This window comes from Streptomyces achromogenes subsp. achromogenes (genome assembly GCF_000720835.1).
Lineage (GTDB): Bacteria > Actinomycetota > Actinomycetes > Streptomycetales > Streptomycetaceae > Streptomyces > Streptomyces achromogenes.
Genome location: NZ_JODT01000020.1, coordinates 56,616 through 147,184 on the forward strand (window position 1 = coordinate 56,616; position 90,569 = coordinate 147,184).

The 90,569-nt window shown below is 72.3% G+C and carries 78 protein-coding genes and 3 pseudogenes (1 of these 81 only partly in view); 61 read left to right on the plus strand and 20 right to left on the minus strand.

Going from position 1 to position 90,569, the window contains the following annotated elements; genetic code table 11:
* On the plus strand, positions 1-1,410 hold the 3' portion of the coding sequence (ffh, locus tag IH25_RS0121440) for a signal recognition particle protein (RefSeq protein WP_030612764.1). Its footprint begins 144 nt before the window's first position; the window shows 1,410 of its 1,554 coding nt (coding positions 145-1,554); the start codon falls outside the window, past its left edge; the stop codon is at positions 1,408-1,410.
* Positions 1,411-1,578: 168 nt separating this feature from the next.
* A complete protein-coding gene (ftsH, locus tag IH25_RS0121445; RefSeq protein WP_030612767.1) occupies positions 1,579-3,516 on the plus strand; it encodes an ATP-dependent zinc metalloprotease FtsH in 1,938 nt (645 codons plus the stop codon).
* On the opposite strand, the gene IH25_RS0121450 is transcribed toward ftsH, so the two are convergent.
* The gene (locus IH25_RS0121450) at positions 3,513-4,355 is read right to left on the minus strand and encodes an SAM-dependent methyltransferase (RefSeq protein WP_209445349.1); all 843 of its coding nucleotides are present in this window, start codon (positions 4,353-4,355) and stop codon (positions 3,513-3,515) included. The genes ftsH and IH25_RS0121450 overlap by 4 nt on opposite strands.
* Positions 4,356-4,909: 554 nt before the next feature.
* On the opposite strand from IH25_RS0121450, the gene IH25_RS0121455 reads away from it, so the two are divergent.
* The 17 genes from IH25_RS0121455 (at position 4,910) to IH25_RS0121535 (ending at position 18,026) form a co-directional block, all read left to right on the plus strand.
* A complete protein-coding gene (locus tag IH25_RS0121455; protein WP_030612774.1) occupies positions 4,910-5,512 on the plus strand; it encodes a hypothetical protein in 603 nt (200 codons plus the stop codon).
* A gap of 308 nt (positions 5,513-5,820) precedes the next feature.
* The gene (rpsP, locus tag IH25_RS0121460) at positions 5,821-6,240 is read left to right on the plus strand and encodes a 30S ribosomal protein S16 (protein ID WP_030612777.1); all 420 of its coding nucleotides are present in this window, start codon (positions 5,821-5,823) and stop codon (positions 6,238-6,240) included.
* Between the two features lie 5 nt (positions 6,241-6,245).
* Positions 6,246-6,485 (plus strand): RNA-binding protein, encoded by a 240-nt coding sequence (locus IH25_RS0121465; protein WP_030612780.1) that lies wholly within the window; start codon positions 6,246-6,248, stop codon positions 6,483-6,485.
* 82 nt (positions 6,486-6,567) lie between these two features.
* Positions 6,568-7,113 (plus strand): ribosome maturation factor RimM, encoded by a 546-nt coding sequence (gene rimM, locus IH25_RS0121470; protein WP_030612783.1) that lies wholly within the window; start codon positions 6,568-6,570, stop codon positions 7,111-7,113.
* Positions 7,110-7,943, plus strand: a complete 834-nt coding sequence (gene trmD, locus IH25_RS0121475; protein WP_030612787.1) for a tRNA (guanosine(37)-N1)-methyltransferase TrmD — start codon at positions 7,110-7,112, stop codon at positions 7,941-7,943. The genes rimM and trmD overlap by 4 nt, the downstream gene beginning before the upstream one ends.
* A gap of 136 nt (positions 7,944-8,079) precedes the next feature.
* Entirely contained in the window at positions 8,080-8,430 is a 351-nt protein-coding gene (gene rplS, locus IH25_RS0121480; RefSeq protein ID WP_030612790.1) for a 50S ribosomal protein L19, read from the plus strand.
* Between the two features lie 44 nt (positions 8,431-8,474).
* Positions 8,475-9,176: a signal peptidase I gene (gene lepB, locus IH25_RS0121485; protein WP_030612793.1), complete on the plus strand. Its 702-nt coding sequence runs from the start codon at positions 8,475-8,477 to the stop codon at positions 9,174-9,176.
* Positions 9,169-10,257 (plus strand): signal peptidase I, encoded by a 1,089-nt coding sequence (gene lepB / locus IH25_RS0121490; RefSeq protein WP_030612796.1) that lies wholly within the window; start codon positions 9,169-9,171, stop codon positions 10,255-10,257. Before lepB (IH25_RS0121485) ends, lepB (IH25_RS0121490) begins: the two co-directional genes overlap by 8 nt.
* Positions 10,148-11,170: a signal peptidase I gene (gene lepB / locus IH25_RS0121495; protein WP_078844352.1), complete on the plus strand. Its 1,023-nt coding sequence runs from the start codon at positions 10,148-10,150 to the stop codon at positions 11,168-11,170. The genes lepB (IH25_RS0121490) and lepB (IH25_RS0121495) overlap by 110 nt, the downstream gene beginning before the upstream one ends.
* 101 nt (positions 11,171-11,271) lie before the next feature.
* Complete coding sequence (gene lepB / locus IH25_RS0121500) at positions 11,272-12,057, plus strand: signal peptidase I (RefSeq protein ID WP_030612801.1); 786 nt, start codon at positions 11,272-11,274, stop codon at positions 12,055-12,057.
* The gene (locus IH25_RS0121505; RefSeq protein WP_030612805.1) at positions 12,047-12,595 is read left to right on the plus strand and encodes an NUDIX hydrolase; all 549 of its coding nucleotides are present in this window, start codon (positions 12,047-12,049) and stop codon (positions 12,593-12,595) included. The genes lepB (IH25_RS0121500) and IH25_RS0121505 overlap by 11 nt, the downstream gene beginning before the upstream one ends.
* A 56-nt stretch (positions 12,596-12,651) precedes the next feature.
* Positions 12,652-12,960, plus strand: coding sequence for a DUF2469 domain-containing protein (locus IH25_RS0121510; protein ID WP_014675276.1), 309 nt, complete (start codon positions 12,652-12,654; stop codon positions 12,958-12,960).
* 126 nt (positions 12,961-13,086) lie between these two features.
* Positions 13,087-13,449 carry a YraN family protein gene (locus IH25_RS0121515; protein WP_030612809.1) on the plus strand — a complete coding sequence of 121 codons (363 nt, stop codon included), beginning with the start codon at positions 13,087-13,089 and terminating at the stop codon, positions 13,447-13,449.
* The gene (locus IH25_RS0121520) at positions 13,450-15,075 is read left to right on the plus strand and encodes a YifB family Mg chelatase-like AAA ATPase (RefSeq protein ID WP_030612812.1); all 1,626 of its coding nucleotides are present in this window, start codon (positions 13,450-13,452) and stop codon (positions 15,073-15,075) included. It begins immediately after the preceding gene.
* Positions 15,072-16,232: a DNA-processing protein DprA gene (gene dprA / locus IH25_RS0121525; RefSeq protein WP_030612815.1), complete on the plus strand. Its 1,161-nt coding sequence runs from the start codon at positions 15,072-15,074 to the stop codon at positions 16,230-16,232. The genes IH25_RS0121520 and dprA overlap by 4 nt, the downstream gene beginning before the upstream one ends.
* Positions 16,233-16,561: 329 nt before the next feature.
* Positions 16,562-17,404 (plus strand): RNA polymerase sigma factor WhiG, encoded by an 843-nt coding sequence (gene whiG / locus IH25_RS0121530; RefSeq protein ID WP_030612820.1) that lies wholly within the window; start codon positions 16,562-16,564, stop codon positions 17,402-17,404.
* 64 nt (positions 17,405-17,468) lie between these two features.
* Positions 17,469-18,026 (plus strand): TetR/AcrR family transcriptional regulator, encoded by a 558-nt coding sequence (locus IH25_RS0121535; protein WP_030612823.1) that lies wholly within the window; start codon positions 17,469-17,471, stop codon positions 18,024-18,026.
* 93 nt (positions 18,027-18,119) lie between these two features.
* Here IH25_RS0121535 and IH25_RS0121540 read toward each other — a convergent pair whose 3' ends face one another.
* Positions 18,120-18,689, minus strand: coding sequence for a M23 family metallopeptidase (locus tag IH25_RS0121540; RefSeq protein ID WP_051754071.1), 570 nt, complete (start codon positions 18,687-18,689; stop codon positions 18,120-18,122).
* A gap of 274 nt (positions 18,690-18,963) precedes the next feature.
* On the opposite strand from IH25_RS0121540, the gene rpsB reads away from it, so the two are divergent.
* The 10 genes from rpsB (at position 18,964) to IH25_RS0121590 (ending at position 30,373) form a co-directional block, all read left to right on the plus strand.
* Entirely contained in the window at positions 18,964-19,851 is an 888-nt protein-coding gene (gene rpsB / locus IH25_RS0121545) for a 30S ribosomal protein S2 (protein WP_030612829.1), read from the plus strand.
* A 165-nt stretch (positions 19,852-20,016) separates the two neighbouring features.
* A complete protein-coding gene (tsf, locus tag IH25_RS0121550; RefSeq protein ID WP_030612832.1) occupies positions 20,017-20,853 on the plus strand; it encodes a translation elongation factor Ts in 837 nt (278 codons plus the stop codon).
* A 216-nt stretch (positions 20,854-21,069) separates the two neighbouring features.
* Positions 21,070-21,828 (plus strand): UMP kinase, encoded by a 759-nt coding sequence (pyrH, locus tag IH25_RS0121555; protein ID WP_030612835.1) that lies wholly within the window; start codon positions 21,070-21,072, stop codon positions 21,826-21,828.
* Positions 21,829-22,003: 175 nt separating this feature from the next.
* Positions 22,004-22,561, plus strand: coding sequence for a ribosome recycling factor (gene frr / locus IH25_RS0121560; RefSeq protein ID WP_030612838.1), 558 nt, complete (start codon positions 22,004-22,006; stop codon positions 22,559-22,561).
* Positions 22,561-23,700, plus strand: a complete 1,140-nt coding sequence (locus IH25_RS0121565) for a phosphatidate cytidylyltransferase (protein ID WP_078844353.1) — start codon at positions 22,561-22,563, stop codon at positions 23,698-23,700. Before frr ends, IH25_RS0121565 begins: the two co-directional genes overlap by 1 nt.
* Before the next feature lie 195 nt (positions 23,701-23,895).
* A complete protein-coding gene (locus tag IH25_RS0121570; protein ID WP_167346039.1) occupies positions 23,896-25,260 on the plus strand; it encodes a cytochrome P450 in 1,365 nt (454 codons plus the stop codon).
* Positions 25,261-25,309: 49 nt separating this feature from the next.
* Positions 25,310-26,416 carry a 23S rRNA (adenine(2503)-C(2))-methyltransferase RlmN gene (gene rlmN, locus IH25_RS0121575; protein WP_030612848.1) on the plus strand — a complete coding sequence of 369 codons (1,107 nt, stop codon included), beginning with the start codon at positions 25,310-25,312 and terminating at the stop codon, positions 26,414-26,416.
* Between the two features lie 214 nt (positions 26,417-26,630).
* Complete coding sequence (locus IH25_RS0121580; protein WP_030612852.1) at positions 26,631-27,704, plus strand: thiamine ABC transporter substrate-binding protein; 1,074 nt, start codon at positions 26,631-26,633, stop codon at positions 27,702-27,704.
* Between the two features lie 47 nt (positions 27,705-27,751).
* On the plus strand, positions 27,752-29,353 hold the full coding sequence (locus tag IH25_RS0121585) for an ABC transporter permease (protein WP_030612855.1): 1,602 nt from the start codon (positions 27,752-27,754) through the stop codon (positions 29,351-29,353).
* Positions 29,354-30,373, plus strand: coding sequence for an ABC transporter ATP-binding protein (locus tag IH25_RS0121590; protein ID WP_030612858.1), 1,020 nt, complete (start codon positions 29,354-29,356; stop codon positions 30,371-30,373).
* A gap of 32 nt (positions 30,374-30,405) precedes the next feature.
* Here the strand turns inward: IH25_RS0121590 and IH25_RS0121595 are convergent, their stop codons facing one another.
* The 5 genes from IH25_RS0121595 to IH25_RS0121615 form a co-directional block, all read right to left on the minus strand.
* On the minus strand, positions 30,406-31,068 hold the full coding sequence (locus tag IH25_RS0121595) for an LAETG motif-containing sortase-dependent surface protein (RefSeq protein WP_030612861.1): 663 nt from the start codon (positions 31,066-31,068) through the stop codon (positions 30,406-30,408).
* Between the two features lie 150 nt (positions 31,069-31,218).
* Complete coding sequence (locus IH25_RS0121600) at positions 31,219-32,544, minus strand: hypothetical protein (protein ID WP_030612864.1); 1,326 nt, start codon at positions 32,542-32,544, stop codon at positions 31,219-31,221.
* Positions 32,526-33,266 (minus strand): ABC transporter ATP-binding protein, encoded by a 741-nt coding sequence (locus IH25_RS0121605; protein ID WP_030612867.1) that lies wholly within the window; start codon positions 33,264-33,266, stop codon positions 32,526-32,528. The genes IH25_RS0121600 and IH25_RS0121605 overlap by 19 nt, the downstream gene beginning before the upstream one ends.
* Positions 33,267-33,456: 190 nt before the next feature.
* Positions 33,457-34,821 (minus strand): aspartate aminotransferase family protein, encoded by a 1,365-nt coding sequence (locus tag IH25_RS0121610; protein WP_030612869.1) that lies wholly within the window; start codon positions 34,819-34,821, stop codon positions 33,457-33,459.
* 19 nt (positions 34,822-34,840) lie between these two features.
* Positions 34,841-35,362 (minus strand): Lrp/AsnC family transcriptional regulator, encoded by a 522-nt coding sequence (locus tag IH25_RS0121615; RefSeq protein WP_030612872.1) that lies wholly within the window; start codon positions 35,360-35,362, stop codon positions 34,841-34,843.
* 170 nt (positions 35,363-35,532) lie between these two features.
* On the opposite strand from IH25_RS0121615, the gene IH25_RS0121620 reads away from it, so the two are divergent.
* Entirely contained in the window at positions 35,533-36,972 is a 1,440-nt protein-coding gene (locus IH25_RS0121620; protein WP_030612875.1) for a gamma-aminobutyraldehyde dehydrogenase, read from the plus strand.
* A gap of 65 nt (positions 36,973-37,037) precedes the next feature.
* On the opposite strand, the gene IH25_RS0121625 is transcribed toward IH25_RS0121620, so the two are convergent.
* Positions 37,038-38,042 carry an aldo/keto reductase gene (locus IH25_RS0121625; protein ID WP_030612878.1) on the minus strand — a complete coding sequence of 335 codons (1,005 nt, stop codon included), beginning with the start codon at positions 38,040-38,042 and terminating at the stop codon, positions 37,038-37,040.
* 141 nt (positions 38,043-38,183) lie between these two features.
* Here IH25_RS0121625 and IH25_RS0121630 point away from each other — a divergent pair, with 141 nt between their 5' ends.
* The 3 genes from IH25_RS0121630 (at position 38,184) to IH25_RS0121640 (ending at position 40,887) form a co-directional block, all read left to right on the plus strand.
* The gene (locus tag IH25_RS0121630) at positions 38,184-39,062 is read left to right on the plus strand and encodes a helix-turn-helix transcriptional regulator (RefSeq protein WP_051754069.1); all 879 of its coding nucleotides are present in this window, start codon (positions 38,184-38,186) and stop codon (positions 39,060-39,062) included.
* Between the two features lie 116 nt (positions 39,063-39,178).
* Positions 39,179-40,372, plus strand: a complete 1,194-nt coding sequence (locus tag IH25_RS0121635) for a polyamine ABC transporter substrate-binding protein (protein WP_030612882.1) — start codon at positions 39,179-39,181, stop codon at positions 40,370-40,372.
* A 35-nt stretch (positions 40,373-40,407) separates the two neighbouring features.
* A complete protein-coding gene (locus tag IH25_RS0121640; protein ID WP_030612884.1) occupies positions 40,408-40,887 on the plus strand; it encodes a hypothetical protein in 480 nt (159 codons plus the stop codon).
* A gap of 19 nt (positions 40,888-40,906) precedes the next feature.
* On the opposite strand, the gene IH25_RS0121645 is transcribed toward IH25_RS0121640, so the two are convergent.
* Positions 40,907-41,587 (minus strand): IclR family transcriptional regulator, encoded by a 681-nt coding sequence (locus tag IH25_RS0121645; protein WP_030612887.1) that lies wholly within the window; start codon positions 41,585-41,587, stop codon positions 40,907-40,909.
* 113 nt (positions 41,588-41,700) lie between these two features.
* On the opposite strand from IH25_RS0121645, the gene IH25_RS0121650 reads away from it, so the two are divergent.
* Together IH25_RS0121650 and IH25_RS0121655 are read left to right on the plus strand one after the other, a co-directional pair.
* On the plus strand, positions 41,701-42,345 hold the full coding sequence (locus IH25_RS0121650) for a nitroreductase family protein (RefSeq protein WP_030612890.1): 645 nt from the start codon (positions 41,701-41,703) through the stop codon (positions 42,343-42,345).
* 31 nt (positions 42,346-42,376) lie between these two features.
* Positions 42,377-42,910, plus strand: coding sequence for a hypothetical protein (locus IH25_RS0121655; protein ID WP_030612891.1), 534 nt, complete (start codon positions 42,377-42,379; stop codon positions 42,908-42,910).
* Here IH25_RS0121655 and IH25_RS0121660 read toward each other — a convergent pair.
* Positions 42,900-44,102, minus strand: coding sequence for a serine hydrolase domain-containing protein (locus tag IH25_RS0121660; protein ID WP_030612896.1), 1,203 nt, complete (start codon positions 44,100-44,102; stop codon positions 42,900-42,902). The two genes, IH25_RS0121655 and IH25_RS0121660, sit on opposite strands and share 11 nt — an antisense overlap.
* Before the next feature lie 148 nt (positions 44,103-44,250).
* Positions 44,251-44,628 (minus strand): winged helix-turn-helix transcriptional regulator, encoded by a 378-nt coding sequence (locus IH25_RS0121665; protein WP_030612898.1) that lies wholly within the window; start codon positions 44,626-44,628, stop codon positions 44,251-44,253.
* A 102-nt stretch (positions 44,629-44,730) separates the two neighbouring features.
* Here IH25_RS0121665 and IH25_RS0121670 point away from each other — a divergent pair, with 102 nt between their 5' ends.
* Complete coding sequence (locus IH25_RS0121670) at positions 44,731-45,333, plus strand: NADPH-dependent F420 reductase (RefSeq protein ID WP_030612900.1); 603 nt, start codon at positions 44,731-44,733, stop codon at positions 45,331-45,333.
* Here IH25_RS0121670 and IH25_RS0121675 read toward each other — a convergent pair.
* Both IH25_RS0121675 and IH25_RS0121680 read right to left on the minus strand, forming a co-directional pair.
* Positions 45,287-45,970 (minus strand): glycerophosphodiester phosphodiesterase, encoded by a 684-nt coding sequence (locus IH25_RS0121675; RefSeq protein ID WP_030612903.1) that lies wholly within the window; start codon positions 45,968-45,970, stop codon positions 45,287-45,289. The genes IH25_RS0121670 and IH25_RS0121675 overlap by 47 nt on opposite strands.
* 131 nt (positions 45,971-46,101) lie before the next feature.
* Positions 46,102-47,227, minus strand: a pseudogene (locus IH25_RS0121680) (adenosine deaminase).
* A 99-nt stretch (positions 47,228-47,326) separates the two neighbouring features.
* On the opposite strand from IH25_RS0121680, the gene IH25_RS42390 reads away from it, so the two are divergent.
* The gene (locus IH25_RS42390) at positions 47,327-48,247 is read left to right on the plus strand and encodes a DUF4190 domain-containing protein (RefSeq protein ID WP_245172848.1); all 921 of its coding nucleotides are present in this window, start codon (positions 47,327-47,329) and stop codon (positions 48,245-48,247) included.
* A 99-nt stretch (positions 48,248-48,346) separates the two neighbouring features.
* Here the strand turns inward: IH25_RS42390 and IH25_RS0121690 are convergent, their stop codons facing one another.
* Positions 48,347-48,910 (minus strand): NADAR family protein, encoded by a 564-nt coding sequence (locus tag IH25_RS0121690; RefSeq protein WP_030612916.1) that lies wholly within the window; start codon positions 48,908-48,910, stop codon positions 48,347-48,349.
* 208 nt (positions 48,911-49,118) lie between these two features.
* On the opposite strand from IH25_RS0121690, the gene IH25_RS0121695 reads away from it, so the two are divergent.
* The 8 genes from IH25_RS0121695 to IH25_RS0121730 all read left to right on the plus strand — a co-directional run bounded on the left by IH25_RS0121695 (position 49,119) and on the right by IH25_RS0121730 (position 58,796).
* On the plus strand, positions 49,119-50,654 hold the full coding sequence (locus tag IH25_RS0121695) for a gamma-aminobutyraldehyde dehydrogenase (RefSeq protein ID WP_030612932.1): 1,536 nt from the start codon (positions 49,119-49,121) through the stop codon (positions 50,652-50,654).
* A gap of 53 nt (positions 50,655-50,707) precedes the next feature.
* Positions 50,708-51,955, plus strand: a complete 1,248-nt coding sequence (locus IH25_RS0121700; RefSeq protein WP_030612936.1) for a polyamine ABC transporter substrate-binding protein — start codon at positions 50,708-50,710, stop codon at positions 51,953-51,955.
* An 8-nt stretch (positions 51,956-51,963) separates the two neighbouring features.
* Entirely contained in the window at positions 51,964-53,115 is a 1,152-nt protein-coding gene (locus tag IH25_RS0121705) for an ABC transporter ATP-binding protein (protein WP_030612939.1), read from the plus strand.
* The gene (locus IH25_RS0121710; protein ID WP_030612942.1) at positions 53,115-54,044 is read left to right on the plus strand and encodes an ABC transporter permease; all 930 of its coding nucleotides are present in this window, start codon (positions 53,115-53,117) and stop codon (positions 54,042-54,044) included. The genes IH25_RS0121705 and IH25_RS0121710 overlap by 1 nt, the downstream gene beginning before the upstream one ends.
* The gene (locus IH25_RS0121715; RefSeq protein ID WP_030612945.1) at positions 54,045-54,845 is read left to right on the plus strand and encodes an ABC transporter permease; all 801 of its coding nucleotides are present in this window, start codon (positions 54,045-54,047) and stop codon (positions 54,843-54,845) included.
* Positions 54,846-54,892: 47 nt separating this feature from the next.
* Entirely contained in the window at positions 54,893-56,323 is a 1,431-nt protein-coding gene (locus tag IH25_RS0121720) for an NAD(P)/FAD-dependent oxidoreductase (RefSeq protein WP_030612947.1), read from the plus strand.
* A gap of 111 nt (positions 56,324-56,434) precedes the next feature.
* Positions 56,435-56,893 carry a hypothetical protein gene (locus IH25_RS0121725; RefSeq protein ID WP_030612949.1) on the plus strand — a complete coding sequence of 153 codons (459 nt, stop codon included), beginning with the start codon at positions 56,435-56,437 and terminating at the stop codon, positions 56,891-56,893.
* A gap of 85 nt (positions 56,894-56,978) precedes the next feature.
* Positions 56,979-58,796, plus strand: a complete 1,818-nt coding sequence (locus tag IH25_RS0121730) for a chitinase (RefSeq protein WP_030612951.1) — start codon at positions 56,979-56,981, stop codon at positions 58,794-58,796.
* Here IH25_RS0121730 and IH25_RS0121735 read toward each other — a convergent pair.
* Positions 58,784-59,431, minus strand: coding sequence for a phosphatase PAP2 family protein (locus IH25_RS0121735; RefSeq protein WP_342447371.1), 648 nt, complete (start codon positions 59,429-59,431; stop codon positions 58,784-58,786). The genes IH25_RS0121730 and IH25_RS0121735 overlap by 13 nt on opposite strands.
* A 396-nt stretch (positions 59,432-59,827) precedes the next feature.
* Positions 59,828-61,162 (minus strand): 4-aminobutyrate--2-oxoglutarate transaminase, encoded by a 1,335-nt coding sequence (gabT, locus tag IH25_RS0121740; RefSeq protein ID WP_030612955.1) that lies wholly within the window; start codon positions 61,160-61,162, stop codon positions 59,828-59,830.
* A 303-nt stretch (positions 61,163-61,465) separates the two neighbouring features.
* On the opposite strand from gabT, the gene IH25_RS0121745 reads away from it, so the two are divergent.
* The 3 genes from IH25_RS0121745 (at position 61,466) to IH25_RS0121755 (ending at position 67,205) form a co-directional block, all read left to right on the plus strand.
* Positions 61,466-63,928, plus strand: coding sequence for an ATP/GTP-binding protein (locus IH25_RS0121745; RefSeq protein WP_030612957.1), 2,463 nt, complete (start codon positions 61,466-61,468; stop codon positions 63,926-63,928).
* A gap of 86 nt (positions 63,929-64,014) precedes the next feature.
* On the plus strand, positions 64,015-65,607 hold the full coding sequence (locus tag IH25_RS0121750; protein WP_030612962.1) for a PucR family transcriptional regulator: 1,593 nt from the start codon (positions 64,015-64,017) through the stop codon (positions 65,605-65,607).
* A gap of 152 nt (positions 65,608-65,759) precedes the next feature.
* On the plus strand, positions 65,760-67,205 hold the full coding sequence (locus tag IH25_RS0121755) for an aldehyde dehydrogenase family protein (RefSeq protein ID WP_030612965.1): 1,446 nt from the start codon (positions 65,760-65,762) through the stop codon (positions 67,203-67,205).
* Positions 67,206-67,407: 202 nt separating this feature from the next.
* Here the strand turns inward: IH25_RS0121755 and IH25_RS0121760 are convergent, their stop codons facing one another.
* Positions 67,408-70,347: a glycoside hydrolase family 3 C-terminal domain-containing protein gene (locus IH25_RS0121760; RefSeq protein ID WP_394298441.1), complete on the minus strand. Its 2,940-nt coding sequence runs from the start codon at positions 70,345-70,347 to the stop codon at positions 67,408-67,410.
* A 227-nt stretch (positions 70,348-70,574) separates the two neighbouring features.
* Here IH25_RS0121760 and IH25_RS0121765 point away from each other — a divergent pair, with 227 nt between their 5' ends.
* From IH25_RS0121765 to IH25_RS0121795, 7 genes are all read left to right on the plus strand, one after another.
* Positions 70,575-72,260, plus strand: coding sequence for an extracellular solute-binding protein (locus IH25_RS0121765; RefSeq protein WP_030612971.1), 1,686 nt, complete (start codon positions 70,575-70,577; stop codon positions 72,258-72,260).
* Positions 72,257-73,273 (plus strand): ABC transporter permease, encoded by a 1,017-nt coding sequence (locus tag IH25_RS0121770; RefSeq protein ID WP_030612974.1) that lies wholly within the window; start codon positions 72,257-72,259, stop codon positions 73,271-73,273. Before IH25_RS0121765 ends, IH25_RS0121770 begins: the two co-directional genes overlap by 4 nt.
* Positions 73,270-74,217, plus strand: a complete 948-nt coding sequence (locus IH25_RS0121775; protein WP_030612977.1) for a carbohydrate ABC transporter permease — start codon at positions 73,270-73,272, stop codon at positions 74,215-74,217. The genes IH25_RS0121770 and IH25_RS0121775 overlap by 4 nt, the downstream gene beginning before the upstream one ends.
* 142 nt (positions 74,218-74,359) lie before the next feature.
* Positions 74,360-76,540 (plus strand): sialidase family protein, encoded by a 2,181-nt coding sequence (locus tag IH25_RS0121780; RefSeq protein WP_030612980.1) that lies wholly within the window; start codon positions 74,360-74,362, stop codon positions 76,538-76,540.
* Positions 76,537-78,507, plus strand: a complete 1,971-nt coding sequence (locus IH25_RS0121785; RefSeq protein ID WP_030612985.1) for a beta-galactosidase — start codon at positions 76,537-76,539, stop codon at positions 78,505-78,507. The genes IH25_RS0121780 and IH25_RS0121785 overlap by 4 nt, the downstream gene beginning before the upstream one ends.
* The gene (locus tag IH25_RS0121790) at positions 78,504-80,696 is read left to right on the plus strand and encodes a glycosyl hydrolase family 95 catalytic domain-containing protein (RefSeq protein WP_030612989.1); all 2,193 of its coding nucleotides are present in this window, start codon (positions 78,504-78,506) and stop codon (positions 80,694-80,696) included. Before IH25_RS0121785 ends, IH25_RS0121790 begins: the two co-directional genes overlap by 4 nt.
* 35 nt (positions 80,697-80,731) lie before the next feature.
* Positions 80,732-81,445: a glycoside hydrolase family 12 protein gene (locus IH25_RS0121795; RefSeq protein WP_030612991.1), complete on the plus strand. Its 714-nt coding sequence runs from the start codon at positions 80,732-80,734 to the stop codon at positions 81,443-81,445.
* Between the two features lie 24 nt (positions 81,446-81,469).
* On the opposite strand, the gene IH25_RS0121800 is transcribed toward IH25_RS0121795, so the two are convergent.
* Entirely contained in the window at positions 81,470-82,483 is a 1,014-nt protein-coding gene (locus IH25_RS0121800) for a LacI family DNA-binding transcriptional regulator (protein ID WP_030612994.1), read from the minus strand.
* 340 nt (positions 82,484-82,823) lie between these two features.
* Between IH25_RS0121800 and IH25_RS0121805 the strand changes: the two genes are divergently transcribed.
* A complete protein-coding gene (locus tag IH25_RS0121805; RefSeq protein WP_030612998.1) occupies positions 82,824-84,761 on the plus strand; it encodes an acyl-CoA dehydrogenase family protein in 1,938 nt (645 codons plus the stop codon).
* Here IH25_RS0121805 and IH25_RS0121810 read toward each other — a convergent pair.
* Positions 84,758-85,216: a lamin tail domain-containing protein gene (locus IH25_RS0121810; RefSeq protein ID WP_030613001.1), complete on the minus strand. Its 459-nt coding sequence runs from the start codon at positions 85,214-85,216 to the stop codon at positions 84,758-84,760. The two genes, IH25_RS0121805 and IH25_RS0121810, sit on opposite strands and share 4 nt — an antisense overlap.
* Positions 85,217-85,371: 155 nt before the next feature.
* On the opposite strand from IH25_RS0121810, the gene dxr reads away from it, so the two are divergent.
* The 3 genes from dxr (at position 85,372) to ispG (ending at position 89,269) form a co-directional block, all read left to right on the plus strand.
* Complete coding sequence (dxr, locus tag IH25_RS0121815) at positions 85,372-86,640, plus strand: 1-deoxy-D-xylulose-5-phosphate reductoisomerase (protein ID WP_030613004.1); 1,269 nt, start codon at positions 85,372-85,374, stop codon at positions 86,638-86,640.
* Entirely contained in the window at positions 86,637-87,941 is a 1,305-nt protein-coding gene (locus IH25_RS0121820; protein ID WP_030613006.1) for a M50 family metallopeptidase, read from the plus strand. The genes dxr and IH25_RS0121820 overlap by 4 nt, the downstream gene beginning before the upstream one ends.
* 170 nt (positions 87,942-88,111) lie before the next feature.
* Positions 88,112-89,269, plus strand: coding sequence for a flavodoxin-dependent (E)-4-hydroxy-3-methylbut-2-enyl-diphosphate synthase (ispG, locus tag IH25_RS0121825; protein WP_030613009.1), 1,158 nt, complete (start codon positions 88,112-88,114; stop codon positions 89,267-89,269).
* Between the two features lie 33 nt (positions 89,270-89,302).
* Here the strand turns inward: ispG and IH25_RS0121830 are convergent, their stop codons facing one another.
* Positions 89,303-89,614, minus strand: coding sequence for an ATP-binding protein (locus tag IH25_RS0121830; protein WP_051754070.1), 312 nt, complete (start codon positions 89,612-89,614; stop codon positions 89,303-89,305).
* On the opposite strand from IH25_RS0121830, the pseudogene IH25_RS43105 reads away from it, so the two are divergent.
* Positions 89,502-89,762 (plus strand): annotated as a pseudogene (locus IH25_RS43105) (DUF397 domain-containing protein); the annotation flags it as partial. The gene IH25_RS0121830 and the pseudogene IH25_RS43105 sit on opposite strands and share 113 nt — an antisense overlap.
* A gap of 42 nt (positions 89,763-89,804) precedes the next feature.
* Positions 89,805-90,569: pseudogene (locus IH25_RS0121835) on the plus strand (type IV secretion protein Rhs); the annotation flags it as partial.

Sequence of the window (90,569 nt, forward strand, 5' to 3'; positions counted from 1 at the left end):
CGTGAGTTCGTCAAGAAGGTCAAGGAGCGGGCGCTCGGGGTCGAGATCTCCAAGGCGCTCAACCCGGCGCAGCAGTTCATCAAGATCGTCAACGACGAGCTGGTGGAGATCCTCGGCGGCGAGACCCGCCGTCTGCGCTTCGCCAAGCAGCCGCCCACCGTGATCATGCTGGCCGGTCTCCAGGGTGCCGGTAAGACCACCCTCGCCGGCAAGCTCGGCCGGTGGCTCAAGGAGCAGGGCCACTCCCCGCTGCTGGTCGCCTGTGACCTCCAGCGCCCGAACGCCGTGAACCAGCTGAGCGTCGTCGCCGAGCGCGCCGGCGTCGCGGTGTACGCGCCGGAGCCGGGCAACGGCGTCGGCGACCCGGTGAAGGTCGCCAAGGACTCCATCGAGTTCGCGAAGTCCAAGGTCCACGACATCGTGATCGTGGACACCGCCGGCCGCCTCGGTATCGACGCCGAGATGATGCAGCAGGCCGCCGACATCCGCGACGCCGTCTCCCCGGACGAGATCCTGTTCGTCGTCGACGCGATGATCGGTCAGGACGCCGTCAACACCGCCGAGGCCTTCCGCGACGGCGTCGGCTTCGACGGTGTGGTGCTCTCCAAGCTCGACGGCGACGCCCGCGGTGGTGCCGCGCTGTCCATCCGGCAGATCACCGGCAAGCCGATCATGTTCGCGTCGAACGGCGAGAAGCTGGACGACTTCGACGCCTTCCACCCCGACCGGATGGCCTCCCGCATCCTCGACATGGGTGACCTGCTCACCCTGATCGAGCAGGCGGAGAAGACCTTCAGCCAGGAAGAGGCCGCCAAGATGGCCTCGAAGCTGGCGTCCAAGAAGGGCCAGGACTTCACCCTGGACGACTTCCTGTCCCAGATGGAGCAGGTCAGGAAGATGGGCAGCATCAGCAAGCTGCTCGGCATGCTCCCGGGCATGGGCCAGATCAAGGACCAGATCGCCAACCTGGACGAGCGGGACGTCGACCGCACCGCCGCGATCATCAAGTCCATGACCCCGGCCGAGCGCCAGGACCCGACGATCATCAACGGCTCCCGCCGCGCCCGTATCGCCAAGGGCTCCGGTGTCGACGTCAGCGCGGTCAAGGGCCTGGTCGAGCGGTTCTTCGAGGCCCGCAAGATGATGTCCCGCATGGCCCAGGGCGGCGGTATGCCGGGCATGCCGGGGATCCCGGGCATGGGCGGCGGCCCCGGCCGGCAGAAGAAGCAGCAGAAGAAGGCCAAGGGCAAGCAGCGCTCCGGCAACCCGATGAAGCGCAAGCAGCAGGAGCTGGAGGAGGCCCAGCGCCGCGAGGCCGCCGCGCAGGCGGGCGGGGCGTTCGGTCTGCCGGGCCAGCAGGGCGGTCAGGACTTCGAGCTGCCGGACGAGTTCAAGAAGTTCATGGGCTGACCGGGCACCGGTCCCGGACCGGCCCGTACGTCGTCGAGGGCGCCCTTCCGCCGGAAGGGCGCCCTTCGCGCATGCCGGAGCGTCCTTCGCGCATGCCGGAGCGCCCCTCGCGCATGCCGGTGAGCCCTCGCGCATGCCGGTGCCCGGATCGTGTCGTACCGTCCCGGTATGACCAACCCTGCTCCGTCGCGCAGGTCGCCGGACCAGCCCTGGCGCACCGAGGGCGCCCCGGAGGAGCCGCCGCGGCCTCCCGGTGGGCGCGGGATGCGCGGCGGCTGGTGGCGGCTGATCCTCACCGCGCTGATCGTGTACCTGATCGCCAACCTGGTGCTGTCGTACGTCGACCAGGCGAACGAGCCGACGATCTCGTACACCGAGTTCAGCCGGCAGGTGGACGCGGGCAACGTCGACAAGATCTACGCCAAGGGCGACTCCCTCCAGGGCCAGCTCAAGAAGGAGCGGAAGAACCCGGAGGGCGGCGGCGGGTACACCAAGTTCAACACCGAGCGGCCGTCGTTCGCCGACGACGACCTGTGGGCCAATCTGACCCGGCACAAGGTCACCGTCACGGCCGAGCCGGTCGTCCAGCACCGCAGTTTTCTCGCCAACCTGCTGATCTCGCTGGCGCCGATGCTGCTGCTGATCGCCGTGTGGGTGTTCGTCGCGCGGCGGATGAGGGCGGGGCTCGGCGGTGCGGGCGGGATGCTCGGCCGCAAGGCGCCGCCGAAGCCGGTGGAGCTGGTGCCGGGGGAGAAGCGGACCACGTTCGCCGACGTGGCCGGCATCGACGAGGTCGAGGCCGAGCTGAACGACGTGGTCGACTTCCTGAAGAACCCCGACGCCTACCGCCGGATGGGCGCCAAGATGCCCCGGGGCGTGCTGCTCGCCGGTCCGCCCGGCACCGGCAAGACACTGCTGGCGCGGGCGGTGGCCGGGGAGGCGGGCGTGCCGTTCTTCTCCGCGTCGGCCTCGGAGTTCATCGAGATGATCGTGGGCGTGGGCGCCTCCCGGGTGCGGGAGCTGTTCGCGGAGGCCCGCAAGGTGGCGCCGTCGATCATCTTCATCGACGAGATCGACACCATCGGGCGGGCGCGCGGCGGCGGCGCCTCGATGGGCGGGCACGACGAGCGCGAGCAGACGCTGAACCAGATCCTCACCGAGATGGACGGCTTCTCCGGCTCGGAGGGCGTGATCGTGATCGCGGCCACCAACCGCGCCGACATCCTCGACCCGGCCCTGACCCGCCCGGGCCGCTTCGACCGGGTGGTGCAGGTCTCGCCGCCGGACCGCGGCGGACGCGAGGCCATCCTGCGGATCCACACCCGGGACATCCCGCTCGCCGGCGACGTCGACCTCGCCCGGGTGGCCCGTACCACGCCGGGTATGACGGGCGCGGAGCTGGCGAACCTGGCCAACGAGGCCGCGCTGCTCGCGGTCAAGCGGAAGCAGCGGCAGGTGACCGGCGCCGACCTGTCCGAGGCGCTGGAGAAGGTGCAGCTGGGGGCGGAGCGTTCGCTGGTGATGCCGGAGGAGGAGCGCCGGCGCACCGCGTACCACGAGAGCGGGCACGCGCTGCTGGGCATGCTGCAACCGGGCGCCGACCCGGTGCGCAAGATCACGATCGTGCCGCGCGGCCGGGCGCTGGGCGTCACGCTGTCGACCCCGGAGTCGGACAAGTACGCGTTCACCGAGGAGTACCTGCGCGGCCGGATCATCGGCGCGCTGGGCGGGATGGCGGCCGAGCAGGTGGTCTACGGCGTGATCACCACGGGTTCCGAGAGCGACCTGGAGCAGGTCACCAGCATCGCCCGGGGCATGGTGTCGCGCTGGGGCATGAGCGAGCGGGTGGGCAGGCTGTCCGCGCTGCCGAGCGACGCCCAGCAGGCGTACGGCCTCGCCGCCGCCCCGCAGACCCTCGATGTGATCGACGCGGAGATGCGGCGGATCGTGGACGACTGCTACGAGGAGGCGCGCCGCAAGCTCCGCGACCACCGGGGACAGCTCGACGCGCTCGCGCACGCCCTGCTGGAGAACGAGACGCTGGAGGAGGCGGACGCCTACCGCATCGCCGGGATCACCCGCCTGGGGAAGGACACCGAGACCTAGGGAACCCGGGCGACCAGGTAGCGGAAGACGTTCGGCATCCACACGGTGCCGTCCGGGCGGCGGTGCGGGTGCAGGGCCTCGGTCAGCTCCTTGTCGACCTGCCGGGCGTCGGTCGCCGCGATCGCCGCGTCGAACAGGCCGGTCGACAGCAGGCCCCGTACGGCGCTGTCGAGGTCGGCGTACCCGAACGGGCAGGCCACCCGGCCGGAGCCGTCGGGCCGCAGCCCGGCCCGGACGGCGGCCTCCTCCAGGTCGTCGCGGCGGGCGGGCCGCCAGCCGCGGGCGCCGGGCAGCGGGTCGGCAAGGCCGGCGGCCGTGCGCAGCACCGCGGAGGTGGCGCAGCGCTCGGGCGGCCCCCAGCCGGCCAGCACCACGGCGGCCCCGCGCGCGGCCAGCGGCAGGGCGGCGGCGAGCAGCTCGCCGAGCCCGTCGGCGTCGTCCGGAGCGAAGAGGGTCAGCAGGGTGTACGGTCTTCCGCCGGCCGGTTCGGCGGGGGGATCGTCGAGGAGTTCCGGGGCCGTCCGCGCGTGTGCGGCGCCGGGCGGGCCGGCCGGCAGCAGGCGGGCGCGGGCGAGGGCGAGCCGTTCCGGGAAGGCGGAGTCGACGCCGGTGACCGCGGCGCCCCGGGAGGCCGCCAGCAGCAGGGCGAGCCCGGCCCCGCAGCGCAGGTCCAGCAGCCGGCTCCCGGGGCCCACGCCGAGTCGGTCGTAGACGGCTTCGTAGAGCGGTACGAGCATCCGCTCCTGGATCTCGGACCAGTCACGCGCGCGTGCGCTCAAGTCCACGCGGGGTGCCGGGTCCGCGTGAGCCACGTGCTGCCGCACGAGCGTAGGTGTCATAGAAGCGCCCCAATCCGCCGACGTCGCGTCGCTGTATTCGGTCGCGTGGCCCCCGTGCGTGCGTGCGCACTTCCCACGTATGCCAGGTAACTCCGGGCCCGCGGTGCCGTCCAGGGGTCTCGGGGCCCGGCTTGGCCCCTGGACGCGGGAGTGGCGAGAATTCACATTCCGGCAACCTGGCGGGCCGTACGGTGGCCGCGCACGGGGGAGCGGCCGGCGCCGTCGGAGGCGGGCCGGTGGCGGGCCGTGCGGCCGTACGCGGTAACGTCGCGCGGGCGGGGAAACGCCGCGCGGGCGGGGGTACCGGCCGCGACGGGACGGCGGGCCGCGAGCGGCCGGATGCGCCCCCTCGCCGGCGGCCCGTGTCGCCTCCCGGCCCACCGGCGGGGCGTAGCGCGGACTACGCACCAGCTTGGGTGGAGCTGTGACGCTTCTCCGCAGATCAGCGCACCCGCCCTCGTCAGGACGCATCAGCGGCAACTGACGGGTACGTGCAAATTATTTGGGATGCCCCGGAATAGGAACACAGAGGCACCCCCGCTCGTTGTCATTACGTGAGCACGACACAGACACAGACACCACCTGTTCTCGCCGCAGAGCTGGCGCAGGCGTGGGCCGACATTCAGCGGCACCACCCCGAGCTGCCGGACCTCGCCGCACCGGAGTCCCTGATCGGAGAGTCGTCGTCCGCGTGTGGTCACGAACTCTCCTTCGAACGACTTCTCCATGAGGCGGTCCACGGCATCGCCGCCGCCCGGGGCATCCGGGACACCTCCCGGGCCGGCCGCTACCACAACCGCCGTTTCCTCGCGATCGCCGAGGAGCTGGGCCTGGACCACCCCGAGGAGCCGCACCCGAGCAGCGGTTTCTCCCTGGTCACGCTCAACGCCGAGGCGAAGCGCCGCTACCGCCCGACCATCGAGCGCCTCCAGCGCGCGCTGAAGGCGCACCTGGCCGCCACCTCCGCCGACACCTCCCGCACCTTCCGGGGCCCGGCCGCCCGGCACGGCTCCTCCGGCGGCGGGGTCCGGGTCAAGGCGGTGTGCGACTGCGGGCGCAACGTCCGGGTCGTCCCGTCGGTCCTCGCCCAGGCGCCCATCGTCTGCGGCGGCTGCGGCAAGCCGTTCAGGATCCCGGAGGTCATGGGGGTGGCGTAGGCGTCGCGCGCGGAGCCCGGCATCTCGTGGCTGCCGGGCCGCGGGCGGCGACCGCACAGCACCGGGCAGCGCACCCGACGTGCCCTCACCTCCACGCCGGGTGCCGCTGAACCGTGCCCCGCGCCGCAGTCCGGCCGCCCCGGGCCGGAAGCGGTCCGCGGGGTGTGGCAGAATGGCTAGCTGTACTCGACAGCCGCACAGGACCCCTCTCTCCTCCGGCTGACGCGTCCATCGGGCACTCGGGTACCGCAACCCCACGCGGCGTCTCGCCGTGCCCAACCACGTCAATTCCAGGAGAACCCACTCCCGTGGCAGTCAAGATCAAGCTGAAGCGTCTGGGCAAGATCCGTTCGCCTCACTACCGCATCGTCGTCGCCGACTCCCGTACCCGCCGTGACGGCCGGGCCATCGAGGAGATCGGCAAGTACCACCCGACCTACAACCCGTCGGTCATCGAGGTGGACGCCGAGCGTGTGGCGTACTGGCTCGGTGTCGGCGCGCAGCCGACCGAGCCCGTGCTCGCCATCCTGAAGAAGACCGGCGACTGGCAGAAGTTCAAGGGCGAGCCGGCTCCCGCGCCGCTGCTCGTCGCCGAGCCCAAGCCGGCCCGTCCGTCGTTCGAGGCGTTCACCGGTGAGGACGAGGGCAAGGGTGAGGCGATCACCCAGAAGAAGAAGGCTGAGAAGAAGGACGAGGCTGCTGCTGAGTCCGGCTCGACCGAGGCCTGAGCAGCATGCTCGAAGAGGCGCTTGAGCACCTCGTGAAGGGCATCGTCGACAACCCTGACGATGTGCAGGTCGCCTCGCGCAACCTGCGCCGCGGACGCGTGCTGGAGGTCCGGGTCCACCCGGACGACCTCGGCAAGGTGATCGGCCGCAACGGCCGCACCGCGCGCGCCCTGCGTACCGTCGTGGGCGCCATCGGCGGTCGCGGTGTCCGCGTCGACCTGGTCGACGTGGACGACGTCCGCTGACGCTTCATCGCAACCGGCTCGGGCCGGGGAGGGCCACTGGGCCGTCCCCGGCCCGCAGTCGTATGACAGGAGATTTGGACAGGTGCAGCTGGTAGTCGCACGGATCGGCCGTGCCCATGGCGTGAAGGGCGAGGTCACCGTCGAGGTACGTACCGACGAGCCGGAGCTCAGGCTCGGCCCCGGCGCCGTACTCGCCACGGATCCCCCTTCCGCGGGACCCCTGACCATCGAGACGGGGCGGGTGCACAGCGGCCGCCTCCTGCTGCGTTTCGAGGGCGTCACCGACCGCACCGCGGCCGAGGCCCTGCGCAACACCCTGCTCATCGCCGAGGTGGACCCGGAGGAGCTGCCCGAAGGCGAGGACGAGTACTACGACCATCAGCTGATCGACCTGGACGTGGTCACCGAGGACGGCACGGAGGTCGGCCGGATCACCGAGATCTCCCACCTGCCCTCGCAGGACCTGTTCATCGTGGAGCGGCCGGACGGCAGCGAGGTGATGATCCCGTTCGTGGAGGAGATCGTCACCGACATCGACCTGGCCGAGCAGCGGGCGGTCATCGCACCGCCGCCGGGCCTGATCGACGACCGCGCCGAGATCGCCTCCTCCAGGGACGAGGACGCATGAGGCTCGACGTCGTCACGATCTTCCCCGAGTACCTCGAACCGCTGAACGTCTCCCTCGTCGGCAAGGCACGCGCGCGCGGACAGCTGGACGTCCACGTGCACGACCTGCGCGACTGGACGTACGACCGGCACAACACGGTGGACGACACGCCCTACGGTGGCGGCCCCGGCATGGTCATGAAGACCGACCCCTGGGGTGACGCCCTCGACACCGTCCTCGCCGACGGCTACGAGTCCGGCGCCCACGCCCCCGCGCTGATCGTGCCCACGCCCAGCGGCCGTCCCTTCACCCAGGAACTGGCCGTCGAGCTCTCCGAACGCCCCTGGCTGATCTTCACACCGGCCCGCTACGAGGGCATCGACCGGCGCGTCATGGACGAGTACGCCACCCGGCTGCCGGTCTACGAGGTCTCCATCGGCGACTACGTCCTGGCCGGCGGCGAGGCGGCCGTCCTGGTCGTCACGGAGGCCGTCGCCCGGCTGCTGCCCGGCGTCCTGGGCAACGCCGAGTCCCACCGCGACGACTCCTTCGCTCCCGGCGCGATGGCGAACCTCCTCGAAGGCCCCGTCTACACCAAGCCGCCCGTCTGGCGCGGCCGGGACATCCCCGAGGTGCTGCTCAGCGGCCACCACGGGAAGATCGCCCGCTGGCGCCGCGACGAGGCGCTGAAGCGCACGACCGCCCACCGGCCCGACCTGATCGAGCGCTGCGACCCCAAGGCCTTCGACAAGAAGGACCGCGAGATGCTCTCCATCCTGGGCTGGGCACCGGACCCGGACGGGGAGCCGTACGGCCGATTTTGGCGCCGCGCCGAGGGCGTGGAAGAATAGGCCGCTGTTGTGCGTCCGTCCGGCGAGCGCCCCTGCCACAGGGGGACACGACGCCCGCCCCGACCCGCACGGCAGTCCTCCTGGAACCCCTAGTTTCCGTTGATGACCTGTGGCATCAGCGAGGAAAGCAGACGAAATGTCTCACCTGCTCGACTCCGTCGACTCCGCGTCGCTGCGCAGCGACATCCCGGCCTTCCGTCCGGGTGACACCGTCAACGTCCACGTCCGCGTCATCGAGGGCAACCGCTCCCGTGTGCAGCAGTTCAAGGGCGTTGTGATCCGCCGCCAGGGCTCCGGTGTCCGCGAGACCTTCACGGTCCGCAAGGTCTCGTTCTCCGTCGGCGTCGAGCGCACCTTCCCGGTGCACACCCCGATCGTCGAGAAGATCGAGCTGGTCACCCGTGGTGACGTGCGCCGCGCCAAGCTGTACTACCTCCGTGAGCTGCGCGGCAAGGCCGCGAAGATCAAGGAGAAGCGCGAGAGCTGAGTGCTCTGACGGTTCACAGCGGGGCCGGATAGCATCTGGCCCCGATGGACACCGAAGCACAGCCGACGCAACGCGACCGCTCCTCCCACCCCGGTCCTCCGGGGGCGGAGGGCCGGTCGCGTTTCGCGTGGGCGGCCCGGCTCGCCGACTGGCTCCCGGGCGGCCGGATCACCCTCACCCTCCTGGCCGGCCTGGCGTTCCTGCTGGTCCTCAACGCCTTCGTGGTGCAGCCGTTCCAGATCCCGAGCGGCTCCATGGAGCAGGGGCTGCGCGTCGGTGACCGCGTTCTCGTGAACAAGGTCGCGTACCGTTTCGGTGCCCAGCCGCGCCGCGGTGACGTGATCGTGTTCGACGGAACCGGGTATTTCGGGGACGCCGACTACGTCAAGCGGGTCGTCGGGGTAGGGGGAGACCATGTGGTCTGCTGCGACAAGCGGGGGAGGCTCCAGGTGAACGGCCGACCGGTCGACGAGACCGCGTTCCTCTATCCCGGGGACAGCGCCTCCAGCGTGCCCTTCGACGTCGTCGTGCCCCCGGGCCGGCTGTTCGTCCTCGGCGACCACCGCAGCGACTCCAGCGACTCCCGCGACCACCTCGGCTCGCCCGGCGGGGGCATGATCCCCGTCGGGGAGGTCATCGGCCGGGCCGACTGGATCCTGTGGCCGTACCGCCACTGGACGCACCTGACCAGGCCGTCCGCCTACGCGCGCGTGCCCGGCGCCCCGGCGGAGGGCGGCCATGGGTAACCGCGGCAAGCCCCGCGGGGTGCCCGCCGGCCCCGCCGACAACCTGCTGCCCACCGGGGCCCGCCGCACCTCCGCACCCGGCGGCGGCCGTACCCGCGCGGAGCGCCGCAGGCTCCAGCGCAAGGTCAAGCGCAAGCGCAGACGCTCGGCCGTCCGGGAGATCCCCCTCCTGGTGGGCGTCGCCGTCCTCATCGCGCTCGTCCTGAAGACCTTCCTCGTCCAGGCGTTCGTGATCCCGTCCGGGTCCATGGAGGAGACGATCCGGATCGGCGACCGGGTACTGGTCGACAAGCTCACCCCCTGGTTCGGCGCCGAACCGGAGCGCGGGGACGTCGTCGTCTTCCACGACCCGGGCGGCTGGCTCCAGGACGAGCAGACCGCCAAGAAGAACGACCCGGCCGTCCTCAAGCAGCTCAAGGAAGGCCTCGGCTTCATCGGCCTGCTGCCGTCCGACAACGAGAAAGACCTGATCAAACGGGTCATCGGGGTCGGCGGCGACCATGTGAGGTGCTGTGACGCACAGGGACGCGTCACCGTCAACGGCGTACCGCTCACCGAGGGCGACTACCTCTATCCGGGGGACCAGCCGTCCGCCACGCCCTTCGACATCACCGTGCCCCAGGGCCGGCTGTGGGTCATGGGCGACCACCGGGGCAACTCCGCGGACTCCCGCTCCCACCAGGACACCCCGTACGGCGGCACGGTCTCCGTGGACTCCGTGGTCGGCCGGGCCATGGTCATCGGCTGGCCGGTCGGCCACTGGACGCGCCTTGCGGAACCTAAAACCTTCGCAAGCGTCACCGACTCGGCGTCGGGGACGGCTGCCGCTCCCCAGGTGTCGCATAGGGTTGCCCCGGAGAATCGGAATGGAATGACACGGCTTGCGACCCCTGCGGAACTCCCGCTCGTTATGGGAGTGGTGGGCCTGCGCAGTGTGTGGGGCAGGCAGCGGCACAGAGTGAGGAGTTGGCGTGGGGGATGTTGCGGTTGGCGCACGGTCGGGGCACGACGGCGAGGAGCACCGCGGGCACCCCGGGGAGTCGGACGTTCCCGTACCGGACGGCGCCGTGAACTCCGGTGACGGCCGGGCGGACGGCGGTGAGGGCACGCCGGAGGGCGGGCCACCTGCCGGGACCGCGGCGCCGGCCGCGGGGGCGCGCGGGCCCAGGCAGTCGCGCTCCTTCTGGAAGGAGCTGCCGATCCTGATCGGCATCGCGCTGGTCCTGGCGCTGCTGATCAAGACGTTCCTGGTGCAGGCGTTCTCGATCCCGTCCGACTCGATGCAGAACACCCTCCAGCAGGGTGACCGCGTCCTGGTCGACAAGCTCACCCCGTGGTTCGGCTCCGAGCCCGAGCGCGGCGAGGTCGTCGTCTTCCACGACCCGGACAACTGGCTGGCGGGCGAGCCGACGCCGACCCCGAACCCGGTGCAGAAGGTCCTCAGCTGGATCGGCCTGATGCCCTCGGCGGAGGAGAAGGACCTCATCAAGCGGGTGATCGGAGTCGGCGGCGACACGGTCGAGTGCAAGAACAGCGGCCCGCTGAAGGTCAACGGCAAGGCGCTGGACGAGCCGTACGTCTACCCGGGCAACACGCCGTGCAGCGTGGACGACCAGGGCGGCCAGTTCAAGGTGAAGGTCCCCCAGGGCTACATCTGGGTGATGGGCGACCACCGCCAGAACTCCCGTGACTCGCGCTACAACCAGTCCGACAAGAACCACGGCATGGTTCCCGTGGACAAGGTCGTCGGCCGCGCGATCGTCAAGGCCTGGCCCATCAACCGCTGGGGCACCCTGCCCGTCCCGGACACCTTCGACCAGCCCGGCCTCGACCGGCAGTCCTCCGCCGCCGCGTCCCTGACGGCGGCCCCGCAGGGCCTGGCCGCCGCCGCGGTGCTGCCGGTGGCGCTGTGGCGCCGCCGGCGAGGCGAGCGCGCGGCGGCGGGGCCGCAGCGGCCGACGGCGACCGGGAACGCGTCCGCGGGCGAGCTGTGATCCACGGCCGGCCTCCGTCCGCCGGCTGCCGGCTTCGCTAGGGGTCCGGTCGTGCTGGAGGGGCTGCCCCCGCTCGGTACCGCCGGGTAGGGTGCGGGTCCATGGGTGGCGAGAGCATGACGCGTACGGCCCCGTCGGGCGGCGGCACCGGCACGGCACGGGCCGGCGGCGGCCGGCTCGGGCAGCGGCTGTCCGGCCTGGCGGTGGCGCTGGGCCTGGTGATGTTCCTCGGCGGCTTCGCGTGGGCGGCGCTGATCTACCGGCCGTACACCGTCCCGACCAGTTCCATGTCGCCCACCATCGGCGTCGGCGACCGGGTGCTGGCCCAGCGGGTCGACGGTGACGAGGTACGGCGCGGTGACGTGGTCGTCTTCGAGGACGAGAACTGGGTCGCCGACTCCAAGGTGGTCAAGCGTGTGGTCGCCGTGGGCGGGGACACCGTCTCCTGCTGCACCGGCGGCAGGCTGACCGTCGACGGCAAGCCCATCGAGGAGCCCTATCTGCCCAAGGGCAGCCCGGCCGAGCTCCAGGGCTTCGGCACGGTGACCGTCCCCGAGGGCCGGCTCTTCCTCCTCGGCGACGAACGCCAGGGTTCCCTGGACTCCACCGCCCACCTCGGCGAGGCGGCGCGGGGCACCGTCTCCCGTGACGCGGTCTCGGCCCGCGTGGACGCCGTCGTCTGGCCCTGGAAGGGCATGCTCAAGCGCCCCACCGGCTTCGAGACGCTGGGCGCCCTGTCCGAGCCGGGCCCGCTGCGCACGATCGAGGCGCTGATCGTGGCCGGCGCGGTCCTGGTCCTCGCCGGGGGCGCCTACGGCCCGGTCGCGGCCCGCCTCGGCCGCTCCCGCACCGCCACGACCCGCGCGGAGACGGCCGGTGCCCGCTGAGACGACGCGGCCGGCGGGGGAGCCGCACGAGGACGACCGGCCGCATGAGACCGCGGGCGGCCCCCGCAAGGTGGCCCGGGTGGTGCTGCTCGACCCGCGGGACCGCATCCTCCTCCTGCACGGACACGAGCCGGACGACCCGGACGACGACTGGTGGTTCACGCCCGGCGGCGGACTGGAGGGCACCGAGACGCGCGAGGAGGCCGCGCTGCGGGAACTCGCCGAGGAGACCGGCATCACCGACGTCGACCTGGGCCCCGTCATCTGGCGGCGGCGCTGCTCGTTCCCGTTCGCGGGCCGCCGCTGGGACCAGGACGAGTGGTACTACCTGGCCCGCACCAGCCAGACGGCCACCGCGGCGACGGCGCTGACGGAGCTGGAGCGGCGCAGCGTCGCCGGAGCGCGCTGGTGGACGTGTGGGGAACTGGCCCGGGCCCATGAGACGGTGTATCCGACCAGACTCGCCGAGCTGCTGCGCACGCTGCTCGTCGAAGGTCCCCCCGCCGGGCCCGTGACCCTCGACACGGAAATCGTCTGAGGGACCCTCGGGCTGGCGCACAATGGTGGGATCGCACGGCTGAAGGGGAACATGCCATGAGCGCCGAGGACCTCGAGAAGTACGAGACCGAGATGGAGCTGAAGCTCTACCGGGAGTACCGAGATGTCGTCGGTCTGTTCAAATACGTGATCGAGACCGAGCGTCGTTTCTATCTCACCAATGACTACGAGATGCAGGTGCACTCGGTGCAGGGCGAGGTGTTCTTCGAGGTCACGATGGCCGACGCCTGGGTCTGGGACATGTATCGCCCGGCTCGCTTCGTCAAGCAGGTGCGCGTCCTGACGTTCAAGGACGTGAACATCGAGGAGCTGAACAAGAGCGATCTGGAGCTGCCGGGCGGCTGATGACCTGCGGCTTCAGGAGATATCACCCGTTCGAGTGACGGAGTTTTCCACAACCGCCGAGTAGTCCCCCAAGATCAACAGCGGGGGCCGGAATGCGTGACGGTTGGCGCCCAAGGAGGTGCCGAAATGAACGCACGAGAGGCAATCGGCAAATACGGCGAGGACCTGGCCGCCCGGCGGCTCGCCGAGGCCGGCATGACGATCCTGGAGCGCAACTGGCGCGGTGGACGGGCCGGCGAGATCGACATCGTGGCGCGGGACGGGGACGCGCTCGTCGTCTGCGAGGTGAAGACCCGCAGGGGCGGTGCGTACGAGCATCCGATGGCCGCGGTGACCCCCGAGAAGGCGGCCAGGCTGCGGGCCCTGGCCGAACGCTGGATCCAGGCCCACGGAGGAGCCCCGCCGGGCGGTGTCCGCATCGACCTCGTCGGCGTCCTCCTGCCCCGCCGGGGCGCGCCCTCGGTCGAACACGCGCGGGGGGTGGCCTGAATGGCGTTCGCCCGCACCTGCTCCGTCGCCCTGGTGGGCGTCGAGGGCGTGGTCGTCGAGGTCCAGGCCGACCTCGAACCCGGAGTGGCGGCCTTCACCCTGGTCGGCCTCCCGGACAAAAGCCTGACGGAAAGCCGCGACCGGGTACGGGCGGCGGTGGTGAACTCGGGTGGCGAGTGGCCGCAGAAGAAGCTCACCGTCGGACTCAGCCCGGCGTCGGTCCCCAAGGCCGGCTCGGGCTTCGACCTGGCCGTCGCCTGCGCGGTGCTCGGCGCCGCCGAACGGATCGATCCCCGGGTCCTCGCCGACATCGTCATGATCGGAGAGCTGGGACTGGACGGCCGGGTGCGACCGGTACGGGGCATCCTGCCGGCCGTCCTCGCGGCGGCCGACGCGGGGTACGAGCAGGTGGTCGTGCCCGAGTGCGCCGCCGCCGAGGCATCGCTGGTCCCCGGTGTGTCCGTGCTCGGGGTCCGCAGCCTGCGCCAGCTCATCGCGGTCCTCGCCGAGGAGCCCGTACCCGACGAGGAACCGGACGTGCAGGGCCGGCCCGATCCCCTGCTGGCCGGGCTGCGCGTGCCGGGCACGGGCGCGGCCACCGGTATGCACAGCGTGGGCGCCGCACAGCACGACCACGATCACGACCTGGCGGACGTCGTGGGGCAGACCGCCGCCCGTACGGCCGTGGAGGTGGCCGCCGCGGGCGGACACCACCTCTTCCTGGAGGGGCCGCCAGGGGCGGGCAAGACCATGCTCGCCGAACGCCTGCCCGCGGTCCTTCCCCGGCTCACCCAGGCGGATTCGCTCGAGGTCACGGCGGTGCACTCGGTCGCCGGGCTGCTGCCCCCGGGCAAGCCGCTCATCGACGTCGCCCCCTACTGCGCGCCCCACCACTCGGCCACGATGCAGTCACTCGTCGGCGGCGGCCCCGGCATCGCCCGGCCCGGGGCGGTGTCCCTGGCCCATCGAGGCGTGCTCTTCCTGGACGAGGCCCCCGAGTTCCACAGCCAGACCCTGGACGCCTTGCGGCAGCCACTGGAGTCGGGGCATGTCGTGATCGCGCGCAGCGCCGGGGTGGTCCGGTTCCCGGCGCGGTTCCTGATGGTCCTGGCGGCCAACCCCTGTCCCTGCGGCCGCTTCTCGCTCCGCGACTCGCTGTGCGAGTGCCCGCCGTCGGTGATCCGCCGCTATCAGTCCCGGCTGTCCGGACCGCTGCTGGACCGGGTGGATCTCCGGGTGGAGGTCGATCCGGTCACCCGGGCCCAGCTCATCGAGCCCGGCGCCCGGGGCGAATCCACGGCGACCGTGGCCGGGCGGGTGCGGCAGGCCCGGGAGCGGGCGGCGGCCCGCCTCGACGGCACGCCGTGGCGCACCAACAGCGAAGTGCCCGGCCGGGAACTGCGCAGCCGCTACCATGCCGCCGCCGGGGCGATGGACGAGGCCGAACGCGGCCTCGAACGCGGCCTGCTCACCGCCCGAGGCATCGACCGGGTGCTGCGTGTCGCCTGGACGATCGCCGACCTCGTCGGGCACGACCGCCCGGACGCGACCGATGTCGCCCTGGCCCTGCAACTGCGCACCGGCGTCCCGCGAGGGGTGCCGATGGCCATCGGGGCGCTCGCATGACCGGCGCGCGGCAGCCCGGAGACGAACTGCTCGACCGGGTCCTCCTGGCGCGGGTCATCGAGCCGGGGGACGAGGTCGCGGGGCGGTGGGTGCGGGAGTTCGGGGTGGGGGAGGTGGTGCGGCGACTGCGGTGCGGGGGTGAGGCCCTGCCGGGAGTCACCGCCACCCGGTGGGCGGGGCTGCTCGCGCGGGCCGGGCAGGCGGAGCCGGAGCGGGATCTCGCGCTCGCCCGGGCCGTCGGGGCGCGGTTCGTGTGCCCGGGGGACGGCGAATGGCCCCGCCAGCTCGACGACCTCGGCGACGCCCGCCCCCTCGGACTGTGGGTGCGCGGCCGGCCCAGCCTGCGGATGTGGGCGCTGCGCTCCGTGGCCGTGGTCGGCGCCCGCGCCTGCACCGAGTACGGCACCCACACGGCGGCCACCCTCGCCGCCGGCCTCGCCGAGCGCGGCTGGGTGGTGGTGTCGGGCGGCGCCTACGGCATCGACGGCGCCGCCCACCGGGGCGCTCTCGCCGCCCGCGGCGCCACCGTCGCCGTCCTGGCCTGCGGTGTCGACCAGCCCTACCCCCGCGGCCACGCCGCGCTGATCGGCCGGATCGCCCACCAGGGACTGGTGGTCGGCGAGCTGCCGCCCGGTGATCACCCCACCCCCAGCCGGTTCATCCTCCGCAACCGCGTCATCGCCGCGCTGACCCGGGGCACCGTCGTCGTGGAGGCCGCCCGCCGCAGCGGCTCGCTGGCCACCGCGCGGGCCGCGCAGCGCCTCGGCCGGTTCACCATGGGCGTGCCAGGCCCGGTCACCAGCGCCCTCTCCGCGGGCGTGCACGACCTGCTGCGCGGCGAGGCCACCCTGGTCGCCGACGCCACCGAGATCATCGAACTCGTCGGCGCCATGGGCGAACTCGCACCCGTCCGGCGCGGCCCGGTGCTCCCGCGCGACCTGCTGGAACCGCACACCCGCGGAGTGCTCGCCGCCCTGCCCGCGGGCCGCTCCGCACCCGTCGAGGAGATCGCGCTCGGCGCGCGCACCACCCGGGAGGACGCGGTCGCGAGGCTGTACGAGCTCCGCGCGCTGGGCTACGTCGAACGACACGGCGATGGCTGGAAGTTGACACGCCAGGCGGTGATCTCGGTCCCGAATGGTCACCCACCGTACTGACCGGCCGTGTTCGGCCGTCCGGGGGAATGCCCGACAGCCTTGGAGTTTCCCGGAGTTGGCGGGTCCGGCCGGTCACGGAGAGCGAGCTGTGCCCGGACGTCATCCGCCCGGCGTGAGCCCCGCGCACGAGTGGAGCCGTCTTGTTCGCTCACCGCGACTCCGCAGTCACGCTACGCTCACGAAGGAGCGACGCAGACCGCGTCAACCCGACATCAGACCGACACCTCACCCAGTCAGCCCCCTTCTCCGCACCGACCCCACTCGACCCCACTTCCTCCCACTTCACAGCACATCACGGCACTTCACGGCAGAACGGCACAAGGCGACGAATGCCCCAGCACACCTCCGGGTCCGACCGGGCGGCGATCCCCCCAGCCGCCCGCGACGGTGGCAGCGCCCGACCGCCCGCACCCTCGACGCTCGACGAGCTGTGGCGGTCGTACAAGGCGACGGGGGACGACCGGCTGCGGGAGCAGTTGATCCTGCACTACTCGCCGCTGGTCAAGTACGTGGCGGGCCGGGTCAGCGTCGGGCTGCCGCCCAATGTGGAGCAGGCCGACTTCGTCTCCTCGGGAGTGTTCGGACTGATCGACGCGATCGAGAAGTTCGACATCGACCGGGAGATCAAGTTCGAGACGTACGCGATCACCCGGATCCGCGGCGCCATGATCGACGAACTGCGGGCGCTGGACTGGATCCCGCGCTCGGTCCGGCAGAAGGCGCGCAACGTCGAGCGCGCCTACGCCACCCTGGAGGCGCGGCTGCGGCGGACGCCGTCGGAGGGCGAGGTCGCCGCCGAGCTGGGCATGGAGGTCGACGAACTGCACGCCGTGTTCAGCCAGCTGTCGCTGGCCAACGTGGTCGCCCTGGAGGAGCTGCTGCACGTCGGCGGCGAGGGCGGGGACCGGCTCAGCCTGATGGACACGCTGGAGGACACCGCCGCCGACAATCCGGTGGAGGTGGCCGAGGACCGGGAGCTGCGGCGCTTCCTGGCCCGGGCGATCAACACCCTGCCCGAGCGGGAGAAGACCGTCGTCACCCTCTACTACTACGAGGGGCTCACCCTCGCCGAGATCGGCAATGTCCTCGGTGTCACCGAGAGCCGGGTCAGCCAGATCCACACCAAATCCGTGCTCCAGCTGCGGGCCAAGCTGGCCGCCTTCGGCCGCTGAGTCCTCCCGTTCGCCGGGGCGGATCCGTAAAGTGGTCGCCGTGCCAAGGATTCGAGCGGCCTCGGTGGCCGAACACCGGTCGATGCAGCGAGCCGCCCTGCTGGATGCGGCTCGGACCCTGCTGTCCGAGGGCGGGACGGAGGCGCTGACCTTTCCCGCGCTGGCCGAGCGTACGGGGCTGGCGCGGTCGTCCGTGTACGAGTACTTCCGCTCCCGGGCCGCGGTGGTCGAGGAGCTGTGCGCGGTCGACTTCCCGGTGTGGGCGGCGGAGGTCGAGGCGGCGATGGAGCGGGCCGACTCGGCCGCGGGCAAGGTCGAGGCGTATGTGCGCCGGCAGCTCGCGCTGGTCGGCGACCGGCGGCACCGCGCCGTGGTGGCCATCTCCGCGAGCGAACTGGACGCCGGGGCCCGGGAGAAGATCCGGGCGGCCCACGGAGGGCTGATCGCCATGATCGTCGAGGCGCTCGGAGAACTGGGCCACGAGCAGCCCCGGCTGGCGGCGATGCTGTTGCAGGGCGTGGTGGACGCGGCCGTGCGGCGCATCGAGCTGGGCGCCGCCGAGGATCCCGCGGTGGTCACGGAGGCGGCCGTGAGCATGGCCCTGCGGGGCGTGACGGGCTGACCGAAGCCGCGCAGGGCTGCCGGCCGGCTGGGCGGCAGGTAGTCACGCAGGGCTGCCGGCCGGCTGGGCGGGGCAGGTAGTCGCGCAGGCCCGTTAGCCGGCCGGAGGGACGGGCAGCAGTCTCGACGGGCCCCCGTTCAGCAGCCACGGGGGCAGCAGCGTCAGCGGGTCCAGGTAGGTCCCGCCCCGCAGCAGGCCCCAGTGGAGACAGGGCGCCGTGCCGCAGTGGGCGCCCGCCTCCAGCGTCCCGACCACTTCGCCGGCGTCCACCTGGTCGCCCTCGCCCACCGAGGCCCGTACCGGCTCGTACGTCATCCGCAGGTCCGTTCCCCGGACCGCCAGCGAGAGCACGCCCCGGCCCGCCACCCGGCCCGCGAACAGCACCCGGCCGGGGGCCACCGCACGCACGGGCGAGCCGGCCGGGGCCGCCAGGTCCACTCCCCGGTGCCCGGGGCCGTACACCGTCGGGGGCGGCCGCCAGCCGCGCAGAACCGGCGGGCGGGTGCCGACCGGCCAGGCGCGGGCGAGGGCCGGCACCCTGGGCGAGGGGGCCGTCGGCGGAACCGGGGGCGGAGTGTCCGCCCAGGCCAGAGGGGTGAGCAGGGCCGCCGTCAGCACCAGCGGCAGAGCCGTCCACAACGTCCACAACGTCACGTAGCGCATGCCGTACACCGTCCCGCACCCCGCCGCACGCGGCCGGAGCCTGTGGACTACTCGCCGGTTGTGGACAGTGCCGTCACCCGGTACTCCGTCGGTCCCGTACACTTCTTCTGGCGATCCGGGTCACCGGGTCGACTTCGCACGCCCCGGTACGGCGGCCGGCAACGGTTCCTACCAAGCGCCCCTCGGTCCTTCGCGGCACGGCGCGTCGCGGGCGTCAGGCGCGACCGCCGTCCGGCGGACGCGGCACAACCGAGAACACCAAGGAGAAACGGCCATGGCCGTCGTCACGATGCGGGAGCTGCTGGAGAGCGGCGTCCACTTCGGTCACCAGACCCGTCGCTGGAACCCGAAGATGAAGCGCTTCATCTTCACCGAGCGCAACGGCATCTACATCATCGACCTGCTCCAGTCGCTGTCGTACATCGACCGCGCCTACGAGTTCGTCAAGGAGACCGTCGCCCACGGCGGCACGGTCATGTTCGTCGGCACGAAGAAGCAGGCGCAGGAGGCCATCGCCGAGCAGGCCACCCGCGTCGGCATGCCCTACGTCAACCAGCGCTGGCTGGGCGGCATGCTCACCAACTTCTCGACCGTCTACAAGCGTCTGCAGCGCCTCAAGGAGCTGGAGCAGATCGACTTCGAGGACGTCGCGGCCTCCGGTCTGACCAAGAAGGAGCTGCTGGTCCTCTCCCGTGAGAAGGCCAAGCTGGAGAAGACCCTCGGCGGTATCCGCGAGATGCAGAAGGTGCCCAGCGCCGTCTGGATCGTGGACACCAAGAAGGAGCACATCGCCGTTGGTGAGGCCCGGAAGCTGAACATTCCGGTCGTCGCGATCCTCGACACCAACTGCGACCCCGACGAGGTCGACTACAAGATCCCGGGCAACGACGACGCGATCCGCTCCGTCACCCTGCTCACCCGCGTGATCGCCGACGCCGTCGCCGAGGGCCTCATCGCCCGTTCCGGCGTGGCCGGCGGTGACAAGGGCGAGAAGGCCGCGGGCGAGCCGCTCGCCGAGTGGGAGCGCGACCTGCTGGAGGGTGAGAAGAAGGCCGAGGAGGCTCCGGCCGCCGACGCCGCTGCCGAGGCTCCGGCCGCCGAGGCCCCCGCCGCCGAGGCTCCGGCCGCCGAGGCTCCGGCCGCCGAGGGCGAGCAGGCCTGACGCCGGTCCGTCAGCGTTCGACAGCGGGGGCGGTAGCGCCTCCGGCGCGTTGAAAACCGCCCCCGCTGTTCACCCGTAGGTCAGCACGACGTACGCGGGCCGCGACTGAATGTGGGTCGCGACCGTGCGGATCTAAACCAGACTTCGAGAAAGACTCACAGACTCATGGCGAACTACACCGCCGCCGACGTCAAGAAGCTCCGTGAGCTGACCGGCGCCGGCATGATGGACTGCAAGAAGGCGCTGGACGAGGCCGAGGGCAACGTCGAGAAGGCCGTCGAGGCGCTGCGGATCAAGGGCCAGAAGGGCGTCGCCAAGCGCGAGGGCCGCTCCGCCGAGAACGGCGCCGTGGTCTCCATCATCGCCGACGACAACTCCTCCGGTGTCCTGGTCGAGCTGAAGTGCGAGACGGACTTCGTCGCCAAGGGCGAGAAGTTCCAGGCCGTGGCCAAGGCCATCGCCGAGCACGTCGCCAAGACGAACCCGGCCGACATCGAGGCCCTGCTGGCCTCCGAGATCGAGCCCGGCAAGACCGTCCAGGCGTTCGTGGACGAGGCCAACGCCAACCTCGGCGAGAAGATCGTCCTGGACCGCTTCGCGCAGTTCTCCGACGGCTACGTCACCGCCTACATGCACCGCACCATGCCCGACCTGCCCCCGCAGATCGGTGTCCTGGTCGAGCTCGACAAGCCGAACGCCGAGGTCGCCAAGGGCGTCGCGCAGCACATCGCCGCCTTCGCGCCGAAGTACCTGGCCAAGGAGGACGTGCCGGCGGACGTCGTCGAGTCCGAGCGTCGCATCGCCGAGGAGACCACCCGCGCCGAGGGCAAGCCCGAGGCCGCGATCGCCAAGATCGTCGAGGGTCGTCTGAACGGCTTCTTCAAGGACGCCACGCTGCTCGGCCAGCCGTACGCGCTGGACAACAAGAAGTCGGTCCAGAAGGTTCTGGACGAGGCCGGTGTCACCCTGAAGCGCTTCTCGCGCATCAAGGTCGGCATCTGAGTCCGTACCGCGATCGACGCGCGACCCCGGAGGAATTCCGTGAGGAAATCCCGATAGGGTCGACCGCAGTCGTCCGTCCCCATCGCCCCACCCCGGCGTGCGGCGGACGGCAGCAGATCTGACGAGGAGGCCATTGCCGCGCATGGGAGCGAAAAGCGACCCCATCGGCAATGGCCTTCTTCGTATGTGCAACACGTGAAAGAGGCGGGATCCCCCATGACCACCAAGGCCCAGAAGAGCGACGACGGCAAAGTACCCGGCCGGTTTCTGCTGAAGCTGTCCGGAGAGGCCTTCTCCGGTGGCGGGGGCCTGGGCGTCGACCCCGACGTGGTGCACAAGATCGCCCGCGAGATCGCGGCCGTCGTGCGCGACGGCGCCCAGATCGCGGTCGTCATCGGCGGCGGCAACTTCTTCCGCGGCGCCGAACTCCAGCAGCGCGGCATGGACCGCGCCCGCTCCGACTACATGGGCATGCTCGGCACCGTGATGAACTGCCTCGCCCTCCAGGACTTCCTGGAGAAGGAGGGCATCCAGTCCCGCGTGCAGACCGCCATCACCATGGGCCAGGTCGCCGAGCCGTACATCCCGCTGCGCGCCGTGCGCCACCTGGAGAAGGGCCGCGTGGTCATCTTCGGCGCCGGTATGGGCATGCCCTACTTCTCCACCGACACCACCGCCGCCCAGCGCGCCCTGGAGATCGACGCCGAGGCGCTGCTCATGGGCAAGAACGGCGTGGACGGGGTCTACGACTCCGACCCCAAGACCAACCCCGACGCCGTCAAGTTCGACGCGCTCGGCTACGGCGAGGTCATCACCCGGGATCTCAAGGTCGCCGACGCCACCGCCATCACGCTGTGCCGGGACAACAGCCTCCCGATCCTCGTCTTCGAGCTTCTCGCGGAGGGCAATATCGCCCGCGCCGTCAAGGGTGAGAAGATCGGCACGCTGGTGGGTGACCAGGGCAGCCGGGACTGACCCGGGATCAACCCGGCCGGTGATGTACGGCCCTGTGAGGGGGCCGGGCCCCGGCCGGGGGATGGACAATGTCCTGCCGGTCGGGAACCGTGCAGGAAGAAGACGCGACGCAGCCGGCCGCCGACCGACCCAGGAACCGCAGCCGGGCCTTACTCAAGACACGCAGGAGCAAGTGGTGATCGAAGAGAGCCTCCTCGAAGCCGAGGAGAAGATGGAGAAGGCCGTCGTGGTCGCCAAGGAGGACTTCGCCGCGATCCGCACCGGCCGTGCGCACCCGGCGATGTTCAACAAGATCGTGGCCGAGTACTACGGTGCCCCGACGCCGATCAACCAGCTGGCCTCGTTCTCGGTGCCGGAGCCGCGCATGGCGGTCGTGACCCCGTTCGACAAGACCGCGCTGCGCAACATCGAGCAGGCGATCCGCGACTCCGACCTGGGCGTCAACCCCAGCAACGACGGCAACATCATCCGTGTGACGTTCCCCGAGCTGACCGAGGAGCGCCGCCGCGAGTACATCAAGGTCGCCAGGGGCAAGGGTGAGGACGCGAAGGTCTCCATCCGCTCCGTGCGCCGCAAGGCCAAGGACGCCATCGACAAGCTCGTCAAGGACGGCGAGGTCGGTGAGGACGAGGGCCGCCGTGCGGAGAAGGACCTCGACGATCTGACGGCGAAGTACGTCGCCCAGGTGGACGAGCTCCTCAAGCACAAGGAAGCGGAGCTGCTCGAAGTCTGATGAGCGACTCTTCCTGGGGGGCGCCACCACCGGCGGGGCAGACCGGCTACTGGGGGTCCACCGTGGGTGGGCCTGTCCAGGGGGCTGCCCCGGCGGGTCCCGCGTACGATGCGCCTGAGGCGCAGCAGACTCGCCCCATGCCCATCGTGCCCGACGGCCCCGCGTACGGCGGAGACCAGGACGACGACCGGGGGGCCGCTCGGCTGAGCGGCCCCCTGTTCCGAGACGAGACGTTCCAGGCCGGGGAGCTCCCGGCCGAGACCCAGAACCCGGAGCCCATGTCCGACGTCCCGCAGCCGCCGCCGGCACCGGCCCCGCAGAAGAAGAGCGCGGGCCGGGACCTGAGCGCGGCCATAGGGGTCGGCGTCGGGCTCGGTGTGGTGATCGTCGCGTCCCTGTTCATCGTCAAGGCCGTGTTCGTCGGCGTGATAGCGATCGCCGTCGTGGTCGGGCTGTGGGAGCTGACCAGCAGGCTCAAGGAGCGCAAGGAGATCAGGGCGCCGCTCGTGCCGCTCGCGGTGGGCGGTGCGGCCATGGTCGTCGCCGGCTATGTGCGCGGTGCCGAGGGCGCGTGGGTGGCGATGGCCCTCACCGCCCTGGCCACCCTGGTCTGGCGCATGACGGAACGGCCGGAGGGCTACCTCAAGGACGTCACGGCCGGTGTCTTCGCCGCGTTCTACGTGCCGTTCCTGGCCACGTTCGTCGCGCTGATGCTCGCCGCCGACGACGGTCCCTGGCGGGTGCTGACCTTCCTGCTGCTGACGGTCGTCAGCGACACCGGCGCCTACGCGGTCGGCTGGCGCTTCGGCAAGCACAAGCTCGCCCCGCGCATCAGCCCCGGCAAGACCCGCGAGGGCCTGCTGGGCGCGGTGCTGTTCGCCATGGTGGCGGGCGCGCTGTGCACGCAGTTCCTGATCGACGACGGAGCCTGGTGGCAGGGCCTGCTGCTGGGCCTGGCGGTCGCGGCCAGCGCCACGCTGGGCGACCTCGGCGAATCCATGATCAAGCGCGACCTGGGCATCAAGGACATGGGCACCTTGCTCCCCGGCCACGGCGGCATCATGGACCGCCTGGACTCGCTGCTGCCCACGGCTCCGGTGGTGTGGCTGCTCCTGGTGGTCTTCGTCGGCTCCGCGTGAGCGGTACGGCTTCCCGGCCCCCGTCCTGTGTCACAGCAGGGCGGGGGCCGTCGTCGTAGCGGCGAGGTCGTAGGCGGGAGGCGGTACGTACCCGGATGCCGCAGCAGGAATCGGCGGCCCCGTCCCGTGCGCGGCAGACTCCTCACAGGACGGCGCTCGTGCCGCCGCCCGGCGCCGCAGCAGGGAGTGTGCCCGATGCCCCTCGACCCCGCCCCCGCCTCCGCGTCCGTGTGCCCGGCCCCCGTCTCCGTGTGCCCCGCCCACACCTCCGTGTGCCCGGCCTCCGTCTCCGCGTGCCCGGCGTCCGCCTCGGCGTCCCCCGCCCTCGCCACCTCCACGCCTCCCGCCCTCGCCGCCCCCACGCCTCCCGCCGTGCGGTTCTGGCCCGTGGACGATCTGCCCGCGCTCGACCCCGATCCGTTCCTGGACGAACTGGTCCGCGACGAGCCGGTCGCCCGGATCAGGCTGCCGTTCGGTAAGGGCTGGGCCTGGCTGGTCACCCGGTACGAGGACGTCCGGTTCGTCACCTCCGACCCGCGCTTCTCCCGGGAACGGGTCGTCGGACGCGAGGTCACCACCATGCGCCCGGTGCCGGTCGCCTCGCAGACGGCCGGGCTCCAGTACGTCGACCCGCCCCGGCACACCCGGCTGCGCCGGGTCGTCGCCCGCGCGTTCACCGGGCGGAGCATGCGGCGGCTGCGTCCGCTCGCCGAGCGCAGGGCCGCCGAGCTGCTCGACGGGATGGCACATGCCGGTGCCCCGGCCGACCTCATGGAGCATCTGCACGGCCCGTTCCCGCTCGCCGTGCTCCGCGACTTCCTCGGCGTGGCCGAGGAGGACCGGCAGGACTGGGCCGCGACCGGCGAGGCCCTGCTGTCGGCGGGCGCGGAGTCCGAGGAGCGCGCCCGGCAGGCGGCGAGGGCGACCCGGGAGCGGATCGCCGGACTGCTCCGGCAGCGCCGCGAGGAACCCCGCGAGGACCTGGCCGGGGTGCTGGCGCGGGCCGCCGCCGACGGCGAGATCACCGACGACGAGGCGGTCTCCCTCGCGATCGCCGTCCAGGTCAGCGGCGGCCACGCGGTCCGCAGCAACAGCGGCTCGATGATGTACGCGCTGCTCACCCATCCCGCGCACCTGGACCGGCTGCGCCGTGAGCCGGAGCTGCTGCCCCGGGCCGTGGAGGAGCTGTTCCGCTACGTCCCGCACCGCAACGGCGTCGGCATCCCCCGGATCGCCACCGAGGACGTCGAGGTCGGCGGCCGGCTGATCCGCGCCGGAGACGTGGTCTACAACGCCTACCTGGCCGCGAACCGCGATCCCCGTGTGTTCCCCGACCCGGACGCCCTGGACTTCGACCGGGACCACCTCGCCCACCTGGCCTTCGGGCACGGCCCGCACCACTGCCTGGCCGCCGTGATGGCCCGCATGGAGGCCGAGGTCATGATCGGCGCCGTCCTCACCCGCTTCCCCGCCCTCCGGCTGGCCGTGCCTCCCGAGGAGGTCGAGTTCCAGCGCCGGGGCCTGATCCGCGGCCCGAGGACCCTGCCGGTGACCTGGTGAGACCGGGCTTTCCGGGCCACCCCAGTGGATCTGCGACACTGGATGCACCATGCCCAAGCCCGGAGAACTCACTTTCGTCGCGCCGCGCGGAGCCAAGAAGCCGCCGCGGCATCTCGCCGACCTCACGCCCGCCGAGCGCAAGGAAGCGGTGGCCGGGATCGGTGAGAAGCCGTTCCGTGCCAAGCAGCTCTCGCAGCACTACTTCGCGCGGTACGCGCACGACCCGGAGCAGTGGACCGACATCCCCGCCGGTTCGCGTGCCAAGCTCCAGGAGGCGCTGTTCCCGGAGCTGATGACCGTCGTCCGCCATCTGTCCACCGACGAGGGCACCACGCGCAAGACGCTGTGGCGCCTGTTCGACGGCACGCTGGTGGAGTCCGTGCTGATGCGCTACCCGGACCGGGTGACCATGTGCATCAGCTCGCAGGCCGGCTGCGGCATGAACTGCCCGTTCTGCGCGACCGGGCAGGCGGGGCTGGACCGCAACCTGTCCACCGCGGAGATCGTCCACCAGATCGTGGACGGCATGCGGGCGCTGCGCGACGGCGAGGTGCCCGGCGGGCCCGCGCGGCTGTCCAACATCGTCTTCATGGGGATGGGCGAGCCGCTCGCCAACTACAACCGGGTCGTCGGGGCCATCCGGGCGCTCACCGACCCCGCCCCGGACGGGCTCGGGCTCTCCCAGCGCGGGATCACCGTCTCCACCGTCGGTCTGGTGCCGGCCATCCACCGGTTCGCCGACGAGGGCTTCAAGTGCCGGCTGGCGATCTCCCTGCACGCCCCCGACGACGAGCTGCGCGACACCCTCGTCCCCGTGAACACGCGGTGGAAGGTGCGCGAGGTGCTGGACGCCGGCTTCGAGTACACCGAGAAGTCCGGCCGCCGGCTGTCCATCGAGTACGCGCTGATCCGGGACATCAACGACCAGGCGTGGCGCGGTGACCGGCTCGGCCGGCTGCTCAAGGGCCGGCCCGTGCACGTCAACCTCATCCCGCTCAACCCCACGCCGGGGTCGAAGTGGACGGCGTCCCGGCCGGAGGACGAGAAGGCCTTCGTGGAGGCCATCGCCGCCCATGGTGTGGCCGTCACCATCCGGGACACCCGTGGTCAGGAGATCGACGGAGCCTGTGGTCAGCTCGCGGCCACCGAGCGGTAATCTGACCGGGTCCACATATCTTCATATTCCGACAGGGGAGCGCCACAGCGCTGAGAGTGCGGCAACCGGGCCGCAGACCCTCTGAACCTCGCCCAGGTCATTCTGGGTAGGAAGTTCGGTCATCACTCAAGCTGTTGCGCCCTGTCCGGGCCGCCCGCGCGGCGGTCCGGGCAGGGCCGCGTCTCTTCCTGGCCAACCCCCAGGAGGACATCCAGTGCACAACAAGACCCTCGTGGCCGTGGCGGCGGGGCTCGGCCTGCTCGCGCTGTCCGCGTGCGGCACGGCGAACTCCGGGTCGTCCTCGGACCCCAAGACCGTCACCCTCGTCAGCCACGACTCGTGGAACGTCTCCAAGAGCGTCGTCAAGGACTTCGAGAAGCGGTCCGGGTACAAGCTCAGGGTCCTCAAGGACGGCGACGCCGGGCAGGCCGTCAACAAGGCGATCCTGACCAAGGGCAACCCGCAGGGCGATGTCTTCTTCGGCGTCGACAACACCCTGCTCTCCCGCGCCCTGGACAACGGCCTGTTCCAGCCCTACGAGCCGAAGGGCGCCGGCTCCGTCCGGCCGGAGAACCGCGTCGACCAGGACAAGCACCGCGTCACCCCGGTCGACACCGGCGACATCTGCGTCAACTACGACAAGGCCTGGTTCAGCGCGCACAAGCTGACCCCGCCGCGGTCCTTCGCCGACCTCGCCAAGCCCGCGTACAAGAACCTCCTCGTCACCGAGAACGCGGCCACCTCCTCGCCGGGCCTCGGCTTCCTGCTCGGCAGTGCCGCGGAGTTCGGCGACCAGGGCTGGCCGGGGTACTGGAAGAAGCTCAAGGCCAACGGCGTCAAGGTCGTCGACGGCTGGGAGCAGGCGTACTACCAGGAGTTCTCCGGCTCCTCCGAGGGCAGGAAGGCCGGCGGCGACCGGCCGCTGGTGGTGTCGTACGCCTCCTCCCCGCCCGCCGAGGTGATCTACGCCAAGAAGCGGCCCGCCACCGCCCCGACCGGGGTGGCCTACGGCACCTGCTTCCGGCAGACCGAGTACGCCGGGCTGCTGAGCAACGCGAAGAACCCCGAGGGCGGCAAGGCGCTCCTCGACTTCCTGCTCACCCGGGAGTTCCAGCAGGACATGCCGCTGAACATGTTCGTCTACCCGGTCGTGGAGGGGGCCGCCGTGCCCGCCGACTTCACCGAGTACGGTCCGGCCGCCAAGGACCCCGAGACCCTGGCCCCCGACAGAATCGCCGCCAACCGCGACCAGTGGGTCTCCTCGTGGACGTCGCTCGTACTGAAGTGACCGCCAAGGCGCGCGGCCGGCGCGGGAGCGCGGCGCGGCTCGGGCTGATGGCCCTGCCCGTCGCGTTCTTCGCGCTGTTCTTCGCCTGGCCCGTCGCCGCGATCGTCACCCGCGGGCTGAGGACGGACGGCACCTGGCAGTTCGGGCGGATCGCGGACGTCGTCACCCGCCCGGACATCCGGCACGTGCTGTGGTTCACCACCTGGCAGGCGCTCGCCTCCACCGCGCTCACCCTGCTGCTCGCCCTGCCCGCCGCCTATGTCTTCGCCCGCCTCGACTTCCCCGGCAGACACGTGCTGCGGGCCGTCGTCACGGTGCCGTTCGTGCTGCCGACCGTCGTCGCCGGCAGCGCCTTCCTCGCCCTGGTCGGGCGGGGCGGCCTGCTGGACGAGCTGTGGGGGGTCCGGCTGGACACCACGGTGTGGGCGATCCTGCTCGCCCACGTCTTCTTCAACTACGCGGTCGTCGTCCGCACCGTCGGCGGGCTGTGGGCCCAGCTCGACCCCCGGCAGGAGGAGGCCGCGCGGATGCTGGGCGCCTCGCCGCTCACGGCCTGGCGCCGGGTCACCCTCCCGGCGCTCGGGCCCGCCGTGGCCGCCGCCGCCCTGATGGTGTTCCTGTTCACCTTCACCTCCTTCGGCGTGGTCCAGATCCTCGGCGGCCCCACCTTCTCCACCCTCGAGGTGGAGATCTACCGGCAGACCTCCGAGACCTTCGACCTGAGCACCGCCGCCGTCCTCACCCTCGTCCAGTTCGCCGCCGTCGGCGCGATCCTCGCCGTGCACGCCTGGACGGTACGGCGGCGGGAGACCGCGCTGCGCCTGGTCGACGCCTCCGTCACCGCCCGCCGGCCGCACGGGGCCGGACAGTGGGCGCTGCTCGCCGCCGTCCTCGCCACCGTCGCCCTGCTGCTGGTGCTGCCGCTCGGTGTCCTCGTCCGCCGCTCCCTCGACGCACCCGGCTTCGGCTACTACCGGGCGCTGACCGACGCGGACGGCGGTACCTTCCTGGTGGCGCCCGTGCAGGCGGTGTGGACCTCGCTCCAGTACGCCGTCGCCGCCACCGCCATCGCCGTGGTGGTCGGCGGCCTCGCCGCCGCCGCGCTGGCCCGCCGGGACGCCGGACGGCTGGTACGGGGCTTCGACGCGCTGCTGATGCTGCCGCTCGGCGTGTCCGCCGTCACCGTCGGCTTCGGCTTCCTGATCGCCCTCGACGAACCGCCGCTGAACCTGCGCCAGTCCTGGATCCTGGTGCCGCTCGCCCAGGCCCTCGTCGGCGCCCCTTTCGTCGTACGCACCATGCTGCCCGTGCTGCGCGCGGTGGACGGACGCCTCCGGGAGGCCGCCGCCGTGCTCGGGGCCTCGCCCTGGCGGGTGTGGCGGGAGGTGGACCTGCCGCTGGTGCGGCGGGCGCTGCTGGTCGCGGCCGGTTTCGCGTTCGCCGTGTCGCTCGGCGAGTTCGGGGCGACCGTGTTCATCGCCCGGCCCGACAACCCCACGCTGCCGGTCGCCGTGGCCCGGCTGCTCAGCCGCCCCGGCGACCTCAACTACGGGCAGGCGATGGCCCTTTCGACCATTCTGATGGTGGTGTGCGCCGTCGCGCTGCTCGTCCTGGAGCGGCTGCGCACCGACCGGACGGGGGAGTTCTAGATGCTGCTGAGCCTGGAGGCCGCGACCGTGCGCTTCGGCGGGCGGGCCGCCCTGGACCGGGTCGGCCTCGATGTCGCCGAGCACGAGGTGGTGTGCGTGCTCGGGCCCAGCGGCAGCGGGAAGTCGACCCTGCTGCGGGCGGTCGCCGGACTGCGACCCCTGGACTCCGGGCGGGTGTTGCTCGACGGCCGGGACCAGAACGGGGTGCCCGCGCACCGGCGCGACGTGGGCCTGATGTTCCAGGACCACCAGTTGTTCCCGCAGCGGGACGTCGGCGCCAACGTGGCCTTCGGGCTGCGCATGCACGGCGTCGCCCGGCGCGAACGGGACGCCGAGGTGGGCCGGCTGCTGGACCTGGTCGGGCTGCCGGGGGCCGCCCGGCGGGCCGTGGCCGCCCTGTCCGGCGGTGAGCAGCAGCGCGTGGCCCTCGCCCGGGCGCTCGCCCCCCGGCCCCGGCTGCTCATGCTGGACGAGCCGCTCGGCCAGCTCGACCGCTCGCTGCGCGAACGCCTCGTGGTGGAACTGCGGGAGCTGTTCGGCCGGCTGGGCACCACCGTGCTCGCCGTCACCCACGACCAGGGCGAGGCGTTCGCGCTGGCCGACCGGGTGGTGGTGATGCGGGACGGGCGGATCGCGCAGTCCGGGACGCCCGTCGAGGTGTGGCAGCGGCCCGCCGACGCGTTCGTGGCCCGCTTCCTCGGCTTCGAGAACGTGGTCCCGGCGACCGTCGCCGGCCCGGCCGCCGACAGCCCCTGGGGCAAACTGCCCGTGCCCGACGGCTCGGCACAGGGCAGCCGTACGGTCCTGGTCCGCCCGGCCGGGGTCCGGCTGGTCCCCGCCGGCCAGGGCCTGGCCTGCACGGTGACCGCCCGCACGTTCAAGGGCTCCCATGTGGCCGTCCACCTCCAGCCGGCGGACGGCCCGCGGCTGGAGGCGGCCTGCGCGCTGCGGGACGCGCCCGAGCCCGGCGCCTCGGTCGGGGTGGAGTTCGACGCGGCCGAAATCGCCGTACTGGACTGAGCGTCGGGCCTGGGTCTCCCGCCGGCGGGGGCTCAGCCGCGGCGGCGCATGCCGAACCAGACCGCGCCCGCGCCGGCCACGATCAGGGCCGCCGCGAGGCCGGCGATCAGCGGGGTGCGGGAGCTCGCGCCGGTCTCGGCGAGATCGGAGTCGTCGGCCGCCGGGGACGGTCCGTCGCCGGACACGCCGGTGGAGGCGGAGGCCGCCGGGGTGGGGGACGCCGGGACGGGGGCGGCCGGGGTGGGGGACGCCGTCAGGGTCGTACGGGCCGTCGGGAGGGGGGACCCGCTCCCGGCCGCGCACGGGATGGACGGCGTCACCAGGCCGGGCCGGATGTCCTGGTCGACCCGGTGGCCGGCCGTGACGTGGACCCGGTAGGCCGTGCCGGGCTGCCAGTCCGCCGGGAACACGGCCCGCACCCCCTGCCCGGATCCGGTGACCGGCTGCTCGCCGATCTTCGTCTCGACACCCGCGGCGCCCTGGGCGAAGACGCTGACGACGGCGTCGGTGGCGGAGGGGTCGGTGGCGGTGACGACGATGGCGCCCTTGCCGCCGTCGCACGTGACCGCGGCGGAGAAGTCGTCGATGGCGGACGCGAGGGCGGAGCCGGCCGGGCCGAGTATCAGGGCGGCCGATCCGGCGGCGGCGCCCAGCAGCTTCCCGGAACGGCGGACGCTACGGCGGGTCAGGGACAACGTCGGTCCTTCACAGAATGCGGATGCGGGGGGTGGGGGGAGCGTGCTCCCCGAGCAGTGTCGACGTGCCCGCGACCGGCCGCCGCCGGCTTTGCCCGCTTATTAATCATCCCGATGTTTGGACCGGGCTCCGTGACCCGGTCGTGGCGGTCAGCGGCTCAGGGGCAGCGCCGACAGCGCGGCGATCGCCAGGACCAGCGGGCCGAACAGGGCCGGCAGTACGGCGGCGCGCAGGGCGGCGGCCCCGCGCAGCAGGGTGGGGCGCGCGCCGAGGCGGAGCAGCGCGGCGGTGTGGCCCGCGCGGTACTGGCGGGCCTCCACGGCCGCGGTGAGCAGGGTGGCGAGCGTGGCGCCGCCGACGACGAGCGCGCCGAGGGCGGACAGCGGTCCGAAGGCCGGGGCCGGGCCGCCGGACAGCGCGGTCAGGGCGCACCCGGCGGACGCCACCGCGCAGACCACGCCGAGCGGACGGCCGATCCGGGCGGCCTCCGCCATCAGGCCCCGGCCGGCCAGCAGCCGCAGCGCACCCGGCCGCCCGGCCTGGAGGAGCCTGCCGCACAGATGGGTGAGGCCGGGCCCGGCCAGCACCAGGCCGGTGCCGGTGAGCAGCCAGCCGAGGAGGACGGTGAGGACGGGGACGGGGGCGGACCGGCCGGCGTAGGCCTGCGCGGCCAGCCCGGCGGTGACGAGGGCGACGCCCCAGGGCAGGCCGGCGGGGGAGTCGGCGTCGGTGTCCGGGGCCGGCGGCTCCGGGGCGTTCTCCGGTGCCGGAGGATCGCCCTCCGTCTCCAGGAGGGCGGTCGTCGCGGTACGGCGGTCACCGGGCGCGTCGGTACGGCCGTCACCGGGCGCCTGGGGGAGCCGGGTCCCGAACCTCCCGTACGCCCCGAACGTCTCCTTTCCGGCCGAGCCGCCCGCGGCACCGAACCGGCCGAACCGGCGCGGGACCCGGACCGGTGGGCGGGGGTCGCGCGGCCGGAGCGCCACGGCCACCGCCGCCGTCGCCGTGACCGGGAGCACGGTCAGCAGGGTCGCGGCCGCCGGGACCGGGAGGGGCAGGCCGGCGGCCAGGAGACCGGCCGCCGCGCCGTCGAACGGCAGGCCGGTGAGGTCGCCGCGCAGGTGCAGGAAGATCAGCAGCGCGAGCAGCGAGCCCAGGGAGCAGGACAGGGCCGTCGTCAGCGCGGAGACGGCCATGAGCCGGGCCGGGCCGAGACCCACGGCGGACAGCCCGGGGCGCGGCCGGGTGCCGGGGTCGGTGCGGGCCACCGCGAGCGCCAGGTACACCGTGGCGGCGAGCGGCGCCGCGCACCAGGCCAGGCGCAGCGCGGCGGCGTCCGCGGCCTCCGGGTGCGCCAGGGCGTGGCCGAGGCTGGACAGCAGCAGCAGGCCGGTGCCCGCCGAGGCCGCGGCCACCAGCAGGCGGCGCAGCTGGACGGCGGGCCGGGCGGCGCGGGTCAGACGGAGAGCGAGCACGCGGCCCGGCCTTCCGCGTCGGGGACGTCCGGCAGGTGCACGGTGTGCACGCGGCGCCCGTCCAGCAGGGCCACCGTACGGTCGGCGAGGGCGGTGGTGTCGGGGTCGTGGGTGGCGAGGACGACCGTGATGCCGTGCGAGCGGGCGGCCGTGGTCAGGGTGCGCAGCACATGGGTGCGGTCGGCGTGGTGCAGGGGCGCGGTCGGCTCGTCGGCGAACAGGATCTCGGGGCCGGGGGCGAGCGCGCGGGCGATGGCGACGCGCTGGCGCTCGGCGTGGCGCAGCGCGCGCGGGCGGCAGCGGGCCCGGTCGCCGACGTCCAGGCGCTCCAGCCACTCCAGCGCGCACACCTTGGCCCGGCGGCGGCCGGCGCCGCGCAGCATCAGCGGCAGGGCGGCGTTCTCCCAGACGTTCAGCTCGGGGACGAGGACGGGCTCGGGGTCGATCCAGGCGAAGCGTTCGCGGCGCAGCCGTTCGCGGGCGGTGGGCCCGAGGGTGTGCAGGGGGGAGCTGTTGAACCAGACCTCGCCGGAGCGTACCGGCAGCAGGCCGGACAGACAGCGCAGCAGGGTGGTCTTGCCGCTGCCGCGCGGTCCGCTGACGGCGAGGATCTCGCCCTGGCGCACGCCGAGCGAGATCCCGGCCAGGCCGGGGGAGCCGTCGCGGTGCGTGAAGTGCAGGGAGCGTGCCCAGAGCACGTCGTTGTCCGGTGGGGCCTCCATGGCGTACACCTCGGTTCTGATCCGTTTTCCCGTGCTTCGTTCCCCCGTCCGGGGGAACGAAGGCTGGGCCGATCGGTCACTGGCACGCTAGGCAGGTCCCGGACGGGAGCCCGGACAGCACGCGGCCCCGGGCCGCCGTTCCCACTCGAACGGACGGCACCGGGGCCGGCTCGGTCATCCGGTCGGATGATCAGAGCTTGGTCCACGCCTCCGTGAGGGTGGCCCGCAGGATCTGCTCGATCTCGTCGAAGGTCTCCTGGGTGGAGATCAGCGGCGGGGCGAGCTGGATGACCGGGTCGCCGCGGTCGTCGGCACGGCAGTACAGGCCGTTGTCGAACAGCGCCTTGGAGAGGAAGCCGTACAGGACGCGCTCGGTCTCCTCGTCGTTGAAGGACTCCTTGGTGTTCTTGTCCTTCACCAGCTCGATGCCGTAGAAGAAGCCGTTGCCGCGGACGTCGCCGACGATCGGCAGGTCGTGCAGCTTCTGCAGGGTCTGCAGGAAGGCGCCCTCGTTGTCCAGCACGTGCTGGTTGAGGCCCTCGCGCTCGAACAGGTCGAGGTTGGCCAGGCCCACCGCGGCGGAGACCGGGTGGCCGCCGAAGGTGTAACCGTGCAGGAAGGTGTTGTCGCCCGTGTAGAACGGCTCGGCGAGGCGGTCGGAGATGATGCAGGCGCCGATCGGGGAGTAGCCCGAGGTCATGCCCTTGGCGCAGGTGATCATGTCCGGGACGTAGCCGAACTTGTCGCAGGCGAACGTCGTGCCGAGGCGGCCGAAGGCGCAGATGACCTCGTCCGACACCAGCAGGACGTCGTACTTGTCGCAGATCTCGCGCACGCGCTGGAAGTAGCCGGGGGGCGGCGGGAAGCAGCCGCCGGCGTTCTGCACCGGCTCCAGGAAGACCGCGGCGACGGTGTCCGGGCCCTCGAAGAGGATCTGCTGCTCGATCTGGTCGGCGGCCCAGCGGCCGAAGGCGACCGGGTCGTCGCCGAAGAGCGACGCGCGGTAGATGTTGGTGTTCGGCACCTTGTGCGCGCCCGGCACGAGCGGCTCGAAGGGGGCCTTCAGGGCCGGCAGGCCGGTGATGGACAGGGCGCCCTGCGGGGTGCCGTGGTAGGCGACCGCGCGGGAGATGACCTTGTGCTTGGTGGGCTTGCCGGTCAGCTTGAAGTACTGCTTGGCGAGCTTCCAGGCGGTCTCGACGGCCTCGCCGCCGCCGGTGGTGAAGAAGACCTTGTTCAGGTCGCCGGGGGCCTCGTTGGCCAGGCGCTCGGCCAGTTCCACGGCCTTCGGGTGGGCGTAGGACCACACCGGGAAGAACGCCAGTTCCTGGGCCTGCTTGGCGGCGGTCTCGGCGAGTTCCGTGCGGCCGTGACCGGCCTGGACCACGAACAGACCCGCGAGACCGTCGAGGTAGCGCTTGCCCTTGTCGTCGTAGATGTAGGTGCCCTCACCCCGGACGATGGTCGGGACGGGGGAGTTCTCGTACGAGGACATGCGGGTGAAGTGCATCCACAGGTGGTCGTACGCGGTGCGGCTGAGGTCCTTGGTGCTCACGGTTATCGGGTCCTCACGGTTATCGGGTTCCCCACATGTAGGTCTGCTTCTTGAGCTTCAGATAGACGAAGCTCTCGGTGGAGCGCACCCCGGGCAGGGCCCGGATGCGTTTGTTGATGACGTCCAGCAGGTGGTCGTCGTCCTCGCAGACGATCTCGGCGAGGATGTCGAACGAGCCCGCGGTCATCACCACGTACTCGACTTCCGACATGGCGGTCAGCGCGTCCGCGATCGACTCGACATCGCCCTCGACGTTGATCCCGACCATCGCCTGCCGGCGGAAGCCCACGGTGAGCGGGTCCGTGACGGCGACGATCTGCATCACGCCCTGGTCCAGCAGCTTCTGCACGCGCTGGCGCACGGCCGCCTCGGACAGGCCGACGGCCTTGCCGATCGCGGCGTACGGCCGGCGGCCGTCCTCCTGGAGCTGCTGGATGATGGCGAGGGAGACGGCGTCCAGCTGGGGACTGTTGCCGTTCCTGGACTCGCGGGACGAGTCCCTCTGGTCTGCGCTTCGACTGGCCACGACCTCACTGTGCACCAGGTCTCGACAGTTTCGCAAGGCCGGATCGATGAAATCCGTTGTTTGGGAGTCGCGACCTTGCGGATTTCGCAGATCGAGTGCCGGTGGGGGTGTTGAAAACGTGGGTACGGCGATTAGGGTGGGTGTCTCAGTGATTGGACAGCCAGAACCAGATCAGGAGGCCGGCAGTGAGCACCGAGCTGCGTCGTCTGCGCAACTACATCGACGGTGAGTTCCGGGACGCCGCCGACGGACGGACCACCGAGGTGGTCAACCCCGCGACGGGCGAGGCGTACGCGACCGCGCCGCTGTCCGGGCAGGCGGACGTCGACGCCGCCATGGAGGCCGCCGCCCGCGCCTTCCCCGCCTGGCGGGACACCACGCCCGCCGAGCGGCAGAAGGCCCTCCTGAAGATCGCCGACGCGTTCGAGGAGCGCGCCGAGGACCTGATCGCCGCGGAGGTGGAGAACACGGGCAAGCCCATCGGGCTGACCCGCTCCGAGGAGATCCCGCCGATGGTCGACCAGATCCGCTTCTTCGCGGGTGCGGCCCGGATGCTGGAGGGCCGCTCGGCCGGCGAGTACATGGAGGGGATGACCTCGATCATCCGCCGTGAGCCGGTCGGCGTCTGCGCGCAGGTCGCGCCGTGGAACTACCCGATGATGATGGCCGTGTGGAAGTTCGCCCCGGCCATCGCGGCGGGCAACACGGTCGTGCTGAAGCCCTCGGACACCACCCCCGCCTCCACGGTCCTGATGGCCGAGATCATGGGCTCCGTCCTGCCCAAGGGCGTCTTCAACGTCATCTGCGGCGACCGTGACACCGGCCGGATGATGGTCGAGCACGAGACCCCGGCGATGGCCTCCATCACCGGCTCCGTGCGCGCCGGCATGTCCGTCGCCGAGTCCGCCTCCAAGGACCTCAAGCGGGTCCACCTGGAGCTGGGCGGCAAGGCCCCGGTCGTGGTCTTCGAGGACACCGACATCGCCAAGGCCGTCGAGGACATCTCCGTGGCGGGCTTCTTCAACGCGGGCCAGGACTGTACGGCCGCGACCCGCGTCCTCGTCCACGAGTCCATCCACGACGAGTTCGTGGCCGCGCTCGCCAAGGCCGCGGCCGAGACCAAGACCGGGCAGCCGGACGACGAGGACGTCCTCTTCGGCCCGCTGAACAACCCCAACCAGCTGAAGCAGGTCGCCGGCTTCATCGACCGCCTCCCGGCCCACGCCAAGGTCGAGGCGGGCGGCCAGCGCGTCGGCGACAAGGGCTACTTCTACGCCCCGACCGTCGTCTCCGGCCTCAAGCAGGACGACGAGATCGTCCAGAACGAGGTCTTCGGCCCGGTCATCACCGTCCAGTCCTTCACCGACGAGGACCAGGCCGTCGAGTACGCCAACGGCGTCCAGTACGCCCTCGCGTCCTCGGTGTGGACCAAGGACCACGCCCGCGCGATGCGCATGTCCAAGCGGCTCGACTTCGGCTGCGTGTGGATCAACACCCACATCCCGCTGGTCGCCGAGATGCCCCACGGCGGCTTCAAGAAGTCCGGCTACGGCAAGGACCTGTCCGCGTACGGCTTCGAGGACTACACGCGCATCAAGCACGTGATGACGTCCCTGGACGCGTAGGCGGCACGCACGGCGGCGCGGCCCCGGACGGATTTCCCTCTCCGTTCGGGGCCGCGCCGGTCTTCTCACTCCCCGGCGACGAACTCCAGCTCGTCCCCGGACAGCTGGAGGTGCGCGGCCCGCTCCCAGTCCGCCGTCTGGTCCGGCCTGCGGGCCCCCGCGATCGCGCCCGTCACGCCCCGGCGGGCCAGCACCCAGGCGATCGCGACCGCCCCCGCCGTCGTGCCGTGCTCCCGCGCGACCGTGCGCAGCCGGTCCACCGTACGCAGGTTGGCGTCCAGGTCCGTGGTGAAGTCCGGGTGCGTGCGGCGCCAGTCGGACGGGTCCAGTTCCTCCAGCCGCTGCCGGGTGAAGGCCCCGGTGAGCAGGCCCGAGTGGAGCGGCTGGTAGGCGATCACACCGGTGCCGTGGGCGGCGGCCCAGTCGATCTCCGGTTCGGCCGAGCGGTTCAGGAGGGACAGCGGAGGCTGGACCGCGTCGACCGGGGCGATCCGCCGCGCCCGCTCCAGCAGCTCGGGGCCGTGGTTGGACAGTCCGATCGCGCGGACCTTGCCCTCGGCCTTCAGGTCGGCCATCACCTGCCAGTACTCCTCCAGTTCGGTGGCCCGAGCGTCCTCGGGCGGCTCGGTGCCGTCCCAGTTCAGGGCCGCGCCGGTGTCCGGCCAGTGCACCTGGTACAGGTCGATCACGTCCACGCCGAGCCGGCGCAACGAGTCCTCGACCTCGCGCCGCACGCTGTCCGGCCGCATGATCCGCCGGGGTGCCGCCGCCGGGTCCGCCGGGTCCCACACCAGGCCCGCCTTGGTGAACACATACGGCCGGTCGGCCTCCGGCAGGGCGGCCAGCGCCTTGCCGACCACCTCCTCCGAGTGCCCGAGCCCGTACACGGCGGCCGTGTCGATCCAGTTGACACCCAGTTCGACCGCCCGGTGCACGGTCGCGACGGAGTGCGCGTCGTCCTGCGTGCCCCACGAGAACCGCCAGCCGTCGCCGCCGAACGACCAGGCGCCGAGCCCGATCACGGAGATGTCGATTCCGGAGGTGCCGAGGGGGCGGAGGGGGAGAGTCATCGTCGTACGTCCTTGCTCGTGCCGGCTGTTCGCTGACGTCCACCACTCTGCGCGCCCCGCCACCGGCCCCGGCAGGCACGGCTTTGAGGGGGGAAAGAGTTGGCCACCCTCGCGCGCCCAGGACCCGGGATACTGACGGACATGACGGCAATCGGCGAACGACGCACCGAACTGAGCCAGTTCCTCAGGTCCCGGCGGGCCCGGCTCACCCCGGCCGACGTCGGCCTGAGCACCTACGGGACGCGGCGCGTGCCCGGGCTGCGGCGCGAGGAACTGGCCCAGCTCGCGGGCGTGAGCGTCGAGTACTACGTACGGCTGGAGCAGGGCCGCAACCCGCATGTGTCGGACGGCGTCCTGGACGCGATCGGCCGCGCCCTGCGGCTGGACGCGGACGAGCGGGCGTACCTGCGCGGCCTGGCCCGCCCCGACCGGGTCCGCCCGGACGCGGCCCCGGCCGCCGAGGCGGTACGGCCCGCCCTGCGCCGGCTGGTCGACGCCCAGCCCGGCCCCGCCTACGTCTGCGGCCACCTCACCCAGGTGCTCGCCTGGAACCCGCTCGCCGCCGCCGTCTTCGGCGACTTCGGCGATCTGCCGCCCGAGCGGCGGACCTTCGCCCACCTGGTCTTCCGCGACGAGCGCTACCGCGCCCTGCTCGGCGACAGCCTGCCGACGAAGGCGGAGGCCACCGTGGCCTTCCTGCGGATGGGCGTCGGCCGCTACCCCGACGACCCCGCCCTCGCCTCCCTCATCGGCACGCTCGCCATGAAGAGCGGGGAGTTCGCCGCGCTGTGGGCCCGGCAGGACGTCCAGGACAAGGGACCCGGCCGTTACACCCTGCGCCACCCGCTGGTCGGCGCCCTCGCCCTGGACTTCGAGGTGCTGCACACGCCCGAGCCCGGCCAGGTGCTGATCAGCTATCTGCCCGCGCCGGGGACCGGGGCCGAGGAGGCACTGGGGCTGGTGGGCAGCTGGGGCTCGGACGGCGCCCGGACCGGGCCGGCCGGCCCGGTGACCGGCTGAACGGGCAGGGCGGGCAAGGGCGCCGGCCCGGTGATCGACAACGTGTCGGACCGGCGCCGGACCGCTCGACGCAGCGTCGATTGCCGCTCCGGGCGACGAAACGGCATGCTTCCGGGGTGCCCCAGACTTCCTCTTCCGCGTCCGCGCTTCCCCGTCGTTCCCTGCTCGCCGCCCTCGGCGCCACCGCCGCGCTCGGTGCGCTGTCCGGGTGCGGGGTGCCCGCCGCGTACGTCAAGCCCGCGGACCGCTCCGCGCCCGACGAGTCCGCGGGCGACAAGAGGCTGACCTGGGCCAACTGGCCGCTGTACATCGACACCGACGACGACCACCCGAACCGGCGGCCCACCCTGGAGGGGTTCCGGAAGAGCACCGGGATCTCCGTCGACTACGTGGAGGAGATCAACGACAACGACGAGTTCTTCGGCAAGGTCAGCCCCTCGCTGATGAACCACCGGTCCACCGGCCGGGACCTGATCGTCATAAGCGACTGGATGTGCGCCCGGTACGTCCGGCTGGGCTGGGTCCAGGAGATGGACCGCGCCCACCAGCCCAACGTGGCACGGAACCTGGATCCGCTGCTGCGCTCGCCCGCCTTCGACAAGGGCCGCCGGTTCACCGTGCCGTGGCAGTCCGGGATCACCGGCATCGCCTACAACCGGCGCAAGCTCGGCCGGGACATCCGGCACGTCAAGGACCTCTGGGCGCCGGACCTCAAGGGCCGGGTGACCCTGCTGTCCGGCCTGGACGAGGCGTTCGCGCTGCTCATGCAGGGCGACGGCGTGGACATCACCCGCTGGAGAGCGGACGACTTCCACCGGATGTGCGACCGGATCGAACGGGAGGTGCACCGGGGCCAGATCCGCCGCTTCACCGGCAACGACTACACCAAGGACCTGGTCAGCGGCGACGTGCTGGCCTGCCAGGCGTACTCCGGCGATGTCATCCAGCTCCAGGCGGACAACCCCGACATCCGCTTCGTCGTCCCCGAGGAGGGCGCCGAGCTGTGGTCGGACTCGCTGATGATCCCCGACCGGGCCCGGCACAAGGCCAACGCCGAGCGGCTGATCGACTACTACTACCGGCCCGAGATCGCCGCGAAGCTGGCCGCCTGGGTCAACTACGTCTGCCCGGTCCCGGCCGCCCGGGAGGTGCTCGCCGCCGACCCGGACAAGGACACCGCGGCCCTCGCCGACAACCCCCTGATCTTCCCGGACCCCGTGATGCGCGAACGCCTGGCCGTCGCCCGCGACATCACCTCCACGGAACGCCCGGAGTTCACCCGCCGCTGGAACGGCATCGTGGGCCTGTGAGCCGCCGGCCCGCACGCGCGGGGCAGGATGAACCCATGGCCAAGGACACGTACACGGACTTCCCGCTGCCGCGCGGGGCGACAGGCTTTCCCGGTCCCGACGACACCGCCCCGCTTCCCGAGACCGGCCTGCGGACGTTCCGCACCGCCCTGTACACGGCCGCCCGCATCGCCGGGGGCACGGTGGGCGAGGTGGAGGAACAGTCCCGTCCCCGCTCCTTCCACCTCGCGTCGGTCCTCGGCCGCGCGGGCGAGACCGTCGTCCTGTGCCACGCCCACCACCCGTGGATCGCGTTCGCCCCGGAGCGCCGGAACTGGTACGACGAGGAGTTCCTGACCCCGCCCCCGTGGGCCCGCGCCTTCACCGACGCGGGATTCACGGTGCTCGACCGCGAGCGGCTCACCACACCGCTGTCCGCCGTGGACACCTCGGCACTGACCCGGGACGAGTGGCGCCGGATCCGCCTCTACCACCTCACCACGCTGGGCGGACTGCTCTTCAACGCCTTCGACTGACCCGGGGTGACCACCTCGGTCACCCCTGCCCGTCCAGCGCGCGGCTCACCGTCGCCGCCGTCCGGCGCACGGCCGGGGCGAGGCGGGGGGAGTGGGCGGTCGTCGGGGCGGTCAGGGAGACGGCCGCCACGAGGGTGCCGGCCCGGAACACCGGGGCCGCGAAGGACAGTTCGCCCAGGTGGTACTCCTCGTGGGCCTCGGCCAGGCCGCTCGCGCGGACGCGGGCCAGCTGGGCGGCGAGCGGGCCCGGGGCGGTGCGGGTGCGGGGGGTGTGCCGCGCGGCGGCGGCCGGGACCGTAAGCAGGCCGTGGGCCAGCAGGACCTTGCCCGCGGCCGTGGCGTGCGGGGGCAGCCGTGCGCCGGTGACCAGGCACAGGGCCGTACCGCCGGCCGGGATCACCACGTCCGCGTGTCCGCCGGTGCGCGCGGTGAGGGCGCGCAGCGCCGGCAGGGCCGTGTCCAGCAGGCCGCGCGGGCAGGGGGCGGCGGCGCCGAGCGTACGGATCCGGGTACCGAGCCGGTAGGAGCCGTCCGCGCCCCGCTCCAGCCCGCCCCAGGCCACCAGTTCCCGCACCATGCGCAGCGCGGTCGGCACGGGCAGCCCCGTGCGCCGGGCGATCTCCGTCAGGCGCAGCGTGACCGGCGCGTCCACGAACGCGTCCAGCACGGAGAAGACCCGCCCCGCGACGCTCTCCGCCATCCGTCTCCCCCTCTGCCCCGCCCGCGTTTTCGCTCAGTGAAAGCCGGACGTTGCCGCCGGCCGGCCCCGCCCGCGAGGGTCAACGCATGACTCCCGATCTCTCTTCCGACGGCATGACTCTCGATCTCTCTTCCGACGAGCTGCTGTCCACCACCCGCGCCGTCCGCCACCGCCTCGATCTGACCCGTCCGGTGCCGCGCCGGCTGCTGGAGGAGTGCGTGGACCTGGCCGTCCAGGCGCCGAGCGGACGCAACCGGCAGCGCTGGCACTTCGTCATCGTCACCGACCCCGGGCGACGGGCCGCCCTGGCCGACGTGTGGCGGGCCGGGGTGACCACGCCCGGCGCCAGCGAACCGCTCCCGGAGCGGGACGTGCGGCGGGCGTCCGTGGCCCGGATGGACCGGGTGTACTCCGGCACCGCGCACCTGTACGCCCATCTGCACGAGGTCCCGGCGCTCGTCGTGCCGTGCGTGGAGGGCCGTACCGACCACGCCCCGGTCCTGCGCCAGGCCGGCACCTGGGGCTCCATCCTGCCGGCCGTGTGGAGCTTCATGCTCGCCGCCCGCGCCCGGGGCCTGGGCACCTGCTGGACCACCGGGAACCTGGTGGACGAGCGGGAGTCGGCCCGGGTGCTCGGCATCCCGTACGACGACGTGATGCAGGCGGCGCTCATCCCCGTCGCCTACACCCTCGGCACCGACTTCCGGCCGGCCCCCCGCATCGCCCGGGAGAGGGTGCTGCATTGGGACCGATTTTGAACACGTTCAATTCCAGGCGTACGCTCCCGTCATGAGCGACAGAGCCGCCCTGCTCAAGGGCATCCGCGCCTGGTTGGTCCTCTTCGTCGTGTGCCTCGTGCTGAGCGGAGCCACCGCCTTCCCGCTGGTGCACGAACTGCGCTGGACCGAGAGCGCGTTGCGCGCGCTGTCCGTGCCGGAGCACCTGCCCGGCCTGATGGCGTGGATCGTCCGGGTGCGCGAGGGGCTGGACACCGTCGACGCCGACTACCCCTTCGTCCTGTACGGCACCGACTGGCTGGCCTTCGCCCACCTCGTCATCGCGGTCGCGTTCTACGGCCCGTACCGCGACCCCGTCCGCAACATCTGGGTGATCGAGTTCGGGATGATCGCCTGTGCCGGGATCATCCCGCTCGCCCTCGCCTGCGGGCCCGTCCGGGGAATCCCCTTCTGGTGGAGCCTTATCGACATGTCCTTCGGGGTGTTCGGCGTCGTCCCGCTCTACGTCGTCCGCAAGAAGATCAAGCGACTGGAGGCGCTCGGCACCCCGCCCGCGCCCCCGGCCGCCGCGCCCGTCAGCGGTTGAACGCGGGGAACGCGAAGCGCTCGGCGGCGGCCTGCTGGCCGTCGCCCTTGGCGTCCGTGGAGTTCACCGAGTAGACGAGGGTGCGGGACAGGTCGCGGGTCGCGGCGATCGCCGCGGTGTAACCCGGCCGCGAACCGCCCTTGCCCCAGACCACCTTGCCGTTCAGCTCGATCCGCTCCAGCGCCGCGCCGTAGTGCGCGTCGGGCACGTGGGGCAGGGTGAACATCTCGTCCAGCTGCGGCTCGGGCACCACCCGGCCGCGGAACAGCCCGACCAGGAACCGCTCCAGGTCGGCGGTGGTCGAGATGAGGTCACCGGCCGCGAAACGGTCGGTCATGTTCCAGTCGGTCACATCGACCAGCTTGCCGTCGATCCAGTCGTAGCCCCGGTTGTGCGGACCGTGGATCCCGGTGTCCCCGGCGGCGGGGAAGGAGCTGTGCCGCATGCCCAGCGGCCGGAAGATCCGCACCTGCGCCTGGTGGGCGTACGAGTCGCCGGTCACCTTCTCGATGAGCAGGCCCAGCACGGTGTAGTGGATGTTGCCGTAGGTCTGCCGCGTGCCCGGGGCGTACGCCGGTCCCTCGGCCACGGACGCGGCGACGACCTGGCGTGGCGTCAGCGTCTCGAAGCGGTGCGCGAAGCCCTCCTCGACCGTGTCACCGAGGGATGCCCCCGGCCGCAGGCCGCTGGTGTAGTTCAGCAACTGCCGTACGGTGATGGGCTCGAAGCCCTCGGTGAGCAGGCCCGGCAGATACCGCTGCACGGTGCCGTCGAGGTCGATCCGGCCCTCCGCGGCCAGTTGCAGCACGATCGCGGCGGTGACCACCTTCGTCACCGAACCGGCCCGGAACCGGGCGTTCTCCAGGGCCGGCGCCCCCGTGCGGACGTCCCGCACCCCGGCCGTGCCCCGCCAGCTGCCGTCGCCGCCGACCCGGAGCAGCGCGGCCGTGGCATCGTGGTCGGGCAGCCCGGCGAGCGCGGCGGACAGGGCCTCGGCGTCCGGGCCGGACGTGACCTTGGCGAACGTGGCCTTGGCGGACACGGGTGCGGGGGACACGGCGGACGCGGACGCGGGGGCGGCGAACGCCGGTGCGGCCGACGCGCCGGCGGCCAGCGCGGCGACGAGGCCTGCGGCCACCAGGGCGGTACGGCGGGTACGGCTCGACGTGCCGGTACCGAGGGTGCGGCGCATGGCGGGCTCCTTCAGGAGATCGGGTGCGGCTTCCTGATCATCCTCGGGCGGTGCGCCGCCGCCCGGATCCTCACCGAGGAGGGCGTACGACCCTTGCGCGACCCCGAACACGTACCCGCGCCGCTGCGGGAGTCGTCAGGGTTGGCCCCTACGGGGGAGGGGGGTCCCCGCCCTCACCGGCGTAGCGTTCCCGAGCCGCCATGACCTCGTCGCCGTGCTCGAACGCCCACGCCCCGAACGCGTCGATCGGCGCGAGCAACGTCCGTCCCAGAGCGGTGAGTCCGTACTCCACGCGAGGTGGTGAGCCGCCGTACGCCCGGCGGTCCACCAACCCGCCGCACTCCAGCCGCCGCAGCGTCTCGGTCAGCACCTTCGGACTGATCCCTCCGATCCGCCCGCGCAGGGCGCCCGGCCGGCACGGGCCGTCCTTCAGAGCCCACAGCACCACCGAGTTCCAGGTGTTGGCGAGCAGATCGAAGGCCAGGCGGGCCCGGCAGTCGGCGAGGAAGCTCTGGTCATGGCTCACGTACCGAATGGTGCCCGAGCGGCTCCCTACTGTCGTGCCCGGATCCGAACGAGCCGACAACGGGAGGGCATTGTGCGCATCGGGATTCTCGGCACCGGAGCCATGGCACGGGCACTGGGCGGACCGTGGGAACGCGCCGGGCACGAGGTGGTCGCGGGCAGCCGGACGCGGGGCGGCCTGCGCGCGGCGGCGGAGCACGGCACGGACGCGGTGCTGCTCGCCGTGCCGTACGCGGCGGCCGTGGACCTCGTCACCGGGCTCGCCGGCACCCTGGCCGGGCGGGTGCTGATCGACTGCACCAACCCCGTCGGCCCGGACTTCGGGCTGCTCACGGCCGGCGGCCCGGCCGCGGCCGAGCGGATCGCCGCCGCCGCGCCCGCCGCCCGTGTGGTGAAGGGGTTCAACCTGTGCCACGAGAGCGTCTGGCGGCTGAACCCGCCGGTCTTCGCCGGCCGTCCGCTGGCCGTCCCCCTGTGCGGGGACGACGCGGACGCGCTCGCCGTCGTCCGGCGGCTCGTCCGCGACCTGGGCGGTACGCCGCTGCACGCCGGCGGGCTGGACCGGGCCGGGCTGGTGGAGGCGACGGCCGCGCTGCTGATCCGGCTCTGGGTGGGCGCGGACGCGCAGGCGATCGCGCCGCCGCTGGAGTTCGCCGGGGTCAGCGGGAGCGCAGCGCGTGCAGGACGTCGATCCGGTTCGTCGTGACCGAGTCCACGCCCAGCTCCAGCAGCCTGCTCATGGAGCGGCGGGTGTCCGGGGTCCACACGGACAGCAGACAGCCGTCGCGGTGCACCCGGGCGGCCAGTTCCCGGTCGACCAGCGGGAAACGGTAGTTGAGCCAGCGCGGGCGCACGGCGGCGAGCAGCGCCGGGCGGGGCGGGGCCAGGGTCGTCCAGGTCAGGGCGATCTCGGCGGCCGGATCGGCGGCCCGGACGGCGAGCATCGCCTCGGCGCCCGCGCTGTAGTAGACGCGGTCCCGCGCGCCGCTGTGCCGGACCACGTCCAGCGTCCGCTCGACCGTGCGGCGGCCGACCGGACCGCACAGGTCGACCATCACCCGGCTGTCACCGGTCGCGGCCAGCGCCTCGGCCAGCGTGGGCACCCCGCCCGCCGTCAGCCCGCGCAACTCCTCCGCGGACAGCGCGCCCAGCGGCCGGTCGACCTCCCACAGCCGGCGCAGCGTCTCGTCGTGCAGCAGCACGGGCACGCCGTCCCGGGTGAGCCGTACGTCGATCTCGACGGCGTCCGCGCCCCGCCCGAGCGCGGAACGCAGCGAGGCGAGGGTGTTCTCACGGAAACGGTAGGGGTCGCCGCGATGGGCCACGGCGGTCACGGTCTGCATGGGCCCCATTGTGGCCGTGCGGTGACCGGGACCCGGGGGCGGGGGCTCGGTGGCCCGAGCCCGGGTGCTCCAGGCCCCCGCGGTCCGCTGGGCGTGCGGGGCGGGGGCCGGTGGGGTGCGGGCGCGGTGGCTCAGCCGGCGAGCCAGGCGCTGGTGTAGTCGTCGATCTCGCGGGTGATCCGGGCCTTGCCCGCCGCGTCCAGGAAGGAGACCTCGACGGCGTCCTTCGCGAGCGCGGCGAGGCCCCGCTCGTCCAGCTCCAGGAGCCGGGCGGCCACCGCGTACTCGTTGTTCAGGTCGGTGCCGAACATCGGCGGGTCGTCGGAGTTGATCGTCACCAGCACCCCGGCCCGGGTGAACTCCTTGACCGGGTGCTCCTCCAGGGTGCGGACGGCACGGGTGGCGATGTTGGAGGTCGGGCAGACCTCCAGCGGGATGCGGTGCTCGGCGAGGTACGCCAGCAGCTCCGGGTCCCGCGCGGAGCTCGTGCCGTGTCCGATGCGCTCGGCGCGCAGGTCGCGCAGCGCGTCCCACACCGTCTGCGGGCCGGTCGTCTCCCCGGCGTGCGGGACGGAGCGCAGACCGGCGGCGAGGGCCCGGTCGAAGTACGGCTTGAACTGCGGCCGGGGCACGCCGATCTCCGGCCCGCCGAGCCCGAACGACACCAGGCCCTCCGGGCGGATCCGGTCCTCGGTGGCCAGCCGTGTCGTCACCTCGGCCGCCTCCAGGCCGGCCTCGCCGGGAATGTCGAAGCACCAGCGCAGCACGGTCCCGAACTCCGCCTCGGCGGCCTTGCGGGCGTCCTCGATCGCGTCCATGAAGGCCCGCTCGTCGATGCCCCGCCGGGTGGAGGAGAAGGGGGTGATGGTCAGCTCCGCGTACCGCACCTGCTGCCGGGCCAGGTCGCGGGCCACCTCGTACGTGAGCAGCCGGACGTCCTCCGGGGTGCGGATGAGGTCCACGACCGACAGATAGACCTCGATGAAGTGCGCGAAGTCCGTGAAGGTGAAGTACTCGGCGAGGGCCTCGGGGTCGGCGGGGACCTTGGAGCCGGGGTGACGGGCGGCCAGCTCCGAGACGATGCGCGGGGAGGCGGAGCCGACGTGGTGGACGTGCAGTTCGGCCTTGGGCAGCCCCGCGATGAAGGCGCGCAGATCGCGGTCGGCGGTGCCGGTGGCGGGTACGGCGGTGTCGGTCAAGGGGTCCTCCCCGGGAACGGCGCCCGTGGACCGCGGCAGACGGCCCGGGCGCGGTGATCGGCTGATCGGTGGCGCGGGTTCATCGTAGGCCCCGGAGCCTCGGTGTCCCGTGCGGCCCGTAGCATGACGGAACGTCCAGGAGAGGGGTCCCTTCACCATGTCCGACGAGGCGCCGCAGTCCACACCCGGGGAGCGCACCGCGCCCGTCCACGGGTCCGCGACACCCCCGGTCTCCCTGGACAAGGAGCCGGCACCGGCACCGACGGCGCCGCCGGCGGACCGGATACCGGGGTCGGTGGACTCCGGGGCTGACCGGATACCGGGCCCGGTGGAGTCCGTAGCGGACCGGACCCCCGTCCAGGACGTTCCCTCGGCCCCCACCCCCACCCCCACCCTCGCCTCGGTCCACGACCAGCAGACCCTCGCCGACGCCCCGTCCGCCCCCTGGACCAGCCCCGCCGGCGGAACCGCGGCCCCGGCCCCCGTCCCGCAGCCCAACCCCTTCGCGCCCCCCGCGCCCGCCCCTCGGCCGGACCCCTTCTCCCCGCCCGCTCCGGCCCCGAACCCCTTCGCGCCGCCCGCCGCCGAACCGCCGGCCCAGGCCGCCTACCCCTACCCCCAGCCCGCACCGCCCGCGCACCCCTTCGCCCCGCCCGCCGGAGCGGAAGCCGTGCCCCCGCCGCCCATCGCCCCCGACGGTCCCGGACAGGTGCCGTACGGCTACCCGAACACCCTGCCGGCCTACGGCCACCCGGCCGCGCCACACGCTCCGTACGCCACCGCCCCCTACCCCGTCGGCAACGGCTACGGCTGGCCCGGGATGCAGGCGCCCCCGAGCAACGGCATGGGTACGGCCTCCCTGGTGCTGGGCATCCTGTCGGACATCGGCTTCCTGGCGTGGCCGCTCGCCCTGATCCTGGGCATCCTGGCGATCATCTTCGGCGCGCTGGGCCGGGGGAAGGCGAAGCGGGGCGAGGCCACGAACCCCGGGGTGGCCCTGGCCGGCCTCATCTGCGGCGCGACGGGCGTCGTCCTGGTGCTGACCCTGTTCGCCGTCCTGCTCGCGGCGTTCGGCTGACCTCGCCCCACGGCCGTGGGCGGTTGCTCCCGTCGGCCGTGGGCGCCCGCCCCGGTCAGCCGGCGGCGGACAGCCCCCAGCCCTAGGCGGCCCAGCCCCTCACGCGCCCGCCCCCGCCAACCGCTCCCGGGCCTCCATCAAGGCGAAGCCCAGCAGGTTCAGCCCCCGCCACCGCTCCGGGTCCGATGCCGCCTCGTCGTCCGCCGCGAGGCCTATGCCCCAGACGCGGTCCACGGGGCTGGCCTCCACCAGTACCCGGTCCCCGGTGTTCAGCAGGAACAGCCGGAGCGCGTCGTCGGCGGCGAACTTGTGCACGCTGCCCTCGGTCACGATCCGGAACCGCTCCCGCCGCCAGATCTCCTCGTCGAAGCCGCGCACCAGCCGCCCGGCCTTCTTCGCCGCGGCGGGATGCTCCGCGGCCAGCACCCGGCGCTCCGCCTCCGCGTCCCCGAACAGCCGGGCCTTGCCGGCCATCATCCAGTGCTCGGCCGTCGCGTACGCCACGCCGTCGACCACGAACGGCGACGGCCACCACTGGCTCAGACAGCTCGCACTGATCCGCCCGTCCGGCCGCGGCCGGTGTCCCCAGAAGTGCAGGTACTTCAGCCGGGCCCCCGCTCGGACCTCCCTGATCAGGGATTCCACCCCGTCGATCTTTCCCATGCACGCGAGTCTGACAGGCACCACTGACAATCCGTCCGCCCTTTTGCCCCCCGACTCGACACCTGGTCGACAGATTCCGTCGCGTAACCAAAAGGCAACAACGGAATCACTTGTTGGTGCCCTATGGCTCTGTCAGGATCGGCACTCAAATCGAGCTGGAGCTACGCCACCCACCCCCGGGACGGGGCGTACGGCGGAGGAGAGCGACATGCACAACCCGGGCACCGCCACCCCGGAACGATTCCCCGCCCAGGACCGGTTCGCGGACGGCGCGCAGTTCATCGCCGGCCGGCCGGCCGAGGGCACCTCGGGCCGCCACCACGCCGTGGTCGACCCCGCCACCGGTCGGGAGGTGTACCGCTACGAACTGGCCGGCCCCGACGACGTGGACGCGGCCGTCGCCGCCGCGCGCGAGGCGTTCCCCGGCTGGGCCGCCGCCACCCCGGGCGAGCGCGCCGAGGCCCTGCACCGGTTCGCCGGTGTCCTCGCCGAGCGCGCCGAGGACCTCGCCCGCGCCGAGTCCCTCCAGTGCGGTAAGCCGCTCAAGCTCACCCGCGAGTTCGACGTGCCGGGCACCGTCGACAACACCGCCTTCTTCGCGGGCGCCGCCCGGCACCTGCAAGGGCAGTCCGCCGGTGAGTACTCCGCGGACCACACCTCGTACATCCGGCGCGAGCCCATCGGGGTGGTCGGGTCCATCGCGCCCTGGAACTACCCGCTCCAGATGGCCGCCTGGAAGATCCTCCCGGCGATCGCCGCGGGCAACACCATCGTGCTGAAGCCCGCCGAGATCACCCCGCTGACCTCGCTGATGTTCGCGCAGGCCGCCACGGACGCGGGCATCCCGGCCGGGGTGGTCAACATCGTCACCGGAACCGGGAAGGAGGCCGGCGAGCACCTGGTCGGACACCCGGACGTGGCCATGACCTCCTTCACCGGGTCCACCGCCGTCGGCCGGCGCGTCGCCGAGATCGCCACCGCCACCGTCAAGCGGCTGCACCTGGAGCTGGGCGGCAAGGCACCCTTCGTCGTGTTCGACGACGCCGACCTGGAGGCCGCCGTGCACGGCGCGGTCGCGGGCTCGCTCATCAACAGCGGCCAGGACTGCACGGCCGCCACGCGCGCGTACGTGCAGCGTCCGCTGTACGAGGCGTTCGTGGAGCGGACGGCGGCGCTGATGGAGACCGTCCGGCTCGGCGACCCGTTCGCTCCCGGCACCGACCTCGGGCCGCTGATCTCGCACGCCCAGCGCGACCGGGTGGCCGCCTTCGTGGACCGGGCACGCGGCTACGCGCGCGTGGTCACCGGCGGCGAGGCACCCGGGGGCGAACTGAAGGACGGCGCCTACTACCGGCCCACCCTGATCGCCGGCGCCGCCCAGGACAGCGAGATCGTCCAGTCGGAGATCTTCGGGCCCGTCCTGGTCGTCCTGCCCTTCGACAGCGACGACGAGGGCCTGCGGCTGGCCAACGACACGCCGTACGGCCTGGCCGCCTCCGCGTGGACGGGCGGCGTCTACCGTGCGAACCGGGCCACCCGCGAGATCAAGGCGGGCTGCGTCTGGGTCAACGACCACATCCCGATCATCAGCGAGATGCCGCACGGCGGCTACAAGGCATCGGGCTTCGGCAAGGACATGTCCGCCTACTCCTTCGAGGAGTACACGCAGGTCAAGCACGTCATGTTCGACAACACCGCGGTGGCGGCCAAGGACTGGCACCGCACCGTCTTCGGGGACCGATAGAGACCGACCAGGCCACTGACCAGGCCGATCCCTCCCGGAAGGGCACCACGCGCATGGAGCAGTACGAGCCCGAACGCCTGACCCCGCCCCAGGCGGCCGCCCTGCGGCGCAGCCTGCGCGGTGGCCGGGCCGCCCTGACCCGCCGGTCGCTGCTGCGGGCCGCCACCGGCGGCGCGCTCGCGGCCGGCGGCCTCGGGACGCTCGCCGCCTGCGGGATCCCCGCGGCGGGCAAGAGTCAGGGCGGCACCTCCGCCGAGGACCACTCGGCGACGGAGAAGGTGGTCGACTTCTCCAACTGGACCGAGTACCTCGACGTCGACGACAGCGGCAAGCACCACCCCACCCTGGAGACCTTCCGCGAGCGGACCGGGATCACGGTCCACTACACGGAGGACATCAACGACAACAACGAGTTCTTCGGCAAGATCAAGCCCCAGCTCGCCGCGGGCCAGGACACCGGCCGGGACCTCATCGTCCTCACCGACTGGCTGGCCGCCCGGATGATCCGCCTCGGCTGGGTCCAGAAACTGGACGCCTCCCACCTGCCGCACGCCTACACCAACCTCTCGGCCCAGTTCCGCGACCCGGACTGGGACCCGGGGCGGGCGTACTCGTACCCCTGGCAGGGCATCTCCACCGTCATCGCCTTCAACAAGAAGGCCCTGGACGGCATCGAGGTCCGCTCCGTCTCCGACCTGCTGGACAACCCGAAGCTCAAGGGACGCGTCGGCTTCCTGTCGGAGATGCGCGACAGCGTGGGCATGACCCTGCTCGACATGGGCAAGGACCCGGCGAGGTTCACCGACGACGACTACGACGCGGCGATCGCCCGCCTCCAGAAGGCCGTCGACAAGGGCCAGATCCGCCGCTTCACCGGCAACGACTACACCTCCGACCTGTCCAAGGGCGACTTCGCCGCCTGTATCGCCTGGGCGGGCGACGTCGTCCAGCTCAAGTCGGACAATCCGCACATCGACTTCGTCATCCCCGACAGCGGCTACGTGACGTCGACCGACAACCTGTGCGTCCCCAACAAGGCACGCCACAAGACGAACGCCGAACGGCTGATCGACTTCTACTACGAGCCCGCGCAGGCCGCCGCGCTCGCCGCGTACATCAACTACGTGACACCGGTCGACGGGGTGAAGCCCTACCTTGCGAAGATCGACCAGGACGCGGCGGACAATCCGCTGATCGTCCCCGACCAGGCCATGCAGGCGAAGTCCCATGCCTTCCGCTCCCTGAGCCAGAAGGAAGAGACGGCCTACGAAGGAAAGTTCGCGAAGCTCACAGGGGCGTGACGACGACGATGAAGACGACACCAGACAACAGCGGCGACGTCCGCCTCTCCAAGATCTCCAAGACCTACGGCTCCTTCACCGCCGTGCACCCGCTGGACCTGACCGTGCCCGAGGGCTCCTTCTTCGCCCTGCTCGGCGCCTCCGGCTGCGGCAAGACCACCACCCTGCGCATGATCGCCGGCCTGGAGGAGCCCACCACGGGCACGGTCCGGCTCGGCGACCAGGACGTCACCCACCTGCCGCCGTACAAGCGGCCGGTCAACACGGTCTTCCAGTCCTACGCCCTCTTCCCGCACCTCGACATCTTCGAGAACGTCGCCTTCGGCCTGCGCCGGCGGGGCGTCAAGAGCGTGAAGAAGCAGGTGGAGGAGATGCTGGAGCTGGTCCAGCTCGGCGAGCAGGCCCGCAAGAAGCCGCACCAGCTCTCCGGCGGCCAGCAGCAGCGGGTCGCCGTGGCCCGCGCCCTGATCAACCACCCCAAGGTGCTGCTGCTGGACGAGCCGCTCGGCGCCCTCGACCTGAAACTGCGCCGCCAGATGCAGCTGGAGCTCAAGCGCATCCAGACCGAGGTCGGCATCACCTTCGTCCACGTCACGCACGACCAGGAGGAGGCCATGACCATGGCCGACACGGTCGCCGTGATGAACGGCGGCCGGGTCGAGCAGCTCGGCGCGCCGGCCGACCTGTACGAGAACCCGCGGACCACCTTCGTCGCGAACTTCCTCGGCACCTCCAACCTGATCGAGGCCGAGGTCGGCACCCGTAGCGGCGACGACCTCGTGCTCAGGGCGGGCGACGGCAAGCTGGTGCTGCCCACCGCCCGGTGTACCGCCCCGGCGGCGGCCGGCGGCAAGGTGCTGGTCGGCATCCGCCCGGAGAAGATCTCGCTCACCCACGCCGACGACGCGGGGGAGATCCCGGCCGGCCGCAACCGCCTCACCGGGAAGATCGCCGACGCCAGTTTCATCGGCGTCTCCACGCAGTACGTCGTCGACAGCCCGGTCTGCCCCGGTCTTTCGGTGTACGTGCAGAACGTCGAGCGCGACGGCCGGCTGGTGCCCGGCGCCGACGTGGTCCTGCACTGGAGCCCGGCCCACACCTTCGCGCTGGACGCGGCCCAGGCCATCGACGCGGGCACCGGGGAAGAGGTCGCCGCCTGATGTCCACGCTCACCGAGGCGCCCCCGCCGCTCAGCCCCGAGGCACCCGGGGAGAAGCCCCCGCGCCGGCGCGGCCGGTTCACCCCGTACTGGCTGCTGCTGCCCGGCATGCTGTGGCTGATCGTCTTCTTCGCGCTGCCGATGGTCTACCAGGCCTCCACCTCCGTGCAGCAGGGCTCCCTGGAGCAGGGCTACAAGGTCACCTGGCACTTCGCGACCTACTGGGACGCGCTGGACGCGTACTGGCCGCAGTTCCTGCGCTCCGTGTGCTACGCCGCCGCCGCGACCGTGCTGTGCCTGCTGCTCGGCTACCCGCTGGCGTACCTCATCGCCTTCCGCGCCGGCCGCTGGCGCAACCTGATCATGGTCCTGGTGATCGCGCCGTTCTTCACCAGCTTCCTGATCCGCACCCTGGCCTGGAAGACGATCCTCGCCGACAACGGCCCGGTCGTGCACGTCCTGAACACGCTGCACGTCCTGGACCTGACCGGCTGGCTCGGCTGGACGGCCGGCGACCGGGTGCTGGCCACCCCGCTGGCCGTGGTGTGCGGGCTGACGTACAACTTCCTGCCGTTCATGATCCTGCCGCTGTACACCTCGCTGGAGCGGATCGACGGGCGGCTGCACGAGGCGGCCGGCGACCTGTACGCCCGGCCCTGGACCACCTTCCGCAAGGTCACCTTCCCGCTGTCCATGCCGGGCGTGGTCTCCGGCACGCTGCTGACCTTCATCCCGGCCGCCGGCGACTACGTCAACGCCGAACTCCTCGGCTCCACCGACACCCGCATGATCGGCAATGTCATCCAGACGCAGTTCCTGCGGGTGCTGGACTATCCGACGGCCGCCGCGCTCTCCTTCATCCTCATGGCCGCCATCCTGGCCATGGTCACCCTCTACATCCGCCGGTCGGGGACGGAGGACCTGGTCTAAATGCCCTTCCTGAACTGGCTCAAGCGCCGTCTCGTCGTCATCGCCGGTCTGCTGACGCTCGCCTATCTGCTGCTGCCGAACGTCATCGTCACGGTGTTCTCCTTCAACAAACCGAAGGGGCGCTTCAATTACGAATGGCAGCGGTTCTCCACCGAGGCGTGGAAAGACCCGTGCGGGGTCGCCGACATGTGCGGCTCGCTGTCCCTCAGCCTCCAGATCGCCGTCTGGGCGACGGTCGGGGCCACGGTCCTCGGCACGATGATCTCCTTCGCGCTGGTCCGCTACCGCTTCCGCGCGCGCGGCGCCGTCAACTCGCTGATCTTCCTGCCGATGGCGATGCCCGAGGTGGTCATGGCCGCCTCGCTGCTCACCCTGTTCCTCAACATGGGCGCCCAGCTGGGCTTCTGGACGATCCTGATCGCCCACATCATGTTCTGCCTGAGCTTCGTCGTCACCGCCGTCAAGGCGCGCGTGATGTCGATGGACCCGCGCCTGGAGGAGGCCGCCCGGGACCTGTACGCCGGTCCCGTGCAGACCTTCCTGCGGGTCACCCTGCCCATCGCGGCACCCGGAATCGCCGCGGGCGCGCTGCTGTCCTTCGCGCTCTCCTTCGACGATTTCATCATCACCAATTTCAACGCCGGCTCGACGGTCACCTTCCCGATGTTCGTATGGGGCTCGGCGCAGCGCGGAACGCCCGTGCAGATCAATGTGATCGGCACCGCGATGTTCCTCCTCGCCGTCCTGTTCGTCCTGGTCGCGATGGTCCTCGGAAACCGCCGGAACAAGCAGAAGGCATAGGCCCTTTCACGGGCCTCGCCGGAAATCCTCTGTAGGGAGTTGAAATCATGGCCCCAAGCGCCATGAGCCGTGGGAAAGACAACTGGATCGCCTCTCTCTCCGAAGCCCAGCCGGTCCCGTACTGGCTGGAAGACCCCGGCAAGCCGGCCGCCGAGCCCGCCCTCACCACCGCCGAGACCTGCGACCTGCTGGTGGTCGGCGGCGGGTACAGCGGGCTGTGGACCGCGCTCAACGCCAAGGAGCGCGACCCCGGGCGCGATGTCGTCCTGCTGGAAGGCCGCGAGGTGGGCTGGGCCGCCTCGGGCCGCAACGGCGGCTTCTGCGCCGCCTCCCTCACGCACGGCCTGCCCAACGGCCTCACCCGCTGGCCCGGCGAGATCCACACACTTCAGGAGCTGGGCCGGCGCAACCTCGACGAGATCGAGGCCGCGGTCGCCCGCTACGGCATCGACTGCGACTTCGAACGCACCGGCGAGATCGACGTGGCCACCGAGACCTACCAGGCCTGGGAGCTGAAGGACTGGCACCGGGAACTGGAGGAGAAGGGCCTCGCCGACGGCATCGACTTCCTGGACGCCGACGCCGTGCGCGCCGAGGTGGACTCGCCCACCTTCCAGGCGGGCCTGTGGGACCGCCGGGGCGTGGCCATGCTGCACCCGGCCAAGCTCGCCTGGGGCCTGAAGCGGGCCTGCCTCGGCCTCGGGGTGCGGGTGTACGAGCACACGCCCGCCCTCACCCTGAAGGCCTACGGCGCCGGGATGGCCGTACGCACCCCCTACGGCTCCGTCCGCGCCCGCCAGGTCGCGCTCGGCACCAACATCTTCCCGAGCCTCGTCCGGCGCGTGCGGTCGTACACCGTCCCGGTCTACGACTACGCCCTGATGACCGAGCCGCTGACCGCCGAACAGCTCGCCGCCGTCGGCTGGCAGAACCGGCAGGGCCTCGGCGACAGCGCCAACCAGTTCCACTACTTCCGGCTCTCCGCCGACAACCGCGTGCTGTGGGGCGGCTACGACGCGGTCTACCCCTACGGCGGCCGGGTGCGCGCCGAGTACGACGACCGGCCCGAGACGTACGCCAAGCTCGCCGGCCACTTCTTCACCTGCTTCCCGCAGCTGGAGGGCGTCCGCTTCACCCACGCCTGGGGCGGCGCGATCGACACCTGCTCCCGGTTCTCCGCGTTCTTCGGCACCGCCCACCAGGGCCGGGTGGCCTACGCGGCCGGCTACACGGGCCTCGGGGTCGGCGCCACCCGGTTCGGCGCGGATGTGATGCTGGACCTGCTGGACGGGGAGCGCACCGAACGGACCGGACTGGAGATGGTCCGCAAGAAGCCGCTGCCGTTCCCCCCGGAGCCGTTCGCCTGGACCGGCATCGCCCTGACCAAGTGGTCCCTGGCCCGCGCCGACGCCCACGGCGGCCGGCGCAACCTGTGGCTGCGGACGATGGACCGGCTCGGGCTGGGCTTCGACAGCTGAGGTGACCCACCTCACCCGACGGACCGGGTGAACCCGCGTAATGCTCCGGCGCCACCTCCCTCTCACCTCAACGACGCATCCGCGTCCATGACCGAGAGGGAGGCTTTTTCGATGACTGGGGCGAAGACGGCCGTCGCGTGGCTGGCATCCGTCGCACCGGACCCCGAGGCCTGCCGCCGGGAGTGGGAGCGCAACCCCCTGGGGGTCGCCCTGCTGCCCGCCGGCAAGGCCTGGGACGTCCTGATCCTGCCGGGTGACCTCGGCTATCCCACCCTGGACGTGCTCACCCGCCTGCTCGACCGGCCCGGCCCGGTGCTCGCCGGCTTCGGTGACAGCCGGCTCGGGTTCCTGGTGCCCGCGGGCACCGCGGCCCGCTGGGTCGGCACCGGTGTCCGCACCGCCGGGGCCGGCACCTGGATCGTCGTGCCGTATCCGGGCCGGCCGGCCCGGGGCGTGCGCTGGCTGGTGCCGCCGGACGGCCTCGGCACGCTGACCGATCCGGCGCTGCTGGAACTGGCGATGCACGAGGCGGCGGCGGAGCGGGCCCGGCGCGGGGAGGCGGACGGGTAACGCCCGGACACCTTGACAGCGGGATTGGTCTGGACCAAATTGTGTGCGCTCCGCTCCTCCAACTCCCCCGGCCCCGGAGGCCCCTGTGGAACGCACCAGACGTCGCAGATCCGTCCTCGCCGCGCTCACGGCCGTAAGTCTGGCCGTGCCCGGCATCACCGCGCTCTCGTCGGCCGCCCGTGCGGCCGACGCGGACGTCGCCGTCAACGGCGGCTTCGAGTCCGGCCTGGCCGGCTGGACCTGCACCGCCGGTACGACGGTCGACTCACCCGTGCACAGCGGACGTTCGGCGCTCCAGGCCACCCCGGCCGGCGGCGACCACGCCCAGTGCGCCCAGACGGTCACCGTCCAGCCGAACGCCCAGTACACCCTGTCCGGATACGTCCGCGGCTCCTACGTCTACCTCGGCGCGAGCGGCACCGGCACCACCGACGTCTCCACCTGGACCCAGTCCGCCCCCGACTGGCAGAAGCTGAGCACCACCTTCCGCACCGGGTCCGCCACCACCAAGGTCACGATCTACACCCACGGCTGGTACGGCACCGGCGCCTACCAGGCCGACGACATCACCCTCGTCGGCCCCGGCGGCAGCGGCACCACCCAGCCGCCCGCCGCCCCGGCCGGCCTGAAGACCACCACCGTGACCTCTTCCTCCGTCGGCCTGTCCTGGTCGGCGGTGACCGGCGCGACGGGGTACGCGGTCTACCGCGACGGCGTCAAGGTCCAGACGGTGACCGGTACCTCGGCGACCGTCTCCGGACTCGCCGCCGCCACGGCGTACGGCTTCCAGGTCACCGCGGTCAACGAGGCCGGCGAGTCCGCGAAGTCCGCGGTCGTCACCGCCACGACCAGCCCCGCCGGAGGCGGCGGGGGCGGCGGCTCGTCCGACCTGCCCGCCCACGCCCTCGTCGGCTATCTGCACGCCGGCTTCGCCAACGGCGCCGGCTACACCCGGCTCGCCGACGTCCCCGACAGCTGGGACGTCATCGACCTGGCCTTCGGCGAGCCCACCTCGGTCACCTCCGGGGACATCCGCTTCAACCGCTGCCCGGTCACCGAATGCCCGAACGTGGAGAGCGACGCCGAGTTCAAGGCGGCGATCAAGGCCAAGCAGGCGGCCGGCAAGAAGGTGCTGATCTCCATCGGCGGCCAGAACGGCCAGGTCCAGCTGACCAGCACCGCGGCCCGCGACACCTTCGTCTCCTCGGTCTCGAACATCATCGACACCTACGGCCTGGACGGCCTCGACATCGACTTCGAGGGCCACTCGCTGTCCCTGAACACGGGCGACACGGACTTCAAGAACCCCACCACCCCCGTGATCGTCAACCTGATCTCGGCGCTGAAGACCCTGAAGGCCAAGTACGGCGCCAAGTTCGTCCTCACCATGGCCCCGGAGACGTTCTTCGTGCAGAACGGCTACCAGTACTACGGCAGCGGCAAGTGGGGCGGCCAGGACCCGCGCTGCGGCGCCTACCTCCCGGTGATCCACGCCCTGCGCGACGACCTGACCCTGCTGCACGTCCAGGACTACAACTCGGGCTCGATCATGGGCCTGGACAACCAGTACCACTCCATGGGCGGCGCCGACTTCCACATCGCCATGACCGACATGCTCCTCACCGGCTTCCCCGTGGCCGGCGACCAGAACAACGTCTTCCCGCCGCTGCGCCCCGACCAGGTCGCCATCGGCATGCCGGCGTCCACGAACGCGGGCAACGGCCACGTCTCCCCGGCCGAGGTCACCAAGACCCTGGACTGCCTCACGAAGAAGACGAACTGCGGCTCGTACACCACCCACGGCACCTGGCCCGCCCTGCGCGGCCTGATGACGTGGTCGGTCAACTGGGACCGGTACGCGAACTGGGAGTTCCAGAAGACGTTCGACGCCTACTTCGGCTGATCACGCGTACTTCGGCTCACCGCCCCTTGCTTCGGCCGACCGTGCTCGCTTCGGCCGGCCACGCGGGCGAGGACGGCCAGCGGTACGGCGCCCAGGCACCAGCCGGCCAGCACGTCCAGCGGCCAGTGGTAGCCGTGCCGGACCAGCCCGTAGGACACCCCGAGGACCAGGACCCCGCAGCCGGCCGCCAGCGCGCGGCGGGCGGCGGGGGAGCGGAAAAGGGGCAGCAGGAGCAGGGCCGCCGAGCCGTACGCGACCAGCGCCGTCACCGTATGACCGGACGGGAAGTAGCCCGTGGCCGGGGGCACCGCCGGTGTCCCCGGCCGGTCGGTCCACTCCTTCAGCGGTACGACGACCGCCGGGACCAGCGCCATCAGCACGGCGGCGGTCAGCGGCGGCAGCCACCAGCGCCGGGCGCCCCGGGCCCGGCCGAGCCACGCGGCGAGGGCGAGGGCGAGGAGAAGCACCGGGACGGCGACCTGGACGTTGCCGAGGTCGGAGAGGAGCTGGGAGAACCCGTCCGGGTGTACCAGGGCCCGGCTCACCTCGGCGTCCGGCCGCAGCAGCGGCCCGTCGGTGAGCACCTGCCAGGTGATCAGGGCGAAGACCAGCGCCGGGAGGACCAGGAACAGCATGGGCCCAGCTTGGCAGGTGGGGTCCGGCCGGGGAGGAAGGAGGTCGGCCGCCCCGGAACAGGGGGGATGGTTCCGAGGCGGCCGTCCGGACCGGCATGCCGCGCGCCCCGGGGGGTTTGGGGCGGCGGCCGTCCGATCGGTGAGGAGATCCCGGAGCCGTGCGGCACCGGATGTGTGCGCGAGGGCACGACCGGATCGAAGCTGGGGAGGCCTCGGCCCGGACCCGTCCACGGTTCCCCGTGGGCGGGGTGTATCTCTCATCTGGGGGAGAACCTACGGCAGGCCGGGGCGGTTGGGCAGGGGGAATCCCTTCCCGCCATCCACCCCGCACACGTTCTTCACACGGCCTGCCGCAGGCACCTCCACAGGCGCGGACCTCTCGGTCCGGCGCGCGGGTCAGATGCGCGCGAAGGCCTGCTCGATGATGTCGAGACCCTCGTTGAGCAGGTCCTCGCCGATCACCAGCGGGGGCAGGAAGCGCAGCACGTTGCCGTAGGTGCCACAGGTCAGGACCAGCAGGCCCTCGGCGTGGCAGGCCTTGGCGAGCGCGGCGGTGGCCTCCGGGTTCGGCTCCTTGGTGGTGCGGTCCTTGACCAGCTCGATGGCGATCATCGCGCCGCGCCCGCGCACGTCGCCGATGATGTCGAACTTCTCGGCCATGGCGGTGAGGCGGCCCTTCATGACCTCCTCGATGCGCTTGGCCTTGCCGTTGAGGTCCAGCTCCTTCATCGTCTCGATGGCACCGAGCGCACCGGCGCAGGCGACGGGGTTGCCGCCGTAGGTGCCACCGAGGCCGCCGGCGTGCGCGGCGTCCATGATCTCCGCGCGGCCGGTCACGGCGGCGAGCGGCAGACCGCCGGCGATGCCCTTCGCGGTCGTGATCAGGTCCGGGACGATGCCCTCGTCCTCGCACGCGAACCACTGCCCGGTCCGGCAGAAGCCGCTCTGGATCTCGTCGGCGACGAAGACGATGCCGTTGTCGGCGGCGAACTGGCGGATCGCGGGCAGGAAGCCCTTGGCGGGCTCGATGAAGCCGCCCTCGCCCAGCACCGGCTCGATGATGATCGCGGCGACGTTGTCCGGGCCGACCTGCTTGGTGATCTGCTCGATGGCCTGCTTGGCGGCCTCCGGGCCCGCGTTCTCCGGGCCGGTCGGCCAGCGGTAGCCGTACGCCACCGGCACGCGGTAGACCTCGGGGGCGAACGGACCGAAGCCGTGCTTGTACGGCATGTTCTTCGCGGTCAGCGCCATGGTCAGGTTGGTCCGGCCGTGGTAGCCGTGGTCGAACACGACGACGGCCTGCCGCTTGGTGTAGGCACGCGCGATCTTGACGGCGTTCTCGACGGCCTCGGCGCCGGAGTTGAACAGCGCGGACTTCTTGGCGTGGTCGCCCGGGGTCAGCTCGGCGAGGGCCTCCGCGACCGCCACGTAGCCCTCGTACGGGGTGACCATGAAACAGGTGTGGGTGAAGTCGGCGAGCTGGGCGCTCGCGCGGCGCACCACGGCCTCGGCGGAGGCGCCGACGGAGGTCACGGCGATACCGGAGCCGAAGTCGATGAGGCTGTTGCCGTCCACGTCCTCGATGACACCGCCGCCGGCGCGGGTGACGAAGACCGGCAGCGTGGAACCCACACCCTGGGCGACCACGGCGGTACGGCGGGCCTGAAGCTCCTGCGACTTCGGGCCGGGGATGGCGGTGACGACGCGGCGCTCCTGCGGAAGTGCGGTCATGGGGGGCTCCCTGATGATCTTGCGTACCGGGCGGTCCCGGGCGGTTCCGGGCGGTGCGTTTACGGACGCATGCCTTCTTTTCTCGCAGGCTAAGACCGGTTCCGGGGGGTGGGCATGCTCCATGTGGGCGTTGTCGGCGCGTCCCCTTGTCCGCGGTGGACATAGCCCGCCCGGACGCCGGTCGCCCGCTTCGGCCGTGTAAGCGGTGAACTCCCCTTCCCGGGGCGTTAGATTGGCTCGCTGACGGCGGCCGCGACGGCGGCCGCGACCGCGCACGGAACGGCTGGTCAGGGGGCAGGGTCGATGGACACCGACGGCACACGGGACGCACGCGAAACGCCTGCGACACCGGTACCGCGCCCACCGGGGCCGAGGGATGTGCCTGCGGCACCGCGGGGCACGCCGCCGTCGTTCCACGGCTCCGCTGTGCCGCCGCGGCCGACGCGGGCGCCGCACGTGCCCGGGGCGGACAGCCCGCCCTCCTACGCCCCGCCCACCGCGCCGCCCCGCTCGCCCGTCGCCGACTGGCTCGACGAACCGCGCCCCACGGTCGTACCGGGTGTCTGGCGCTACGGCTACCGGCGGCCGAAGGGCACGAGCCAGGAGCAGCGCCTGGCCCCCGTCACCATCGTCGGCTTCTTCGTCCCCCTGGCGGCAGGGCTCTTCCTGTGGTCACTGTGGCGGCACGGCGGCATCCCCTATCAGTGGGCCGTCCTGAAGCTCCTCACCCCGGACGACTGGTGGTGGGCAGGGACCACGTCACCGAAGGGCTACCAGGGAGTCGAGGCCGTCACGGTCGCCGACGGCGTGGCCTTCGCCCTCATCGTCTTCGCCATGGCGCGCCTGGGCAGCTGGTCCGACATCATCCGGCACGTCGTCACCCGCCGCCCCCAGCCCGCGCGCGCTCTGTCCGCGGCCCTGGGCGCCCTCATCGCGCTGGCCTTCGTCTTCCCCGGCGCCTTCGGCCTCGGCTGGGACCCGCTGCCCGTTCAGGATCCGCTGTTCTCCCTCATCGTCCTGATCACCGGCGGCTACCAGGTGTTCGCGTCGGTGCTGTTCACGGACACGCTGTACGCGCTCATCACTGTGCTGGTGCTGTGGCCCTTCGCCCGCATCGGCGGCTGGTGGGCCTTCGGTAAAGAGGCGATCGCCGCCCGCACCCGGGCCCAGGACGTCCAGGTCGCCGCGCCTCGCGTCGAGCGGCGGCCGTCCCACTGGCCCGAGCTGCGGGAAGCAGGTCAGCACCAGGCCGCGGATCTGCTCACCACAGAGGTGCACGCGGGCCGGATGAACGACGTGGACTGCGCGAGGATCGGCCACATGTGGGCCGTGGCCCGGGCCCGGGCGCGGCTCTCCTCCTTCACCGAGACAGTGCTCCACGACGGCGCCACCGCCTGGACCCATCCCTCCGGTGCCCGTGACCTGCCGGGCCGGTCCGCCCGGCACGATCTGCTGACCGGCCAGGTCCGCATCGGGCAGTGGGCCGCCGGAGAACGTACCCCCAGCACCTACGGGGGAGCCGGAGCGGCGCTCGGACCCGACACCCTCGGCACCTCGCTGCTGGCCGTCGGCCCCTCCGGTTCCGGCAAGACCCGCCATCTGATCCGGCCCGTCGTGGAGTCGCTCGGTCTGCAAGCCCTCGCCGGGCAGTGCTCGGTCGTCGCCGTCTGCGCGGCCGGCACTCCACTCGGTCCCGACTCCGCCTACGACGTCGTCGTACGCCTCGGAGACCCGGCATCCGTGTACGACCTGGACCCCTACGCGGACTCCCACGACCCGGACGAGGCGGCGGCCTGCCTGGCGGAGGGGCTGGCAGGCGACCTGGACGTGGTCAGCGGGCAACGGTCCGTCACCGCCCTGGCCCAGCTCCTCGGCCCCTACCGGGCGGCGTACGGACGGTTCCCGACGCTGCCGCAGCTGCGGGAGCTGCTGGAAGGCGATCCGTCGGCCCTGGCCGCGCTGCGCGCCGCGCTCACGGGGGATGAGCACGCCATGATGCGCCGCGAGCTCGACGCACGCGCCCGGCAGGCCGGCGGCGCCGGCGACCCCGGCCCGCTTCTGGCCGACCGCCTGGCCGTGCTGGACCGGCCGGCGTTCGCCGGGTTCTTCGGCGCCGGCCAGGGGGAAGCCCGGCCGTTCTCGCTCCGTGCCGTCGCCCACCACCCGCTGCGGGTACGGATCGACCTGCCCGGCCGCGGATACGACGAGGCCGCCCGGCTGATCACGCGGTTGCTGCTGGCGCAGTTCGGCGCCGTGGCGACGGTGGGCGAACGGACTCACTTCGCCGCTCTGGTGCTGGACGACGCGACCGGCGCAGTGACGGCCGAGTCGGTCCGCCGCATCCAGCGTCTGCGCTCGTGCAACGCCGGCGTGGTGCTCGCCCTGCGTACCGTCGGGGACGTGCCCGAGGCGCTGCACGGCCCGCTGTACGCGGCCGTGGGCTGCCGCATGGCCTTCTCCGGAGTCACCACCTGGGACGGCAGCCGGTTCGCGGAAGCCTGGGGCACGCAGTGGGTGGAGACGCGCGACGTGGCCCGGCACACCGTCTTCGCGGACCAGCCCATGACCCGTGCGATCCATGCCCTGCGCAAGCTGGTGACCGGCAAGGCGGTGACGACGGAGGCCGTCACCGTCCGTCAAGTGGAGCGTGAGCGTTGGTCCGCGTCCGAGTTGGCTCATGGGGTGCCGCCGGGGCACGCGGTGTTGTCGTTGACCACTGTGCGGGGTGAGCACGCGCCGCCGTTGCTGGTCGATCTGCGGGGGTGAGCGGTCGTACGGTGAGGCAGAATCGGGGTGGGCCGTTCATACACCACGGCCAAAAGATCACCGGATCCCCTCACCGTGAAGGCCCCATGCCCCCGACTCTCGCCTCGCTCGTCAACCACTCCGCGCTGAAGCTGACCGTGCGCGCGGGCGAGGACCACCTCGACGTGCCCGTCCGCTGGGCGCACGTCAGCGAGCTGGCCGACCCCGTGCCCTACATGGAGGGCGGCGAGCTGCTGCTGATCACCGCGCTCAAGCTGGACGCGGAGGACCGGGAGGCCATGCGCCGGTACGTGCGCCGGCTGGTCGGCGCCGGCGTCGTCGGGCTCGGGTTCGCCGTCGGCGTGAACTACGACGAGACGCCCGAGCCGCTCGTCGAGGCCTGCGCGCAGGAGGGCCTGCCCCTGCTGGAGGTGCCCCGCCGCACCCCGTTCCTCGCCATCAGCAAGGCCGTCTCCGCGGCCATCGCCGCCGACCAGTACCGCGCCGTCACGGCCGGCTTCGCCGCCCAGCGGGAGCTGACCAAGCAGGCCCTCGGCGCCGGCCCCGAGGGTGTCCTCGGCGCCCTCGCCGCCCAGGTCGACGGCTGGGCGGCGCTCTACGACGCCTCGGGCGCCGTCGTCGCCGCCGCCCCGGAGTGGGCCGGCCGCCGCGCCGCCCGGCTCACCGCCGAGGTCGAGCGGCTGCGCGAACGCCCCGCCCCCGCCTCCTGCGTGGTCGGCGGACCGGACCACGAGGACCGGGTGGAACTGCACAGCCTCGGCACCGGCCGCCGCCCCCGCGCCGCGCTCGCCGTCGGCACCGCCGCCGCCCTCGGCACCGCCGAACGGTACGCCGTCCACTCCGCCATCGCCCTGCTCACCCTCACCACCGAGCGCTCCCGCTCGCTGCACGCGGCCGAGCAGCGCGTGGGCACGGCGGTGCTGCGCATGCTGCTCGCCGGGGAGCCGGACCACGCCCGGGCCGTCGCCGGCGACCTGTACGGCGCGCTGCTGGACGCCCCGTTCCGGATGATCGTGGCCGAGTCCGCCTCCGGCCCGGCCGGCGAACACCTCGGGGAACTCGCGGAGACGGTGGAGTCCGCCGCGGCCCGGGCCGGGGAGGCCGTGCTGGTGGTGCCCGAGGGGGAGCGGCTGGTGGTGCTGGCCGCCGACGAGGGCGCGGCGGTGGCCGCGTGCACCGCCTACGCCGCCGCGCGGGAGACCGAGCGGGCGCGGCCCGAGCGGGCGCGGCCGGAGCAGGGGCGGGCGGACGAGGACGGCCTGGTCGTGGGCCTGTCCGCGCCCACCGGGCCCACCGCGGCGTCGGCGGCGTACAAGCAGGCCGAACAGGCGCTGTCGGTGGCGCGGCGGCGGGGCCGGGTGTTCGTGGAGCACGAGCAGCTGGCGGCCGGGTCGGTGCTGCCGCTGCTGGCCGACGACGCGGTGAAGGCGTTCGCCGACGGGCTGCTGCGGGCGCTGCACGAGCACGACGCCACCGGTCGGGGGGACCTGGTCGCCTCGCTGCGGGCGTGGCTGTCCCGGCACGGGCAGTGGGACGCCGCCGCGGCCGACCTGGGCGTCCACCGGCACACCCTGCGCTACCGGATGCGGCGCGTCGAGGAGATCCTCGGGCGCAGCCTGGACGATCCCGACGTCCGCATGGAGCTGTGGCTGGCCCTGAAGGCGACGGCGGCGGACTGACCGGGGCCCCTCCCCGCGGCCCACCTCGCCAAACCGGCGCACCCCCCGCACCGACTGCTACGACTCGGACAAACGACCCCCGGCCGCCCCCGCCCTACCGTGGACCTCGCAAGCCAAGCACACCCCCAACGCGGAAGGGCCGGGACTCGTACATGACTTCCACCCATGCCTTCTGGCTCGCCGGCCGCCAGGTCACCGGCGAGGACAGCTTCGACGTCACCTCCCCGTGGGACGGCCGGCTCGTCGGCTCGGTCAGCGTGCCGAGCGAGGCCCAGGTCGAGGAGGCCGTGGCCGCCGCGTACGCCGTACGGGACGAGTTCGCCGCCACCCCGGCGCACGTACGCGCCGCCGCCCTGGACCACGTCAGCAAGCGGCTGGCCGAGCGCACCGAGGAGATCGCCCAGCTGATCTCCGCCGAGAACGGCAAGCCGATCAAGTGGGCCCGGGGCGAGGTCGGCCGCGCGGTCTCGGTGTTCCGGTTCGCCGCCGAGGAGGCCCGCCGGTTCAACGGCGGTGAGGCCCAGCGGCTCGACACGGACGCCGGCGGCCAGGGCCGGCTCGCGCTCACCCGCCGCTTCCCCAAGGGCGTCGTGCTCGGCATCGCGCCGTTCAACTTCCCGCTGAACCTGTGCGCCCACAAGGTCGCCCCGGCCATCGCCGCCGGTGCCCCGATCATCCTGAAGCCGGCCCCGGCCACCCCGCTGTCCGGCCTGATCCTCGGTGACCTGCTCGCCGAGACCGAGCTGCCGGCCGGCTCCTGGTCGATCCTGCCGGTCCCGAACGACCGCATGCCCGCCCTGGTCCAGGACGAGCGTCTGCCGGTCATCTCCTTCACCGGGTCCGACAAGGTCGGCTACGCGATCATGGACTCGGTGCCGCGCAAGCACTGCACCCTGGAGCTGGGCGGCAACGGCGCCGCGGTCGTCCTCGGCGACTTCTCCTCCGACGCCGACCTGGACTGGGCCGCGACCCGCATCGCGACCTTCTCCAACTACCAGGGCGGCCAGTCCTGCATCTCGGTGCAGCGGGTGATCGCCGACGCGTCCGTGTACGACCGGCTGCTGCCGCGCATCGTCGCCGCCGTCGAGGCCCAGGTCACCGGCGACCCGTCCGACCCCAAGACCGATGTCGGCCCGCTGGTCAGCGAGGACGCCGCCCGGCGTGTGGAGTCCTGGGTGGACGAGGCGGTCGCGGCCGGCGCCACCCTGCTCACCGGTGGCAAGCGGGACGGCGCCTCCTACGCGCCGACCGTCCTCGCCGACGTGCCGGCGGACGTCACGATCGCCTGCGAGGAGGTCTTCGGCCCCGTCCTCACCGTGCGCAAGGTGGACGGCGAGGAGGAGGCGTTCGCCGCGGTCAACGACTCCAAGTTCGGTCTCCAGGCGGGCGTGTTCACCCACGACCTCCAGGTCGCCTTCCGTGCCCACCGCGCCCTCGAGGTCGGCGGTGTGGTGATCGGCGACGTCCCGTCCTACCGCGCCGACCAGATGCCGTACGGCGGCGCCAAGCAGTCCGGCGTGGGCCGCGAAGGCGTCCGGTACGCGATGGAGGACTACACCTACGAGCGCGTACTGGTCCTGACCGGTCTCGCGCTCTGACCTGCCACGGACAGGTCGGAAAACAGAACGGCCGCAGCCCACTGTGCGGGGGCTGCGGCCGTTCGCATGTCCGGGGCGTCAGACCCTGGTTAATGGCAACCGTTTTCAGGTAGCCTGACCGGTGGACCGCCGATCCGACGGGGCCCGGCGCCGCTGCCTTCCGGTGCCGGGCCCCTTTCCGGTGCCGGGCTTCTCCGGACCCTCAACCGGAGAAGCCGACGTGCGCGAGCCGGACGGGGCCGCGCAGTCCGAGGCGGACGTCGTGGACGCCCTCGGCGGGGAGGGCGGCCGAGAGGGTGGTGTAGGCGTACGGGCCCGCCGTGGGGGACTCAAGGGCGAGCGCCGCCAGGACCGGGCCGCCGTCCAGGGAGACCTCCACCGTGCCCGCGCCCGCCACCCGCACCGTGACCTCGCGCACGCCGGTGCCGAAGTCGCAGTCCTGGTAGAGCAGTTCGGCCGTCGTGCCGTGGGCCGGGGTCACCGCGTCGCCCTCCGTCTTCGTACGGTCCACGATCGCGGCACCGGACTGCTCGTCGAAGTCCGCGGCCGACAGCCCGTGTTCGCGCACCGCGCGCGGGGCCGGCGGCTCGCCGTCGAGGCGTACGGTCGTCCGCAGCCGCACATCCTCGCTGGACGCGCCCAGCAGCAGTTCGTACGGGCCCTCCTCCAGCCGCCACGCGCCCCGCCGCACGTCCCAGAACTCCAGTGTCGACAGGGGGACTTCGAAGGACACGGTGGCCGTCTCGCCGGGGGCGAGCGTGATCCTGCGGTGCGCCAGCAGCTCGCGGCGCGGGCGGGGCACCGACGCCTGGACCGCACGGCCGTAGAGCTGGACCACCTCGTCCGCCGTCCGGTCCCCGGTGTTGGTGACCGCGCAGTCCGCCCGCACCGAGCCGGCCGTCACGCGGGCGGCGAGAGAGGCGTAGGCGAAGGACGCGTACGACAGGCCGTGGCCGAAGGGGAAGAGCGGGGTGCCCTCGAAGTACAGGTAGGTCTGGCGACTGCCGATCACGTCGTAGTCGAGCAGGTCGGGCAGGTCGGCGTCGGCCGCGTACCAGGTCTGGGGCAGCCGGCCGGCCGGGGAGACGTCGCCGGCCAGCACCCGGGCCAGGGCCGTGCCCGCCGCCTGCCCGCCGTGCGCCGTCCACAGCGCGGCCGGCAGCCGGGTGGTGTCCACCGCGTACGGGTACGCCGACACCAGCGCCAGCACCGTGCGCGGGTTGGCGGAGCGGGCCGCGTCCAGCAGCCGCCGCTGGTGCTCGGGCAGCAGCAGGGTCGTACGGTCCTCCGTCTCCCGGCCGTTGATGTGCGGGTCGTTGCCCGCCACCACCACGACGACGTCCGCCCCGGCCGCCACCCGGGCCACGGCCTCCTCGCCCCGCTCGACCGTGACCACCTCGAAGACATCGCCCTCGTCGGCAACCTTCACGCCGTCGGCGGCGACCCGTACCCGACGGCCCGTACCCAGGTGCTCGAGGAGGTGACCACCGGCGTGCGGTTCCAGACGGAACGTCTCCTGCACGACCCAGCCGCCGGGCTGGTCGGCGGAGGCGCGTACGAAGCCGTCCTCGGCGACCGAGAGGTAGCGGCCGTCGGGGGCGCGCAGCGTCAGCACCCCCTCACCCCAGTCGACCAGCGCGAACTCGCTGCCGGTCGTGTCCGTGGTGAGCGGCGGCAGATCGGTGCGCCCGGCCAGCAGCGCCGGGTCCAGCGCGGCCTCGGCGCCGCGCGCCCGGTCCGGGGCCTGAGCGGCCGGCACCGACAGGAACGCGCCGGACGCCGTCCGCAGCCGGACGCGGTCCACGCCCTCCGCGAACTCCACCCGCTGCGCGCCGAACCGCTCGTACAGGCCCTCCAGCGGGGTGGAGCGGTGCAGCAGGCTGCCGCTGTACCAGTCGAGCTTGCACTCGTCGGCGAGCGGGCCGACGACCGCGATCCGGGTGTCCGGGGCCAGCGGCAGCAGGCCGCCGTCGTTCTTCAGCAGCACGATCGCCTGCTCGGCGGCCTCCTGGGCGAGCGCCCGGTGCTCCGGGGTGTCGAACGCGCCGGTGGCCGCGTGCGGATCCCGGCCCGGGTCGAACTCGCCGAGCCGGAACCGGACGGAGAGCTGGCGGCGCACGGCGGCGTCGATGTCCGCCTCCGTCAACAGCCCCTGTGCCACGGCCCCCTTGACCCGCGCGGTGATCGTCGAGCCGTCCGTGCCGTGGTCGGTGAAGCTGTCCACGCCGGCCAGCAGGGCCGCCGCGGTGGCCTCCTCGTGGGTGTCGAAGTAGTGCTCGGCGTCGACCAGGTTGGACGGCGCGCCCGCGTCCGAGCAGACCAGCAGCTCCTCGTCGGTCCAGGTGCGCAGGTGCTCGCGCAGATACGGCGAGACGTGGTTGGGGCGGCCGTTGACCAGGTTGTAGGCGGGCATCACCCCGGCCACCGCGCCCGCCTCGACCGTCTCCCGGAAGGCGCGCAGGTCGTACTCGTGCAGCACCCGCGGGCGCACGGAGGCCGACGACGTGGCCCGGTCCGTCTCGTTGTTGTGCGCCAGCCAGTGCTTGAGGACGGGCGCGGTGCGCCAGTACCGGGGGTGGTCGCCGCGCAGGCCCCGGGTGTACGCCGTGGCGATGGCGCTGGTCAGCCTCGGGTCCTCCGCGTAGCCCTCCTCGTTGCGGCCCCACAGCGGGTGGCGCAGCAGGTTGACCGTCGGGGCCCAGACGTTCAGGCCGACGCGGTCGTCCCGGGCGCGCATCGCGCGGATCTCCTTGCCGACCGCCTCGCCGACCCGCCGGACCAGCTCCGGGTTCCAGGTCGCGCCGAGACCGACGGCCTGCGGGAACACCGTCGCCGGGCCCATCCACGCCACCCCGTGCAGCGCCTCCTGGCCGGTGCGCCAGGCGGCCACGCCGAGGCGCTCCACGGCGGGCGGGAACTGGTGCAGGAAGGAGATCTTCTCGTCCGGGGTGAGCCGCGCCAGCAGGTCGTCGACACGCTTCGCGAACGGCAGCCGCGGATCGCGGAACGGCGGAGTGGACGGCGAGTCAACGGTCACGACTGGTTCCCCTTGCGCATGGAGCGGCTGATGCTTTCGAAGCGCTTCGATGCTCAATGCGCGGGAGCGGAGTGTCAAGGTGCCGGTCCCAAACAGGGCCGACATCTCTCCGGTATGACGGGGAGTGACGAGGACGGGGAGGCCCTCGGGCGTCCGAGGAAACTTGGGATCGACCCTTGTGCGCCCCCAGACGTTCACTTAACCTCGCAGCAACATCGAAGCGCTTCGACGGCTGCCTACGCACCCTGCGCTTCCGCTCAGCCGATCCACTGAAGACACCGCAACCGACGGCCACCGCCGGGTGTCCTGGTGCGCCATGAAGGGTTGACGCAATGACGCCGAACGCCGCCTCCTTTGCCTCCAGCAGGAGAAGCTTCCTCGCCTCCACCGCGGTCGCCGCCGCGGCGGTGGCCGGCGGACTCCCGCTGCTCACCGCCTGCGGCGGCGGGCAGGAGGGCCGCAAGGAAGGCACCACCACCGGCAAGGCGGCCCGGAAGATCCTCCCCGCGTACGTGGCATCGAGCGTCGTCGCCCCCGACATCCCCGCCAGGAACGGCTCCGCCGCCGGCTTCACCAAGGCCATCGCCCTCGACCGGCTCAAGACCTCGGTGCCGAAGAAGCTCGGCAGCGGCGGCGAGCTGACGATCATGGCACCGCTGTGGGGCACCCCGCCGGACAACGGCAACCCGTACTACACGGCCATGAACGAGGCCATCGGCGTCAAGGCCAAGTGGCAGAACCAGGACGGCAACACCTACGACGAGAAGCTCGGCGCGATCCTCGCCTCCAGCGACATCCCGGACGTCGTGGTCGTCCCCGGCTGGAATCTGATGGGCAAGATCCCCAACGCCGTCAACGCCAAGTTCGCCGACCTCGGCCCGTACCTGTCCGGCGACAAGGTCAAGGACTACCCCAACCTCGCCGCCGTCCCCACCGACGCCTGGCAGCGCTGCATCTTCGGCGGACAGCTGCGCGCGATCCCGCTGCCCGGCTCCTACGTCCCCAACATCGCGCCCTTCTACCGCAAGGACGTCTTCGACAAGCGCGGCTGGCAACTCCCGAAGAGCACCGACGAGTTCCTCGCCTGGGCGAAGGAGGCCACCGACGCCAAGGGCGGGGTGTGGGCCTGCTCCGACATGAAGTGGACCGCGTTCAACGCCTTCGGCGTCCTCAACGGCGGCGACAAGGCCCTGTGGTGGAACCTCCAGGGCGGCAAGCTGATCAACCGCATCGAGACCGAGGAGTACCTCGAAGCCCTGGAGTGGGCCCGCAAGCTGTTCGCCGCCGGTGTGGTCCACCCCGACGACAAGGCCGGCAAGACCACCAACCCGCCCGGCACCCGCTTCACCGCCGGCAAACTCCTCGTCTACAACCAGGACCTGTCCGACTGGTTCGGCAAGACCTCCGAACAGCACGCCCAGAACCCGGACTTCGAGATGGCCGCGATGGACATCTTCACCCACGACGGCGGCGACCCCCTGCTGTGGGCCGGCCAGCCCTGCAACATCTTCACCTTCGTCAACAAGAAGGCGTCGGAGCAGAAGATCAAGGACTTCCTCGCCATCGCCAACTTCTGCGCCGCCCCCTACGGCACGAAGGAGCGCCTGCTCGCCGAGTACGGCGTCGAGGGCACCGACTTCACCCTGGACAAGAAGGGCGTCCCCACCAAGACCACCAAGGGCGTCAACGAGGTCCTCGGCGCCTTCGACTACACCGGCAAGCCCGCCGCCTACGTCGCCCACCCCGACTTCCCCGAGGTCACCCGGGGCATGATCGAGTGGCAGCAGCGCATGGGCGCCTTCACCAAGAAGTCCTCCTTCTACGGCCTGACGATCACCGAACCCGGCCGCTGGTCCAACCTCGCCGACGACTTCGAGCAGCTGGAGGACGACGTCGTCCGCGGCCGGAAGAAGATCGGTGACGTACAGCAGGCGGTCTCCGAGTGGAAGAAGCAGGGCGGCGACGACCTGCGCGACTGGTACCGCAAGCTGCTCGACTCCACCGGTTCGGCGCAGTGACCTCCACCGTGCCCCGCGCCGGCGCCGGGGAGAAGCGGAAACCGGCGGCGTCGGGCGGCGCCCCCGGACGCCGGGAACGCACCCGGGGGACCGGCCTGCGCACCAGGTTCCGGCGCGACCGCACGCTGATCCTGATGACCCTGCCCGTGGTGCTGCTGCTCCTGGTCTTCAACTACGTGCCGATCCTCGGCAACGTCGTCGCCTTCCAGGACTACGACCCCTACCTCAGCGACAACGGCTTCATCGCCGTCTTCCAGAGCCCCTGGGTCGGCCTGGAGCAGTTCCAACGGGTCTTCCAGGACGCCGGGTTCTGGCACGCCGTGCAGAACACGTTCGTGCTGTTCCTGCTCCAGCTGGTGCTGTTCTTCCCGATCCCGATCGCGCTGGCCCTGCTCATCAACAGCGTGATCCGGCCCCGGGTCCGCGCCGTCGCCCAGGCGGTCATGTATCTGCCGCACTTCTTCTCCTGGGTGCTGGTCGTCACCGTCTTCCAGCAGATCTTCGGCGGCGCCGGCGTCCTCGCGCAGACGCTGCGCGAACACGGACACCCCGGTTTCGACATCATGACCGACCCGGCGGTCTTCAAATACCTGGTGACCGCCGAGATGGTCTGGAAGGACGCGGGCTGGGGCATCATCGTCTTCCTCGCTGCCCTCGCCGCCGTCCCCCACGACCTGTACGAGGCCGCCGCGATGGACGGCGCCGGGCGCTGGCGCCGCATGTGGCACATCACGCTGCCCGCGCTGCGGCCGGTGATCGCCCTGCTGCTCGTGCTGCGCGTCGGCGACGCCCTCTCCGTCGGCTTCGAGCAGTTCCTGCTCCAGCGGCAGGCGGTCGGCCCGGACGCCTCCGAGGTGCTCGACACCTACGTGTGGTGGAACGGCATCCGCAACCAGGACTTCAGCTACGCGGCGGCGGCCGGCCTGATCAAGGGCGTCGTCGGACTGTCCCTCGTCCTCGTGGCGAACAAGGCGGCCCACCTGATGGGCGAGCAGGGGGTGTACAAGAAGTGAGCGCCGTGGTCGGCCGGCCGGTGCCGGAGGGCGCACGCGAGCGGAGCCGGTGGGCCGCGCCGCCCCGGCCGGTCTGGGAGGAGGAGCCGGCGAAGGCCGGGCTCGCCGCGAAGGGACTGGTCCTCGGGATCGCGTGCTTCGCCGTGCTCTTCCCGCTGTGGATCGTGATCGTCACCAGCCTGTCCCCGAAGAAGGTCATCGACGACACCGGCGGGCTCGTGGTGGTCCCCAAGGGCATCACGTTCGTCGCCTACCAGGAGCTGCTCGGCGGCGGCCAGGTGCAGCGGGCCGCGCTGGTCAGCATCGGGGTGACCCTCGTGGGCACGCTGTTCAGCATGACGGTGTCGGTGCTGTGCGCCTACGGCCTGTCCCGCCGGGACTCGCTGGGCCACCGCTGGATCCTGATGACGCTGCTCGCCACGATGTTCTTCGGCGCCGGGCTGATCCCGACGTACCTGCTGGTGCAGGCGCTCGGCCTCACCGACACCTATCTGGCGCTGATCCTGCCGAGCGCGGTGAGCGTGTTCAACATCCTCGTGCTGCGCGGGTTCTTCATGGGCATCTCGCCCGAACTCGTCGACAGCGCGCGGATCGACGGGGCGGGGGACTGGCGGATCCTGTGGCGGATCGTGCTGCCGCTGTCCCGGGCCGTGCTCGCGGTGATCACGCTGTTCTACGCGGTCGGGTACTGGAGCGCGTGGTTCAACGCGTCGATCTATCTGACCGACCAGAAGATGATGCCGCTGCAGAACGTGATGATCCAGCTGGTGCAGAAGCAGGAACGGCCGGTGGGTCTGTCGGCCCAGATCAACACCGGGCAGCTGTCGCCGCTGGCCATCCAGATGGCCGTGATGGTCCTGGCCCTGCTGCCGGTGGCCGTCCTGTCACCGTTCGTCCAGAAGCATTTCCGCAAGGGGATGCTGACGGGAGCGGTGAAGGGCTGACGGGGGCGCGCTGCGCAGGGTGCGGTGCGGTCCGCCGGCGACCGCGGGTCCGTCGTGGCTGATCGCGCAGTTCCCCGCGCCCCTGAGGGGGCGCTGCCCCGGCACCGCACCACCCACCCAGACTCCCCACCCGAGGTACCCCATGCCCACCCGCAGAACCGTTCTCGCCGGAACGGCGGCAGCCGCCGCACTGTCCGCCCTGCCCACCCCCGTACACGCCGCCGAAGCCGAGCGGCCCCCGTACCGCTGGCGCACCGCGGTCATCGGCGGTACCGGATTCGTCACCGGTCTGCTCTTCCACCCCACCACCCCCGGCCTGGCCTACGCCCGCACCGACATCGGCGGCGCCTACCGATGGGACCGGGACACCGACCGCTGGACGCCCCTGACCGACCACCTCGGCTGGGACGACTGGAACCTGCTCGGCGTGGAGGCCCTGGCGGTCGACCCGGCCCACCCCGGCCGGCTGTACCTGGCGCTCGGCACGTACACCCAGCCCTGGGCCGGCAACGGAGCCCTGCTGCGCTCGGAGGACCGCGGCCGCACCTGGCACCGCGGCGACCTCCCCGTCCCGCTCGGCGCCAACGAGGACGGCCGGGGCACCGGCGAACGGCTCCTCGTCGACCCCCGCGACAGCGCCACCCTGTGGCTGGGCACCCGCCACGACGGGCTGCTCAAGTCCACCGACCGGGGCGACAGTTGGCAACGGCAGACCGGGTTCCCGGGCGTCCCGAGCGGCACCGGCCAAGGCGTCACCCTGCTTGTCGCCGCCGGCCGTACCCTCTACGCAGGCTGGGGCGACGGCGACGGCACGAGCGCGCACCCGAACCTGTACCGCACCACCGACGGCACCTCCTGGGAACCCGTCCCCGGACAGCCCGTCGGTGCCTCGGCCAGGGTGCCCCTGCGCGCCGCCCACGACCCGGGCGCCCACGCGCTGTACGTCACGTACGCCGACGCGCCCGGCCCGAACGGGCAGAGCACCGGCAGCGTGCACAAGCTGGACACCGTCACCGGTGCCTGGAGTGATGTCACCCCGGCCGTCCCGGGCGGCGCCGACACCTTCGGGTACGGCGGGGTCGCCGTGGCCGCCCGCCGCCCGGGCACGGTCGTGGTGTCCACCAACAACCGCTGGTCGGCGGTCGACACCCTGTACCGCAGCACCGACGGCGGCCGCAGCTGGGTCTCCCTGAAGGACACCGCAGTCCTCGACGTCTCCGAGACGCCCTATCTCAACTGGGGTGCTGAGAAACCCAAGTTCGGCTGGTGGATCCAGGCCGTGGCCGTGGACCCGTACGACAGCGCGCACCTCCTCTACGGCACCGGCGCCACCGTCTACGGCACCCGCGACCTCGTGCACTGGACGCCCCGGGTCCGCGGTCTGGAGGAGACCTCGGTCCGGCAGCTGATCTCGCCGCCCGCCGGCCCGGCCCACCTGATCAGCGCCAACGGGGACATCGGGGTGCTGTACCACGAGCGGCTGACCGCCTCACCGAAGTCCGGCATGGCCACGAACCCGGTCTTCGGCACGGCGACCGGTCTCGCGCTGGCCGCGGCGAAACCCTCGTACGCCGTGCGCACCGGCTGGGGCGACCACGGCAACGGCGCCTTCTCCACCGACGGCGGACGCACCTGGACGCCGTTCCCGGCCCAGCCCGCCCTCGCCAAGGACGCCCCCGGCCCCATCGCGGTCAGCGCCGACGGCAGCGTGCTGCTGTGGACGTTCGTGCACTGGGACAGCACCAAGTACCCCGCCCACCGCTCGGCGGACGGCGGGCGCACCTGGGCCGAGGTGCCGTCCTTCCCCAAAGGCGCCACCCCGGTCGCCGACCCCGTCGACCCGGCCGTCTTCCACGCCTACGACACCGACACCGGGACCCTGTACGGCAGCACCGACCACGGTCGCACTTTCGCTCCCCGGTTCGCGGGACTGCCCTCCGGCGACAGCCAGTTCCAGCTGGCCGCGGCCCCGGGGCGGACGGGTGACCTGTGGGTGAGTGCCAAGGAGAACGGACTGTACCGGTCCACCGACGCGGGGGCGACATTCACCAAGGCCGACGGGGTCCGGGCCTCGCACACCGTCGGGTTCGGCAAGGCCGCCCCCGGCGCCCGCTACCCGGCCGTCTACCAGGTGGGCGCGCTCACCGGCTCCGGCGTGGCCGTCCTGCGCTCCGACGACGGCGGCCGCACCTGGGTCCGCGTCAACGACGACGCCCACCAGTGGGGCTGGACCGGGCAGACCATCACCGGCGACCCGCGCCGGTACGGCCGGGTCTACCTCGGCACCAACGGGCGGGGCATCCAGTACGGGGAGCCCGCATGAGCCCGTCCCTCGCCGACGTCACCCGGGGCCGCATCCTCTTCGGCGGCGACTACAACCCCGAGCAGTGGCCGGAGGAGACCTGGCACGAGGACGTCCGGCTGATGAAGGAGGCCGGGGTCAACTCCGTCACGCTCGGCGTCTTCTCCTGGTCCCGGCTGGAACCGGAGCCGGGCGCACGGGAGTTCGGCTGGCTGGACCGGCTGATGGACCTCCTGCACGAGCACGGCGTCGGGGTCGTCCTCGCCACGCCCACCGCCTCCCCACCGCCCTGGATGGGCCGGCTGCACCCGGACACCCTGCCCCGGGACGCCGACGGCCGCGTCGAGTGGTGGGGCGGGCGGCAGCACTTCTCGCACTCCAGCGCCACCTACCGCCGCTACGCCGCCGCCATCACCGAGGACCTGGCCGCCCGGTACGCCGGCCACCCCGCGCTGACCATGTGGCACATCAACAACGAGTACTGCACCTTCGACCACGGCGACGAGGCCGCCGCCGCGTTCCGCCGCTGGCTGCGCGAGAAGTACGGCACCCTGGACGCCCTCAACTCGGCCTGGGGGACGGACTTCTGGAGCCAGGGCTACGACACCTGGGACGGCATCCTGCCGCCGCGCCGCCCGCACTACATGAAGAACCCCGGCCAGGTGCTGGACTTCCGGCGGTTCACCTCCGACATGCTCCTGGAGTGCTTTACGGCCGAACGGGACATCGTCCGCAAGCACACCCCGCACCTGCCGGTCACCACCAACTTCATGCCGCTGTGGACCGGGCAGGACGGCTGGCGCTGGGCCCGCGAGGAGGACGTCGTCTCCGTCGACCTGTACCCGGACCCGCGCGACCCGCTCGGCGCCCAGCGCGGCGCGCTGGTGCAGGACCTCACCCGGTCGCAGGCGCGCGGACCGTGGATGCTGATGGAACAGGCGGCCGGGCCGGTCAACTGGCGCGGGGTGAACCACCCCAAGCCGCGCGGGCTGAACCGGCTGTGGTCCTTCCAGGCCGTCGCCCGCGGCGCCGACGCCGTCTGCTACTTCCAGTGGCGCCAGTCCCGGCAGGGCGCCGAGAAGTTCCACTCCGGGATGGTCAGCCACGCCGGCCCCGAGGGCCGCACCTTCCAGGAGGTCAAGCGGCTCGGCGCCGACCTCGCCCGGGTCGCGGACCAGGTGTCCGGCACCCGCATCACCGCCGACGTGGCCATCCTGCACGACTGGCACTCCTGGTGGGCCGGGGACCACGAGGGGCGCCTGTCGACGCGGGTCGACTACCCCGAGGTGCTCACCGCCTGGCACCGCGCCCTGTGGGAGGCCCACCTCACCACCGACTTCGCCCACCCGGAGGACGACCTGTCCGGCTACCGGCTCGTCGTCGTCCCGCAGCTGTACCTGCTCTCCGACTCCGCCCTCGCGAACCTCCTCGCGTACACCCGTGAGGGCGGCACCCTCGTCTGCGGCTTCCTCACCGGCGTCGTCGACGAGGACGACCGGGTCCGCCCCGGCGGCATGGACGCGCGGCTGCGCGAGCTGTTCGGCATCCGCACCCTGCACGAGTGGTGGCCGCTGGACGCGGGAGAGACCGTCGGATGCGAGGGGTTCCGCGGCACGCTGTGGTCGGAGGAGATCGAGCCGGCGCCCGGCGCCGCCGAGACCGTGCCCTACCGGGGCGGGGAACTGGACGGGCTGCCCGCCGTACTGCGCCGGGACCGCGCCTGGTACCTGTCCACGCTGCCCGAACCGGACGCGCTGCGCTCCCTGCTGGCCGGCATCGCCGCCGGGGCCGGGATCCGGCCGGTGCTCGACGGGCTGCCCCAAGGAGTGGAGGCGGTGCGCCGGGGCGACCTGCTGTTCCTGCTGAACCACGGGCGCGAGCCGGTCACCGTCCCGGTCCCGGGCACCCACCGCGAGCTGCTCGGCGGCGCGGACGTCACGGACACGGTCACCCTCGGCCGCTACGGCGTGGCGGTGCTGCGGTCATGAGTGCCACGCCGGTCCACGGCACCTGGGAGCCGGCCCCGGCCGCGCGCTGGGAGGACGCCTTCCTGAGCGGCAACGGCCACCATGGCGCCCTGGTGTTCGGTGACCCGGACGACGAACGGGTCATCGTCACCCAGCACACCCTCGTCCGGCCCAACGGCGCCGAACACGCCCGGCCGCCCCGGCTGGCCGCCGCCCTGCCCCAGGTCCAGGACCGGCTGCTCGCCGGCGACCTCACCGCCGCCGAGCGCTTCACCGACGGCCGCCCGCTCCAGTGGGTGCAGCCCTTCCACCCCGCCTTCCAGGTCCGGGTGCGCCGGCCGGCGGGCGGCGGGCGGGAGACGCGCCGGGCCGTCGACTTCACCAGCGGCGAGGTCACCGCCTCCGGCCGCGGCGCCGCCGGCCGGGTCTTCGTCTCCCGCGCGGACGACGTGATCGTGCACGAGGTCAGCGCGGGCGACCTGGCCGTCACCCTGGACCACCGGCTGCCGGGCGCCCCGGCCGGGCTGCGCGTCGGCCACGGCGCGCTGCTCACCGCCGAGGGCGCCCTGCTGAGCCTGCGCGTGCGGTACCCGGACAGCGACCGCGCCTACACCGGCGTCACCCTCGTCGCCGTCACCGGCGGCCGGACGGAACTCACCCCGCCGGGCGTCCGCGTCACCGGCTGCCGCTCCGCGCTGCTGCTCACCCGGGTGCTCCGGCACACCGGCGAGGCGGACGTCACCGCCGCGTACCGGCGCCTCCAGGACCTGCTCGACGGCACCGAACGCCCCTACGCCGGCTTGCTCGCCCGCCACCTCGACCACCACCGCCCCGCCTATCTGCGGGTCACCCTCGACCTCGGCGCCGACCCGGCCGAGCGCGCCCTGCCCGGCTCCGAGCTGCTGACGCGCCCGCACAGCCCGGCCCTGCTGGAGCGGCTGTTCGCGGCCGGCCGCTACCACCTGCTCTCCAGCAGCGGCCACCACCCGCCCCGGCTCACCGGACTGTGGACCGGCGACTGGGACACCGCCTGGTCCGGGGCGTTCACCACCAACGCCAACCTCAACCTCCAGACCGCCGCCGCGCCCGCCGCCGCACTGCCCGAGGTCACCGAGGCGCTGGCCGCCTTCGTCACCCGGCAGCTGCCGCACTGGCGGGCCAACGCCCGCGCGGTCTTCGGCACCCGGGGCGCGGTCGCGCCCTCGCACAGCGACGGCGAGTCCGGGCTGACGTACCACTTCAGCCGCGAGTACCCGCTGCACCTGTGGACCGCGGGCGCCGACTGGCTGCTCAAACCGCTGGTCGACCACGACGAGATCCGCGGCGAGCAGGACCCGCGCACCGCCGCCGCCCTCGCCGAGGCCGCCCTCTTCTACGAGGACTTCCTCACCCGCACCGACAGCGACGGCCGCCTCGTGATCGTGCCGTCCTACTCCCCGGAGAACCGCCCCGCGAACGGCAGCTGGGGAGCGCTCAACGCGGCCATGGACCTCTCCGCCGCCCGGCACACCCTGCTCACCGCCGCCCGCTACCACCCCGAACACGCGGAGAAATGGCGGGCTTTGGCCGAGCGGCTGTCCCCGCACCGGATCAACTCCGACGGCGCCCTCGCCGAATGGGCCTGGCCCGGCCTCCACGACACCTACGACCACCGCCACCTCAGCCACCTCTACGGCGTCTGGCCCCTGGAGGAGATCACCCCGTACGACACCCCGCGCCTGGCCGCCGCCGCCCACCGGGCGCTTCAACTGCGCGGCGCCGAGAACGACTCCGCCCACGGCCATCTGCACCACGCCCTGATCGCCGCCCGGCTCGGCGACGGGGACCGGGCCGGGCGCGCCCTGCGCCGGGTCCTCGACGGCGACTTCTTCCACGCCTCCCTGATGAGCGCCCACTACCCCCACCGCGACGTCTACAACGCGGACGCCGCGCACACCCTCCCCGGCGTGCTCATCGAGACCCTCCTCCAGTCCACCCCGGACCGCCTGATCCTGCTGCCCGCCGTCCCGGACGCCTGTCCGCGCGGTGAACTGCGCGGGATCCGCACCCGGTTCGGCGCCGAGGTCGATCTCGCCTGGGGCCCGGACGGCGCCCGGGCGGTCGTACGGCCCGGCCGCACCCACCGTGTCGAACTGCGGACTTCCTCCGGCACCGAACCCCTCGAACTGGTCGCCGGGGAAGACCGCGTCCTCGCCCTGAGGGCGCGGTGAACACTCCCCACACCCCCACCCATGGAAGGGACACCATGGTCACGAGCACCATCGGCAGGGTCGCCAAGGCCCTGATCGCCCCCGCACTCGCCCTCGGCGCCACCGTCGGCCTCGCCTCGGCGCCCGCCTCCGCCGCCGTCTGGAGCACCTGCGACCAGTGGGGCAACACCAGCCTGAACGGCTACACCCTCTACAACAACATCTGGGGTTCCGGCGCCGGCAGCCAGTGCGTCTGGGCCAACTCCGGCACCAACTGGGGCGTGCACGCCGACCACCCCAACACCGGCGGCATCAAGTCCTACCCCAACGCCAAGAAGGTGATCAACAAGCCGATCACCTCCCTGACCTCGCTCACCAGCGCCTACAACGTCACCGTCCCGGCGTCCGGCGCGTACAACACGTCGTACGACATCTGGGACACGGACTACGACTACGAGATCATGCTCTGGGTCAACAAGACCGGACCCGTCGGACCCCTCGGCACCTCGCAGGGCAACGTCACCCTGGGCGGGCACACCTGGACCGTCTACAAGGGCAACAACGGCGCCAACGAGGTCTTCTCCTTCATCCGCACCTCCAACTCGAGCTCCGGCACGGTGAACATCCTGCCGATCCTGAAGTGGATCAAGGACACGAAGGGCTGGTTCGGCAACGAGACCATCGGCGACGTCCAGTTCGGCTACGAGATCACGTCCTCGTCCGGCGGCCTGGACTTCACCACCAACAACCTGACGGTCAGCGGTAGTTGACCGACCGGGACCGGCGTCGCGCCGTCAGGAGGCGGCCGGTGCCGGTCCCGAACTCGCCCGCCGGGTCAGCCCGGGCGCGAGCAGCACCACCTCGTCGCCGCCGCGCCCCTCCAGCTTGGCCACCAGGCGCTCCACGGCCCGCCGGCCCATCTCCTGGGCCGGGATGGCGACCGAGGTCAGCCGCACCGAGGCCTGCACCGCGACCTGGTCGGGGCAGATCGCGACCACGGACACGTCCTCGGGCACCGCCCGGCCCTGCTGGCGCAGCAGCGCGAGCAACGGCTCCACCGCCGACTCGTTCTGGACCACGAACCCGGTCGTCGCCGGGCGCTCGTCGAAGACCCGGGCCAGGGTGAGGGCCATCGCGTCGTACCCGCCCTCGCACGGCCGGTGCAGCAGCCGCACACCGGTCTCGCGGGCCGCGGAGCGCAGCCCGTCCAGGGTGCGCTCGGCGAAGCCGGTGTGCCGTTCGTAGACCGCCGGGGCCTCGCCGATGACGGCGATGTCGCGGTGCCCGAGCCCGGCCAGGTGCTCCACGCACAGCGCGCCGGTCGCGCTCCAGTCCAGGTCCACGCAGGTCAGGCCGTCGGTGTCGGCGGGCAGGCCGATCAGCACGGAGGGCTGGTCGGTGCCCCGCAGCAGCGGCAGCCGCTCGTCCTCCAGCTCCACGTCCATCAGGATCATCGCGTCGGCCAGCCCGCTGCCGGTGACCCGGCGCACCGCGTCGGGCCCCTCCTCGCCGGTGAGCAGCAGGACGTCGTAGCCGTGCGTACGGGCGGTCGTGGCCACGGCGATGGCGATCTCCATCATCACCGGCACGTACAGGTCGGTGCGCAGCGGGATCATCAGCGCGATGATGTTCGACCGTTTGCCGGCCAGGGCGCGGGCGCCCGCGTTCGGGTGGTAGCCCAGCTCCCGGATGCTTTGCTCGACCCGCTGCCGGGTGCCGGCGGAGATGGACCGCTTGCCGCTGAGGACGTAGCTCACCGTGCTCGCCGAGACTCCGGCGTGCTGGGCGACCTCGGCGAGGGTGACCATCCAGCTCTCCAAGCTTTGTGAAGCGCTTCGACACTGCGCGTTGCCGACGGGGTGGGTGAGGGTGTCATCGACCCTATAGCCAGGGACGGCAGGGTGTCCATAGGCTGTCGAAGCGCTTCGACAGCGCATTCCGGCCGAGCCCTCGGTCAGGTCTCTCCCTCTCCCCGGCCCGGCCACGGCACCCGCCGCGCCGGACGTCGGCCGCCGAGGGCTCCACGCTAAACCCGGCCGGCTGACGTCCGGGTGGTGGGCCCCGCCCGTTTCGGGTACCAACGATCCAGTAGCACCGGTCGGTGCCGATCGGTCCCGGTCGTCCTTCTCCGCGCCGAGGTGAGCCTCGATGTCCGCCACCACCACCCCCCGCACCGCCGTCACCGAGCGCGAGGCCCGCCGGGTGGCGGAGGCCGCCCGGCAGCAGGACTGGCGCGGGCCCAGCTTCGCCAAGGAGCTGTTCCTCGGGCGCTTCCGGCTCGACCTCATCCACCCGCACCCGCTGCCCGACGAGGAGTCCGTCCGGCGCGGCGAGGAGTTCCTGGCGAGGCTGCGCGCCTTCTGCGAGACGCAGATCGACCCCGCCCGCATCGAGCGCGAGGCCCGCATCCCCGACGAGGTGGTGGCGGGCCTGAAGGAACTGGGCGCCCTCGGCATGAAGATCGACCCCCAATACGGCGGCCTCGGCCTCACCCAGCTCTACTACAACAAGGCCCTCGCCCTGGTCGGCTCCGTCAGCCCCGCCGTCGGCGCGCTGCTCTCCGCCCACCAGTCGATCGGCGTGCCGCAGCCGCTGAAGCTGTTCGGCACCCAGGAGCAGAAGGACGCCTTCCTGCCCCGCTGCGCCCGCACCGACATCTCCGCGTTCCTGCTCACCGAGCCGGACGTGGGCTCCGACCCGGCCCGGCTGGCCACCACGGCCGTGCCCGAGGGCGACGACTACGTCCTGGACGGGGTGAAGCTGTGGACCACCAACGGGGTGGTCGCCGATCTGCTCGTGGTCATGGCGCGGGTGCCGCAGTCCGAGGGGCACCCGGGCGGCATCACCGCGTTCGTGGTGGAGGCCGCCTCCGCGGGCATCACCGTGGAGCACCGCAACGCCTTCATGGGCCTGCGCGGCATCGAGAACGGCGTCACCCGCTTCCACCGGGTCCGCGTCCCGGCGGCGAACCGGATCGGCCCCGAGGGCGCCGGCCTGAGGATCGCGCTCACCACCCTCAACACCGGCCGGCTGTCACTGCCCGCGATGTGCGCGGGCGCCGGCAAGTGGTGTCTGAAGATCGCCCGCGAGTGGGCGGCGGAGCGCGAGCAGTGGGGCAAGCCGGTCGCGCTGCACGAGGCCGTCGGCTCGAAGATCGCGTTCATCGCGGCGACGACCTTCGCCCTGGAGGCCGTGCTCGACCTGTCCTCCCAGATGGCCGACGAGGACCGCCACGACATCCGCATCGAGGCCGCCCTCGCCAAGCTCTACGGCTCCGAGATGGCGTGGAAGATGGCCGACGAACTGGTCCAGATCCGCGGCGGACGCGGCTACGAGACGGCCGAGTCCCTCCGGGCGCGCGGCGAACGCGCGGTCCCGGCCGAGCAGATCCTGCGCGACCTGCGCATCAACCGCATCTTCGAGGGCTCGACCGAGATCATGCACCTGCTGATCGCCCGGGAGGCGGTGGACGCCCACCTCTCGGTCGTCGGCGACCTGATCGACCCCGGCACGTCCCTGGCCGACAAGGCGAGGGCGGGCGCGAACGCGGGCGTCTTCTACGCCAAGTGGCTCCCGAGCCTCCTCGCGGGCCCCGGTCAACTCCCCACGTCGTACGGCGAGTTCCGGCACGGCATCGACCTCTCCGGGCACCTGCGCCACATCGAGCGCACCGCCCGCAGGCTCGCCCGCTGCACCTTCTACGCCATGTCCCGCTGGCAGGGCCGGATGGAGACCAAGCAGGGTTTCCTCGGCCGGATCGTGGACATCGGCGCGGAACTGTTCGCGATGAGCGCGGCCTGCGTACGCGCCGAGCGGCTGCGCGCCGAGGGCCGCCACGGCCGCGAGGCCTACCAGCTCGCCGACGCCTTCTGCCGCCAGGCCCGCATCCGCGTGGACGAACTCTTCACCCGCCTGTGGACCAACACCGACGACCTGGACCGGAAACTGGTCAAGGCGGTCCTGGCCGGCTCCCACACCTGGCTGGAGGAGGGCATCCTCGACCCGTCGGGGGAGGGGCCGTGGATCGCGGACGCGACCCCCGGCCCCCCGGCCGGCGAGAACGCCCGCCGCCCCTACGGGAGTTAGCAGTACTTGTCGCTCGGGTCCCGCGTCGTCCAGGAGCAGGAGGCGACCTTGCCGCCGCCCGCCTTGGTCAGGGTGGCCGTGTCCTTGTCGTTGTTCCAGACGTAGGCGCGGCGGCCCTGGTACCGGTCGGACGCGGTGTTCGTGCCGCCGCCGGTGTGGATCTTGAGGTACTTGCCGGCACCGATCTTGACGTCCGGGAAGACGTACTTGTGGTTGGAGGCGTCCTTCAGCACCCAGCCCTTGAGCGAGACGGCCTTGCCGCTGGTGTTCTTCAGCTGGACCCACTCGCCGTTCAGGCTCTTGTTGGAGCGGTTGTCCGAGCCGGGGCTGTCGAACCACACGTGGTGGATCTTCACACCGCCGGCGGCCTGGGCCGGGGTGCTGAGCAGGGTGCCGGTGAGCAGCGCCGCACCCGCGAGCGCGGGCAGGGCGGCGCGGAGGCGCACAGAGCGCATGGAGATATCCCCCCAGGATGTCGTCCGTGAATCATGCGGAACGAAGTGTTTATCACAAGATCTTCATGTCTGTTTCACAGGAGGAATTCCGGCCACCCCACCCACCCGGGGGACGCGCTGTCCGGCCCGCCGCCGCGTGCCGCAACAATGGGAGGATGACCGACAGTCCCGCCCATCCGGCACCCCTCGCCGATCCGCACCTCGTCTACGACCCCGTCGCCGCCGACGGACCCAAGGACGTGGTGATCCTCGGCTCCACCGGATCCATCGGCACCCAGGCCATCGACCTCGTGCTGCGCAACCCCGACCGCTTCCGGGTCACCGCCCTGTCCGCGAACGGCGGCCGGGTGGCCCTCCTCGCCGAGCAGGCCCACCGGCTGCGGGTGCGGACCGTGGCGGTCGCCCGCGAGGACGTCGTACCCGCGCTGCGCGAGGCGCTCGCCGCCGCGTACGGCACCGAGCCGCTGCCCGAGATCCTCGCCGGGCCCGACGCGGCCACCCAGGTCGCCGCCTCCGACTGCCACACCGTCCTGAACGGCATCACCGGCTCCATCGGCCTCGCCCCGACCCTGGCCGCCCTGGAGGCGGGCCGCACCCTCGCGCTCGCCAACAAGGAGTCGCTGATCGTCGGCGGCCCGCTGGTCACCGCGCTCGCCAAGCCCGGCCAGATCATCCCGGTGGACTCCGAGCACGCGGCCCTCTTCCAGGCCCTCGCCGCCGGCACCCGCGCCGATGTGCGCAAGCTCGTCGTCACCGCCTCCGGCGGCCCCTTCCGCGGCCGCACCAAGGCCGAGCTGGCCGGCGTCACCGTCCAGGACGCCCTCGCCCACCCCACCTGGGCGATGGGCCCGGTGATCACGGTGAACTCCGCGACGCTGGTCAACAAGGGGCTGGAGGTCATCGAGGCCCACCTGCTGTACGACATCCCCTTCGAGCGCATCGAGGTCGTCGTGCACCCCCAGTCGTACGTCCACTCGATGGTCGAGTTCACCGACGGCTCCACGATCGCCCAGGCGACGCCCCCCGACATGCGCGGGCCCATCGCGATCGGCCTCGGCTGGCCCGAACGCGTCCCCGACGCCGCGCCCGCCTTCGACTGGAGCAAGGCGTCCACCTGGGAATTCTTCCCGCTGGACAACGAGGCCTTCCCCGCCGTGAACCTCGCCCGGCACGTGGGGCGGCTCGCGGGCACGGCCCCGGCGGTGTTCAATGCGGCCAACGAGGAGTGCGTCGCGGCCTTCCTGGACGGCGCGCTGCCCTTCAACGGGATCATGGAGACCGTCACCCGGGTGGTCGAGGAGCACGGCACCCCGGCCACGGGAACCTCACTCACCGTGTCGGACGTCCTCGAAGCGGAGACCTGGGCCCGCGCCCGGGCCCGCGAACTCACAGCCACGACGGCGACCGCGGAGGCGCGTGCATGACGACCTTGATGTTCATCCTCGGCATAGTGGTCTTCGTGATCGGCCTGCTCGTCTCCATCGCCTGGCACGAGCTGGGACACCTGTCCACGGCCAAGCTCTTCGGCATCCGCGTGCCCCAGTACATGGTCGGCTTCGGCCCGACCATCTGGTCACGCAAGAAGGGCGAGACCGAGTACGGCATCAAGGCCATCCCGGCCGGCGGCTACATCCGCATGATCGGCATGTTCCCGCCCGACGACCAGGGCCGGGTCACCGCCCGCTCCACCTCCCCGTGGCGCGGCATGATCGAGGACGCCCGCTCGGCGGCCTTCGAGGAACTCCAGCCCGGCGACGAGACGCGCATGTTCTACACGCGGAAACCGTGGAAACGGGTCATCGTCATGTTCGCCGGGCCCTTCATGAACCTGGTCCTCGCGATCGGCCTGTTCTTCTCCGTGCTCATGGGCTTCGGCGTCCAGCAGCAGACCACCACCGTCGCCTCCGTCTCGCCCTGCGTCATCGCCCAGAGCGAGAACCGCGACACCTGCGAGAAGACCGACAAGCCCTCCCCGGCCCAGGCCGCCGGCATCCACACCCGCGACAAGATCGTCTCCTTCGACGGCAAACCCACCAAGGACTGGGACACCCTCTCGGACCTCATCCGGGACAGCGCCGGCAAGGACGTGCCGATCGTCGTGGAGCGCGACGGCAAGCAGCTCACCTTGCACGCCAAGATCGCCACCAACCTGGTCGCCAAGAAGGATTCCAACGGCGGCTACGTCCAGGGCAAGTACGTCGAGGCCGGCTTCCTCGGCTTCGGCGCCGCCACCGGCGTGGTCAAGATGGACTTCGACGACTCCGTGTCGTGGATGACCGACCGGGTCGGCGACGCCGTCGACTCCCTCGCCGCCCTGCCGGGCAAGATCCCCGCCTTGTGGGACGCCGCCTTCGGCGACGGCCCGCGCGAACCGGACTCCCCGGTCGGCATCGTCGGCGCCGCCCGCATCACCGGCGACATCGCCACCCTGGACATCCCCGCCTCCCAGCAGGTGGCGATGTTCGTGATGATGCTCGGGATGTTCAACCTCTCCCTGTTCCTGTTCAACATGCTCCCGCTGCTCCCGCTGGACGGCGGGCACATCGCGGGCGCCCTGTGGGAGGCCCTCCGGCGGAACCTGGCCAGGGTGCTGCGCCGCCCCGACCCGGGCCCGTTCGACGTCGCCAAGCTGATGCCGGTGGCGTACGTGGTGGCCGGGATCTTCGTCTGCTTCACCGTCCTGGTGCTCATCGCGGACGTCGTCAACCCGGTGAAGATCTCCTAGCCACCCGGTGTTCACACGGCCCGGAACCCCCCGGGGTTCCGGGCCGCCCGGGCACGCGCCGGATTACGGGTGTGATGTGTGGCGCACCGCCCGGTGCCGTAATCTCGGACCCTGGAGCCCGCCGTTCACGGGACCCGGATCCTGAACCACGACTTGGGGTTGCACAGCAGATGACTGCGATTTCTCTCGGCATGCCGTCCGTTCCGACCAAGCTCGCCGAGCGCCGGAAGAGCCGGCAGATCCAGGTCGGAAGCGTGGCGGTCGGCGGGGACGCGCCGGTCTCGGTCCAGTCGATGACCACGACCCGTACGTCCGACATCGGCGCCACCCTCCAGCAGATCGCCGAGCTGACCGCCTCCGGCTGCCAGATCGTGCGTGTGGCGTGCCCCACCCAGGACGACGCGGACGCGCTGGCGACCATCGCGAAGAAGTCGCAGATCCCGGTCATCGCCGACATCCACTTCCAGCCCAAGTACGTCTTCGCCGCCATCGAGGCCGGCTGCGCCGCGGTCCGCGTCAACCCCGGCAACATCAAGCAGTTCGACGACAAGGTCAAGGAGATCGCCAAGGCCGCCAAGGACCACGGCACCCCGATCCGGATCGGCGTCAACGCCGGCTCCCTGGACCGGCGCCTGCTCCAGAAGTACGGCAAGGCGACCCCCGAGGCACTGGTCGAGTCCGCCCTGTGGGAGGCGTCCCTCTTCGAGGAGCACGACTTCCGGGACATCAAGATCTCCGTCAAGCACAACGACCCGGTCGTCATGATCGAGGCCTACCGCCAGCTCGCCGAGCAGTGCGACTACCCGCTGCACCTCGGCGTGACCGAGGCCGGCCCCGCCTTCCAGGGCACGATCAAGTCCGCGGTCGCCTTCGGCGCGCTGCTGTCGCAGGGCATCGGCGACACCATCCGCGTCTCCCTCTCCGCCCCGCCCGTGGAGGAGATCAAGGTCGGCATCCAGATCCTGGAGTCCCTGAACCTGCGCCAGCGCGGCCTGGAGATCGTCTCCTGCCCGTCCTGCGGCCGGGCCCAGGTGGACGTCTACAAGCTGGCCGAAGAGGTCACCGCCGGTCTGACCGGCATGGAGGTCCCGCTCCGCGTCGCCGTCATGGGCTGCGTCGTCAACGGCCCCGGCGAGGCCCGCGAGGCCGACCTCGGCGTGGCCTCCGGCAACGGCAAGGGCCAGATCTTCGTCAAGGGCGAGGTCATCAAGACCGTCCCCGAGTCCAAGATCGTGGAGACCCTCATCGAGGAGGCCATGAAGCTGGCCGAGCAGATGGAGCAGGACGGCGTGGCCTCCGGCGAGCCGTCGGTGTCGGTCGCGGGCTGACCCCCGTCCTCGTTCTCGTCCCTGTGAGTCCCGTCACCACCCGGTGACGGGACTCGGCCACACCTCGGCCCACACGGTCTTCCCCGGCTGCCTGGGCGCGCCCCCCCACCTGTCGGCCAGCGCCCCGACCAGCATCAGCCCCCGCCCGGACTCGCCACACCGCTCCCGCACCTCCGGCAGCCGTTCGCTCCGCGTGTCCGACACCTTCAGCCGCAGCGCGTCGTCCGACGAGGTGAGCCGGAGCCGGAAGTCGCGCCCGGGTACGTGCCCGTGCCGGACCGCGTTCGACGCCGGCTCGGCCGCGATCAGCGCCGAACGCTCAACTCGCACCCCGGACACGGCCATCAGCGCCGAACCACCTCATTGTGTTAGGCGTCGTTGGAGCGATGGCGAGGGCGGCGAGTGCGTAGAGGTGGCCGCCTGCCCCACCACCATCCACATCCGTGACTCCAAGCAGAACCTCGCCACCGCCGTCCTTGGGTGCCGCTCCCGATGGTGGACTCGTCTTGATCACTGGCGTTTTCCAGCCGGTGTACACGACGCGGCAGGCCGCCTGACCGCCCGCCGCAACGCCCTGGGCGAGGTGACGACTTTCGAGCGTGACGCGCTGGACCAGGTGATCCGCAAGACCGTGGCGAGCCGGGTCACGACGTACGCCTACGACCTGACCGACCAACTCGCCCACGCGGTCGGCCCGGACGGCACCACCCTGACCCTCCTGCGCGACCGCCACGGCAACCTACGCTCGGAAACGGTCGACGGCCGCACGGTGACGTACACGTACGACGCCCTGGGCCGCCGCACAGCCTTGGTGGCATCGGGCCGGACGATCGACTTCACGTACGACGAGGCCGGGCACGAACTGAGGCGCCTGGTCGGCGGAACGATCACCCTGGAGCAGTCCTTCGACCCGCTGGGCCGCCTGACGACCCAGTCGGTGACCGGCGCCGGCGGCCGGAGGGTTCAGCACCGGACGTACACCTACCGCCCCGACGGCAACGTGACCGCCATCGAGGACCATCTCTCCGGCCTCCGCCGCTTCGACCTGGACGCGACGGGCAGAGTGACGGCGGTCCACGCGGCAGGCTGGACGGAACGCTACGCCTACGACGAGGCAGGCAACCAGACCGATGCCCTGGGCCGCATCACCCTGCGCCGGAAGCCCCGCCTGTCGCGCAAGCCGGACACCTGGCACTACGAGTGGGACGCCGAGGACCGCCTGACGTCGGTGGTGACACCGGACGGCACCCGCTGGCGCTACACCTACGACCCCCTGGGCCGCCGCACCGCCAAACTCCGC

What these genes read in the sequence shown, in the direction of transcription:
- IH25_RS0121540 (WP_051754071.1), bottom strand. Translation starts at nt 18,689, where the DNA reads ATGCGCTACGTGACGTTGTGGACGTTGTGGACGGCTCTGCCGCTGGTG.
- lepB (WP_030612801.1), top strand. Translation starts at nt 11,272, where the DNA reads ATGGGTGGCGAGAGCATGACGCGTACGGCCCCGTCGGGCGGCGGCACC.
- IH25_RS0121820 (WP_030613006.1), top strand. Translation starts at nt 86,637, where the DNA reads ATGACGACCTTGATGTTCATCCTCGGCATAGTGGTCTTCGTGATCGGC.
- IH25_RS0121690 (WP_030612916.1), bottom strand. Translation starts at nt 48,910, where the DNA reads ATGGGAAAGATCGACGGGGTGGAATCCCTGATCAGGGAGGTCCGAGCG.
- ispG (WP_030613009.1), top strand. Translation starts at nt 88,112, where the DNA reads ATGACTGCGATTTCTCTCGGCATGCCGTCCGTTCCGACCAAGCTCGCC.
- IH25_RS0121785 (WP_030612985.1), top strand. Translation starts at nt 76,537, where the DNA reads ATGAGCCCGTCCCTCGCCGACGTCACCCGGGGCCGCATCCTCTTCGGC.
- lepB (WP_030612793.1), top strand. Translation starts at nt 8,475, where the DNA reads ATGGACACCGAAGCACAGCCGACGCAACGCGACCGCTCCTCCCACCCC.
- lepB (WP_030612796.1), top strand. Translation starts at nt 9,169, where the DNA reads ATGGGTAACCGCGGCAAGCCCCGCGGGGTGCCCGCCGGCCCCGCCGAC.
- rlmN (WP_030612848.1), top strand. Translation starts at nt 25,310, where the DNA reads ATGCCCAAGCCCGGAGAACTCACTTTCGTCGCGCCGCGCGGAGCCAAG.
- IH25_RS0121725 (WP_030612949.1), top strand. Translation starts at nt 56,435, where the DNA reads ATGACTGGGGCGAAGACGGCCGTCGCGTGGCTGGCATCCGTCGCACCG.
- IH25_RS0121720 (WP_030612947.1), top strand. Translation starts at nt 54,893, where the DNA reads ATGGCCCCAAGCGCCATGAGCCGTGGGAAAGACAACTGGATCGCCTCT.
- IH25_RS0121670 (WP_030612900.1), top strand. Translation starts at nt 44,731, where the DNA reads ATGGCACGGGCACTGGGCGGACCGTGGGAACGCGCCGGGCACGAGGTG.
- IH25_RS0121675 (WP_030612903.1), bottom strand. Translation starts at nt 45,970, where the DNA reads ATGCAGACCGTGACCGCCGTGGCCCATCGCGGCGACCCCTACCGTTTC.
- dprA (WP_030612815.1), top strand. Translation starts at nt 15,072, where the DNA reads ATGACCGGCGCGCGGCAGCCCGGAGACGAACTGCTCGACCGGGTCCTC.
- IH25_RS0121585 (WP_030612855.1), top strand. Translation starts at nt 27,752, where the DNA reads ATGGCCCTGCCCGTCGCGTTCTTCGCGCTGTTCTTCGCCTGGCCCGTC.
- IH25_RS0121570 (WP_167346039.1), top strand. Translation starts at nt 23,896, where the DNA reads ATGCCCCTCGACCCCGCCCCCGCCTCCGCGTCCGTGTGCCCGGCCCCC.
- IH25_RS0121795 (WP_030612991.1), top strand. Translation starts at nt 80,732, where the DNA reads ATGGTCACGAGCACCATCGGCAGGGTCGCCAAGGCCCTGATCGCCCCC.
- IH25_RS0121765 (WP_030612971.1), top strand. Translation starts at nt 70,575, where the DNA reads ATGACGCCGAACGCCGCCTCCTTTGCCTCCAGCAGGAGAAGCTTCCTC.
- IH25_RS0121655 (WP_030612891.1), top strand. Translation starts at nt 42,377, where the DNA reads ATGAGCGACAGAGCCGCCCTGCTCAAGGGCATCCGCGCCTGGTTGGTC.
- whiG (WP_030612820.1), top strand. Translation starts at nt 16,562, where the DNA reads ATGCCCCAGCACACCTCCGGGTCCGACCGGGCGGCGATCCCCCCAGCC.
- IH25_RS0121705 (WP_030612939.1), top strand. Translation starts at nt 51,964, where the DNA reads ATGAAGACGACACCAGACAACAGCGGCGACGTCCGCCTCTCCAAGATC.
- IH25_RS0121590 (WP_030612858.1), top strand. Translation starts at nt 29,354, where the DNA reads ATGCTGCTGAGCCTGGAGGCCGCGACCGTGCGCTTCGGCGGGCGGGCC.
- pyrH (WP_030612835.1), top strand. Translation starts at nt 21,070, where the DNA reads ATGACCACCAAGGCCCAGAAGAGCGACGACGGCAAAGTACCCGGCCGG.
- IH25_RS0121515 (WP_030612809.1), top strand. Translation starts at nt 13,087, where the DNA reads ATGAACGCACGAGAGGCAATCGGCAAATACGGCGAGGACCTGGCCGCC.
- IH25_RS0121735 (WP_342447371.1), bottom strand. Translation starts at nt 59,431, where the DNA reads ATGCTGTTCCTGGTCCTCCCGGCGCTGGTCTTCGCCCTGATCACCTGG.
- IH25_RS0121755 (WP_030612965.1), top strand. Translation starts at nt 65,760, where the DNA reads ATGACTTCCACCCATGCCTTCTGGCTCGCCGGCCGCCAGGTCACCGGC.
- IH25_RS0121520 (WP_030612812.1), top strand. Translation starts at nt 13,450, where the DNA reads ATGGCGTTCGCCCGCACCTGCTCCGTCGCCCTGGTGGGCGTCGAGGGC.
- trmD (WP_030612787.1), top strand. Translation starts at nt 7,110, where the DNA reads ATGAGGCTCGACGTCGTCACGATCTTCCCCGAGTACCTCGAACCGCTG.
- IH25_RS0121630 (WP_051754069.1), top strand. Translation starts at nt 38,184, where the DNA reads ATGACGGCAATCGGCGAACGACGCACCGAACTGAGCCAGTTCCTCAGG.
- IH25_RS0121810 (WP_030613001.1), bottom strand. Translation starts at nt 85,216, where the DNA reads ATGCGCTCTGTGCGCCTCCGCGCCGCCCTGCCCGCGCTCGCGGGTGCG.
- IH25_RS0121650 (WP_030612890.1), top strand. Translation starts at nt 41,701, where the DNA reads ATGACTCTCGATCTCTCTTCCGACGAGCTGCTGTCCACCACCCGCGCC.
- IH25_RS0121625 (WP_030612878.1), bottom strand. Translation starts at nt 38,042, where the DNA reads ATGACTCTCCCCCTCCGCCCCCTCGGCACCTCCGGAATCGACATCTCC.
- IH25_RS0121565 (WP_078844353.1), top strand. Translation starts at nt 22,561, where the DNA reads ATGAGCGACTCTTCCTGGGGGGCGCCACCACCGGCGGGGCAGACCGGC.
- gabT (WP_030612955.1), bottom strand. Translation starts at nt 61,162, where the DNA reads ATGACCGCACTTCCGCAGGAGCGCCGCGTCGTCACCGCCATCCCCGGC.
- IH25_RS0121715 (WP_030612945.1), top strand. Translation starts at nt 54,045, where the DNA reads ATGCCCTTCCTGAACTGGCTCAAGCGCCGTCTCGTCGTCATCGCCGGT.
- IH25_RS0121710 (WP_030612942.1), top strand. Translation starts at nt 53,115, where the DNA reads ATGTCCACGCTCACCGAGGCGCCCCCGCCGCTCAGCCCCGAGGCACCC.
- IH25_RS0121800 (WP_030612994.1), bottom strand. Translation starts at nt 82,483, where the DNA reads ATGGTCACCCTCGCCGAGGTCGCCCAGCACGCCGGAGTCTCGGCGAGC.
- IH25_RS0121465 (WP_030612780.1), top strand. Translation starts at nt 6,246, where the DNA reads ATGCTCGAAGAGGCGCTTGAGCACCTCGTGAAGGGCATCGTCGACAAC.
- IH25_RS0121805 (WP_030612998.1), top strand. Translation starts at nt 82,824, where the DNA reads ATGTCCGCCACCACCACCCCCCGCACCGCCGTCACCGAGCGCGAGGCC.
- IH25_RS0121760 (WP_394298441.1), bottom strand. Translation starts at nt 70,347, where the DNA reads ATGTCGGCCCTGTTTGGGACCGGCACCTTGACACTCCGCTCCCGCGCA.
- IH25_RS0121695 (WP_030612932.1), top strand. Translation starts at nt 49,119, where the DNA reads ATGCACAACCCGGGCACCGCCACCCCGGAACGATTCCCCGCCCAGGAC.
- IH25_RS0121645 (WP_030612887.1), bottom strand. Translation starts at nt 41,587, where the DNA reads ATGGCGGAGAGCGTCGCGGGGCGGGTCTTCTCCGTGCTGGACGCGTTC.
- dxr (WP_030613004.1), top strand. Translation starts at nt 85,372, where the DNA reads ATGACCGACAGTCCCGCCCATCCGGCACCCCTCGCCGATCCGCACCTC.
- tsf (WP_030612832.1), top strand. Translation starts at nt 20,017, where the DNA reads ATGGCGAACTACACCGCCGCCGACGTCAAGAAGCTCCGTGAGCTGACC.
- IH25_RS0121745 (WP_030612957.1), top strand. Translation starts at nt 61,466, where the DNA reads ATGGACACCGACGGCACACGGGACGCACGCGAAACGCCTGCGACACCG.
- IH25_RS0121660 (WP_030612896.1), bottom strand. Translation starts at nt 44,102, where the DNA reads ATGCGCCGCACCCTCGGTACCGGCACGTCGAGCCGTACCCGCCGTACC.
- IH25_RS0121700 (WP_030612936.1), top strand. Translation starts at nt 50,708, where the DNA reads ATGGAGCAGTACGAGCCCGAACGCCTGACCCCGCCCCAGGCGGCCGCC.
- IH25_RS0121450 (WP_209445349.1), bottom strand. Translation starts at nt 4,355, where the DNA reads ATGACACCTACGCTCGTGCGGCAGCACGTGGCTCACGCGGACCCGGCA.
- ftsH (WP_030612767.1), top strand. Translation starts at nt 1,579, where the DNA reads ATGACCAACCCTGCTCCGTCGCGCAGGTCGCCGGACCAGCCCTGGCGC.
- IH25_RS42390 (WP_245172848.1), top strand. Translation starts at nt 47,327, where the DNA reads ATGTCCGACGAGGCGCCGCAGTCCACACCCGGGGAGCGCACCGCGCCC.
- IH25_RS0121605 (WP_030612867.1), bottom strand. Translation starts at nt 33,266, where the DNA reads ATGGAGGCCCCACCGGACAACGACGTGCTCTGGGCACGCTCCCTGCAC.
- IH25_RS0121640 (WP_030612884.1), top strand. Translation starts at nt 40,408, where the DNA reads ATGGCCAAGGACACGTACACGGACTTCCCGCTGCCGCGCGGGGCGACA.
- IH25_RS0121780 (WP_030612980.1), top strand. Translation starts at nt 74,360, where the DNA reads ATGCCCACCCGCAGAACCGTTCTCGCCGGAACGGCGGCAGCCGCCGCA.
- IH25_RS0121750 (WP_030612962.1), top strand. Translation starts at nt 64,015, where the DNA reads ATGCCCCCGACTCTCGCCTCGCTCGTCAACCACTCCGCGCTGAAGCTG.
- IH25_RS0121830 (WP_051754070.1), bottom strand. Translation starts at nt 89,614, where the DNA reads ATGGCCGTGTCCGGGGTGCGAGTTGAGCGTTCGGCGCTGATCGCGGCC.
- IH25_RS0121510 (WP_014675276.1), top strand. Translation starts at nt 12,652, where the DNA reads ATGAGCGCCGAGGACCTCGAGAAGTACGAGACCGAGATGGAGCTGAAG.
- rplS (WP_030612790.1), top strand. Translation starts at nt 8,080, where the DNA reads ATGTCTCACCTGCTCGACTCCGTCGACTCCGCGTCGCTGCGCAGCGAC.
- rpsB (WP_030612829.1), top strand. Translation starts at nt 18,964, where the DNA reads ATGGCCGTCGTCACGATGCGGGAGCTGCTGGAGAGCGGCGTCCACTTC.
- IH25_RS0121790 (WP_030612989.1), top strand. Translation starts at nt 78,504, where the DNA reads ATGAGTGCCACGCCGGTCCACGGCACCTGGGAGCCGGCCCCGGCCGCG.